Source organism: Neorhizobium sp. 05N33, assembly GCF_056397445.1.
Genome location: NZ_JBFTNK010000001.1, coordinates 738,832 through 853,544 on the forward strand (window position 1 = coordinate 738,832; position 114,713 = coordinate 853,544).

At 60.7% G+C, this 114,713-nt stretch carries 98 protein-coding genes and 2 pseudogenes (2 of these 100 only partly in view); 45 read left to right on the forward strand and 55 right to left on the reverse strand.

Going from position 1 to position 114,713, the window contains the following annotated elements:
• Positions 1-158, forward strand: the 3' portion of a protein-coding gene (locus tag AC1DLT_RS03470) for an ABC transporter ATP-binding protein (RefSeq protein WP_477485870.1). It extends 592 nt beyond the left edge of the window; only the last 158 of its 750 coding nucleotides appear in the window; the start codon falls outside the window, past its left edge; it ends in the stop codon at positions 156-158.
• A 73-nt stretch (positions 159-231) separates the two neighbouring features.
• The gene (locus AC1DLT_RS03475; protein WP_477485871.1) at positions 232-1,608 is read left to right on the forward strand and encodes an LLM class flavin-dependent oxidoreductase; all 1,377 of its coding nucleotides are present in this window, start codon (positions 232-234) and stop codon (positions 1,606-1,608) included.
• A gap of 99 nt (positions 1,609-1,707) precedes the next feature.
• On the opposite strand, the gene AC1DLT_RS03480 is transcribed toward AC1DLT_RS03475, so the two are convergent.
• The 6 genes from AC1DLT_RS03480 to AC1DLT_RS03505 form a co-directional block, all read right to left on the reverse strand.
• Positions 1,708-3,267: a putative bifunctional diguanylate cyclase/phosphodiesterase gene (locus tag AC1DLT_RS03480; RefSeq protein WP_477485872.1), complete on the reverse strand. Its 1,560-nt coding sequence runs from the start codon at positions 3,265-3,267 to the stop codon at positions 1,708-1,710.
• Positions 3,268-3,536: 269 nt separating this feature from the next.
• Positions 3,537-4,601, reverse strand: a complete 1,065-nt coding sequence (locus tag AC1DLT_RS03485) for a DUF2218 domain-containing protein (RefSeq protein ID WP_477485873.1) — start codon at positions 4,599-4,601, stop codon at positions 3,537-3,539.
• On the reverse strand, positions 4,598-5,425 hold the full coding sequence (locus AC1DLT_RS03490; protein ID WP_477485874.1) for an ABC transporter ATP-binding protein: 828 nt from the start codon (positions 5,423-5,425) through the stop codon (positions 4,598-4,600). Before AC1DLT_RS03490 ends, AC1DLT_RS03485 begins: the two co-directional genes overlap by 4 nt.
• The gene (locus AC1DLT_RS03495; protein WP_477485875.1) at positions 5,422-6,456 is read right to left on the reverse strand and encodes a FecCD family ABC transporter permease; all 1,035 of its coding nucleotides are present in this window, start codon (positions 6,454-6,456) and stop codon (positions 5,422-5,424) included. Before AC1DLT_RS03495 ends, AC1DLT_RS03490 begins: the two co-directional genes overlap by 4 nt.
• 2 nt (positions 6,457-6,458) lie before the next feature.
• A complete protein-coding gene (locus tag AC1DLT_RS03500) occupies positions 6,459-7,502 on the reverse strand; it encodes a FecCD family ABC transporter permease (protein WP_477485876.1) in 1,044 nt (347 codons plus the stop codon).
• The gene (locus AC1DLT_RS03505) at positions 7,499-8,479 is read right to left on the reverse strand and encodes an ABC transporter substrate-binding protein (RefSeq protein ID WP_477485991.1); all 981 of its coding nucleotides are present in this window, start codon (positions 8,477-8,479) and stop codon (positions 7,499-7,501) included. The genes AC1DLT_RS03500 and AC1DLT_RS03505 overlap by 4 nt, the downstream gene beginning before the upstream one ends.
• Before the next feature lie 344 nt (positions 8,480-8,823).
• On the opposite strand from AC1DLT_RS03505, the gene AC1DLT_RS03510 reads away from it, so the two are divergent.
• Positions 8,824-10,956 (forward strand): TonB-dependent siderophore receptor, encoded by a 2,133-nt coding sequence (locus tag AC1DLT_RS03510; RefSeq protein WP_477485877.1) that lies wholly within the window; start codon positions 8,824-8,826, stop codon positions 10,954-10,956.
• A 76-nt stretch (positions 10,957-11,032) separates the two neighbouring features.
• On the opposite strand, the gene melA (AC1DLT_RS03515) is transcribed toward AC1DLT_RS03510, so the two are convergent.
• The 6 genes from melA (AC1DLT_RS03515) to melA (AC1DLT_RS03540) all read right to left on the reverse strand — a co-directional run bounded on the left by melA (AC1DLT_RS03515) (position 11,033) and on the right by melA (AC1DLT_RS03540) (position 20,054).
• On the reverse strand, positions 11,033-12,403 hold the full coding sequence (melA, locus tag AC1DLT_RS03515) for an alpha-galactosidase (RefSeq protein ID WP_477485878.1): 1,371 nt from the start codon (positions 12,401-12,403) through the stop codon (positions 11,033-11,035).
• Positions 12,404-12,428: 25 nt separating this feature from the next.
• Positions 12,429-14,096, reverse strand: coding sequence for an ABC transporter ATP-binding protein (locus tag AC1DLT_RS03520; protein WP_477485879.1), 1,668 nt, complete (start codon positions 14,094-14,096; stop codon positions 12,429-12,431).
• Between the two features lie 10 nt (positions 14,097-14,106).
• Entirely contained in the window at positions 14,107-15,255 is a 1,149-nt protein-coding gene (locus AC1DLT_RS03525) for an ABC transporter permease (protein WP_477485880.1), read from the reverse strand.
• Position 15,256: 1 nt separating this feature from the next.
• Entirely contained in the window at positions 15,257-16,264 is a 1,008-nt protein-coding gene (locus tag AC1DLT_RS03530; RefSeq protein WP_477485881.1) for an ABC transporter permease, read from the reverse strand.
• Positions 16,265-16,377: 113 nt separating this feature from the next.
• Positions 16,378-18,465 (reverse strand): ABC transporter substrate-binding protein, encoded by a 2,088-nt coding sequence (locus AC1DLT_RS03535; RefSeq protein ID WP_477485882.1) that lies wholly within the window; start codon positions 18,463-18,465, stop codon positions 16,378-16,380.
• A 122-nt stretch (positions 18,466-18,587) separates the two neighbouring features.
• Positions 18,588-20,054 carry an alpha-galactosidase gene (gene melA, locus AC1DLT_RS03540; RefSeq protein WP_477485883.1) on the reverse strand — a complete coding sequence of 489 codons (1,467 nt, stop codon included), beginning with the start codon at positions 20,052-20,054 and terminating at the stop codon, positions 18,588-18,590.
• A gap of 201 nt (positions 20,055-20,255) precedes the next feature.
• On the opposite strand from melA (AC1DLT_RS03540), the gene AC1DLT_RS03545 reads away from it, so the two are divergent.
• On the forward strand, positions 20,256-21,164 hold the full coding sequence (locus tag AC1DLT_RS03545) for an AraC family ligand binding domain-containing protein (protein ID WP_477485884.1): 909 nt from the start codon (positions 20,256-20,258) through the stop codon (positions 21,162-21,164).
• A gap of 124 nt (positions 21,165-21,288) precedes the next feature.
• On the opposite strand, the gene AC1DLT_RS03550 is transcribed toward AC1DLT_RS03545, so the two are convergent.
• Complete coding sequence (locus AC1DLT_RS03550; RefSeq protein WP_477485885.1) at positions 21,289-22,176, reverse strand: LysR substrate-binding domain-containing protein; 888 nt, start codon at positions 22,174-22,176, stop codon at positions 21,289-21,291.
• Positions 22,177-22,286: 110 nt separating this feature from the next.
• On the opposite strand from AC1DLT_RS03550, the gene AC1DLT_RS03555 reads away from it, so the two are divergent.
• Positions 22,287-23,540, forward strand: coding sequence for an aromatic ring-hydroxylating dioxygenase subunit alpha (locus AC1DLT_RS03555; protein WP_477485886.1), 1,254 nt, complete (start codon positions 22,287-22,289; stop codon positions 23,538-23,540).
• Complete coding sequence (locus AC1DLT_RS03560; RefSeq protein WP_477485992.1) at positions 23,530-24,615, forward strand: FAD-binding oxidoreductase; 1,086 nt, start codon at positions 23,530-23,532, stop codon at positions 24,613-24,615. The genes AC1DLT_RS03555 and AC1DLT_RS03560 overlap by 11 nt, the downstream gene beginning before the upstream one ends.
• A gap of 50 nt (positions 24,616-24,665) precedes the next feature.
• On the opposite strand, the gene AC1DLT_RS03565 is transcribed toward AC1DLT_RS03560, so the two are convergent.
• Positions 24,666-25,271: a dimethylsulfoniopropionate lyase gene (locus AC1DLT_RS03565; protein WP_477485887.1), complete on the reverse strand. Its 606-nt coding sequence runs from the start codon at positions 25,269-25,271 to the stop codon at positions 24,666-24,668.
• 2 nt (positions 25,272-25,273) lie between these two features.
• The gene (locus AC1DLT_RS03570) at positions 25,274-27,310 is read right to left on the reverse strand and encodes an oxidoreductase (protein ID WP_477485888.1); all 2,037 of its coding nucleotides are present in this window, start codon (positions 27,308-27,310) and stop codon (positions 25,274-25,276) included.
• A 145-nt stretch (positions 27,311-27,455) separates the two neighbouring features.
• Between AC1DLT_RS03570 and AC1DLT_RS03575 the strand changes: the two genes are divergently transcribed.
• From AC1DLT_RS03575 to AC1DLT_RS03595, 5 genes are all read left to right on the forward strand, one after another.
• Positions 27,456-28,085 (forward strand): TetR/AcrR family transcriptional regulator, encoded by a 630-nt coding sequence (locus AC1DLT_RS03575; protein WP_247135259.1) that lies wholly within the window; start codon positions 27,456-27,458, stop codon positions 28,083-28,085.
• Positions 28,086-28,122: 37 nt separating this feature from the next.
• Positions 28,123-28,902, forward strand: a complete 780-nt coding sequence (locus tag AC1DLT_RS03580; RefSeq protein ID WP_477485889.1) for a pyrroline-5-carboxylate reductase family protein — start codon at positions 28,123-28,125, stop codon at positions 28,900-28,902.
• A gap of 60 nt (positions 28,903-28,962) precedes the next feature.
• The gene (locus tag AC1DLT_RS03585) at positions 28,963-29,964 is read left to right on the forward strand and encodes an ABC transporter substrate-binding protein (protein ID WP_040125607.1); all 1,002 of its coding nucleotides are present in this window, start codon (positions 28,963-28,965) and stop codon (positions 29,962-29,964) included.
• 99 nt (positions 29,965-30,063) lie between these two features.
• The gene (locus AC1DLT_RS03590) at positions 30,064-30,951 is read left to right on the forward strand and encodes an ABC transporter permease (protein WP_040125608.1); all 888 of its coding nucleotides are present in this window, start codon (positions 30,064-30,066) and stop codon (positions 30,949-30,951) included.
• Positions 30,944-32,023, forward strand: coding sequence for a quaternary amine ABC transporter ATP-binding protein (locus tag AC1DLT_RS03595; RefSeq protein WP_477485890.1), 1,080 nt, complete (start codon positions 30,944-30,946; stop codon positions 32,021-32,023). The genes AC1DLT_RS03590 and AC1DLT_RS03595 overlap by 8 nt, the downstream gene beginning before the upstream one ends.
• A gap of 40 nt (positions 32,024-32,063) precedes the next feature.
• On the opposite strand, the gene AC1DLT_RS03600 is transcribed toward AC1DLT_RS03595, so the two are convergent.
• Positions 32,064-32,951, reverse strand: coding sequence for a helix-turn-helix domain-containing protein (locus AC1DLT_RS03600; protein WP_477485891.1), 888 nt, complete (start codon positions 32,949-32,951; stop codon positions 32,064-32,066).
• A gap of 283 nt (positions 32,952-33,234) precedes the next feature.
• On the opposite strand from AC1DLT_RS03600, the gene AC1DLT_RS03605 reads away from it, so the two are divergent.
• Positions 33,235-33,996 carry an SDR family oxidoreductase gene (locus AC1DLT_RS03605; RefSeq protein ID WP_477485892.1) on the forward strand — a complete coding sequence of 254 codons (762 nt, stop codon included), beginning with the start codon at positions 33,235-33,237 and terminating at the stop codon, positions 33,994-33,996.
• A gap of 47 nt (positions 33,997-34,043) precedes the next feature.
• Here the strand turns inward: AC1DLT_RS03605 and kdgR are convergent, their stop codons facing one another.
• Complete coding sequence (gene kdgR, locus AC1DLT_RS03610) at positions 34,044-34,838, reverse strand: DNA-binding transcriptional regulator KdgR (RefSeq protein ID WP_477485893.1); 795 nt, start codon at positions 34,836-34,838, stop codon at positions 34,044-34,046.
• 179 nt (positions 34,839-35,017) lie between these two features.
• Here kdgR and bglB point away from each other — a divergent pair, with 179 nt between their 5' ends.
• The 8 genes from bglB to AC1DLT_RS03650 all read left to right on the forward strand — a co-directional run bounded on the left by bglB (position 35,018) and on the right by AC1DLT_RS03650 (position 43,901).
• Positions 35,018-36,136: a beta-galactosidase BglB gene (gene bglB / locus AC1DLT_RS03615; protein ID WP_477485894.1), complete on the forward strand. Its 1,119-nt coding sequence runs from the start codon at positions 35,018-35,020 to the stop codon at positions 36,134-36,136.
• 123 nt (positions 36,137-36,259) lie between these two features.
• Positions 36,260-37,543 carry an ABC transporter substrate-binding protein gene (locus tag AC1DLT_RS03620; protein WP_477485895.1) on the forward strand — a complete coding sequence of 428 codons (1,284 nt, stop codon included), beginning with the start codon at positions 36,260-36,262 and terminating at the stop codon, positions 37,541-37,543.
• 72 nt (positions 37,544-37,615) lie between these two features.
• Entirely contained in the window at positions 37,616-38,509 is an 894-nt protein-coding gene (locus AC1DLT_RS03625; RefSeq protein WP_041366645.1) for a carbohydrate ABC transporter permease, read from the forward strand.
• Positions 38,490-39,407, forward strand: coding sequence for a carbohydrate ABC transporter permease (locus AC1DLT_RS03630; protein WP_040125615.1), 918 nt, complete (start codon positions 38,490-38,492; stop codon positions 39,405-39,407). Before AC1DLT_RS03625 ends, AC1DLT_RS03630 begins: the two co-directional genes overlap by 20 nt.
• Positions 39,408-39,419: 12 nt before the next feature.
• Positions 39,420-40,514 (forward strand): ABC transporter ATP-binding protein, encoded by a 1,095-nt coding sequence (locus AC1DLT_RS03635; RefSeq protein WP_477485896.1) that lies wholly within the window; start codon positions 39,420-39,422, stop codon positions 40,512-40,514.
• On the forward strand, positions 40,511-41,806 hold the full coding sequence (locus AC1DLT_RS03640) for a Gfo/Idh/MocA family protein (RefSeq protein ID WP_477485897.1): 1,296 nt from the start codon (positions 40,511-40,513) through the stop codon (positions 41,804-41,806). The genes AC1DLT_RS03635 and AC1DLT_RS03640 overlap by 4 nt, the downstream gene beginning before the upstream one ends.
• A gap of 5 nt (positions 41,807-41,811) precedes the next feature.
• Positions 41,812-42,834 (forward strand): Gfo/Idh/MocA family protein, encoded by a 1,023-nt coding sequence (locus AC1DLT_RS03645; protein WP_477485898.1) that lies wholly within the window; start codon positions 41,812-41,814, stop codon positions 42,832-42,834.
• Positions 42,831-43,901: a Gfo/Idh/MocA family protein gene (locus AC1DLT_RS03650; protein WP_477485899.1), complete on the forward strand. Its 1,071-nt coding sequence runs from the start codon at positions 42,831-42,833 to the stop codon at positions 43,899-43,901. The genes AC1DLT_RS03645 and AC1DLT_RS03650 overlap by 4 nt, the downstream gene beginning before the upstream one ends.
• Positions 43,902-43,949: 48 nt before the next feature.
• Here AC1DLT_RS03650 and AC1DLT_RS03655 read toward each other — a convergent pair whose 3' ends face one another.
• Together AC1DLT_RS03655 and AC1DLT_RS03660 are read right to left on the reverse strand one after the other, a co-directional pair.
• Positions 43,950-45,626 (reverse strand): response regulator, encoded by a 1,677-nt coding sequence (locus AC1DLT_RS03655; protein ID WP_477485900.1) that lies wholly within the window; start codon positions 45,624-45,626, stop codon positions 43,950-43,952.
• Between the two features lie 11 nt (positions 45,627-45,637).
• Complete coding sequence (locus AC1DLT_RS03660; protein WP_477485993.1) at positions 45,638-51,862, reverse strand: HAMP domain-containing protein; 6,225 nt, start codon at positions 51,860-51,862, stop codon at positions 45,638-45,640.
• Positions 51,863-52,208: 346 nt separating this feature from the next.
• Here AC1DLT_RS03660 and AC1DLT_RS03665 point away from each other — a divergent pair, with 346 nt between their 5' ends.
• Positions 52,209-53,237 carry a four-carbon acid sugar kinase family protein gene (locus AC1DLT_RS03665; RefSeq protein ID WP_477485901.1) on the forward strand — a complete coding sequence of 343 codons (1,029 nt, stop codon included), beginning with the start codon at positions 52,209-52,211 and terminating at the stop codon, positions 53,235-53,237.
• A 3-nt stretch (positions 53,238-53,240) separates the two neighbouring features.
• Entirely contained in the window at positions 53,241-53,945 is a 705-nt protein-coding gene (locus AC1DLT_RS03670; RefSeq protein ID WP_040125623.1) for a FadR/GntR family transcriptional regulator, read from the forward strand.
• 46 nt (positions 53,946-53,991) lie between these two features.
• Here AC1DLT_RS03670 and AC1DLT_RS03675 read toward each other — a convergent pair whose 3' ends face one another.
• Genes AC1DLT_RS03675 through AC1DLT_RS03685 form a run of 3 tightly spaced genes read right to left on the reverse strand, consistent with a single transcriptional unit; the run spans position 53,992 to position 57,261 of the window.
• The gene (locus AC1DLT_RS03675; protein ID WP_477485902.1) at positions 53,992-55,110 is read right to left on the reverse strand and encodes an iron-containing alcohol dehydrogenase; all 1,119 of its coding nucleotides are present in this window, start codon (positions 55,108-55,110) and stop codon (positions 53,992-53,994) included.
• Between the two features lie 10 nt (positions 55,111-55,120).
• Positions 55,121-56,068: a 4-hydroxythreonine-4-phosphate dehydrogenase PdxA gene (gene pdxA / locus AC1DLT_RS03680; protein ID WP_477485903.1), complete on the reverse strand. Its 948-nt coding sequence runs from the start codon at positions 56,066-56,068 to the stop codon at positions 55,121-55,123.
• Entirely contained in the window at positions 56,068-57,261 is a 1,194-nt protein-coding gene (locus AC1DLT_RS03685) for a sialidase family protein (protein WP_477485904.1), read from the reverse strand. Before AC1DLT_RS03685 ends, pdxA begins: the two co-directional genes overlap by 1 nt.
• 433 nt (positions 57,262-57,694) lie before the next feature.
• Here AC1DLT_RS03685 and AC1DLT_RS03690 point away from each other — a divergent pair, with 433 nt between their 5' ends.
• The 5 genes from AC1DLT_RS03690 to AC1DLT_RS03710 all read left to right on the forward strand — a co-directional run bounded on the left by AC1DLT_RS03690 (position 57,695) and on the right by AC1DLT_RS03710 (position 63,651).
• Positions 57,695-59,191: an ABC transporter substrate-binding protein gene (locus tag AC1DLT_RS03690; RefSeq protein WP_477481603.1), complete on the forward strand. Its 1,497-nt coding sequence runs from the start codon at positions 57,695-57,697 to the stop codon at positions 59,189-59,191.
• Positions 59,192-59,274: 83 nt separating this feature from the next.
• Entirely contained in the window at positions 59,275-60,189 is a 915-nt protein-coding gene (locus AC1DLT_RS03695; RefSeq protein ID WP_040125628.1) for an ABC transporter permease, read from the forward strand.
• An 11-nt stretch (positions 60,190-60,200) separates the two neighbouring features.
• Positions 60,201-61,124, forward strand: a complete 924-nt coding sequence (locus tag AC1DLT_RS03700) for an ABC transporter permease (RefSeq protein WP_477485905.1) — start codon at positions 60,201-60,203, stop codon at positions 61,122-61,124.
• Complete coding sequence (locus AC1DLT_RS03705; RefSeq protein ID WP_477485906.1) at positions 61,117-62,733, forward strand: ABC transporter ATP-binding protein; 1,617 nt, start codon at positions 61,117-61,119, stop codon at positions 62,731-62,733. The genes AC1DLT_RS03700 and AC1DLT_RS03705 overlap by 8 nt, the downstream gene beginning before the upstream one ends.
• A 36-nt stretch (positions 62,734-62,769) precedes the next feature.
• Positions 62,770-63,651 (forward strand): dihydrodipicolinate synthase family protein, encoded by an 882-nt coding sequence (locus AC1DLT_RS03710; RefSeq protein WP_477485907.1) that lies wholly within the window; start codon positions 62,770-62,772, stop codon positions 63,649-63,651.
• 85 nt (positions 63,652-63,736) lie between these two features.
• Here AC1DLT_RS03710 and AC1DLT_RS03715 read toward each other — a convergent pair whose 3' ends face one another.
• The 8 genes from AC1DLT_RS03715 to AC1DLT_RS03750 form a co-directional block, all read right to left on the reverse strand.
• Positions 63,737-64,801: an ABC transporter ATP-binding protein gene (locus tag AC1DLT_RS03715; protein ID WP_477485908.1), complete on the reverse strand. Its 1,065-nt coding sequence runs from the start codon at positions 64,799-64,801 to the stop codon at positions 63,737-63,739.
• Positions 64,802-64,832: 31 nt separating this feature from the next.
• Complete coding sequence (locus AC1DLT_RS03720; RefSeq protein WP_477485909.1) at positions 64,833-65,636, reverse strand: ABC transporter permease; 804 nt, start codon at positions 65,634-65,636, stop codon at positions 64,833-64,835.
• A 6-nt stretch (positions 65,637-65,642) separates the two neighbouring features.
• Positions 65,643-66,491, reverse strand: coding sequence for an ABC transporter permease (locus AC1DLT_RS03725; RefSeq protein WP_477485910.1), 849 nt, complete (start codon positions 66,489-66,491; stop codon positions 65,643-65,645).
• A 97-nt stretch (positions 66,492-66,588) separates the two neighbouring features.
• A complete protein-coding gene (locus AC1DLT_RS03730) occupies positions 66,589-67,629 on the reverse strand; it encodes an ABC transporter substrate-binding protein (protein ID WP_477485911.1) in 1,041 nt (346 codons plus the stop codon).
• 15 nt (positions 67,630-67,644) lie between these two features.
• Positions 67,645-68,616 (reverse strand): dipeptidase, encoded by a 972-nt coding sequence (locus AC1DLT_RS03735; RefSeq protein WP_477485912.1) that lies wholly within the window; start codon positions 68,614-68,616, stop codon positions 67,645-67,647.
• Positions 68,613-69,335, reverse strand: a complete 723-nt coding sequence (locus AC1DLT_RS03740) for a hypothetical protein (RefSeq protein ID WP_477485913.1) — start codon at positions 69,333-69,335, stop codon at positions 68,613-68,615. The genes AC1DLT_RS03735 and AC1DLT_RS03740 overlap by 4 nt, the downstream gene beginning before the upstream one ends.
• Complete coding sequence (locus tag AC1DLT_RS03745) at positions 69,332-71,041, reverse strand: hypothetical protein (protein WP_477485914.1); 1,710 nt, start codon at positions 71,039-71,041, stop codon at positions 69,332-69,334. The genes AC1DLT_RS03740 and AC1DLT_RS03745 overlap by 4 nt, the downstream gene beginning before the upstream one ends.
• A gap of 5 nt (positions 71,042-71,046) precedes the next feature.
• A complete protein-coding gene (locus tag AC1DLT_RS03750) occupies positions 71,047-71,805 on the reverse strand; it encodes an IclR family transcriptional regulator (protein WP_477485915.1) in 759 nt (252 codons plus the stop codon).
• A 371-nt stretch (positions 71,806-72,176) separates the two neighbouring features.
• Here AC1DLT_RS03750 and AC1DLT_RS03755 point away from each other — a divergent pair, with 371 nt between their 5' ends.
• The 7 genes from AC1DLT_RS03755 (at position 72,177) to repC (ending at position 79,635) form a co-directional block, all read left to right on the forward strand.
• Positions 72,177-72,950, forward strand: coding sequence for an amino acid ABC transporter substrate-binding protein (locus AC1DLT_RS03755; RefSeq protein ID WP_477485916.1), 774 nt, complete (start codon positions 72,177-72,179; stop codon positions 72,948-72,950).
• Between the two features lie 80 nt (positions 72,951-73,030).
• Positions 73,031-73,711 carry an ABC transporter permease subunit gene (locus tag AC1DLT_RS03760; RefSeq protein ID WP_477485917.1) on the forward strand — a complete coding sequence of 227 codons (681 nt, stop codon included), beginning with the start codon at positions 73,031-73,033 and terminating at the stop codon, positions 73,709-73,711.
• Positions 73,708-74,469: an amino acid ABC transporter ATP-binding protein gene (locus tag AC1DLT_RS03765; RefSeq protein ID WP_477485918.1), complete on the forward strand. Its 762-nt coding sequence runs from the start codon at positions 73,708-73,710 to the stop codon at positions 74,467-74,469. The genes AC1DLT_RS03760 and AC1DLT_RS03765 overlap by 4 nt, the downstream gene beginning before the upstream one ends.
• A gap of 793 nt (positions 74,470-75,262) precedes the next feature.
• On the forward strand, positions 75,263-75,532 hold the full coding sequence (locus AC1DLT_RS03770; protein ID WP_247031145.1) for a hypothetical protein: 270 nt from the start codon (positions 75,263-75,265) through the stop codon (positions 75,530-75,532).
• A gap of 475 nt (positions 75,533-76,007) precedes the next feature.
• Positions 76,008-77,201 carry a plasmid partitioning protein RepA gene (repA, locus tag AC1DLT_RS03775; RefSeq protein WP_151046603.1) on the forward strand — a complete coding sequence of 398 codons (1,194 nt, stop codon included), beginning with the start codon at positions 76,008-76,010 and terminating at the stop codon, positions 77,199-77,201.
• A 4-nt stretch (positions 77,202-77,205) separates the two neighbouring features.
• Positions 77,206-78,207 carry a plasmid partitioning protein RepB gene (gene repB / locus AC1DLT_RS03780; RefSeq protein WP_040123876.1) on the forward strand — a complete coding sequence of 334 codons (1,002 nt, stop codon included), beginning with the start codon at positions 77,206-77,208 and terminating at the stop codon, positions 78,205-78,207.
• A gap of 153 nt (positions 78,208-78,360) precedes the next feature.
• Positions 78,361-79,635 (forward strand): plasmid replication protein RepC, encoded by a 1,275-nt coding sequence (repC, locus tag AC1DLT_RS03785; RefSeq protein ID WP_477485919.1) that lies wholly within the window; start codon positions 78,361-78,363, stop codon positions 79,633-79,635.
• Between the two features lie 203 nt (positions 79,636-79,838).
• On the opposite strand, the gene AC1DLT_RS03790 is transcribed toward repC, so the two are convergent.
• The gene (locus tag AC1DLT_RS03790) at positions 79,839-81,713 is read right to left on the reverse strand and encodes a HAMP domain-containing methyl-accepting chemotaxis protein (RefSeq protein ID WP_477485920.1); all 1,875 of its coding nucleotides are present in this window, start codon (positions 81,711-81,713) and stop codon (positions 79,839-79,841) included.
• A gap of 301 nt (positions 81,714-82,014) precedes the next feature.
• On the opposite strand from AC1DLT_RS03790, the gene AC1DLT_RS03795 reads away from it, so the two are divergent.
• The 3 genes from AC1DLT_RS03795 (at position 82,015) to AC1DLT_RS03805 (ending at position 85,230) form a co-directional block, all read left to right on the forward strand.
• Complete coding sequence (locus AC1DLT_RS03795; protein ID WP_477485921.1) at positions 82,015-83,580, forward strand: diguanylate cyclase domain-containing protein; 1,566 nt, start codon at positions 82,015-82,017, stop codon at positions 83,578-83,580.
• A 196-nt stretch (positions 83,581-83,776) separates the two neighbouring features.
• Positions 83,777-84,499: a glutathione binding-like protein gene (locus AC1DLT_RS03800; RefSeq protein ID WP_247031141.1), complete on the forward strand. Its 723-nt coding sequence runs from the start codon at positions 83,777-83,779 to the stop codon at positions 84,497-84,499.
• 71 nt (positions 84,500-84,570) lie between these two features.
• Positions 84,571-85,230, forward strand: coding sequence for a peroxiredoxin (locus AC1DLT_RS03805; protein WP_477485922.1), 660 nt, complete (start codon positions 84,571-84,573; stop codon positions 85,228-85,230).
• Positions 85,231-85,326: 96 nt separating this feature from the next.
• Here the strand turns inward: AC1DLT_RS03805 and AC1DLT_RS03810 are convergent, their stop codons facing one another.
• Positions 85,327-85,518 carry a hypothetical protein gene (locus AC1DLT_RS03810; RefSeq protein WP_247031139.1) on the reverse strand — a complete coding sequence of 64 codons (192 nt, stop codon included), beginning with the start codon at positions 85,516-85,518 and terminating at the stop codon, positions 85,327-85,329.
• 174 nt (positions 85,519-85,692) lie between these two features.
• Positions 85,693-87,012 carry an LLM class flavin-dependent oxidoreductase gene (locus AC1DLT_RS03815; protein WP_477485923.1) on the reverse strand — a complete coding sequence of 440 codons (1,320 nt, stop codon included), beginning with the start codon at positions 87,010-87,012 and terminating at the stop codon, positions 85,693-85,695.
• Positions 87,013-87,281: 269 nt separating this feature from the next.
• Between AC1DLT_RS03815 and AC1DLT_RS03820 the strand changes: the two genes are divergently transcribed.
• Entirely contained in the window at positions 87,282-88,499 is a 1,218-nt protein-coding gene (locus AC1DLT_RS03820) for an SfnB family sulfur acquisition oxidoreductase (RefSeq protein WP_477485924.1), read from the forward strand.
• A gap of 60 nt (positions 88,500-88,559) precedes the next feature.
• Here AC1DLT_RS03820 and AC1DLT_RS03825 read toward each other — a convergent pair whose 3' ends face one another.
• Both AC1DLT_RS03825 and AC1DLT_RS03830 read right to left on the reverse strand, forming a co-directional pair.
• Positions 88,560-89,015, reverse strand: a complete 456-nt coding sequence (locus AC1DLT_RS03825) for an RrF2 family transcriptional regulator (RefSeq protein ID WP_477485925.1) — start codon at positions 89,013-89,015, stop codon at positions 88,560-88,562.
• Positions 89,016-89,126: 111 nt separating this feature from the next.
• The gene (locus AC1DLT_RS03830) at positions 89,127-90,359 is read right to left on the reverse strand and encodes a M24 family metallopeptidase (RefSeq protein WP_477485926.1); all 1,233 of its coding nucleotides are present in this window, start codon (positions 90,357-90,359) and stop codon (positions 89,127-89,129) included.
• 15 nt (positions 90,360-90,374) lie between these two features.
• Between AC1DLT_RS03830 and AC1DLT_RS03835 the strand changes: the two are divergent.
• Positions 90,375-90,515, forward strand: a pseudogene (locus AC1DLT_RS03835) (EAL domain-containing protein); the annotation flags it as partial.
• A gap of 90 nt (positions 90,516-90,605) precedes the next feature.
• On the opposite strand, the gene AC1DLT_RS03840 reads toward AC1DLT_RS03835, so the two are convergent.
• From AC1DLT_RS03840 to AC1DLT_RS03880, 9 genes are all read right to left on the reverse strand, one after another.
• A complete protein-coding gene (locus AC1DLT_RS03840) occupies positions 90,606-91,676 on the reverse strand; it encodes an ABC transporter ATP-binding protein (protein ID WP_477485927.1) in 1,071 nt (356 codons plus the stop codon).
• Positions 91,676-93,424, reverse strand: coding sequence for an ABC transporter permease (locus tag AC1DLT_RS03845; RefSeq protein ID WP_477485928.1), 1,749 nt, complete (start codon positions 93,422-93,424; stop codon positions 91,676-91,678). The genes AC1DLT_RS03840 and AC1DLT_RS03845 overlap by 1 nt, the downstream gene beginning before the upstream one ends.
• 96 nt (positions 93,425-93,520) lie before the next feature.
• Complete coding sequence (locus AC1DLT_RS03850; RefSeq protein WP_051900239.1) at positions 93,521-94,570, reverse strand: ABC transporter substrate-binding protein; 1,050 nt, start codon at positions 94,568-94,570, stop codon at positions 93,521-93,523.
• 112 nt (positions 94,571-94,682) lie between these two features.
• Entirely contained in the window at positions 94,683-95,372 is a 690-nt protein-coding gene (locus AC1DLT_RS03855) for a GntR family transcriptional regulator (protein WP_477485929.1), read from the reverse strand.
• 4 nt (positions 95,373-95,376) lie between these two features.
• Positions 95,377-96,354: an NAD(P)/FAD-dependent oxidoreductase gene (locus AC1DLT_RS03860; RefSeq protein ID WP_477485930.1), complete on the reverse strand. Its 978-nt coding sequence runs from the start codon at positions 96,352-96,354 to the stop codon at positions 95,377-95,379.
• A 2-nt stretch (positions 96,355-96,356) separates the two neighbouring features.
• On the reverse strand, positions 96,357-98,024 hold the full coding sequence (locus tag AC1DLT_RS03865; protein ID WP_477485931.1) for a UGSC family (seleno)protein: 1,668 nt from the start codon (positions 98,022-98,024) through the stop codon (positions 96,357-96,359).
• Between the two features lie 87 nt (positions 98,025-98,111).
• Positions 98,112-99,644, reverse strand: a complete 1,533-nt coding sequence (locus AC1DLT_RS03870; protein ID WP_477485932.1) for a malonate--CoA ligase — start codon at positions 99,642-99,644, stop codon at positions 98,112-98,114.
• Complete coding sequence (locus tag AC1DLT_RS03875; protein WP_477485933.1) at positions 99,644-101,017, reverse strand: malonyl-CoA decarboxylase; 1,374 nt, start codon at positions 101,015-101,017, stop codon at positions 99,644-99,646. The genes AC1DLT_RS03870 and AC1DLT_RS03875 overlap by 1 nt, the downstream gene beginning before the upstream one ends.
• 81 nt (positions 101,018-101,098) lie before the next feature.
• Positions 101,099-102,313 (reverse strand): polyhydroxyalkanoate depolymerase, encoded by a 1,215-nt coding sequence (locus AC1DLT_RS03880; protein ID WP_477485994.1) that lies wholly within the window; start codon positions 102,311-102,313, stop codon positions 101,099-101,101.
• Between the two features lie 116 nt (positions 102,314-102,429).
• On the opposite strand from AC1DLT_RS03880, the gene AC1DLT_RS03885 reads away from it, so the two are divergent.
• The 4 genes from AC1DLT_RS03885 to AC1DLT_RS03900 all read left to right on the forward strand — a co-directional run bounded on the left by AC1DLT_RS03885 (position 102,430) and on the right by AC1DLT_RS03900 (position 105,349).
• Complete coding sequence (locus tag AC1DLT_RS03885; RefSeq protein ID WP_247034686.1) at positions 102,430-103,083, forward strand: glutathione S-transferase; 654 nt, start codon at positions 102,430-102,432, stop codon at positions 103,081-103,083.
• Positions 103,084-103,108: 25 nt separating this feature from the next.
• Entirely contained in the window at positions 103,109-103,948 is an 840-nt protein-coding gene (kynA, locus tag AC1DLT_RS03890; RefSeq protein ID WP_477485934.1) for a tryptophan 2,3-dioxygenase, read from the forward strand.
• Between the two features lie 97 nt (positions 103,949-104,045).
• On the forward strand, positions 104,046-104,825 hold the full coding sequence (locus AC1DLT_RS03895; protein ID WP_477485935.1) for an AraC family transcriptional regulator: 780 nt from the start codon (positions 104,046-104,048) through the stop codon (positions 104,823-104,825).
• Between the two features lie 101 nt (positions 104,826-104,926).
• The gene (locus tag AC1DLT_RS03900; RefSeq protein ID WP_046599269.1) at positions 104,927-105,349 is read left to right on the forward strand and encodes a VOC family protein; all 423 of its coding nucleotides are present in this window, start codon (positions 104,927-104,929) and stop codon (positions 105,347-105,349) included.
• A gap of 16 nt (positions 105,350-105,365) precedes the next feature.
• On the opposite strand, the gene AC1DLT_RS03905 is transcribed toward AC1DLT_RS03900, so the two are convergent.
• From AC1DLT_RS03905 to AC1DLT_RS03935, 7 genes are all read right to left on the reverse strand, one after another.
• Positions 105,366-105,689 (reverse strand): hypothetical protein, encoded by a 324-nt coding sequence (locus AC1DLT_RS03905; RefSeq protein ID WP_477485936.1) that lies wholly within the window; start codon positions 105,687-105,689, stop codon positions 105,366-105,368.
• A gap of 73 nt (positions 105,690-105,762) precedes the next feature.
• Positions 105,763-106,668, reverse strand: a complete 906-nt coding sequence (locus tag AC1DLT_RS03910) for a 2-hydroxyacid dehydrogenase (RefSeq protein ID WP_477485995.1) — start codon at positions 106,666-106,668, stop codon at positions 105,763-105,765.
• A 67-nt stretch (positions 106,669-106,735) separates the two neighbouring features.
• Complete coding sequence (locus AC1DLT_RS03915; RefSeq protein WP_477485996.1) at positions 106,736-107,449, reverse strand: amino acid ABC transporter ATP-binding protein; 714 nt, start codon at positions 107,447-107,449, stop codon at positions 106,736-106,738.
• 112 nt (positions 107,450-107,561) lie between these two features.
• Positions 107,562-108,362 carry a transporter substrate-binding domain-containing protein gene (locus AC1DLT_RS03920; protein ID WP_477485937.1) on the reverse strand — a complete coding sequence of 267 codons (801 nt, stop codon included), beginning with the start codon at positions 108,360-108,362 and terminating at the stop codon, positions 107,562-107,564.
• 51 nt (positions 108,363-108,413) lie between these two features.
• Positions 108,414-109,070 carry an amino acid ABC transporter permease gene (locus AC1DLT_RS03925; RefSeq protein ID WP_080952390.1) on the reverse strand — a complete coding sequence of 219 codons (657 nt, stop codon included), beginning with the start codon at positions 109,068-109,070 and terminating at the stop codon, positions 108,414-108,416.
• A gap of 16 nt (positions 109,071-109,086) precedes the next feature.
• Complete coding sequence (locus AC1DLT_RS03930; protein ID WP_477485938.1) at positions 109,087-109,755, reverse strand: amino acid ABC transporter permease; 669 nt, start codon at positions 109,753-109,755, stop codon at positions 109,087-109,089.
• Positions 109,756-109,855: 100 nt separating this feature from the next.
• Entirely contained in the window at positions 109,856-110,902 is a 1,047-nt protein-coding gene (locus AC1DLT_RS03935) for a LacI family DNA-binding transcriptional regulator (RefSeq protein WP_477485939.1), read from the reverse strand.
• A gap of 154 nt (positions 110,903-111,056) precedes the next feature.
• On the opposite strand from AC1DLT_RS03935, the gene AC1DLT_RS03940 reads away from it, so the two are divergent.
• Both AC1DLT_RS03940 and AC1DLT_RS03945 read left to right on the forward strand, forming a co-directional pair.
• A complete protein-coding gene (locus tag AC1DLT_RS03940) occupies positions 111,057-111,296 on the forward strand; it encodes a type II toxin-antitoxin system VapB family antitoxin (protein ID WP_247034670.1) in 240 nt (79 codons plus the stop codon).
• Complete coding sequence (locus AC1DLT_RS03945) at positions 111,296-111,730, forward strand: type II toxin-antitoxin system VapC family toxin (RefSeq protein ID WP_477485940.1); 435 nt, start codon at positions 111,296-111,298, stop codon at positions 111,728-111,730. Before AC1DLT_RS03940 ends, AC1DLT_RS03945 begins: the two co-directional genes overlap by 1 nt.
• Positions 111,731-111,851: 121 nt before the next feature.
• On the opposite strand, the gene AC1DLT_RS03950 is transcribed toward AC1DLT_RS03945, so the two are convergent.
• The 4 genes and pseudogenes from AC1DLT_RS03950 to AC1DLT_RS03965 all read right to left on the reverse strand — a co-directional run.
• Complete coding sequence (locus AC1DLT_RS03950) at positions 111,852-112,676, reverse strand: inositol monophosphatase family protein (protein WP_477485941.1); 825 nt, start codon at positions 112,674-112,676, stop codon at positions 111,852-111,854.
• Positions 112,677-113,696, reverse strand: a complete 1,020-nt coding sequence (locus tag AC1DLT_RS03955) for a LacI family DNA-binding transcriptional regulator (RefSeq protein ID WP_477485997.1) — start codon at positions 113,694-113,696, stop codon at positions 112,677-112,679.
• Positions 113,688-114,425, reverse strand: a pseudogene (locus AC1DLT_RS03960) (glycerophosphodiester phosphodiesterase); the annotation flags it as partial. The gene AC1DLT_RS03955 and the pseudogene AC1DLT_RS03960, both read right to left, overlap by 9 nt.
• 8 nt (positions 114,426-114,433) lie before the next feature.
• Positions 114,434-114,713: the 3' end of an ABC transporter ATP-binding protein gene (locus AC1DLT_RS03965; RefSeq protein WP_477485942.1), read on the reverse strand. 776 nt of this gene lie beyond the right edge of the window; 280 of the gene's 1,056 nt are visible here — the last part of the coding sequence; its start codon lies off the right edge, out of view; its stop codon occupies positions 114,434-114,436.

Sequence of the window (114,713 nt, forward strand, 5' to 3'; positions counted from 1 at the left end):
CCGACCGGATACTGGTTCTCGACGAAGGTCATCTGATCGAGGACCTGCGGATCGATCTGCCGACGCCGCGCGATCATGGCGATCCACGCTTTGCAAAGATCCGCACCCAGCTTTTGAGCCGGCTCGGGGTGGAAACTCCCGGACGGCGAGCCGCCTGAAATCCAACGGAAGTTGTCATCATGACCAGCAAGGGTCAGCTCAATCTCAACGCCTCGAACGGGGGACACGCCAATGAGTAATGAGAAGAGACAAATGCGGCTAGGGGCTTTCATCATGGCGACAGGCCATCATGTGGCCGCCTGGCGCCATCCGGCTTCGCAGGCCGACGCGGGACTGAATATCGATCACTACCGCGAACTGGCGCAGACGGCGGAACGGGGCAAGTTCGATCTGGTCTTCGTGGCCGACAGCCCGGCCGGCTGGGAGCGCGCCAAGGACCCGGAGGCGCTTCGCCGTTCCTCGCAGGGTGCCCATTTCGAACCCGTGACCCTGTGGGCCGCCCTGTCGCAGGCCACCAGCCATATCGGCTTCGTCGCCACGGCATCCACCACCTATGAAGACCCCTATCTTCTGGCGCGCAAATTCGCCTCGCTCGACTATATCTCCAAGGGCCGGGCGGCCTGGAATGTGGTGACGACGGGCGCGGATGTCTCCAAGAACTTCTCCATCCCCGGTCATCCCGCCCATGCCGACCGCTACGCGCGCGCCGAGGAATTCGTCGATCTGGTGAAAGGGCTGTGGGACAGCTACGAGGACGACGCCTTCATCCGCGACAAGGAAAGCGGCGTCTATCTCGACCCGGACAAGGTGCATCTCGTCGACCACAAGGGTCAGTTCTTCTCTGTCACCGGTCCGCTCAATGTCGGCCGTCCCGTGCAGGGTTATCCGGTGATTGTCCAGGCCGGCGCATCGGAACCCGGCCGCGAGCTGGCGGCCCGAACCGCCGAGATGATCTTCACCGCCAACCAGACGCTCGAGGACGCCCAGGAATTTTATTCCGACGTCAAGGGGCGGCTTGCCCGTTATGGACGCAGCCAGGACGACCTGTTGATCAGCCCCGGCATATTCCCCGTTCTCGGTGGCACCGAAAGGCAAGCACAAGAGAACTACGACTATATCCAGTCGCTCGTTCACCCCTCGATCGCCTGGAACATCCTTGCCCGCCACTACAAGGGCGTCGACCTCTCCGGTTATTCGCTGGACGATCCCGCTCCGCCCCTGCCGCAGGATACGGAACTCAACAAAAGCCGCCTCAAGCTGGTCACCGATCTGGTATCGCGCAACAATCTGACGCTGCGCCAGTTCTATCTGGCGGTTGCGACCGCTCGCGGCCATCGAACGGTGATCGGCACGCCGGAACAGATTGCCGACGCGATGCAGGAATGGTTCGAGAATGGCGCTGCCGACGCTTTCAATATCATGCCACCGATCCTGCCAGCCGGATTGACGGATTTCGTCGACCAGGTCGTGCCTATCCTGCGCAAGCGTGGCCTTTTCCGGTATGAATATGAAGGAACGACCCTGCGGGAGAACCTCGGCCTCAAGCGCCCGCAGAACGGCTTCGTGCTTCAGTCACAGCTTGAGCCGGAGGCTCGGGCAGCCGTATAGCTCCCGCCTCACATCAAATCTCCTGGCCGCGAAGATGGCGACACCGCCAATACTTCTCGGCCAGGACCTTCCGCTCGCCTTTTCTCGAACAGGCTTCGCTCAGGCGCTCAATGCCTGCCTACGGTTGTTGACGAAGCCGGCCACTTCCGATTGAGGCATTGCCTTGCCGAAGATATAGCCCTGCCCTATATCGCAGCCCTGGCCAAGGAAGTAGGCGAGCTGGGCGTTCTCCTCGATCCCTTCGACAGTGGTCTTGAGGTTGAGACTGCGGCTTAAGCCAAGCACGGCGTCGATGATTTTGGCGTTCTTGTCGTTGTGGGTAAAGCTTGAGACAAAGCTCTTGTCGATCTTGATCTTGTCGAACTTGAAGCGCGCCAACTGCGCCAGGCTTGAATATCCGGTTCCGAAATCATCCAGCGCCACTTGGATGCCGGCGGCATGAAATTGCTCGATCGTCGCGGCGGCAAGGTCCGGGTCGTCGATCAGAGCATTTTCGGTAATCTCGATTTCCAGCCTGGACGCCTGTAGGCCGGTCTGCTGCAGGATGTGGAGAACACGGCTTGCGAGCAGCCTGTCTTCCATCTGGACCGGCGACACGTTGAAGGAGAGCGACAATGTTCCCGGCCAAAGCTGCGCATCGCGGCAGGCTTTCGACAGAAGCTGCTCGAAGAGCGTGGTAATGAGGCCGGTCTCTTCGGCCACGGCAATGAACTGTTGCGGTGAGACGAATACGCCGTCCTTGTTCCACCGCGCAAGCGCTTCGAAACCGCAGATTTCACCCGTTCTGAGGTTGATCAGCGGCTGGTAGAACGGGTCGATCTTGCCCTCGTCGATGGCGCGGCGAAGGTCGCCTTCGAGCTTGGCCCGCTCGGAGACCTTCTCCTGCATTTCGGGCTGGAACAGGGAATATTGATTGTGACCCCGGCCCTTCGCCTCGTACAGCGCGACATCCGACCGGTGGCAGACTTCCTCGAGCGAGCTACCGTGGTCCGGCAGGCGCGCATAACCGACGCTGGCACCGACCTCCGTCAGCAGGGTACCGATCCGGACCGGCCGGGAAACCGAATGGATGAGCAGCTGCGCGAAAAGCTCCTCCTTTTCGGGCGAGAGATTGCGAGCCACGGCGACGAACTCGTCGCCGCCGAAACGGAAGACGCATTCGTATTCGGCCAATGCGCAGATGCGCCGTGACACTTCCTTCAGCAGGACGTCGCCGCCCTGATGGCCGAGAAGGTCATTGACCTTCTTGAAGCCGTCGAGATCTATCGAAAACACCGTTGCGGTCTGCCGCCCGTTATCCTCGTCCGTTTCCTGCTGCCTTTCATCGGGGTGCGAAAGGACGAACCTGTCGAAGGCATAGCGGTTGGGAAGTTTCGTCAGATGATCGTGCGTGGCGATATGGTCAGCCTCATTGAAGGCCTTCCGGCGATTCATCATTTCACTGCGCATATCGAGAATGCGCAGCACCGAATAGGCGAAGCTCGCAAGCCCTGCAACGATGAGTACGATGATGATGAGATGGGCTTTTCCCGCACTGATCGACTGAACCAGCTCCAGCAGCAGGTCGTCATAAGCTATACAGCCGATGAGCAAAACCATCGCGACTGCCGTCACTTGCGCCAGCTGCCTGCCGGCTTTGCTTTCCAGAAAATCCTTCATCTACCCCTCCAACTCCGTGATCCTAGGAGAAATAATTAAAGGATTTGTTATTCCCGGTTGTGCCGCCTTTTCTATTTTTGCGAGAAGGACAATAAATTCGGCGCCAGCTAGCGCATTGTGCCAGATGCGCTAGGAGAGAACCCGAGAGTGACATGGACATCGCCCCTCAGGCTACGGTCGAGAGTTGCAGGCCGTTCTGTTGAGACGGCAAGCGCCTCTTTACACGACGAATGCTAAACGAGGCTCACCGCCGCCCGATGTACCGAGGATCAGGCGGAATGTTGTTCCCAATACCAGGCCACATACATTTTCTTTTTGTCGTGCCGGCGGCTTTTCAGGAGGGCGCGGATGGACCGCACATCCGCCTTTTCGCAGGCGACCCAGACGAAGGTCTCGTCATCGACGGAGGCGATCGCCTTCTTGGCTTCCTCTGCAAGAATGCCTTTGGCTCCAGCCGGATAACTCCGCCGATGCAGCCAGCGGACTTCCAATAAACCCGCCGACGGAAGCGGCTGTTCCTCCGCTTCATCCAGCACTTCGATGATGGCCTGCATCCGGGTGCCCGGCGTCACCTCGGCCGCAATTCGGGCGATGGCGGGAAGAGCACTTTCGTCGCCGACCAGAAGAATGGACTGTGCCGCCGGAAGGCTTCCGCCTCCAGGCCCGAGCAGCGCTACTTTTTCTCCGGGCTGCACGTCGCGGGCGAAGTCGGCTCCAGGTGTCGCCACAGGGGACGATGGATGCTGCAGGAAGTCGATCCACAATTCCCGGCGTTCGATATCGACGGCGCGGATCGTGTAAATGCGAACCAGAAGTTCGTCTTCTCCCTCGGGCCAGGCGACGCGCCCGTCTTGGCGGATTCCCGGCCAGACCGGCGGCCTGCCCTTCGGGGGAACCAGAAGGCGGACGTGCATGTCGCCACCGACGAACGGCGCGATATCGGCGCAAGCAAACTTCACCCGCCGCATTTGAGGGGTGACATCCTCCGCCGAGACGACCGTCACCTCGTGGATGTTCGGCAGCACCGCGAGGGACGAATGCTCGGACCACGTCAATTCAAAAGGATCTTCCCCTGCAAAGTAGAACAGGTGCTCCGCAATCATCGTTCGATTCAGTTGCAACGCCGCTTCCGACTCGCATGCCAGTTCGATTAGGAGCTTGCTGTCTGCCAGCCGAATGCTCGTCGTGCTGTTCTTGCTCTTCAGCAGGGCGTGGTCCTTGCTCCGCTGCACGTCGGCATGCTCGATGAAGTGCTCACAGATTTCGTCGAGCATGCGTTCGGCATCCTTTGGCAATGCGACGCCGGACAATTTGAGCGACTGAACTGCATTCATGACCGATTCTCCTTTAGATTCTGCCCCTCCGCCATCCGATGGCGGCCGATCGGCAGCATGATCGGCCGGCCCGATGTGGGGTCGGTAATGACGCGGCTCTCGAGCCCGAAGACCTGCCGCACGTTCTTTTCCGTCAATACGTCCTCGGGCCTGCCGGCGACATGCACCCGCCCCTCGGCTATCGCGACGAGGTAATCCGCATAACGCGCCGCGAGATTGAGATCGTGCAGGACCATGACGACGGTGGTTCCCCGCGCGTGGTTGAGATCGGTCAGCAGATCGAGAACTTCGACCTGGTGATTGATGTCGAGAAAGGTCGTCGGTTCGTCGAGCAGCAGAACATCCGTCTGCTGTGCCAGCGCCATGGCGATCCAGACGCGCTGGCGCTGCCCACCTGAAAGCTCGTCCACCGGCCGCTCGGCAAGCTCGACGGTTCTGGTCACCGTCAGCGCGCTCTCGACGGCTTCGTCGTCCTTGCGCGTCCAGCGTGAAAACAGGCCTTGATGCGGATGCCGCCCGCGGCTGACGAGATCGGCGACGGTAATGCCCTCCGGCGCGATCGGCGACTGGGGAAGTAGCCCCAGTGTCCGGGCCAGCTCCCGGGATGGGATACGATGGATCGATTTGCCGTCCAGCAACACATGCCCCTGGCTGGGCGAGATGAGCCGGGACATGGTGCGCAAGAGCGTGGACTTGCCGCAGGCATTGGCGCCGACGACAGCGGTAATCTTGCCGGGCGGCACCGTAAGATCCAGCGCGTGCAAAATTTCGGCATCGTTATAACCGGCCGAAAGCCGGCTCGCGGTCAGAGAATGAACAGTCATAGCGAACCTCCCATCCGGTTGGCGCGCACGATCTGATAGATCAGATAGGGCGCGCCGAGTGCTCCGGTCACCACACCCACCGGATAACGGCTTGGCAGAAGGAATTGACCGACATAGTCCCCGCCCAGGACGAGTATCGCCCCGATCAATGCCGCCGGTATCAGCAACGATCCGTTACGTCCGATGACCCGGGCGGCGATCGGTCCGGACAGGAAGGCGACAAAGGCGATCGGCCCCGCCACCGCCGTCGCGGATGCGATCATCCCGACCGCCGCAACCATGACCAGCATTCGGGTCCTTGCCACCTTGACCCCCAAGGCCGCAGCCATGTCGTCGCCCAGGCGAAGTGCCTCCAGGTCGCGCCCCCGGCTGAGCAGAAGTCCGCCAAATGTGACCAGCACTAGGAGAAGCGGAAGCGCCTGGCCGAGCTGCGCGCCGTTGACGCTGCCGGTCAGCCAGCGCATGGCCTCCTGCAGGTTCCAGGCCGGAGCGCTGGAGAGGATATAGGCGACGACGCTTTCCAGCATGGCCGAGACGCCATTCCCGACGAGAATGAGCCGGGTCCCCGCAACCCCGTTGCGGAATGACAATGCGTAGATCAGCAGCGCCACGGCAAGGCCGGCGCCAACCGCCAGGACCGAAACGATCGGCCCGCTCAATGACAGGACAACGATGGCAAACACGGCCGCAGCACTTGCGCCCGAAGTGATGCCAATGATGTCCGGGCTGGCCAGCGGATTGCGCAGCATGAGCTGGAACGTGACGCCGCCGAGCCCAAAGGCCAGTCCGGCGAGAACGGAAAGGACCGAGCGCGGCAGCCGCAGCTTGCCGACCGTAAAGGCAGCACCTGCGACATCCTCCCCGAGCAGGACGCGCATGACGTCCCCGGGCGGCGTGAAGGACTGGCCGAGCGACAGGGTCACCGCAAAAAGAATGACGAGGACAGCCAATAAAATGGTTGTCACGAGAACATGCCGGCGCGTGCGCCGGCGGCGATTTTCAACGATGAGACCAATAGTTGGGGAAAGCACTGTCACAGTTCTCGAACCCGCTGCCGCCTGACGATCCAGATGAAGAACGGAGCCCCGACGAGGGCCGTGATAATTCCAACGTCGATTTCGGCAGGTCTGGTGGCGATACGCCCGACGACATCCGCCGCCAGCAGCAGGCAAGCGCCGCCAAGCGCGGAAAACGGCAGCAACCACCGATGATCGATCCCGACCAGCAGACGGCAGGCATGCGGTACGACCAGTCCCAGAAAGCCGATTGGCCCGCAGACTGCCGTTGTTGCCCCACACAGGAGAATGGCACCAAGCGAGGCGACAGCGCGGGCCACGGCGACGTGTTCCCCGAGCCCTGCCGCGACATCATCGCCCAAAGCCAGTGAATTCAGCTTTCGCGCCGACAGAAGGCTAACCACGAAACCGGCGGCAAGAAACGGCAGGACCGGAACAATGCGCTCGAAGGTCGCGCCGCCCACGCCGCCGATCTGCCAGGAGCGGATGCCGCCCGCGATATCGGCGCGCGGCAACACCACGGCAATCACCATGGAGGAGAAGGCAACCGACGTTGCGGCTCCGGCCAGCGCCAGCTTCAACGGCGTCGCCCCGCCGCGCCCGAGCGATCCTATCGTGTAGACGAAAACCGCCGAACACCCGGCTCCGAGGATCGCAGCCCAGATATAACCCTGCGCGGAGGACATATCGAACAAGACCACGCCGGTCACGACGGCCAGCGATGCCCCCATATTGACGCCGAGAATGCCCGGATCGGCGAGAGGATTGCGGGTCACGCCCTGCATGATCGCCCCGGCAAGCCCGAGCGCGGCTCCAGCAAGTACGGCAAGCACGGTCCTCGGGATACGCACGCTCACTGCTGCCTGCCCGATGCTGTCGATCCGCCCCGCGAGTGCCGCGACGATATCGCTCCAGGCCACCTCACGGGTGCCGACCGTGACGGAGAGCGCACAGAGAGCGGAAAGGGTGAGGACCAATCCGGCTAGCCAGAGACCGCGGGTCCGGTTCGAACGTCGAGAGACGAGCGACCGAGAGAACGATCGTATGCTGCCGGCCGTCATTTGGATTTTCTGGCCGCGTCCGCAAGCAGATCCACATAGTCCTTCAAGACCCATGAGATCGAAAGCGGTGTCGGATTTGCCGCCGTGCCGATCGGGTTACGGCCGAGCATGACAAGAGCGCCCTTGTCCACGGCCGGCATTCTCGACATCAAGGGGTTCGCCGCCAGCGCATCAAGCAGTTTCCGGTTTCCATAGGTGACGACGATATCCACGTCGTCGAAGACATCGATGCGCTCGGCACTGACGGAGCCTGCGAATTTCCCGGACTTCGAAGCCTCGACGACGCTCCTGGGCGATTTCAGGCCAAGATCCTCGAAGAACCTCACCCGGGTATCGTTCGTCGTATAGAAGTTGACGGTGCTCAGGTCAGTCGCATCGAGATGAGTAATGAACATCGCGGATTTACCCCGGAGTTCAGGGTGCCCACCAACCACCTTGGCGATGTGGGCTTCGATCCTGACGATCAATGCGTCGCCTTCGGAGGCCATGACCATGCCTGCGCTGTTCAAGCGGATCATGTCACGCCAGTCGGTCGACCAGGGCGCTTCGGGATAGGCGACGACCGGGGCGATCTGGCTCAAAGTATCGTAATCCGATTGGCTCAAGCCGGAATAGGACGCCAGGATTACATCGGGCCTGGTGGCGGCGACAGCCTCGAAATCGATGCCGTCCCCTTCATCGAAAAGCACCGGCTTGGCGGCGTGAAGCGCTGCCAGCCTTTCGGCTACCCAGGGCAATATCCCATCGCCGTCGTCGTCGCCGAAATTGGCCCTGGCGAAGCCGACGGGCACGACACCGAGCGCCAGCGGCACTTCATGGTTTGCCCAGGCGACGGTCGCAATTCTTTCAGGCTTCTTGGCGATGATCGTCGTGCCAAACGCGTGCTTGATGGTGACGGGATAGGTTGTTCCTTCGGCAGCCCGGGCGCCTGCCCCGGCGCTGCCGAACGCAACAATCCAGATGGCTATCGCCGCCATTTTCACGGCCGAAACCAGTAACCGCAGCATCATCAAACTCCGCAGACCTTAAGTGGACTTTCACTTTCAGGTTAAGAGAGCCACGTCAACCGCCCCCCAGGCCTGCACCGACAAGAGCACTGAGATTTCCGTGGGATCCTACAAAGCACGGAGAATTTACAATACTGGACAAACATGCTCAAGTTAATAGCCATCCCGGGGTATATCAGACCAAGCCATTGCGGCCGCATGACCGGGGGGTAATCCCTCGCGGGCGGGTTGCGCGGATGTCGTTCGGGATGGTTCCCCCAGACCTGGCATCAGTCTCGGCGATCTCCCGCCTAATCAACTTCTGGAACGTGAATATGGACAACGAAAGAACAAGCGCTCGTTCGAGACCGGCCCTTATCCGCTACCGGAATGCGGCCCTTCTGGCTTGCACGGCGCTTGTCGCCTTCACGCCGACCGTCGTGCTTGGCCAGGAAAATTCGAACGCCGATACGACACTCGCACCGATCGTCATCCAGGGCAGCGGCGCTGGCCTCGATACCGACAACGATTCGAAGTCGATCGTCGCGACGAAGACGACCGGCGTCGGCAAGATGCCGGCGGATATTCTGGAAACGCCCGCGTCCGTCTCCGTCATCACGTCCAAGGAAGTCCGGGAGCGCGGTGCGGACAGCATCGAGCAGGTCGTGCAATATACCGCCGGCGTGGTCACGGACTATTACGGTTCGGACGACCGTTACGACTATTTCAAGATCCGCGGTTTCACGCCCTTTACATATCGCGACGGGCTAGTCATCGGCAGAACCTGGAGCGGGATCCGGGAAGAACCCTTTGCCTTCGAGCGCATCGAGGTACTGAAGGGCGCCAACTCCACGGGCTTCGGGGTTTCCGATCCCGGCGGTTCGGTGAACTATGTCACCAAGCGGCCGAAGAGCGAACGTTTCGGCGAGATTTACGGCACCGGCGGTTCCTTCGGCCACAAGGAGACCGGTTTCGACTTCGGCGACAATATCACCGAGGATGACACCCTCTCATACCGCCTGACCGGCAAGTTGCAGCGGTCGGACGCCGAGTACGACTACTCGCAGGATGACGAAAACTTCATCATGGGTGGCCTGACCTGGCGCCCCACGGCTGCGACGAGCCTCTCATTCGTCTTCGATCATCTCGACAAGGACGGCACACCCAGCAGCGGCGGCCATCCGAGGGGGACGAATCTCGACAGGGATCGCTTCTTCGGCGAGCCGGACTACAACTACGATACGACGAACAGGAACACCTACAGTGTCACGCTCGACCACGATTTCGGGAATGGCCTGACCTTCAACGCCAACGCGCGCTACAGCAAGTCGGATACCGGATTCGGTTATGCCTATATCTACGATGCGCTGGGTGCTAACGATCCCACGGGCATGGTTGACCGAAATTACTTCGGCAGCGACAAGTCATCCGAACAATTCATCGTCGATGCGCATCTGCTCTACGAGACGAATTTTAACGATGTGGAAAGCCGTACGCTGCTCGGCGTCGAGTATAACAAGTTCGAGTCGAAGAATGACAGCTTCTACACCGCTGCTCCGGCCATAAACTGGCAAAATCCGGTCTATTCGGGCGGACCCGGATCGCTGTCGCCGTACGCCAGCGTGGCCAGCGACCAAAAGACCAAGGCGATCTATCTGCAGCAGGATCTGACCTTTTTCGACAAGCTGACGGCGAGCATCGGCCTGCGCAACGATTGGCTTGACCTCAAGGAAACAGACCGGCTTACAGGCACCTCGGCGTCTGGCGACTTTAGCGAATTCACCAAGCGCTTCGGCCTGAGCTATAAGCTCACCGAGGAACTTGCGGCCTATGTCAGCTATGCCGAATCCGTCGCGCCGCCGAGCGCGGGTACCGAGCCGACGGTTGGCACGCAGTATGAAGCCGGCATCAAATATCGCCCGGATGCCTTCCCCGCCCTGTTCACCGCTTCCGTCTACGACCTGACGATGGAGAACATCACGACCTATGAAGCTCCGACGTACCTGCCGGCGACGGTCGACAAGATCCGCCATCGCGGTATCGATCTCGAGGGCAAGGCGGAGGTGACGAACAATATCAACCTCATCGCATCCTATTCCTATATCGACTCAAAGATCGTCGAGAACGGCGGCTCCTACGATGGCAAGCGCTTCGCGCAGGTTCCGGAGCACCTGGCTTCGATCTGGGGCACTTATACGATAGAAGGCGACGGAAGCCGCGGCGATATGACCTTCGGGCTGGGGGCTCGTTATACGGGTTCGTATTACTTCGACAACGCAAATAGCCGAAAATCGGACGGCGCCATCGTCTTCGATGCCGCCTTTACCTACAAGATCCAGGAGAACACAACGCTCCAGGTCAATGCCAGCAATCTGTTTGACGAAAAGCATATCGCCAACGATGACGGCGGCGCCTATTATTACAATCCCGGTCGAGCAATCTATGCGACGCTGCGCCAGACGTGGTGATCCTCCGGTCCTAGGACAAAAAGTCCCGCGGCAAGGCCGCGAGACTTCTTGAGGCGCTGGACCGGGAGGGATTTGGTCAGGCAGCCTGAACCTTGCGGCCGGTGCGGGCCCAGGCCGGCAGCCAGTCGCCGTGAGCGGCAAGCAGTTCATCTGTCATCGCCCAGATTTGGTCGAGATCGAGTTCCGCTGCCGTATGCGGGTCCATCATTGCAGCGTGATAGATGTGCTCGCGGTTCTCGGTCATCAGTGCTTGAACCGTCAACTCCTGGACGTTGATGTTGGTGCGGATCAGCGCCGTGAGCTGCGGCGGCAGGTCGCCGATGAAGGTCGGCTGGATGCCCGACGCGTCGACCAGGCAGGGAACCTCGGCTGCGCAATTGTCGGGCAGCGAAGTGATGCAGCCATTGTTGCGCACGTTGCCGTAGATGACGGAGGGTTCGCCGGTCCAGACCGAATTGATGATCGACGATGCATATTCCTTCGACTGCGCGACCTCGATCTTGTCGGCTGAACGATAGGCCTCCGCCTGCCCCTTCCAGCGCGCGATCTGCTCAATGCAGCGCTTCGGATATTCGTCGAGAGGGATGCCGAATTTCTCGATCAGGTCCTCGCGGCCTTCCTTGATGAAGTAAGGCGTGTACTCGGCGAAATGCTCCGAGCTCTCCGTGACGAAATAGCCGAGGCGGGTCACCATCTCGTAGCGCACCTTGTTCGGGCAGCGCGGGTTCCAGCCGGGCTTGGGCGCGCGGCCTTCACGGTAGGCACGGACCAGATCCGGATAGAGATCTTTGTAGGAGCCATCCGCCTGGCGATGCTCGAACTTCAGATAGAAGGCCATGTGGTTGATGCCGGCCGAGCGGTAGCGGATCTCCTCGTAGGGAATATCGAGGTCGTGCGCCAATTCCATTGCCGTGCCCTGCACCGAGTGGCAGAGGCCGACCTGCTTGATCGCGGGATATTTCTCCGAAATCGCCCAGATGTTGATCGCCATCGGGTTGACATATTGCAGCATGATCGCCTCGGGGCAAACGGCGAGCATGTCCTCGCAGATCTTCCACAGATGCGGCACGGTGCGCAGGCCACGCATGATGCCGCCGATGCCGAGCGTGTCGGCGATCGTCTGGCGCAGGCCGAACTTCTTGGGGACCTCGAAGTCGGTCACCGTGCAGGGTTCGTAACCGCCGATCTGGAAGGCCACAACGACAAAGTCGGCGCCCGCCAACGCCTTGCGCTGGTCGGAATAGGTCTCGGCTTTCGCCTTGGCGCCGAGTGTTGAAATCAGCTTGTTGACGACGATCGCGCTTTCTTCGAGACGCTGCGGATTGATGTCCATCAGGGCGAAGGTGGCGCCCGACAGCGCCGGGCGCTGCAGGACGTCGCCGATGATGTTCTTCATGAAAACGGTCGAGCCTGCTCCGATAAATGCGATCCTGGGATTTCGTGCCATTATAACCTCCGGCATTCGGCAATCATTATGCTACCTCGAAAGCGGCCTTGACGAGCCGTTCGGTGTAGGCGGTCTTGGGGTGGGATAGAACTTCGTCGACGGGACCCTCTTCGATGATCTTGCCGTGCTGCATGACAATGACCCGGTGGCAGAGGGCACGCACGACCTTCAGATCGTGCGAGATGAAAAGGTAGCTGAGGCCCCGCTCGTCCTGCAGCTTGCGCAAGAGTTCGATGATCTGCGCCTGAACCGAGAGATCGAGAGCCGAGGTGGGTTCGTCGAGCAGGATGAATTCAGGCTCGAGCGCGATGGCTCGGGCAATGGCTACACGCTGCCGCTGGCCGCCCGAAAACTCGTGCGGGAAACGCGACAGGATGTTGCCCGGCATACCAGCCGCGATGAGCGCCTCGCGCACGCGGTCGAGACGTTCGGCCTTCGTCGCACCGAGCTTGTTGACGACAAGCCCCTCCTCGATGATTTGGCCAATCGTCATGCGCGGATTGAGCGACGAGAACGGATCCTGGAAGACCACCTGCATGCGCGAGCGCAACGGCCGCATTTCGACGCGCGAACGGCCGTGGATCGGCTGCCGGTCGAAATAGATCTCGCCGTTGTCGGTGTCGTTCAGCCGCAGAAGCGCCTGTCCGAACGTTGTCTTGCCCGAACCGGACTCGCCGACGATTCCAAGCGTTTCATGGCGGCGAAGCGTCAGATCGAGGCTGTCGACCGCAACAAGCTCCTTCAGCTCCGGCTTGAAGAAGGTGCCATGGCGCAGCATGAAGGAGACGCGCACCCCCTTGGCGTCGAGAATGACGTCACAGCCCTCCGGCAGCGGATTGGCCTGGCCGCGGGGCTCTGAGGCGAGCAGGTGCTTGGTATAGGTATGCTGCGGATTGGCGAAGAGCTTTTCGGTGATGTTGTGCTCGCACATCTCGCCATGCTGCATGACATAGACATAATCGGAGAACTGCCGCACGACGGTCAGGTCGTGGGTGATCAGGATCACCGCCATCCGCAATTCCTTCTGGAGATTGCGGATAAGGTTGAGGATTTGCGCCTGCACGGTGACGTCGAGTGCCGTCGTCGGCTCGTCGGCGATCAGCACGTCCGGATTGTTCGACAGCGCCATGGCGATCATCACGCGCTGGCGCTGACCGCCGGAGAGCTGATGCGGATATTGCCGCAGGCGCGCTTCCGGATCGGGAATCTGCACATGCCTCAGCAGTTCAAGCGCACGGGCCTCGGCCTGTTTCCGGCTCATCCGGCGATGCACGCGAATGGCTTCAATGATCTGGCTGCCGATCGTGTAGATCGGGTTCAGCGAGCTCATCGGCTCCTGGAAGATCATTGAGATACGATCGCCGCGCAGCTTGCGGCGCTCACGTTCGGAGAATTTCAGGATGTTGGCGCCGTCATAGGCGACCGTCGATTGCGGCGAGACCACGGCGCGCTTCGACAGCAGCCCCATGACGGTGCGCGCGGTTACCGACTTGCCCGATCCGGATTCGCCGACGATGGCGATCGTCTCGCCGCGGTAGAGCTGGAAGGAGATATCCTTCACGGCCTCCACCGTGCCGTGCTCGACCTTGAAGTTCACGGCGACGTTGCGGGCATCGATGACCGGCTGTTCCGTGCGGCCGGCATGATCGAGGCGGATGGGCGGGGCGAAGCTGTTGACGAGTGCGAGAGCCATCTGGACCACCTCAATAAGGATCGACTGCGTCGCGCAGCCCGTCGCCGAGCGCATTGAACGCAAAAACCGTAATGAGCACGAAGCCGACCGGCGCCAGTATCCAGGGATAGGTGCCGATCACGGAATAGTTTGCCGTATCCTGCAGCATCAGTCCCCAGGAGATCAGCGGCGGCTTCACGGCGAAACCGAGGAAGCCGAGGAAGGATTCGAGCAGCACGACGCTCGGGATATGCAGCGTGACGGCGACGATGACGTGGCTCATGACGTTCGGAAAGATGTGCTGGAAGATGATCCGCCGGTCGGTCGCGCCAACGGCCATGGCCGCCCGGACATAGTCGATGCGGGCGAGCGCCAGTGTCTTGCCGCGCACCTCGCGCGACATCTGCGCCCAGCCGAGCGCCGACATCACGACGATGACGAAGCCGAGGAAAACGTTGGTCGGCGCCGTCACCGGGATGAGCGAGGTCAGCGCCAGATAGAGCGGCAGCTGCGGAAAGGCGAGGACGATTTCGACGAAGCGCTGCACCCAGGTATCGAACGAACCGCCGAAATAGCCGGATACCATGCCGACCGTGGTGCCGATCACCGTGACGATGAAGACGACGGTGAGTGCGATCGTCAGAGAAATCCGCGAGCCGATGATGCCGCGCGACAGCACGTCGCGGCCGAACTTGTCGGTGCCGAGGAAATGCACCGGCTGGCCGGTGGTGGAACCGAAGAAATGGCGGTTCGTCGGGATCAGTCCGAACAGCCTGTACTCGGCGCCCGCCACGAAGAAGCCGAGACGGTTAGGGTTGTCGTAGTCGGGACCGACGACCGGCTGAAAGGTCACGGGGTCGAGCTCCGCGGACTCGGTCTGTCCATAGACGCGCGGCTGGAAGACGATGTTGCCGTCCTTGTCGTGGAAGCTCATTATCTGCGGCGGGGCAAAGCCCACATCCGTCGCCTTCGGATCCATCGGCGCGAAGAACTCAGCGAAGATCGCCATGATCAGCAGCAATCCCACGAGGATGAGGCCGATCATTCCGGTCCAGGAGCGCCGCAGCCGGCGCCAGACGAGCGCCATGTAGCTTTCATTGCCGTGCGGCGCGTTCTTGGCCGTCTGTTCGAGGGACATCTGCCCGTGGGGCAATGGCGGGGAGGAGTCGAAGGCGAGCATATCAGGCTCCTCCGTAGGCACGGACGCGCGGGTCGAGCATCGCCAGCAGCATGTCGGCGATGATGTTGCCGACAATGAGCGTGGCGGAAAGCACCATCATGAAGGTCGCCGTCACATAGACGTCGCCGACGGCCATCGAGCCGACAATCGCCGGCCCGACGGTCGGCAGCGAAAAGATGATCGCCGTCTCGATCTCGCCGGTCAGCATGTAGGGAAGCACGACGCCCTGATACATGACGAGCGGGTGCAGGGCATTGGGCACGGCATGGCGCATGACGACCGCACCGCCTGAAAGCCCCTTGGCCTTTGCCGTCTCGACATATTGGGCGTTCAGCGTATCGAGCAGATTGCCGCGCATGACGCGCATGTTGTAGGCGAGCCCGCCGAAGGTGGCGATGGCGACGACCGGCCAGACGTGTTTGACAAGGTCGGCGAATTTCGCCCAGGACCACGGCGCACCGCCATATTGCGGCGAGAAGAAGCTGCCGATTTCGGAAACGTTGAGCTGGAAGACGAGCAGGTAGACGATGATCAGCGCCATCAGGAAGCGCGGCACCGTCATGCCGAGAAATGAGATGCCGGACAGCAGGCTGTCGATCCAGGAATATTGCCGGGTTGCCGCCCAGATGCCGAAGCCGATGCCGAGCACCGACGCAAGGATGTGGCAGACGAGCGCCAGGAGCAGCGTGCGCGGCAGGCGTTCGCCGACGACGTCGGCCACCGGCTTGTTGTAGAACATGCTGTAGCCGAAATCGCCCTGTGTAACGATGCCCTTGATCCAGTTGAAGTACTGGATGACCATCGGTTGATCGAGGCCATGGGCGATGCGGTAGGCCCGAGCCTGTTCGTCGGCCTGTGCGAAGGACGCGCCGCTCTGGTTGATCAGCTGCGAGCGGATGTAATCGGCATAGTCACCGGGCGGCGCCTGGATGATCGCGAAGGTCACGATGCTCAGAATGATCAGGACGGGGATCGCGGACGCTATGCGCACGAGCAGGAATCGTAACATCGGACGGTTCGCTTCTCCTTGCCGCCAGTCGCGCCTGTCGGTGCGGCCGGCTTGTTGATCTTGCCCGGCCGCGCTTCACGCGCGGCCGGAATCCTCGGTTGGGAGGGGAGCTCTCAGTTGATCGGGCCCTTTTCGCCCGGCTTGCCGGGCAGCCTTTCGGGAAACAGCTCATATTTGCCTTGCTTGTCGGCAGCGACCCACAGGCGCTCACGGATGACGGAGTCCTCGGCCCAGTTGAACATGAAGATCGGAGTTCCTTCCGGCACGTTCGAGAAGCGCTTGTTGATGATCAACGCACCAGGATATTCCGTCAGTCCGACCGTATCGACATTCTCGGTTGCGACCTTCTGGTACTGCTTCATCAGGTCGACGCGCTGGTTGTTGTCCTGGCTAGTCTGGAACTTGGCGACGATAGCCACCAGCTTTTCTTCGTAGGGCATCAGGTCCAGTTTGCCGTCCTTGCCGGCGCGGTGGTGCCAGCTCGTGCGCGGACCGACAGGTGCAAGCTGCTCGGTGTTTTGAACCACGGAGGCAAGTTCCGGCATGTTGCGCTGGATCAGCCAGTCGAAACGGCCGCTATAGTGAGCGTCGTCGCGCTTCGGACCATCGAGCGCATTGAGGATGACCTTGACCCCGAGCTTTTCCATCTGGCCGATGACGCCTTCCGCGAGGCTCTTGTCCGTCGCGTAGCCGTTGTTGACCAGAAGGACGATCTCGACGTCCTTGCCGCCGACGGTTCCGGCGGGGAAGTTCACGAAACCGTCGCCGTCGGTATCCTTGAGGCCGGCCTTCGCCAGCAGCGCCTTGGCGCCATTCAGATCGAAGGGGTAATAGACCACCGAGTTGCGGTCGTAGAAACTGGTGCCCGAGGACAGGCCACCCGGATAGATCGCGGTAAACGGACCCTTGACCAGCGAATCGCCGATCGCCTTGCGGTCGAGGCCCATGGTGATCGCCTTGCGGAAATCCTCGTTGCGGTTCAGCTCGCGAACGGCCTGGCCGCGCGCGTCTGGCTCGCCCCAGCCGTTACCGGACAGGTTCATGCGCATGTTGTAGCCAATCAGGCGCGGGCCGAAGGCAAGACGTGCCGGGGCGGTCTTCTCGGCGGCGCGCTTCAGCGATGCCACGAAATTTTCCGGCTGCTCGAGATTGGAAATGTCGCCGGATCCGGCAACGGCCTGTACGTCACGGTCGGCCCAGGTCGACAGCTTGTAATGCAGTTCGTTCAGATAAGGGAGTTGATTGCCCTTCTCGTCGACCTTCCAGTAATACGGATTGCGGCGCATCACGATGATGTCGTCCGGACGGTATTCGACCGGCACCCAGCCGCCCATTACCGGCATGTTCAAAAATTCCGGCGGGAACGCATTCTTGAACTGATCGTAGGTGTTTTTCGAATATTTCGGATGCTGCGGCTTCAGGATATGCGACGGGCCCGGGCAGAAGCCCGGATAGGCCATCGTATAGAGATATTGTTTGGGGAAAGCCTCCTTGAAGGTCCACTCGACGGTATAGTCATCGATCTTCTGAAGTGTTGTCCCCTGGCCGAACGCTTCCGGCGATGCGCCGCCGCCGAGCGGGGAGACATTCGGGTCGATGACCTCGTCTTCCCAGTAAAACATGATGTCGTCGGTATTGAAGGGAACGCCGTCGGACCATTTCGCGCCTTCGACCAGATGCATGGTGAGCTTATGGCCGTCCTTGGACCAGTCCCAGCTCCTGGCAAGGTTCGGCAGCGGCTCGGTATCCTTGGCTTCCACCTGGAAGAGCGGCGCAGTGCGCGTCAGGCACTCGGACAGGCCGATATCGATGCCGCCCCAGCCCTGGGTCTGGCCGGCGCCATAGTTCCACCCTTCAGGCCGGCCGCCGATGACATGCCGCAGGGTATCGCCATACACGCCGGGGCCATCCACCATGTTCTCCGTCTTGAAGACGAGCGGCACCTTGGGCAGGCGGTCCTTAACGGGCGGCAGCTTGCCGCTGTCGACGAAGTTCTTCGTCACCCAATCGGGCTCGTGATAGGTGGGGAGTGCCTTGAACTCTTCAATGGAATCCCTGGACACGTATTTAATCTTGCCTTCCGCCGGGAACTGCGCCGGAACGGGCGGAGCAGCGGGCTCGGAGGCATAGGCGCTCAAAGCCGAGACCGAGACGCTCAGCGCCAGTCCGGCAAGACTGCCAAGGTTGCGGAAATTTGTCATCGTTTCTCCCTCTTGTTGCGGAGCACTTCGCAATACCCCGGTTCTCCTCAAACGATCCGGATGCGGGCTTGCGGCGACAGGCTCCCTCCCGGAGCCCCATCGCCACCCGTCCTCCCGAACTCTCAGACGGCCTGCTTGAGCGCCGCCTTTTCGGCGCGCAACTCGTCGATCGAGCGGACGTTGCGGCGTGCCGCCCCGGCCCAATCGCGGGTCTTCACCGTCGATTTGGCCAGCCGCTCTTTGGCCGCAGGAATGGCATCGGCATATTGCGGCAACCAACCGGCCTGGGCGACGACCATCTCATCGACCATCTGCCAGACTTCTTCCGGAGTTGAGATGGCGCCAACCAGGGGATCGTGCAGGACGGCCAGCTTCAGGAGGTCGATATCGCCACCGATGGCTGCATGCACCGACATGCGCTGCACGTTGATCGAGGCGATGCAGGTCGCTGCGCAGGCTTCCGGGATCGTGATGCCGGAGACCATATTGATACCGAAGCGGTCGACAAAACCGGGCGACTCGACAATCGCATCGGCCGGCAGGTTGGTGATGATGCCGTTGTTCTTGACGTTGAAGTGGCCGCGATAGACGCGGTTGGTTTCAAGCGCTTCGAGAATATGGCTCGCATGCTCGTTCGAGCGCTTGGACGGATCGATCGGTTTTTCGGCCGAGGCGAGGAACTGCGGGAATTCCGTTTCAAACCAGTTGCGCGTTTCCGTCGAGTGCCTGAGGTACCCGCCGGTCTCGCCATGGATCCAGTCGGACATGTCGATCCATTTGGTGATCTCTTCCGGCCGCTTGCGATACCAGGGCAGGTATTCGGACAGGTGGCCGTTGCTCTCCGTCGAATACACGCCGAAGCGCTTCAGGACGTCGATGCGCAGCTTTTCCTGCTGCGAGAAAACCGGGTGCGCCTCGAAGGCGGCGACGAGTTCGTCCTTGCCGATCTTTCGGCCGTTGAGGCGCAGATCGATGAACCATGTCTGATGATTGATGCCCGAGCAGATATAGTCGAGTTCGGAGCGCGACTTGGCGCCGAGAACCTCGGCGATCTGTTCTGCCCCATGCTGGACACCATGGCAGAGACCGACGGTATCGACCTTCCCGTATTCGATCGCAGCCCAGGTGTTCATCGCCATCGGGTTCGCGTAGTTCAGGAATTTCGCGCCCGGTTCGGCGACTTCGCGGATGTCCTTGCAGAAATCGAGGATCACGGGGATGTTGCGCTGGCCGTAGAGAATGCCGCCGGCGCAGATCGTATCCCCGACGCACTGGTCGATACCGTATTTGAGCGGGATGCGGATGTCGTCCGCATAAGCTTCCAGGCCGCCGACGCGAACGCAGCTGATGATGTAGCGGGCACCCGTCAGCGCCTCGCGACGGTTGATGGTTGCCGTCACCCTGGTCGGAAGCCGGTTGGATTCGACGATCTTGTCGAGGATCGCCTTGATCATCTGGAGGTTATGCTCGTTCATGTCGGTGAGCGCGAATTCGATATCCCTGAATTCGGGAACGCACAGGATGTCGGTGAACAGCTTTTTCGTGAAGCCGACGCTGCCGGCGCCAATGATAGCGATTTTGAAGCTCATGATCCTGACCTCGATGCGATGAAAATGCCGGCGTTGGGGATGAGAAGAAGAATAGCCGCCGGGCTTGCGCGCTGCGCCAAAAAAGGCCAGAAATCCGGCTTATTCCCCTCCCCGCCGTTCCTCGATGCTGGCGGTGTTCTCTCTCTCGGGGGCAGATTATGCGCAAATTCGGCGGGGCCGCCAGAGAAGGATTATGCTTTCATGGGTAATTCTATGCTGCGGGATTTAATCGAGCGGGGGCCGGTCATGCGGACCGTTTCGTTGCCGCGGGGCCGGCAGACTTTGCACACGATGCCGACCAGCACCGGCTACGAGATCCGCACGGATGCAGCCTACGATTGGGATGGACGCAAGCGCGGCCAGACCCCGTTTACTGTGCTCCAGCACACCATTGGCGGCGCCGGCAACCTCAGATACGACAACCGGGAGCTGCGAGTGAAGGAAGGCGAAACCCTGTTGGTTCTCGTCCCGCATAACCATCGTTATTGGCTGGAGGATGGCGGCCGATGGGAGTTCTTCTGGATCTCGATGAATGGCGACGAAGCGCTTCGCATTCACCGCTCCGTCCTTGCGGTGACCGGCCCGATCCTCAAGCTGCAGCCGCGCACCATCGAGCATCTGGCCGATTGCAGCCTGCGTCTCATCAATGGCGCGGAGACCCCGGGCCGTGCGTCGGCCATCGCCTACGAAGCGGCGATGGCGCTCTATGACGACGTCTTCGGTTCACATCCCATCTTCAGCGAGGAATACCGGACGATGCAGCATGTCATCGGCCACATCACGAGCAATCTTGAACATCCGCTGCCGGTCGAGGAGCTAGCCAAGGTCGCGGGCCTCAGCCGAGCGCATTTCTCACGCATCTTCGCCGCCAGCGAAGGCGTTCCGCCGGCCGAATTCGTTCTGCAAAAACGCCTGGAGCGCGCCATCAAGCTTTTGACCAAGACCGACGGCATGCCGGTGAAGGAGGTGGCAATCCGCTCGGGCTTCCGGGACGCAAACTACTTCTCCAAGGTCTTCCGCCGTGTCTACGGCACCAACCCTACCGAATTCCGCACGACCGGCATGTATGCGAGCGTCGGCAGGGGCACTGACACCATATTGCGGCGGTGACCGCCGACCCGCTGCGGCGACCATTCGCGCAGAACTCGTAGAGCAGGATGCCGCGGATGGTAAAAATCACCCTTGGCGGGTCTCAGACGACATGGAGAACTGGTCCGGGTGCCAATACTTCTGGTTATGCGTGCAATGCTGCCGTGAGCCAGGCAACGGCTCTGTCACTGGCAACCGTTCGTCGTGCCCTGAGTGGCAGCAGGATATTATATCGCCCGTCAGCCTTGTAAGTCAGATCATGCAGCGCGACCAATGTTCCGGCATCAAGAAAAGCCTGAACGAGCGCGCGCCAGCCGAGTGCTACCCCCTGGCCATTACATGCAGCGAATATCGTTTCGGTATAATGACTGAATCTCAGGGACGGCTTGAAATCGAAGGATGCTCCGATCTGGTCAAGCCATTGAGCCCACGAGAACCACAACGGGTCGGAACTGTGAGTTTCGATATACTCGTCTGTCGATGATAAAGGGCCTGGTTGTCTGCGTTTGAGATAATCAGGCGAACATACGGGCGTTATGAAATCGTCTTTTGACGCAATAACTGTTCCATCGTTAAAGGGCGGTATTCCATAACGAATGGCAATGTTTACCTCACCACTATCGAGATCGATTTTTTCATCCTGGGATACGACACGCACCTGGATCCCGGGGTTTTGGGAACGGAAGTCGGCCAGACGCGGAAGCAGCCAGAAAGACGAAAACGCGATCGTCGCGCCGATTGTGACGACATCCTGACCGGACGTTTTGATCGCCTCGACCGTCTCCGCAATATTGGAAAGGCTCTGCGCCAGCGACGCCCCCAGAATGCGGCACGCAGGCGTAGGTTCGATTGCGCGATGTTTTCGCACAAACATTGGCTGTCCCAATTCTTCCTCAAGCAAAGCAATCTGCCGGCTTACGGCCGCCTGAGTGACGCCAAGTTCGGTCGCGGCCGCGGTAAAGCTCTTTCTGCGCAAAACTGCTTCAAGCATCAGCAGCGCGGTCAAGGATGGGAGTCGTTTACGAAACTGCATGCTCCCGCCCTCAATCCATTACTTTTCATTATGCCAACGTAACAATTTATGCCGTTGAACGAATTGCATGGCAAGGTCACTCTTGCCCGAAAGCTGGCAAAGAGGTCTTCATGCTGAACAAACTTGCGTCTTCGATCTCGTCACTTTTGGACGCGCGTGCTGACGGCCATGCTCTGCCAGCGGGCCTGTATACCCGGTCAGACGTGTTCGAAGCGGATATCGACGTCTTCTTTTGTCGGCACTGGATCTGCGTCGGACTTGAATGCGACGTGCCCGAGCCCGGCGACGCTGCGGTTATCGACATCGGCAAAACCAGCCTGATCCTGCTGCGCGACGATGACGGCGAAATCCGCGTCGTGCACAACGTCTGTCGCCACAGGGGTTCGCGCCTCCTCAATCCCGGCAAGACGATCGTCTCGAAGCTGGTCTGTCCCTATCACACCTGGACATACGAACTCAGCGGGGAACTGAGCTATGCGCCCCATATGGGCAAGAGCTTCGACAAAGAGTGTCACAGCCTGAAGCCCGTGACCTTCAAGTCGATCAGCGGCCTCATCTATGTTTGCCTTGCCGACAATCCGCCGAAGGATATTGCTCGGCTCGAGTTGGCGATGACCGAGCGCTTGGCGCCCTACGATATTGGCAATTCCAAAGTCGCATTCGAAACCGATGTGATCGAGCACGGCAACTGGAAGCTGACGATGGAGAACAATCGTGAGTGTTACCATTGCTCGGCGAACCACCCGGAGCTTTGCGTCTCTTTCGTCGATCTGGATTTCGGTTTCGATCCCGAGACACTCAACCCGGAGGACAGGGCGCAGGCCGAAGAGCATCTTGCTCTTTACGAAGAGCGGACACTTCAGTGGACAGCGGACGGCTACTCATCCGCCGCCATCGAACAACTCGTCGATTGCGAGACCAATTTCAGGACGCAGCGCCTTATCATTTCCGGTGCGGGCGAATCCCAGACCCCGGACGCTACGGCGGCATCATCCAAACTTTTAGGAACGATGACCCGCAAGGACCTCGGCGATATGCATCTCTGGGGCCATAACAGCTGGAACCACTTCATGGGTGACCATGCCATCGTGGCGATAGTCATTCCAATTTCGCCCGACAAGACGCTGGTGCGCACGAAGTGGCTCGTTCACAAGGACGCCGTCGAGGGCGTGCACTACGACCTTGAGAAGTTGACGAACGTCTGGGTGGCGACCACGGATCAAGACGCGGAACTCGTCGCGCGCTCCCATGCCGGCGTCGAAGACCCTGCCTATGTGCCCGGTCCCTATTCGCCGTTCTCGGAGACGAATCTCGACAAGTTCGCCACTTGGTACATCGATCGGATGCGTGCGCATGGATACTAGGAGCGCATTCGCATCTGTCGATCAGCTCGAGAAAACTGAATTCTGGAACCGGGATTTGGACGAGGATCTGGTTTGCATCGACGTCCACCAGGAAACGCACGATGTAAAAACATTCACATTCGCTTCTTCGCTTGGAAAGAGGTTCGCCTTCAAGGCCGGCCAGTATTTCCTGTTCGATCTCGAAATTGACGGCGAGCCCGAAAGCCGCTGCTACAGCATATCCTCCTCGCCGCAGCGCACCAACGCGTTTTCAGTCACCGTGAAACGCATGCCTGGCGGTAAGATTTCCAACTGGTTTCATGACAACGTCACAGCTGGCTCAACGATGAAGGGCAATGGACCGCTCGGACATTTCATCCGGCCCAATGCCAAGAAACTGCTGCTTCTGTCTGGCGGGTCGGGGATCACGCCAGTCATGTCGATCGTCCGCGAACTGGCGGATACCTTTGAGCCCATCGACGTCGTATTCATGCATGCTGCGCGAAGCCCCAAGGACTTGATCTTTCGGGAAGAGCTCGCCTGCCTGGCGAATAGAGGAAAGCAGCTCCGCCTGCATTTCCTGCCTGAGCTCACCGCCGGCGAAGCCCATTGGCCTGGCCTTACCGGGCGCATCTCGGCAGACTACATGAAGCTGGCCGTACCTGACATTGCAGAGCGTGTCGTCATGTGCTGCGGCCCGGCGCCATTCATGGCTGCTGCCCGCGGGATTGCCGCAGGGCTCGGCGTTCCGTCGTCCCATTATATCGAGGAGAGCTTCGACGCTGCGGTCATCGACGACATCGACCTTCCAGTTGTCCAGGAAGCAGCCACGAGAATGTTCACGGTGGAGTTTGCCAAGCAAGTCCGTAAAATCGATGTTTCAGGCGAGCAAACCATCTTGTCCTGCGCGAAAAAAGCTGGCGTGAAACTCCCCTCTTCATGTTCCAACGGGGTGTGTGGCACCTGCAAATCAAAACTGGTGTCCGGATCCGTCGACATGAACCACAATGGCGGGATCCGCCAGCGGGAGATCGATGCCGGGTTATTCCTGCCCTGCTGTTCGAAGCCACTCAGTGACCTCGTGGTCGACCGGTAAGGTCTTAAACAATAGCAGGGATGACCGAAGAAACTATCGATCACCTTGCCTCAATGTTTCCGCTGGTCGGGCAAAAGTGCCCAGAATGCGAAGAGAGGCTCCTCGCCCGAGCGCATCGCGTGCTGGATTCCAGGTGGATTGTAGAAAGAGCCACCCATGCCCGGCGTGAACCAACCGGAATCGCCCTGCATGAATTCGCCATCCGACAGGACGAGATAGATTTCCTCCGGTGCATGATCGTGATCCGGATACCGCACGTTCGGCGCCATCAAGGTCGCGCCAAGCCACACGTCCGGACGGTCCTCGAGGCCGCCCGGCCCGACAATCATGGTATTGGCGTGGCCCATCGGAAAATTTGCGCTGGCTGAATTGTCATAGGTCGAGCGACAGTTCCATTCGAGCTGCGCCTCCAACGCTGCGAAGCGCCGGAGCAAGATGTTCAACGAGGGTTGCTCCGCCTTTGCAGCCAAGACACTCTCCAAATACAGGCCGCAAACCGGAAGCCGCTTTGCGATATTCACCCGCTCAGGCAGCGATGTTTGCAGGTGCGCAAATATCTGCGTCTGTGACTGCCGGGCCCGTGAATCCTCGACAAACCGGTCGAACGCGACGATCGTGGCATTCAGAAAATCCTGCAAGGCCTGGCTGCGGGCCATGTTCAGATATCCTTGGCAAGCCGCAATGCGTCATAGATCGCTGCGTGCGTGTTGCGAGCAGCGACCGCGTCGCCAATCCGAAAGAGCTGATAGGTGCCAGCGGGATTGCGCACGGCCGTTTGCTGCGCGCCGGAAATCAGCTGGTCGTAGGAAACTTCACCGAGATTCTTCGAGCCGGGCTTCATCTCGAAATAAAGGTCGTCCAATGGGATCGTACCGTGATTGATGACGATCTGGTCGATGGTCCGTTGCTTTTCAACGCCGCCATAGTCGCTGCCGACATGGGCAATGATCTGGTTGCCGCTCTTTTCCGCTGATTGCAGCCTGTAGGTGACGGTGAAGGTGACGTCGAGTTTCTGCAGCGAGCGCATGTAGGGAACAAGGTTCATCGCCATGACCTCCGGCGCGAAGGAGCGGTCGGGCGTCATGATCTCGACCCTGGCCCCTGTCTTGGCGATGAATTCCGCGGCCTGCAAGCCGGCATGGTCGCCGGCATCGTCGAAGATCAGCACATTGGTGCCCGGCTTGACGTCGCCCGAAATGATATCCCAGGAGGAGACGACAAGCTCATTTCCCTTCGACAGAACCTCGGTATGCGGTAGTCCACCTGTTGCGATGATGACCACGTCGGGCTCTTCCGCTGCGATCATGTCAGCATCCGCCCAGTTGTTGAAATGGAACGTGACACCAAGCTTCTCGCATTGGCTCATCCGCCAGTCGATGATGCTGATCATCTCACGGCGGCGTTCGTTCTGCGCGGTGAGGCGGATCTGCCCGCCGGGATTGTTGGCCGCCTCGAAGACCACGACCGCATGACCTCGCTCGGCGGCCACGCGCGCCGCTTCGAGGCCAGCCGGCCCGGCTCCGACAATGACCACCTTCTTGCGGGTGTCGGCTTTTGCAATGGTATGCGGCATGGTCTGTTCGCGACCAGTCGCGGCATTGTGGATGCAAAAAGCCATCCCGCCCTGGTAGATGCGGTCGAGACAGTAATTCGCGCCGACGCAAGGGCGGATATCCTCCTCGCGCTTTTCGATAATCTTGCGAACGATGTGCGGATCCGTCATGTGGGCGCGCGTCATCCCGACCATGTCCACTTTGCCCGCGGCAATGGCGTGCCGTGCCGTCGCCACATCCGGGATTTTTGCCGCATGAAAGGTCGGAAATTGGGTTGCGGCGCGGATTTCACCGGCAAAATCGAGATGTGGCGAGTTCGCCATGCCCTGGATCGGAATGACGTCCGTCAGGCCGGCATCCGTATCGATATGACCTCGGATCACGTTCAGATAGTCGATCAGACCGCTGTCGCGCAGCCGTCGCGAAATCTCGATACCGTCAGCTTTTCCCGTACCTCCGGGGAGACATTCGTCGGCCGTATAGCGAACGCCGAGGATGAAATCGTCTCCGACGCGCTCGCGCATCGCGTTGAAGACGTCGAAACAGAACCGCATGCGATTTTCGAGCGAGCCCCCATATGGCCCGTCCAGTTCGTTGGTGAGCGGCGAATTGAACTGATCGATCAGGTGACCGTAGGCCTCAAGCTCGACACCGTCCATGCCGCCCGCCTTCATACGCTCGGCTGCGTCTGCGAAATCTCTGATGATGCGCTCGATGTCCCAATCCTCCATCTTCTTCGGGAAGGAGCGGTGCGACGCTTCACGATGATGGGACGGCGCGACCACCGGCAGCCAATCGCCCTTGTCCCAACGGGTGCGCCGGCCGAGATGGGTCAGCTGGATCATGATAGCCGCGCCCTCTTCGTGCACGGCATCGGTCATTTCCCGGATCCACGGAACGATCTCGTCCTTATAGGCGAGCAAGTTGTTAAAGACCGGTGGACTGTCTTTCGACACCGCTGCCGATCCCGCCGTCATTGTCAGGGCCACGCCGCCCCTCGCCCGCTCCACGGTGTAGGCTCGGTAACGTTCCTTCGGCATGCCATCCTCGGGATAGGCGGGCTCATGCGATGTAACGATGATACGGTTGCGTAGGGTCAGATGCTTCAGTGTGTAGGGCTGAAGGAGGGGATCGTTCGACATGCGACGGGCTCCGGTTTTGGCCTTTGCGCATAAGGCTAAACAGGAATGTACAATTGTGTCAATATTGAAAACATCGCCGTACCTGCAGTTGACATTGATGTACATTTCACTTGAAGTGCGGTTATGAATTTGTTAGGAAGTGCCTATGGAACAGGCGGTAAATGACAGCGGCTGGCGTGGTTCTCAGGAGGGTTGGCTTGAAGCCGCCTACGAAGCGCTGCTCGAATCTGGCGTAGATTCGGTGAAGATCCTGCCGCTTGCCAAGAAGCTGGGTCTATCGCGGACAAGCTTCTATTGGTTCTTCAAGGATCGGGAGGAACTGCTGAGCGCGCTGATACTGCGCTGGAGGGACAAGAACACAGGCAACCTAGTGAAGCAGTCCGAGGCATATGCGGAATCTCTTGCGGAAGCGATGCTGAATGTCTTCGATTGCTGGCTCAACAAAGATCTCTTCGACTCCCAGTTCGAGTTTGCAATTCGCAGTTGGGCGCTGCAATCTCCGGAAATTCAGGTTGAAGTGCAGCAGGCTGATCTGGCCCGAATAGACGCTTTGAGCCGCATGTTCGTGCGGTTCGGCTTTGACGAAGAGCCTGCGGACGTTCGCGCGAGAACAACTTATTTGGTCCAGATCGGCTACATCTCCATGCAGTCCACCGAGGATATCGGACTGCGTATGAAGCGCATTCCCGAATACATCGCAATATATACCGGTCAGATTCCGCAACAGCGGGAACTCGATCGCTTCTACGCGCGGCACGGCTATAAACAAGGGTGAGAGCAAGGTGGAAGCTGGCGGGGGCTGGAAAATTGGCGTGATCGGCGGCAACGGCTGGCTGGGCAGCGCCCTTGCCGGCGCGGTGCTGGACGCCGGCTTCGTCAGGCCTCAGGACCTGTCGCTCTCTTATCGCAGCAAGCGGCCGGATCGTTTCGAAGAGGCTTTCTGGACATTGGACAATCAGGCCCTCGCCGACCGCTCGGATGTCATCATTCTCTGCGTCCGCCCCGCTGACTGGCGTGACCTTAACGTCGATGCGAAAGGCAAGCTGCTAATTTCCGTCATGGCAGGCGTTCCGTTGGACTCGCTGAGCGACCATCATCAGACCGCCTGTGTCGTTCGTTCGTTGCCGAATGCAGCGGTCGAGATCCGCCGGTCCTACACGCCATGGATCGCAACCCCGGAGGTCAGTGAAGAAGAACGCACATTTGTCCGAGCCCTGTTCGAAACCTGCGGTGTTCAGGATGAGGTGCACAGCGAGACCGATATGGACTATTTCACCGGCCTGTCCGGATCCGGCCCCGCTTTTCCGGCGCTTCTTGCCGACGCAATGATGCGAGATGCCATCTCCCGGGGCATCCCCGTCGCGATGGCCAGGCGTGCCGTTAACACGCTTATCATTGGCGCAGGGCGTCTCATGGAAATGCGTGAGATCTGTCCTACTGAAATCGTGCAGACCTTCCTCGATTACCGCGGCACCACGGCCGTCGCAATCGAGACAATGCGCGCTGCGGGTTTCGAGAGAGCGATTGCTTGCGGACTGACGGCAGCGTTCGAGAAATCGATGAGTTTGGGAGACGCTCCCAAGCACTTGTGAATCGGGTACCCGCGGCGTCCCGCATTCTACGTCAAGCCGCTAAAAAAAGGGAACAGTGCTATGAATAAGCTTTTGGCTTCGGGTTGCGTGCTGGTCGGAGTGTTCGCCGGCGCATCGGCGGCAAGTGCTGCCGGGTGCGGCCGCGTCACGATCGCGAGCATGAACTGGCAAAGCGCGGAGGTCATCTCCAATCTGGATAAGTTCATCTTAAACGAAGGTTACGGCTGCCAGGCGGAGATTACGGTTGGAGACACCGTGCCGACCATCACCTCCATGGCGGAAAAGGGCCAGCCTGATATCGCTCCTGAGGCCTGGATCGACCTGCTTCCCGACGTGGTTGCGAAGGGCACGCAGGAGGGCCGGATCGTGAAGGTTGGATCTCCATTGCCGGACGGCGGCAATCAGGGCTGGTGGATCCCGAAATATGTCTCGGACGCGCATCCGGACATCAAGACCATTCCGGATTTGCTGAAGCATCCCGAACTCTTCCCGGGTGAGGAAGACCCAAGCAAAGGCGCAATCCTCAACGGTCCTCAGGGGTGGGGTGGCACCGTCGTGACAACCCAGCTGTTCAAGGCGTTCGGCGGGGAAAAGGCCAAGTTCACGCTGATCGACACCGGATCGGCGGCCGGTTTGGACGGCGCCATCGCAAAGGCATATGAGCGGAAGAAGAGTTTTGCCACCTACTACTGGGCGCCGACGGCACTGCTCGGCAAATACCCGATGGTGAAACTTGAGGCCGGCGTGAAAAACGATCCGGCTGAATGGAAGCGTTGCAACACGGTTGCCGATTGCCCGGATCCGAAGCCGAATTCTTGGCCGATCGACACGATCGTCACCTTGGTCGCCAAGCCCTTTTCGGAAAAAGCAGGACCCGAGGTGATGACCTATCTCGAAAAGCGGTCCTGGAGCAACCAGACCATCGGCAAGCTCATGGCATGGATGACGGACAATCAGGCCAGCGGTGCGGATGGCGCCAAGCATTTTCTGAAGGAAAATAAGGACATCTGGACCAAGTGGGTTTCAACTGACGCCGCTAAGAAGATCGAGGCAGCGCTCTAACAGGACCTTGGGGCGATGTGCCAAACGCATCGCCCCTTCCGCTTGCCGTCAAAAGAAGAAAAAGACCTCACACGGCTCTTTCCAGAGAAAGGGAACCGAATGGAATGGTTTTATAAATTTCCACATATGGATGACGACGCGCTTCGCAACTTGAAGAAAGCGATCGACGAGGGATTTCGCGCTTTCACCCGCGCCTATGGCGATACGATCGAAAGCATGTTTTCACCTCTGCAGAGCTTTCTGCTGGCGGCCGATCGCTTCATGACACAGACCCCGTGGCCGATCATCACGGCGATCATCCTCACTATTGCATGGTTTGCGAGCCGAAGTGTCAAAATCGTACTGAGCTGTCTGATCACGCTCCTGCTGATCGGTTATTTCGACATGTGGACCGATACGATGCGTACTGTCGCGATGATCTTTGTCTGCACCGTCCTGTCGATTGCCGTCGGCCTGCCGATCGGCATACTCATGGCGCGTTCGAACGGCGTCCAGCGGGTCGTCAACCCGATCCTCGACGTGATGCAGACCATGCCGAGCTTCGTCTATCTCATTCCGGTCGTCATGCTGCTGGGCATCGGCCGCGTCCCGGGGCTCATCGCCGTGGTGATCTACGCCATACCGCCAATGATCCGGCTGACCGATCTCGGTATCCGCCTCGTCGACAAGGATGTTCTGGAGGCCGCCGACGCCTTCGGCACCTCGGAGACCCAGAAGCTTTTCAAGGTGCAGCTGCCGCTTGCCCTGCCAACAATCATGGCGGGGATCAACCAGACGATCATGATGGCGCTGGCGATGGTGGTGGTCGCCTCGATGATCGGCGTTCAGGGGCTTGGCCAGCCGGTGCTGAAGGCAATCGCCAACCAGTATTTTACCCTCGGCGTGTTCAACGGCCTCGCAATCGTTGGAATCGCCATAATCTTCGATCGGGTCAGCCAAGCCTATGGCAAGCGGCTCCAGAAACATCGGGAGATCGTTCATGGCTGAGCAAGGTTTGGGCGGCATCGCAATCCGCAATCTCTACAAAATCTTCGGCGCCAACCCCGCCGCCTATGTCGATGCCGTCCGCAACGGTCTAACGAAGACAGAGCTTAACGATGCACATGGCCATGTGCTGGGGCTGTGCGATATCAATTTGGACATCAAATCGGGCTGTATTCAGGTCGTCATGGGCCTGTCCGGTTCGGGCAAATCCACGCTCATCCGCCATATCAACCGCTTGATCGATCCGACCGCGGGTGAAGTGCTGGTGGACGGGGTGGACGTCGTAAAGATGAACAAGGACGAACTGCGAAACTTTCGCCGCCATCAGACGGCAATGGTCTTTCAGAAATTCGCCTTGCTGCCGCACCGGAGCGTGGTCGACAACACCGTTTTCGGCCTTGAGGTTCAGGGCATCGGCCGTTCCAAAGCGACCGACGTCGCAATGAGATGGCTGGAGCGCGTCGGGCTGAAGGGGTTCGAGCATAAGTACCCCAACCAACTGTCTGGAGGAATGCAGCAGCGCGTCGGACTTGCCCGCGCCTTGTCGAACGATGCGCCTGTCCTCCTGATGGACGAAGCCTATTCCGCACTCGACCCGCTCATCCGCATGGACATGCAGTCCGTTCTTCTCGACATCCAGAACGAGATCAAGAAAACGATCGTGTTCATCACACATGATCTCGATGAGGCTCTCCGGCTGGGAGACCAGATCGCCATCCTGCGCGACGGCGAGGTCATACAGCAAGGTACAAGCCAGGACATCGTCCTGAGGCCGGCGGACCAATATGTGGCCAATTTCGTCAAAGAAGTGAACCGCGGACGGGTCGTGCAGGTCGAAGCGGTCATGGCTCCCTTACGTTCCCGGACTGGGGGTGAGCAGCCCACCATTCCAGCAAATGTCACGATCGAGGAAGCGATACGCGCGCTCGTCTCTGCACCTGACGGCGACGTGACCGTTGTCGATCCGTCAGGTAAGCCGGTTGGAACCGTGAGTTTCCGGCAGCTGGCAGGGGCTATGGTCAATTCCCGCGATGTCGAGCACCGGTCTTTCGACGCGTCGGCGATAGTCGCTTAGCGGAAGAGGTTGGCAAGTCTGATGGGTCTTTGCCCGAAAATCAGCAGATCTGTCGCATCCTGCGCCAGGCAGCCGGCGTATCGCCGGCAATCTGCCTGAACGCCTTGGTCAAATGTGCCTGGTCGGTGAAACCCAGCTGGGCCGCGACCTCCGCGACGGCCAGATCGCTATCGACCAGCAGTTTCTTGGCCAGATCGATGCGCCTGGCGAGTTGCCACTGCAGCGGCGTCCTGCCCGTCGTCTGCTTGAAGACATTGGAGAACCAGCTTTCGGAAAGACCGACGGTCGCCGCCATTTCGGCAACGGTCAAGCGGCAGTCGTTCGAGCCGTCGAAACGCGATACCAGCTTGTTCATCTGCGCTTGAGTAAGCCTGCCATTGGCCTTTTCGGCTTCATGGTCGGGTATGTCGAGAAGGCCGGCGACGATGCTGCCCACCAGGCTTTCGGCATAGACAGCGTGCTTTGCCGGGCTCGATATCTCGTCGACCAGCAGGCCCGCCAGCGTCTCTATGGCGCCGACATCCTGAAGCTCAACCGGTCGGCGCACCGCGGCCAAGGCGGCGGAGGCCCCAACCGAGGGCGACAGGAACCGCAGCAACCGATCCCGGTGCATGTGCAGGTTGAGGTGGGAAAATCGGTGCTTGGTTTCGCTGCTGGTCCACATGGGAACGCCGGCCGGGACATAAACGGCGCGGGTCATCGGGCGGTAGCCCTGCGAGCCGTCTCCGTTCGACACGCGAATTCGAGACGACACGTCGTTGAAGAAAATCATGATGCGCGGGTCATCCGCCAAATAGTAGCCTGTGGCACCCGACTGGCTTTCGGCTTCCCAGAAGACACTCACCAATCCGTCGAAACGACGCCACTTGACCGGAGCGACAACCCTTATCCCCTCCGTATGCCAAGCCATGGAATGCCAATAACTCAACACCGGAATCCTTCGCCATCTGCCATTGCAAATATCATATCCACTATCAGGCGCCGCAACGAACTGCTCAGGCGCGCCTCATAACATGATAATTCTAGTCATCTATATAAAACCTCCGGGCGGATAGTAAAGGTCCGCATCTTCGATGCCTACCCGACCCGCCCCGGCGACACCTTGCTTCTTGACAAAGGATATTGCCGCGGTCTGATCCAGCACCTTGACCTCGTCACGATTATCTTATGGATGCCTTTCCCGGTATTCAGGCCATGCAGGAGAAATTTCGATGAACGTCCAACATCCACTTTTCGATCTGCGGGGACGCCATGCCGTCCTCACCGGTTCGAGCCGCGGCCTCGGCCTTGCCATGGCACGCGGACTCGCCTCCGCCGGAGCGCGGGTCACGCTGAACGGGCGCGATGAGGCGACGCTTTCGGCAGCAGTGAACCAATTGAAGACGGAGGGTTACGAGGCCTCGGGGATGGTCTGCGACATCACCAGGGCCGACGAAACGGAGGCGGCGTTCGCCGGCATCGGCGCGGTCGATATCCTCGTCAACAATGCCGGCATTCAGATCCGTGCGCCCTTCCTCGAGCACAGCGCCGAAACCTGGCGGCGGATGTTCGACACCCACGTGATGGGCGCTGTGCTTCCCTCGCAAGCCGTGCTGCCTGGGATGATCGAACGCGGTGGCGGCAAGATCATCAACATCTGCTCGCTGATGAGCGAGGTCGGCCGCAAAACCGTCGTGCCCTACACGACGATGAAAGGCGCGCTGAAGATGCTGACCCGCGGCATGGCGACGGAACTGGCCCGTCACAACATTCAGGTCAACGGCATCGGTCCGGGCTATTTCGCGACCGAGATGAACCGCGCGCTGATGGACGATCCGGTATTCGACGCCTTCGTGACGAACCGAACGCCTGCCGCTCGCTGGGGCAAGCCGGAGGAGCTTTCCGGTGCAGCGATCTTTCTGGCCTCTCCGGCGTCGGATTTCGTCAACGGCCAGGTGCTCTATGTCGATGGCGGCATCCTGGCGGCTCTTTGAGCCGCCTCGCTTCCGCAATGTCCGATGGGTGTTGAAGCCGCCAGGCGTTAGTTCTTTGCGGGCTGGTAACCAAGCCCTGCGGAGGCGGTGAGCCCCGCCGTGCGCAAAAGGTCGGCATACTCGGATTTCCGGCTTTCGTCGAAGCGGAACATCGGAAAGGAAATCGAGACTGCGGCGATCGGTTTTCCGAGATAGTTGAAGATCGGTGCCGCCATGCATCGCACACCCGCTTCGCTCTCCTCCACCTCCTCGGCAAAGCCGCGACTGCGGGCCACCTGCAATTGGGCAAACAATTCCTGCGGATCGGTGATGGTGCGCGGCGCGAGCTTCGTCAATTCCATCTTGTTGATCCGCTCCCGGATCTCGTCGTCGTCGCGCCATGCAAGAAGCGCCTTACCAAGCGAGGTGCTGTGCAGCGGGTTGCGGAGCCCGAGCGTCGATTTCATCGAGAGACTGTAGGCGGAATCGTATTTGTGGATGTAGACGACCTTCTGGTCGCGGTCATCGAGAATACCGAGATTGACGGACTCACCGGTTACCCGAGAGAGCTTTCCCATCGCCTGGTCCGCAACACGCAGCAGATCCGTCTGCTCGGTCAGCGAGCGCGCGCCCAGGCTGAAGAGTTTCAGCGTCAGGCCGTATTTTTCCGTCTCAGCATCCTGCTCCACATAACCGAGTTCCACCATGGTCTGCAGCAGGCGATGCGCTGTGGTCTTCGACGTCATGGCTCGTTGAGCGAGATCGGCAAGGCTCACCTTCTTTCCCTCGACCAAGGCCTCCATCACGGCGAAAACCTTGAGGACGGCGGCGACATTTTCGGTTTTTGGGTTCAACTCTGACATAGCGCGTTCTATTTTTTTCGAAATCTTATTCTGGAATTTGAAAAAACCTGTGTCAAGATACAGGTGAGCATGCGGAACAGGCGCAGAGTGCAACAGAAAAACACGGTTGAAAAGCCATGGAGAGTATGATTTCTTAAAATCCGGAATATCGTTCCGAATATTTATGGAGGACGTCCGGCATGCATCCGCTGCTGCGGCAAAAGCAACATCTTATTGAGCGCCACGATGTGTGCGGCCTCATCGATCGGCTGATCGATAACCTTGTCCATATCGAGGATCGCACCGGTGAATTCCTCCTGCGCCTCGACGACGGCCGGGTTATCGACACCAAAGGCTGGGCGGGCTGGGAATGGACCCATGGCGTCGCACTCTTTGGCCTTCTCAAATATTGGCAGCTGACCGGCAACCAGAAGGTGATGGATATCATCGTCGATTGGTTTGAAGCCCGGCTTGCTGAAGGGACACCCACAAAGAACATCAACACCGTCGCACCGTTTCTGACGCTTGCCCATCTCTACGAGCTGACGGGGGATCCCCGTTGGCGGCCCTACCTGGAAACATGGGCCGAATGGGTGATGCATGAAATGCCGCGTACCCGCGAAGGTGGGCTGCAGCATATCGTCTATAACAGCGTCAATGATCAGCAGATGTGGGACGACACGCTGATGATGAGCGTGCTGCCGCTTGCCAAAATCGGCCTCGTGCTCAAATGCACGGAATTCGTGGAGGAGGCAAAATACCAGTTCCTGGTGCACGCCCAATATCTTTGCGACACGCAAACCGGCCTCTGGTTTCACGGCTGGACGTTCGACGGCAATCATAATTTTGCCCGCGCTCGCTGGGCACGCGGCAATAGCTGGATCACCATCGCCATTCCGGAATTCATCGAGCTCCTGGACCTGGCTGAGAGCGATCCCGTCCGCCGCCATCTCGTGTCCCTGCTCGGCCGGCAGGCGGCAGCGCTGAAACTCCACCAACATCCATCGGGCCTGTGGCACACGCTGATCGACGATACGTCGAGCTATCTGGAAGCCTCGGCGACCGCCGGCTTTGCCTATGGTCTGATGAAGGGTGTGCGCAAGCGGTATCTGGGCATCGAGTATCTGGAGATCGCCGAGAAAGCCATGAAAGGCGTGATCGATAACATCAGCCCGGAGGGAGAGCTCCGGCAGGTTTCTTTCGGCACGGCGATGGGCGGCGATCTCGATTTCTACCGGCAGATCAAGCTGACATCCATGCCTTACGGGCAGGCGATGGCGATGCTCTGCCTGACTGAACTTTTGCGCAGCTTCGTGTAGCGAGCTGCGCCGAGAAGAATGGAGCGTGTCCGGCAGGAGGAGCCGGCACGCGGCAAACCATGGAACAACCGCAACGCATCCGGCGCCGACCAGACGCTCCGGAGTTAGAAGGAGGAGGACAAAATGACCAAACTGACAAGGCGAACTTTATTGGGCACGATAGGAGCGGCGGCAGCCGCTTCTGCGCTTCCGGCCATGCCGGCGCTTGCTGCCACGCGCACTATCCGCCACTATTGGTGGGGCAATCCGGAGCGCGACAAGCGCACCTTTGCCGTTATCGACGCATTCCAGAAGAAGAACGCCGGCATCGCCGTCTCCGGCGAAACGATCGGCTGGGGCGACTACTGGACCAAGATGGCGACCCAGACCGCAGGCCGGAACATGGCCGACTTGGTGCAGATGGATTACCGGTTCCTGTTCGAATATGTCAATCGCGGGGCTCTGAAGCCTCTCGATGAATTCACCGGCAAGAGCCTGATGATCGCCGACTTCGACAAAGGCCCCCTCGATGGCGGCAGGGTCGACGGAAAGCTTTATGCCCTCAACATCGGCTCGAACAGCCAGGTCATGGTCTACAATACGCGCGCCTTCCAGGAAGCGGGCATCGACGCAGACCTGATCAACTGGACCTGGGACGATTTCGCCAAGGCATGCGAAAAGATTACCGCCAAGTCCGGGGGCAAGATGAAGGGCTCGGACGACCTGTCCCTGATGATCGAGACCTTCGAATCCTGGGTTCGCCAGAACGGTCGCGAATTCTACAGCCCCGACGGCAAGGTCACGGCGACAGCCGGGGATGTTGCAAGCTGGTGGCAGATGTGGGCCGACCTGCGCAAGGCAGGGGTCGTTCGCGATAAGAACAAGACCGTTATTCTCGACCCGCCGATTGCCGAATCGGGCGTCGCCGTCGGCGATACCGCCATGTCCCACTACTGGTCCAACCAGCTGGTCGGCATCCAGTCGGTGGCAAAAGACAAGATCGGTGCCGCCATGGTGCCCCACAAGGCGGGCGGCAAGCCTGGCCAGTTCATCAAGCCCTCGATGTTCCTGTCCCTCAGCCGGGACGCCAAGGACACGGAGGCCGCAATTGCCTATATGAATGCCTGGGTCAACGATCCCGAGATCACCGGCATTCTCGGTCTCGAACGCGGCATTCCCTGTTCGCCAAAAATCCGTGCAGCGCTGACCCCGAAGCTCACTGAGGTCGAAAAACTCTCGGTCGACTACTTCGCAGCGATTCAGAGCAAGGTCGGCCCGCTGCCGCTGCCTGCCCCCAAGGGAGCCGGAGAGGTGCGAGACGCCTTCATGCGTGCCGGCACCGACGTCGTGCTTGGCAAGGTGGAAGTTGCGAAAGCCGCTGGCACCTTCATCGAAGACGCCCAGTCGATCGTCGAGCGCGCCCAGTAATCGGTGCGGGAATATCAAGGCCCCGGCAATTCCTGCCGCCGGGGCCTCTCTTCCGATAACAAGGTCGTTTCGATGAGACGTTTTTTTGCCCGCAATGCACCGGCCTATGTGTTTCTTCTCCCATGGCTGATCGGATTTTTTCTGCTCGCCCTGGGGCCGATCCTTGCGTCGCTTTATCTATCCTTCACCCGCTATGACATGGTGAGCGCGCCCCGATGGATCGGTTGGGGCAATTACGAATACATGTTCACGCGGGATCGGCGCTTCTGGAAAGCGCTGCAGGTCACTTTTACCTATGTTGCGCTGGCTGTGCCCGCCCGCCTGATCATGGCCCTCGGTGTCGCCATGTTGCTCGACAAGGGCTTGCGGACGATCGGCCTGTATCGAGCCATCTTCTACCTGCCGTCCCTGCTCGGCTCTTCGATTGCAATCGCGATATTGTGGCGTCAGCTTTTCGCGGCCGACGGTGTCGTCAATCAGGTTCTGGCGATGGTGGGAATCCAGGGTGCCTCCTGGATCACCGATCCCGACACGTCGCTCTTCACGATCGTCGTGCTCGCCATGTGGCAGTTCGGCTCGCCGATGCTGATCTTTCTGGCTGGCCTTCGCGGCATTCCGCGGGATCTGTACGAGGCGGCGGAAATCGACGGCACGCCGCGCTGGCGGCAATTCACCCGCATCACTTTGCCGCTCCTTGCTCCGGTGATCTTCTTCAATCTGGTGCTGCAGACCATCGATTCCTTCAAGACCTTTTCCAGCGCCTTCATCATCTCCAACGGCACCGGCGCGCCGGCGGACAGCCTCCTGTTTTACACGGTCTACCTGTTCAACGAGGCCTTCAAGTTCTTCCGCATGGGTTATGCATCGGCGCTTGCCTGGTTCCTGCTGGTCATCATAGCGACCTTCACCGCGATCGCTTTCTTCACTTCCAAATATTGGGTGCACTATGAAAACGAGCGCGACTGATCTGGAAATCGCCATCCAGGTGGATGAGGCCGCGCGCGTCGCTCACGAGCTTCGGCTGAAGCGGGACAAACGCGATCGCAACGGCCGGATCCTCAAGCATATCTTCCTGATCACCGTGTCATGCGTGATGCTCTATCCGCTGTTCTGGCTGCTCGCTTCCTCGTTGAAGCCGGAAAACGAGATTTTCGGCAGCCTGACGCTTTGGCCTTCCGAATTTCGGTTCGAGAACTACACGAAGGGCTGGTACGCGCTGCCGATATCCTTCACGGTCTTCTACGTGAACTCGGCGATCGTCACGAGCCTGTCGGTAATCGGCAATCTGGTCTCCTGCTCGTTTGCGGCCTATGCCTTTGCACGGCTGAGTTTCACCGGGCGCAGCTTCTTCTTCGCGCTGATGATGATGACCCTGATGATCCCCTATCACGTGGTTCTCATCCCCCAATATGTTCAGTTCCTGAACCTCGGTTGGGTCGACACCTATCTGCCCCTCGTGGTGCCGCGCTTCCTCGCCTCCGATGCCTTTTTCATCTTCCTGATGGTGCAGTTCTTTCGGCAACTACCCCGCGAGCTGGACGAAGCTGCGATGATCGACGGCTGTTCGCCCTTCAAGATCTATTGGGCAATCATATTGCCGCTTTCGCTGCCGGCCATGGGCACGGCGGCGATCTTTTCGCTGATCTGGGTCTGGGAGGATTTCCTTGCCCCGCTCATCTACCTCAACGACATCAAGAGCTACACCGTGCCGCTGGCGCTTCGCCTCTTCCTCGATCAGGAAGGGCAGTCCGCCTATGGCCAGATGTTCGCGATGTCGGTCCTTTCGCTGGTCCCGGTCGTCATCTTCTTCGTCCTGTTCCAGAGACTCATCGTGCGCGGCATCGCCACCTCCGGAATGAAATAGGGAACAAGACGCATGGCAGGATTGACGCTTCGAAACGTCGGCAAGCGCTATGGGGCGCTGTCCATCATCCAGGGGCTGAATCTGGACATCCACGACGGCGAGTTTCTTGTTCTCGTCGGGCCATCGGGCTGCGGAAAGTCGACGCTCCTGCGCATGATCGCAGGCCTCGAAGACATTAGCGAAGGAACGATCTCGATCGGCGGAAAGGTCGTCAACGACTTGCCCGCCTCGAAACGCGAGCTTTCCATGGTCTTTCAAAGCTACGCTCTTTATCCTCACATGAGCGTGCGAAAGAACCTGGCTTTCGGTCTTCAGAACTTCAAGGTTTCGCGCACCGAGGTGGAGCGGCGGGTGGCGGACGCCGCGCGCATCCTGCAAATCGAGCAGCTTATGGACCGCAAGCCGCGCCAACTTTCGGGCGGGCAGAAGCAACGCGTCGCCATCGGCAGGTCGATCGTGCGCGAGCCGCAGCTTTTCCTGTTCGACGAGCCGCTTTCCAATCTGGACGCGGAACTGCGCGTGCAGATGCGCGCGGAACTGGCCTCGCTCTACGCCCGCCTCGGCACTACCATGATCTACGTGACCCATGACCAGGTCGAAGCGATGACCATGGCAAGCCGGATCGTGGTCCTGCGCGGTGGCAAGATCGAGCAGCTCGGCACGCCCCAGGAACTCTATACCCGGCCGCAGAACCTCTTTGTGGCGGGCTTCATCGGCTCTCCGAAGATCAACATGCTGCAGGCCAGAGCAACCCGCGGGTCAGGAAAGACCACTGTGTCGGTGGCCGGCATGCCCGACTTTTCGATTGCCGAGCTTCCGACCGAGGATCCGGCGCTGACGTTATGCGTGCGGCCTTCGTCTCTGCGTGTCGGCAATGGCGATGTCACGGGCGAAGGCACGATCCGGCTGGTGGAATATCTCGGCAGCGAGACCTTGCTGCATATCGCGCTGTCTTCAGGCCAGGTGCTGCTGGCCAGCGACAACGGACGGACGCCCTACCGGATGGGCGATCCGGTCACCGTCGGATTCGACCTCTCCGAACTCCACTATTTCGATAGCGCAGGCAAACGCATCGAACCCATCCAGAAAGAAAGCCAAGCACAGTGAAGATCGCCATTGTTGGATGCGGCTCCCGGCATCAGATGTTCCGCAATTCCGTCGTTGAAGATTATGCCGATAAACATGAGATCGTTGCCCTTTGCGACAGCAACGCCCATCGCCTTGGCGAAGCGGCGCAAGCGGCCTCAAAACCCGGGACGAACGGCGTCGCGACTTATCTTGCCGCCGATTTCGACCGCCTGATCACCGAACAGAGGCCGGATACGGTCGTCGTCGCGACGCCGGATTTCCTGCATGCCGATTACATCGTTCGTGCCTTCGAGGCCGGCTGCGACGTCATTTGCGAAAAGCCGCTGACGATCGATCTCAGCCGTCTCAAGCAGATCGTCGATGCCCAGGCGCGCACGGGCCGAAAGGTCACAGTCACCTTCAACTACCGCTATTCACCGGCACGCACCCAGATCAAGGAGCTGATTTCCTCGGGCGCGATCGGCACCGTGACTGCGGTCGATTTCCGCTGGCACCTCGATCGGGTTCATGGCGCCGATTATTTTCGCCGCTGGCACCGCCAGAAAGAGAATTCCGGCGGGCTCCTGGTCCACAAATCGACCCACCATTTCGATCTTCTCAACTGGTGGCTGGGGACCGCGCCGACGGAAGTCCTGGCCTCCGGCCGACGCGTCTTTTATCGACCGGAAACGGCGGTGGAACTTGGTCTCGTGGGCCGTGGGCCACGCTGCAGCGACTGTCCCGTGGCCCACAAGTGCGATTTCCGGCTCGACCTTGCCGCCGACGAAAACCTGCGCAAGCTCTATGTGGAAGCTGAGCAGGAAGACGGTTATTTCCGCGATCTCTGCGTATTCGACGAGGAGATTGGCATCGAAGATACGATGCAGGCGCATATCCGCTACGCCTCGGGCGTCACCGCCAATTACACCCTGACTGCCTATTCGCCCTGGGAAGGGCTGGAGATCAAGTTCCAGGGCACCAAAGGCGACATTACCCATCGCCATGTCGAGGTCCATGGGGTTTTCGGCGGCAAACGCGCCCATGCGGACGAAGATGCGATCACCACCGAACTCCACCTGGCCGGCGAGCCTCCGCGCCAGCTCACCGTTCCGAAGGCGACGGGGGATCACGGCGGCGCGGATCCGGTCATGCTGGGTTATATCTTTGATCCGGAAAGCATGCAGCCCGATCCTTATGGCCGTGCCTCCGATCATGTTGCCGGCGCCTGGTCCATCCTCACCGGCATCGCTGCCAACGCTTCCATAGAAACGGGCTCGTTGGTCAACATACAATCCATGCTCCGCGCTCGCGGCATCCACCTGAACAGGTAGTTCCCATGGCTTTTAACCTTCGGATCGGCGTCATCGGCATAGACCACGGACATATCTACGGCATGATCAACGGCATGCTGGACGCCGGCGCCACGCTCGTTGCGTGGACGACCGGTGAGGAGACGCCGGAGGCGGTCCGCAAGACGTTCCAGGAAACCTATCCGGATCTGCCGGCCCGGCCGATGCAGGCCATCCTCGACGATGAAAGCATTGTCCTTGTCCTGTCGTCCGGGATCAACAGCGAGCGCGCCGATATCGCGGTGGCGGCAATGGTGCACGGCAAGGACGTTCTGGTCGACAAGCCCGGCTGCACCAGTCTGGAACAGCTGGCAGACATCCAACGCACCGTCGCGGATACCGGGCGAAGCTGGACCGTGTCCTTTTCCGAACGTGTCTCCGTCGAGAGCGCCACCCTGGCGGACCAGCTGATTGGCCAAGGTCGGATCGGCAAGGTGGTTCAGACGGTCGGTCTCGGACCACATCGCTTGAATGCGCATCTCAGGCCGGATTGGTTCTGGGACAGAGCTCGCTGCGGCGGAATTCTCGCCGATATCTGCGCCCATCAGTTCGATCAGTTCCTGCATTATACCGGATCGACCGAAGCACGCGTCGTTTCCGCCCATGTGACCAATGTCGCGAATCCGAATCGGCCGGGATTTCAGGATTTCGGCGAGGTGCTGCTGGAGGGCGATGGCGGCCGGGGCTATGCGCGCGTGGATTGGCTGACGCCCGACGGTCTTCCCGTCTGGGGCGACGGCAGGATGACCATCCTGGGAACGGAAGGTTATATCGAACTTCGCAAATACATCGATATCGCCGGTCGGGACGGTCAGGACCACGTCTTTCTGGTCGACAAGTCGGGCGTGCAGCGGTTCGAGGCGAGCGGCGCCGGAAAGCCGTTTTTCGCCCGCCTGGCCGCCGACGTGGAAAGGCGAACCGAGACGGCAATGCGCCAGTCTCATGCGTTCCTCGCGACGCGGTTGGGACTGCAGGCGCAACTTATCGCGGAAGAGAAAACAGACCGATGACGGAGCGTGTCAGGGTCGCCGTGATCGGCGCGGGTATAGGCAAGGCGCATATCGCCGCTTATGCCGAATTGGCCGATCTGTTCGACGTCCGTTACGTGTGCGATCTCAACCTGCCTCGCGCCGAGGACGCGGCGCAACAGGCGCCGGGCAGTCGGGCTGTTCCCGACATCAACCAGGTCTTCGCCGATCCCCTCGTGGATCTGGTCGACATCTGCCTGCCGCCACAACTGCACGCCCCGATGACGCTTGCCGCACTGGAAGCAGGAAAGCACGTCGTCTGCGAAAAACCGCTTGCCGGTTCAATAACCGAAGTGCGCCGGATTGCCGAGCTTTCCGAACGAACGGGGCGGCAGGTCTTTCCCGTTTTCCAGTATCGTTATGGCGCCGGCTACCGGGCGGCACACGAATTGAAGCTCCGGGGACTTTTGGGTCTGCCTTACGTGGTGGCGCTGGAGACACATTGGCAGCGGGGAGCTGACTATTACGCAGAACGCTGGCGGGGCACGTGGAAAGGCGAACTCGGCGGCGTACTTGTCAGCCATGCATGCCATATCCACAATCTCATGACTCATCTCGTCGGAGATGTCGTGGAGGTCGCCGCCTTCCTCGACACCCGCGTCAACCCCATTGAGACCGAGGATTGCGCGGTGCTTTCCATGCGCACCGCGCAGGGCGCGCTGATCACGTCGTCGGTCACCTTGGGTGCGGCCGGAAACAGTTCGCGGTTGAGGATGTGTTTCGAGCACGTCACGGTCACGTCAGGCGCAGAGGCCTATCAGATCGGGGCGGGACCGTGGAAGTTCGAAGCCACCGACCCGTCGCGGCAGCCCGAGATCGATGCGGCAACCCGAGAAATACCCGACGTCCTTCCACGGTTTCCGGGACTATTCGTGGATGTCCATGCGCGTCTCACCGGGAAGCCGGACCTCTATCTGCCGTCGCTTCAGGAAAGCTATCACTCGATCGAGCTTGTTACGGCAATCTACGCATCGGCAAGGGAAGGCCTGATCGTACGCCTGCCGCTTGCTACAGATCACCCCCTCGCCGCGGGTTGGCTGCCGGTCTGAACAAGGCAGATATCGGGTTGCGAAAAATCACAGAGCCGGAAGGGGCGCTCAGGCGGCCGACGCCCGCTCGGCCACCGCGCGATGGACTGCCGTCTGAAGTTGCTCTTGAGTGAACGGTTTGGTCATGCGCAAGAGATCTGAAAGCCCGTGATCTTCGTGTAGTTCGACATATCCGGAGGCCAGGATCACCGGCAAGCCCGGATAGGACCCGATGATCAGGCGCGCGAGCTCCGCCCCGGTCATCCCGGGCATGGCATGGTCCGTGATGACGAGGTCGAACCTCCGGCCGGAGTTGAGGATTTCCAGTGCGGCAGCGGCTGAAGGCGCCTCCGTGGTGACATGGCCAAGATCTTCCAGCATGGCTGAGGTTCCCATGCTGACGAGCGCGTCGTCATCGACCACAAGCACCGTCAGCGCGTTCGGCATATTGGGAGCAGCATCCTGGGGTGCGGCCTCCGGCGATGGAGCCGTCCCACCAATATCTTCGGCGATCGGCAACCACAAGGACACGGTCGTCCCCTCTCCCTTGACGCTCGACAGGTCCAGAATACCGCCCGATTGGGCCGCCAGACCGTGCACCATCGAAAGACCCAGACCGGTTCCCTTTCCAGGTCCTTTCGTCGTAAAAAAGGGCTCGGCCGCACGCGTCACCGTGGCTTCGTCCATGCCCTCTCCGGTGTCGGAAACCGAAATCCGCACGTAACGGCCGGCTGTCAGGCTGCTGGCCCGCGTGACATCTTTTTCCTCTGCGGACACCACGATCGTGCCACCCCCGGTCATGGCATCCCGGGCGTTGACGAACAGGTTGAGGAGGGCAAGCTCGAGCTGATTGCTGTCGACCAGCAACTGCGGCAGCCGTGGTGGAATGTCTTTCCTGATATCCACCCCAGGTCCGAGCGCCTTGCTCAGGAGGTCCTGAATGTTTTCGAAGAGCTCGGCGAAATCGACCGCGTGCGGCTTCAATTCCTGGCGGCGCGCGAATGCCAGCAATCGCTGGGTCAAAGCCGCGCCACGCTCGGCTGCCTGTATCGCATTGGCGACCAGCCGCTCACTCTTCTCATCGGTGGGAAGTCGCTTCTTCAGGAGGTTCAGGCTTCCCAGCACCGCCATCAGCAGATTGTTGAAATCATGGGCGACGCCGCCGGTCAGCTGACCGATCGTGTCCAGCTTCTGCGCCTCGAACAGTTGAGCAATCGCCTCTTCCCGCTCGCGCGTCCTCTGGTCAATCCGTTCCTCGAGTTCTTCGTTAAGCTGGCGCAATTGATTGGAGGAAGCTTCGAGCTCGGCGGTACGTTCGCGAACCCTATCCTCGAGGTCAGCGTTCAACCGCTCAAGTTCCCTCGTCTTTCGGTACAAGTCAGCGAACACTCGCACCTTGGCCCGCAGAACTTCGGGAACGATGGGTACCGAGACGTAATCGACGGCTCCCGCCGCATAACCGCGCAGCCGGTCCGGTTCGGCCATCATGACGGCCGATACAAATATGATTGCCGTATGCTGGTAGCGGGGATGCTCCCGGATCATGCTGACGAGCTCGAAACCATCCTGCTCCGGCATGCAGACATCCACCAGAATGACGGCAATATCGTTGCGCAGGAGGTGCTCCAAAGCCTCTCGGCCGGACTGGGCCTTGATCAGATTTTCACCAAGCTCCTGGAGCACGACCTCATAACTTAGAAGTTTTGCCGGCTGATCGTCCACGAGAAGGATGTTGACAGGGTCCATGGCCATATCCCCTAGCGGTGCAACCACATGCGGAGCGCGGATAGCAGTTGTTCGGTATTGACCGGCTTTGCCAGATAATCAGACGCACCCGCTTCCAGGCACTTCTCGCGGTCGCCTTTCATTGCTTTCGCGGTCAGCGCAAGGATCGGCAGGCGTCGGAATCTGGGATCCGAGCGGATCACCTGCGTCGTTTCGTAACCGTCCATTCCTGGCATCATGATATCCATCAGAACGATCGCGATGGCGCGATCCTTCTGAATGACGTCGATGGCTTCGCTGCCCGTGGTCGCGGTCAGAACTCTCATTCCACGACGCTCGAGAACACTGCTGAGTGCGAAAATATTGCGGGCGTCGTCGTCCACCAACAAAACGGTCTCTCCGATCAGATCCTCGTCCGAGCTGTGAAGTTCCTCGAGCATCGCTTGCTTGGCGGCCGGCATATCGGCCACCACCCGGTGGAGGAACAGGGCCGTCTCGTCCAGGAGACGCTCAGGCGACTCGACGCCCTTCACCACGACGCTGCGCGCCATGGTGTGTAGCTGGGCGTCCTCCTCGGGCGAGAGCTCGCGTCCCGTGAAGACCACCACCGGAACCTCGGCAATGTCATCGTCGTCACGGATCTTTTCGAGAACTTCGAAACCGGACATATCAGGCAGAGTAAGATCGAGAACGACGCAGTCGGCCGGATCCTCTTTAAGTGCGGCGAGCGCCTCTGCACCCGAGCCGACACTTTCGATGTCGATATCGTCATGGCTGAGCAGAGCGGTCACGCTCAGCCGCTCAGCCTCGCTGTCTTCAACAAGAAGAAGCCGCTTGCGGCGCGGCTCCGCATAATTCTTCAGCCGCAGGAATGCTTTACCGAGACTGTCGGTCGTGGTCGGCTTGCTCATGAATGCGAAGGCGCCGCGTGTGAGGCCATGTTGACGGTCCTCATCAAGGCTGATGATCTGAACGGGAATATGCCGCGTCGCCGCGCTCTGCTTGAGTTGGCTCAGCACCGTCCAGCCGAGCATGTCCGGCAGGAAAATGTCGAGAGATATCGCGGCAGGTTTGTATTCCTGCGCCAAATTCAGCGCTTCGCCACCGCGCGTCGCCACCAGCACCTTGAACCCGCTGTCATGGGCCAGATCGACAAGGACGCGGGCATAATGCGGATCGTCCTCGACGATCAGCAAAACCGCATCCCCGGGCTGTATTTCGCCGCGATCGTCTTCGACCTGTTCCGCGGGCTTGTCGGCGCGACGTGCGGCGGCGGCCTCTGCGAGTTGCACGACATTGCTGTGGGCCGGCAGGGATCTCGACGCGGGGGAAGCGCCCACATATGTCAGCGGCAAATAGAGCACGAACGTGCTGCCGACACCGGGCGTGCTGCGCAGCTGGATTTCGCCGCCAAGAAGGTTCGCGAGTTCGCGGCTGATCGCAAGGCCCAACCCGGTGCCGCCGTATTTCCGGCTGGTCGAAGCGTCAGCCTGCTGGAACGCCTCGAATATGATGCGCTGCTTTTCGGGCGGTATGCCGATCCCGGTATCGGTGACCTCGAAGGCGATCACCGATGGCGCATGTTTGAGAGACGAATGATCCAGCGACCAGCCTTCGGTCACCGGCGCGACTTTCAGCGTGACACCGCCTTGCGCGGTGAACTTGAAGGCGTTGGACAACAGGTTCTTGAGGATCTGCTGCAACCGCTTGGAGTCGGTAATGATGCTTCTCGGCACGTCCTCGCCAATCTCGACCATGTAGCTGAGATCGCGATTTTCCGCTTCATGCCTAAACGGCCGCGACATCATCTCCAGCAGGTTGGTGATGAATATCTCCTCGGCATCGACCGATACGGTCCCCGACTCGATTTTGGAGAGGTCGAGAATATCGCTGATCAGGTTGAGGAGATCGGTGCCAGCCCCATGGATCGTCTTTGCGAACTCCACCTGCTTGCCGGAGAGGTTGCCGTCGGGATTTTCTCCGAGCTGCTGGCCGAGGATAAGGATCGAGTTCAGCGGCGTGCGCAGCTCGTGCGACATGTTGGCGAGGAACTCGGACTTGTATTTCGACGTCAACGCCAGCTCGGTTGCCTTTTCTTCCAGCGCGCGGCGGGCCTGCTCGATTTCCTGGTTCTTCGCCTCGACCTCGACATTTCGTTCTTCGAGCTGCTGCGCCTTTTGCTCAAGCTGCTCGTTGGTCTGCTGCAATTCCCTCTGCTGCGTCTGAAGTTCTGTCGCAAGCTGTTGCGATTGCTTGAGCAGGCCTTCCGTCTGCATCGTCGCCTCGATCGAGTTGAGTACGATGCCGATCGAGGTCGTCAGCTGGTCCAGGAAGGAAAGCTGCAACTCGGTAAATTCGCCGGCCGACGCAAGCTCGATCACCGCCTTGACCTGCCCTTCAAAGTGAACCGGCAGAACGATGGCGCTCTTGGGAAGGGTCGAGAAAACGCCAGAGCTGATGGGAACGACATTGTCGGGAAGATTGGTAACCAGAATGCGCCGGGCATCGATGGCGCACTGCCCCACAAGCCCCTGGCCGAATTCCAGACGCCGCGGATGTGCCGCACCGACCCCGTCCGCATAACTTGACAGCAGAGACAGGGTTGGCTGGTGATCCTCAGCGTCCACCTGATAGATCACACCTTGATGTGCCCCGACGAGGGGCGCGAGTTCAGAGAGCAGCATTTTCCCGACCAGCGTCAGGTCGCGCTGCCCCTGGAGCATGTTGGTGAACCTTGCCAGGTTCGTCTTCAGCCAGTCCTGTTCGGTATTCTGCTCCGTCGTCAGGCGCAGGTTGCCGATCATCGTATTGATGTTGTCTTTGAGCTCGGCGACTTCACCGCGCGCTTCCACCTGGATCGACCGCGTCAGGTCGCCCTTGGTGACGGCCGTCGCGACTTCCGCGATAGCCCGGACCTGAGTGGTCAGGTTGGCGGCCAGCAGGTTGACGTTGCCCGTCAGGTCCTTCCAGGTGCCGGCGGTACCCGGCACATTCGCCTGACCGCCGAGACGGCCTTCGACACCGACTTCGCGAGCAACCGTCGTGACCTGGTCGGCGAACGTCGCGAGCGTATTGGTCATGTTGTTGATGGTTTCGGCAAGCGCGGCGACCTCGCCCTTGGATGCGACGGTGAGGTTCTGCTTGAGATCGCCGTTGGCGACGGCCGTCACCACCTTGACGATGCCGCGCACCTGCTCGGTTAGATTGGCGGCCATGACGTTGACGGTGTCGGTCAAGTCTTTCCACGTACCGGCGACGCCCGGTACCTGCGCCTGTCCGCCGAGCTTGCCCTCGGTGCCGACTTCGCGCGCCACGCGCGTGACTTCGCCCGCAAAGGCGTTCAGCTGATCGACCATCGTGTTGATGGTATTCTTCAGTTCGAGAATTTCGCCCTTCACATCCACGGTGATCTTACGCGACAGGTCGCCTCGCGCAACGGCTGTCGTCACTTCGGCGATATTGCGGACCTGCGTAGTGAGATTGGCCGCAAGCAGGTTGACGTTATCGGTCAGATCCTTCCAGGTGCCCGCGACGCCCGGCACGACCGCTTGGCCGCCAAGACGGCCGTCAGTGCCGACCTCGCGCGCCACGCGCGTCACTTCGCCCGCGAACGACCGCAGCTGGTCGACCATCGTGTTGAGCGTGTCCTTCAACAGCAGGATTTCACCACGAACGTCGACGGTGATCTTGCGCGACAGGTCGCCATTGGCGATCGCGGTGGCGACCTCGGCGATATTGCGCACCTGCGCCGTCAGGTTGCCGGCCATCGAGTTGACGCTGTCGGTCAGATCCTTCCAGGTACCCGCGACGCCCGAGACCTGCGCCTGGCCGCCGAGCTTGCCTTCGGTGCCGACCTCGCGTGCGACACGCGTCACTTCCCCGGCAAAGGCGTTGAGCTGATCCACCATCGTGTTGATGGTGTTTTTCAGTTCCAGGATTTCGCCTTTCACGTCGACGGTGATCTTGCGCGACAGATCTCCTCGTGCAACCGCAGTCGTCACTTCCGCGATGTTTCGCACCTGACCGGTGAGGTTGGACGCCATCGAGTTGACGTTCTCGGTCAGATCCTTCCAGGTGCCGGCAACACCCGGTACCTGAGCCTGTCCGCCGAGCTTGCCTTCGGTACCCACTTCGCGCGCCACACGGGTCACTTCAGAGGCGAACCGGTTGAGCTGGTCCACCATCGTGTTGAGGGTTTCCTTGAGCTGAAGGATTTCACCCTTCACATCGACCGTGATCTTGCGCGAAAGGTCGCCGTTGGCGATCGCAGTCGAGACCTCGGCGATGTTGCGGACCTGGGCCGTCAGATTGCCGGCCATCGAATTCACCGAATCCGTCAGATCCTTCCACGTGCCGGCAACACCCAGAACATTCGCCTGGCCCCCGAGCCGCCCTTCAGTCCCGACCTCTCGGGCGACACGCGTCACCTCTCCGGCAAAGCCGTTGAGCTGGTCCACCATCGTGTTGATGGTCTCTTTGAGCTCCAGAATTTCACCGGACACCGTCACGGTAATCTTCTTCGACAGGTCACCCTGGGCCACGGCGGTCGCAACTTCAGCGATGTTGCGCACCTGACCGGTCAGGTTGGAGGCCATCGAGTTGACCGAGTCTGTCAGGTCCTTCCAGGTTCCGGCCACGCCGCGCACATTCGCCTGGCCGCCAAGCCGGCCTTCGGTCCCCACTTCGCGCGCGACGCGCGTCACTTCGGATGCAAACGCGTTAAGCTGGTCGACCATGGTGTTGATGGTCTCCTTCAGCTCCAGGATTTCGCCCTTGACGTCGACGGTGATCTTCTTCGACAAGTCGCCATTGGCGATTGCCGTGGAGACCTCGGCAATGTTGCGGACCTGTGCCGTCAGGTTCCCGGCCATGGAGTTGACGTTCTCCGTCAGGTCCTTCCAGGTGCCGGCGACGCCGCGGACGTTTGCCTGCCCGCCGAGCCGTCCTTCCGTTCCCACTTCGCGGGCGACGCGCGTCACCTCCGAGGCGAAGGCATTCAGCTGATCGACCATCGTGTTGATGGTTTCCTTGAGTTCCAGGATTTCACCCGAAACCGTGACCGTGATCTTTTTCGACAAGTCGCCATTGGCGATTGCAGTCGACACTTCGGCGATGTTTCGCACCTGGGCCGTAAGATTGGAGGCCATGGAATTGACGTTGTCGGTGAGGTCTTTCCAGGTCCCGGCAACGCCCGGCACTTGAGCCTGGCCGCCCAGCCGGCCTTCGGTGCCAACTTCGCGGGCAACACGCGTCACCTCGCCGGCAAAGCCATTGAGCTGGTCGACCATCGTATTGATGGTTTCCTTCAGTTCGAGGATTTCGCCGGACACATCGACGGTGATCTTTCGAGAGAGGTCGCCGCGGGCGACGGCGGTCGTCACCTGGGCGATATTTCGCACCTGCGCCGTCAGGTTACCGCACATTGCGTTGACCGAGTCGGTCAAATCTTTCCACGTGCCCGCAACGCCCGGCACAAGGGCTTGGCCACCCAGCTTTCCTTCCGTGCCGACTTCTCGGGCAACGCGCGTCACTTCCGACGCGAAGGAGCGGAGCTGGTCGACCATCGTGTTGATGGCTTCCTTCAGCTGCAGAATTTCGCCGCGAACATCGACGGTGATCTTTTTGGAAAGATCGCCGTTGGCAACCGCGATCGTGACGTCCGCGATATTGCGGACCTGAGCGGTCAGGTTCGAAGCCATCGAGTTGACGCTCTCGGTCAGGTCTTTCCACACGCCGGTGACTTCCGGAACCTGAGCCTGCCCACCCAATTTGCCATCCGTGCCGACCTCGCGGGCAACGCGCGTCACTTCGGACGTGAATACGCTCAGCTGCTTGATCATCGTGTTGACGATCTCGGCTGAACGCAGGAATTCGCCTTTCAGCGGTCGCCCATCCACGTCAAGCGGAACCGTCTGGAGCAGGTCGCCTTTGGCGACCGCCGTGATCGTGCGGGTGACCGCCGTCGTCGGCCACAGCAAGTCGTCGATCAGGGTATTGATCGACCCTTCCATGTCTGCCCAGGCTCCATCGGAAAGTCCAAATCTAACCCGCGTGCTGGTGCGCCCATCCCGCCCGACCACCTGGCCGACGTTTTCAAGCTGAGCGGCCATTTTCTGGTTGGCCGCGATGATATCGTTCAAAGTATCTGCAATTTTTCCGGTGACACCGGTCATATCGGACCGCATCCGGACCGAAAAGTCTCCCCGTCTCATCGCCAGGAGAGCTTCAAGCAGGGCGCGGGCATCTTCGTCCGCCATCACCGCGACGTTCACGTCTGAAAGGTCGCCCGAATCCACGCCACTGCGCTGAACGTCATTGCCCTGTCTCGCCACCGAAGCCCCCTGCCTTAGAGTGCCATTTTAATCTAGCGCAGGATTTCAAAAAGACTACTGGCCGGGCGCACTCCACCTCCCGCGTCAGACAAGCAAAATCCGCTCGGTTTAGGGACGCTAATTGCGGCAAGTGAAGGCCCGGAAAAATACGGCCCGGCCGGTCGATCCGGCACACGAGCTGCGGCTGAATTTGTCAAATAGTGCAGTTATACAATTGACAATACGAGCATATTTCGCTCAAAAAAGATAACAACAGATCATGTGGTCTAATATGCTGGTTATTCTCGCCGACGACCTGACTGGCGCGCTTGATTGCGCAGCACCGTTTGCCGGCAGGGGTTTGCATACTGAAATCGCGCTGAGCGCCGAGGCTATCGAGTGGGCCTTGCAAATGAGGCCCGCGGTTCTTTCAATCAACCTCGGATCTCGTGAAGTCGGGGCGGAGGCTGCGCGGCAGGCGACTGCGGCGGCCCTGTCGTGCCTGCCATCGGACATCGTTCTGTTCAAGAAGATCGATTCCCGCCTCAAGGGCAATATCGCTGCCGAGCTTGACGTCACGCCTTTTCACCTGGCGCTGGTCGCTCCGGCGATACCCGATTTCGGGCGGAATGTCCGAACCGGACATGTCGAAGGTTTCGGCCTGGACAAGCCGCTGAATGTCGCCGATGCGCTTGGCGTTCATGCCGAACGGGCCATCATTCCCGATACCCTTTCGCAGGAAGACATGTCCGCGGCTTTGGCAATTGGCCGCGAGGCCGGGACCGATCTTTTTGTCGGCGCCAGGGGTCTCGCCGAGGCGCTGGCATGTCATATGACCGGCCGTCAGGCCGCCGAACCGGCCCTGCCTGAACCGGGCCCTGCCCTTTTTGTCATCGGCTCGAGAGATCCAATCACGCTGGCGCAAGTCGAGGAACTGCGCCAGGCGGTCGTGCTTGACTATATCGCCGCGCCGAACGGGCGTCTGGAAAGGGTTGTTCCACCCCAGCATTCCGTGACGCTGGTTCAGGCCACGCCGGATGGAAAGGACGACCCGCCGCTTCTGGTATCGGACAGGATGGCGGCGAGCATAGTCCCGGGCATGACCGCACCAGCCGCCACTCTGCTTCTCTCGGGCGGGGCGACTGCCGAGGCTGTCCTGAAGGCAATGAATGTCTCGAGATTCCAGCTTCTCGGCGAATGTCTGCCGGGCCTTGGCTTGGCTTATATCGATGGCCAATGCATCATCGCCAAATCCGGCGGATTCGGCACGCCGGGCACATTGTGCGAGATAGCAAGAATAGCCATGGGCGAGAAGGGTTGAACGATGGGGCTTGAGAGCGGTACTGCCCGCAAGGGCCTTCCCGATATCGTCTTTGAGCGGATGTTGCGCGCGATCAAGTCGGGAGCATACAAGCCGGATGAACGGTTGCCGACCGAACACGAGCTAGCCAACGAATTCGAAGTGTCGCGACCGGTGATCCGGGAAGCGCTGAGACGGTTGCGCGAGCAGGGACTGATCTATTCGAGGCGCGGTGCCGGCAGCTTCGTACGTGCGCTCGGCCTGCGTGAACCGCTCGGATTCGGCCAGCTGGAAAACGTCGCCGATCTCCTCAACTGTTATGAATTTCGCATGACGCTTGAGCCGGCGGCCGCGGCTGCGGCGGCAGTGCGTCACGACAAGGAGAGCCTGGCGGCGATAAAGCGGGCCTTGGAATTGCTGCGCGATGCCACGAACCGCCAGGCCCATCGTGAAGATGCCGACTACCAGTTCCATCTGGCCATCGCCCGTGCGGCTCAGAACAACTACTTCTCGACGGCGATGGAAGCCCTGAAAGATCACATTGCAGTGGGGATGAAATTCCACGGCGCCTCCGTGAAAAGAGAAGCCACCGGACTTGCGAAAGTGTTCGGCGAGCACGAGGCAATCGCCGATGCGATCACTCGCGGTGACCAGGAAGCGTCGCGGCAACTGATGCTGGACCACTTGAAAGGTTCACGCGAACGACTGTTTCAGTCCTCGCACCGGTGAAACCTCTAGATGTCATCCGGCAACCTACAGCCGGATGACCGTCACTTCAAAACGCCGCCTCGTAGATACCCAGCACATCCTGGACACTCATTTCGGCCGGGTTGTTATCCATCAGCCGGCGGATGGCATGTGCCTCCGAAGCGTAGAGGGAAAGTTCCTCCTGCCTGGCGCCATGAGCCGCCAGCGACATCTGGATGCCAAGCCCTCCGCAGAAGTCGTAGGCTGAAGAGCGCAATTCATCCGAGGAGAGGTGATCGCCGAGGCCCAATGCTGCAGCCACTTCCGCAGTCTTTGCGGCAACGACCGGCTGATTGAAAGCCAGGACATGCGGGAAAACGATGGCATTCGCCAGCCCGTGCGGCAGGTTGAGACGCGTGCCCAGCGGATAGGCGATCGCGTGGCCGGCCGCGGTATTGACCGGACCGAGGCAAATGCCGCCGTAATAGGAAGCAAGCATCAGCCCTTCGCGCGCCTCAGTATCCTGCCCGTCCTTCACCGCCCGCGCCAGGTACCGGCCGACCAGCCCAAAACCCATGCGGGCAAAACCGTCGATCATCGGGTGGGCACGGCGGTTGGTGAAGGCCTCGACGCAATGCGCCATGGCGTCGACACCCGTAGCAGCCGTCACAGCCGGAGGCACCGAATAGGTCAATTCAGGATCGAGCACCGCGAAATCTGCGATCATGTGCGGGCTTTCCACCGCGATCTTGGTCCGCTTGACCGGATCGGTGATGAGCGAGCGGATACCCGCCTCCGAGCCAGTGCCCGCGGTGGTCGCGACCTGGACAAGCCGTGTGCGGCGACCGGCGACGCGATTGGGACCGGCAACGTCCTCAAGCGTCTGCTTGGAATCCCACAGCGCCGCAACCAGCTTGGCGACATCCAATACCGATCCACCACCAAGTCCGACGATCATCTGCGGGCGGGCCTTTCGGGCGGACTCCAGCGCAGCATCCAGAGTTGCGGTATCCGGCTCGCCTGGAATGGCGTCGAATACCGAAAATCGGCCGGGTAACTGCAGACGGTCGGCGAAACCAGCCGTGATCGGCGTCGCAATCACCAGTGTCGAGGCGACATCTTCGGCCCAGGGGCCAACCTGGCTGATCGTGCCGGCACCGACGGCGAGGCGCAGCGGCTGGTGGAGTGTGATGGGTGCAATGGCCATGACGCGTTCCTTACCGGACCCCCGCCACGAGCTTGCGCGCGTAGGCGATGGCAGAATTCATGTTGCCGTGATTGGCGATCCCCTTGCCGGCGATATCGAACGCGGTGCCGTGATCGACGGAGGTGCGATCGATCGGCAGATCGACGGAGACGTTGACGGCCGTATCGAAGGCCACGAGCTTGATCGGGATATGGCCCTGATCGTGATACTGCGCGACGACCAGATCGAAGGCGCCGGAATAGGCCCGGTGGAAAACCGTATCGGCGGAAATCGGCCCGTGGACCTCGATGCCTTCGGCGCGGGCGGCCGCAACGGCCGGCGCGATCTGATCGTCATCTTCCGTGCCGAAGAGACCGTTTTCGCCGCAATGGGGATTGATGCCGGCAACCGCAATGCGCGGACGTTGATAACCGATGCGCTTCAGATGCGCGTCACCGGCGCGGATCGTCGCCAGAACCCGTTCCGTCGTAGCACGCCGGATGGCCTCCTGCAGGGAAACATGCGTGGAGACATGGATCACCTTCAGACGGTCGGACGCCAGCAGCATGTATGCCGCTGCCGAACCGGTGAGGCTGCGCAGCATGCCCGTGTGTCCATCGTAGTGATGACCTGCAAGGTTGAGCGCTTCCTTGTTGATCGGCGCGGTGACAATGCAGCCGATCGAGCCGGCCTCGGCATCGCGTACGGCGCGCTCGATGAAGCGGAACGCCGCGTCGCCGGCGACCGCCGACAACTGCCCCCACGGCAGAGGCGCTCCCTCCACCGGAAGGTCGACCACGTAAGGCATGAGGTCGAGCGTGACCCCGACCGCATCGCGCGCCGCCTCCAGCGTCGCAAGATTGCCGTAGACCCGCGTTGCGGAGCGATCGGCGTCGGACATCTCGGCCAGCGCCTTGACTGTTACTTCCGGACCGACGCCACAGGGGTCTCCCATGGTGATACCAATGATATTGCTCATCAAACTCTCCCGTCAGTCGCGTCTGCCCAGTCCGAAGCCAGGCTCACGTATTTGATTGCCCGCCTGTGATAGGTATAGGCGATGTGCAGGGTCCCGTCCGGCGCTTCCAGTAGCCACGGATAGGACATTTCCTTGTTGCGGCCGTCGGTGGAATCGTTGGACAGGCAGGTACCCGGCCCGTCTTCGATCAGGATACGGACTGGAAAACTAAGCCCACCATCATCCGAAATACAGACACAAACCGGCGCGCGCGGCACGCCCCAGACGGGCACGCAACCACCTGTGGGATCCGCATCCGGCCTTTCGTCGCTTTCGCCGAGCTCGTCGTAAAGCGAAGCCCGCCGATCCTCGGACTGGGCTGCGCTTACCGGGTTGCAGATCATCGCAAGCCGACCGTCCTTCAACCGGATAACAGCGATCGAGGAATTGTTGTTGGGCACATCCGTTGCCTCCGGCGCCGACCAGGATCGGCCGCCATCGGCGCTTTCGCTCCGGTAGACGAAATCCGCCTGCCTCCGGCGGAAAAACGCCGCATGGCCGCCTGCCGGCAAGGCGACGGGACTCATGTGGACGCAGCCGGTCGATTGCGGCAATTCTTCGAGGCGCCAGGTTTTCCCGGCATCTGTCGATATCCCGACCGCCGCCGTATCATGGCTTCCGTTCCACTTCTGGCCCGGTCGCTGAACGCAACGGAAGATCGGCAGAAGCCATGCGCCGTCATCGCGCACCGTCAGCGGGGCCCGGATGAAACATCCTTTCGGCAGATCGAGATAACCGCCGGCTTCCGCCGTCAGTCTTGTCGTATCGCTTTGATCTCGCCGGATTTCCGCCATGCGGATACGGCATTCGTCCTGGTTGCCGGAAGGCTGCGACGTGTGGAAAAGCCAGAGCCGGCCATCGGGCGCGGTAAACAGAACCGGGTTCTGCTCGGAATGTGCGTCATCGAAGCTCAGCCTCTGCGGCGGACCCCAGAGATCCGAGCCCGGCTGAAGGACGGAGGCGAAAATGGATATGTCGGACTTTCCTTCCAGCGAGCCACCGAACCAGGCGCAGATCAACGCGCCGTCGGCCAGGAGATGCAGGAAGCTTGCATGGTTCTGAACCATGGGGGAAGGCAGGAAGGCTTCATGCCTTCCGGCAGTCACCATCCGTACCGTGCCGATCATTGCTGACGCTATTTCATCAGGGCTCATAAAGCTCTCCTCTCGGCGCCGAGAATTACCATAACCGCTAAGTTGTCAAGTTTTATAAAGCACATCGCCCACAGTTATGAGAGGCATATTCAACCACAACATTATGAAAATTCACGATAATTCCAAACGCAAAATTTTCGAGAAAAATAACATCGCAAAACAATTTGACAAACTGCCCGCGACGGAACATGGTTTGGAGGAGAATAGCACAGGAGGAGTAGGCGATCGCGGTGTAGCGAAATATGTGGCCCTGCCGTTGGGAGAAAATTCGGTCCAAGGTCCGAATGCCCCACGATAGAGCCTCTAAATCGCCATCGGTCTTCCTTCACGGGTCGGCTCGCCAATCACCAAATCAGCCGTTCATCCACCGGGCCACGGCAGGTCGATCGGAACGGTGTCTGATCAATTTATATTCACTTGGGAGGTGAACCACATGAAGAAGATGCTGATGACCGCGCTGATCCTCGGATCTGCGCTTGCCCCGGCTTACGCAGGGTCCGGCCCTATCAAGATCGTGCTGCCTGAAGAAGCCGATCTGCTGGAGCCGTGCATGGCGACCCGTTCCAATATCGGCCGTATCATCATGGAGAACGTCAGCGAAACGCTGACCGAGCTCGATGTTCGCGGCAAGAAGGGCGTCATGCCGCGCCTGGCCGAAAAATGGGAGCAGACCCAGGACGGCAGCTGGCGGTTCCATCTCCGCCAGGGCGTAAAGTTCTCCAACGGGACGACGTTCGACGCCAAGGACGTGAAGCACAGCTTCGACCGCGTGATGAGCGACAAGAACGCCTGCGAATCCCGCCGCTATTTCGGTGGCATGAAGATCAGCGCCAATGTCGTCGATCCCTACACGATCGACTTCAAGGCCGATCCCGCCCAGCCGATCCTGCCTTTGCTGATGTCGCTGGTCACGATCGTTCCGGAAGAAACTCCGCTCGCATTCATTCGCGAGCCGATCGGCACCGGTCCCTATGCGCTGAAGAACTGGACGCCGGGTCAGCAGATCGTGCTTGCGGCCCGCAGCGATTACTGGGGTGCCAAACCGCAGGTGACCGAGGCCACCTACCTGTTCCGCGCCGATCCGTCCGTACGTGCGGCGATGGTGAAGGCCGGAGAAGCGGACCTTTCTCCGTCGATCTCGCAGCTCGATGCGACCGACCCCAAGACCGACTTCTCCTATCTCGACAGCGAGACGGTCTATCTGCGCCTCGACCACAACATTCAGCCGCTGAACGACGTGCGGGTTCGCAAGGCGCTCAATCTGGCCATCGATCGCCAGGCGTTCATCGGCACGCTGGTGCCCCAAGGAGCCGTGCTTGCGACGGCGCTGGTGCCGCCGACCACGCAAGGCTGGAACCCGGACGTCAAGGTGTTCCCCTATGATCCCGAAGGCGCCAAGAAGCTTCTCGCCGAGGCAAAGGCCGCCGGCGTAAAGGTCGATACGCCGATCACGCTGATCGCCCGCACGGCGAACTTCCCGAACGTCACCGAAATCATGGAAGCGGTTCAGTCGCAGCTCCAGGAAGTCGGCTTCAAGGTCGATCTGAAGTTCGTCGAAGTGGCCGAGCACGAGAGCTACTATTCCAAGCCCTTCAAGGAAGGTCGTGGCCCGATCATCGTCGCCGCCATGCACGACAATTCCAAGGGTGATCCGTCCTTCACCATGTTCTTCAAATATGCCTCGCAGGGCACGCAGTCGGGCTTCTCCGATCCGAAGGTCGACGACCTGATCAAGCGCGCTTCGGCGGCAGTCGGTGACGAACGTGCCAAGCTCTGGTCACAGCTGATCGCCTACCTGCATGACGACGTGGTTGCCGACGCCCTTCTCTTCCACATGGTCGGCTTCTCGCGCGTTTCGCCGCGTATCGACTTCAAACCGACCATCGCTACAAATTCGATGCTGCAATTGTCGGAAATCGGCATCAAATAGTCAGCGGAAACCGGCTCCCGGATTTCCAATCACGACCCAAAGGCGGCGGGTACCCATCCGCCGCCATAATAGTCGAGGGCGACATGCTCAGTTTCATTCGTAAGCGCTCCGTGGCGAGCTTGATTTCACTGGTCGGACTGCTTGTGCTGGTGTTCTTCCTGTCCCGCCTGACCGGCGATCCGGCCGCTCTCTTCCTGCCCGTCGAAGCTTCGGCCGAAATGAAGCAGCAGTTCCGCGAGCTTCATGGCTTGAACGACCCGCTGATGGTGCAGTTCGGACGTTATGTCGGAGACGTGCTGACCGGCAACCTGGGTGAATCGCTGCGCAAGGCGCGGCCGGCGCTGGACGTGGTGACGGAAGCGTTCGTATGGACGCTCTGGCTTGCGGTGATCACCATGTCGCTCGTCACGGCCGCGGCCATCGTCGTCGGCTCGCTCGCCGCTTTTCGCTCCGGCGGCTTCTTCGACCGGCTCTCCTCGATGATCTCGCTGGTGGGGGCCTCCGTGCCGGACTTCTGGCTGGCCATCGTCGCGATCGTCGTGTTCTCGGTGAACCTTGCATGGCTGCCGACATCCGGCACTGGGTCGATCCTGCACTGGATCCTGCCGATCGGCGTCCTGTTCGTCCGTCCCTTCGGCATCATCGTCCAGGTCGTGCGCGGCTCGATGATCGGTGCGCTGTCCTCTGCCTATGTGAAGACGGCCCGTGCAAAAGGCGTCAAGGCCGGTCCGATCATCTTCATTCACGCCCTGCGCAACGCCATGCTGCCGGTCATCACCGTTATCGGCGACCAGGCAGCGAGCCTTTTGAACGGCGCCGTCGTGGTCGAGACGATCTTTGGTTTCCCCGGTGTCGGTAAGCTGATGATCGATTCGATCCTGCAGCGGGATTTCAACGTCGTCCTGGCCGCGATCCTGGTGACCGCGCTGGCGATCTTCCTCATGAACCTGCTGATCGACCTCGCCTATGCGCTTCTCGATCCGCGCATCCGTCATTGAGGAGCGCAACGATGAGTGTTTCCACCTCCGATACGACGATCGTGCACGAGCCCTCCTTCCCGGTCCGCATGGCGCGGATGCTCTGGGCCGACAAATTCGCGCTTTGCGCGGTGATCTTCCTGCTCGTCGTCATCGTGCTTGCCCTGATCGGGCCATCCTGGCTCGGCGAACTCGCCACCAAACAGAACCTCCGCGGCCGCAACCTCGCGCCTTTCGACTGGAGCCGTGAATGGGTGTGGTGGATGGGGGCGGACGCTCTCGGCCGGCCATTGCTCGCCCGCATCATCGTTGCGACGCAAAACACGCTCATGGTCGCCGCCGGCGCGGTGATCCTGTCGTCGGTCATCGGCACGCTGCTCGGCCTTGTCGCCGGCTTTTCGTCGCCCCGCGTCGGGCAGGTGATCATGCGCCTGGCAGACGTGATCATGTCCTTTCCCTCGCTGCTGATCGCGGTGATCGTCCTTTATCTCCTGGGCTCCTCGATCCTGAACCTGGTCGCCGTCCTGTCGATCACCCGCATCCCAGTTTATCTGCGCACCACCCGCGCCGAGGTGCTGGAGATTCGCGAGCGGATGTTCGTGCAGGCGGCGCGGGTGATGGGCGCTTCGCAGAACCGCATCTTGTTCCGTCACATCCTGCCGGTCGTTTTCCCGACGCTCACCACGCTGGCGACGCTGGACTTCGCCTATGTCATGCTTGCCGAAAGCGCGTTGTCCTTTCTCGGCATCGGCATTCAGCCGCCCGCCATCACCTGGGGACTGATGATCTCCCAGGGGCGCCAGTATCTGACCAATGCCTGGTGGCTCTCGTTCTGGCCCGGGCTGGCGATCATCATGACCACCTTGTCGCTCAACCTTTTGTCGAACTGGCTGCGCATCGCGCTCGACCCCGTTCAGCGCTGGCGCCTGGAAATGAAAGGCCGAAAGAATGGCTGAGCACCTGCTGGAAGTCCGCAACCTCTCGGTCGAGTTCCACACGGCCGCCGGCGTCGTGCATGCCGTGCGCAACATCTCCTACCATCTCGACCGCGGCGAGACGCTGGCGATCCTCGGCGAAAGCGGATCGGGCAAGTCGGTTTCGTCGGCGGCGATCATGAACCTCATCGACATGCCGCCCGGCCGGATCAGCGCCGGGCAGATCCTGCTTGACGGCAAGGACCTGCTGACCATGCCGCCTCAGGCGCGCCGCGAGGCAAACGGGCGGCGGATTGCGATGATCTTTCAGGATCCGCTCAGCCATCTGAACCCGGTCTATACCGTCGGATGGCAGATTCGCGAGGCGATGACGACCCACGGCATGCCGACCGGACAGGCCAAAAGCGAAGCCCTGCGCCTGTTGACTCGCGTTGGAATTCCGGACCCGGAAGGCGCCATGGGCAAATACCCGCACGAATTTTCCGGCGGCCAGCGACAGCGGGTGATGATTGCCATGGCGCTTGCGCTGCGCCCCGATCTGCTGATCGCCGATGAGCCGACCACAGCACTCGATGTGACCGTCCAGGCCGAGGTGCTGGCGCTGTTGAAGGAGCTGCAACGGGAAACCGGCATGGGCGTGCTGATCATCACCCATGACCTCGGTGTTGTGGCCGAAATCGCCGATCGGGTGGTCGTCATGGAAAAGGGCGAGCTGGTCGAGACCGGCACCGTCCGCGACGTCTACAAGAACCCGACGCATCCCTATACAAAAAAACTGATCGGCGCCGCCCCCGGGAAGGGCGAGATGCACGTCGCACAGCTTTCGGGCCAGCCGCTGCTCAGCGTCCGGGACGTGCGCAAACGCTACGGCTCCTTCGATGCGCTGAAGGGCGTCTCGTTCGAGCTGAGGGCCGGCGAGACCATGGCGATCGTCGGGGAAAGCGGCTCGGGCAAATCGACGCTCGCCCGCGTTCTTTTGAGACTGGACGAGCCGGACGCCGGTACGGCGCAGTGGAAGGGGCGCGATCTTTTCCAGCTTTCGTCATCGGAACTCTACAAGCTGCGGCGCGACCTTCAGATGGTGTTTCAGGATCCCACCCAGTCGCTCAATCCCCGCATGACGGTGTTCCAGCTCGTATCGGAAGCATGGGCCATCCATCCTGATATCCTGCCGAAACGCCAATGGCGGGAACGGGTCGCAGAACTGCTGGTGCAGGTGGGCCTCTCGGCCGAACACATGAGCCGTTATCCGCACCAGTTCTCCGGCGGCCAGCGGCAGAGGATTGCAATCGCCCGTGCGCTTGCGCTCGAACCGCAGCTGATCGTCTGCGACGAGGCGGTATCGGCGCTCGACGTGTCGGTGCAGGCCCAGGTCATTGCGCTTCTCGACAAGCTGCGCCGGGACATGGGCATCTCCTTCATCTTCATCGCCCACGACCTGCCTGTCGTTCGCGACTTCGCGGATTACGTCATGGTCATGCAGAAGGGCGAAGTGGTGGAAATGGGAACGGTCCGGGAGATCTTCGAGACCCCCCGTGAAGCTTATACAACAGCGCTCCTGGCGGCGAGCCTCGATCCGGATCCGGATGTTCAGGCCGAACACCGGGCAGCCCGTCTCAAACGTGCATGACACACCGCCGAACGGCGGATAAGCGGAGTTGATTGAATGACCAGAAATGCCTTTGTCGCACTCGTGACCTGCTTCAACGAGGACGAGACGATCAATTTCGAGGCGACCCGGGCCCAGGTGCGCCGGCAGGTGGCGGCGGGTAACAACATCATGTGTGCCGGCACCAATGGTGACTTCACCGCTCTCACCCACGAAGAAAAGATCCAGCTGACGGAACACGTCGTCGACGAGGTTGCGGGGCGCGCCAAAGTCATCGTCAATGCCGGCATGCCGGCCACCTTCGAGACCGTACAGCTCGCCAAGGAATTTGACCGGATCGGCGTCGACGGCATCGCCGTCATCACCCCATTCTTCATCGCCTGCACACAGGACGGGCTGATCCGCCATTTCTCGACGGTAGCGGATACGGTCAAGACGCCGGTTTATCTTTATGACATCCCCGCCCGGACCCAGAACCACATCGAGCCGGCGACGGCAGCAAATCTTGCCAGGCACGGCAATATCGCCGGTATCAAGGATTCCGGTGGCGCTCAGGAAACGCTGGCAGCCTACCTTCAGGTCTCGAAAGAAAACCCGGGCTTCGAGGTCTATTCCGGCCCCGACCACCTCGTCCTGTGGTCGCTGCAGAATGGTGCTGCCGGCTGCATATCAGGGCTCGGAAACGCCCTGCCGCACGTGCTCGCCGGCATCCTTGCGGCCTTCAACTCCGGCGACATTGCGGAAGCGGAGCGTCAGCAGGCGATCTATACCGCCTTTCGCACCGACCTTTATGCGCTGGGCTTTGCACCCGCCATGGTCAAGCGTTCGCTTTACCTTCAGGACAAATCAGTCGGCGCGAGCAGGCAGCCTGCCCTGCTTCCGGACGAGGCTCAGGACGAGAAAATAAGAGAGATCCTGAAAAAGTACGAGCTGCTATAGGGTTTCGACCCCGAGGCCAACATGTGCTTTGAGCGTTTGCTGACGTGAGGCTTCGCCAAAGTTATGAGACGCTTCGAGTGCAACCCTATTTGGTGATCACGAAGACCGCGTCCGGCGCCCAGCTGATGCAGCATTCCTCGCCTTCCCTGATGATCACCACATCGGCACCGAGCACCCTGACGCGCATGGGAATATCCCCTGCCCGTCCAATCACGAGGGCGTTGTCGCCGTAATTGACGATCGTCTCGACGATCATGCGGACGTTCTTGCGGCCCTCGACCGGGCTGCGCGACAGCTTGATGTGCTCCGGGCGGATCAGAAGCGTCACCTTCTGGCCGTCGGCAAGAGCATCCTCGCCAGCGTATTGGAAGGCTCCAAGCGTCGGGTTTTCGGCCGTCCTGCCGGCCCCGCTGGTAATGATTGCCGAGATCAGGTTGCTCTCGCCGATGAAGGCGGCGACGAAGGAGGTCTGCGGGCGATGGTAAATATCCAGCGGCGCTGCGACCTGCTCGATACGTCCCTTCTCGAACACCACGATGCGGTCGGACATCGACATGGCTTCCGACTGGTCGTGGGTCACGAAGATGGTCGTCACGCCAAGGCTGCGCTGGATGCGCTTGATCTCGATCTGCATCTGCTCACGCAGGTTCTTGTCGAGCGCGCCGAGCGGCTCGTCGAGCAGAAGCAGCGAAGGCTCGAAAACCAGGGCGCGGGCAAGCGCGACCCGCTGCTGCTGCCCGCCGGACAATTCCTTGGGATGGCGATGGCCAAAACCCTTGAGCCCGACGAGTGACAGCATGTCCTCTGCTTGTCTCAAGCCCTGCGAGCGGCTGACGCCACGCATCTGCAGCGGGAAATAGACATTTTCGACCGCCGTCTTGTGCGGAAACAAGGCATAGTTTTGGAACACGATGCCGATATTGCGCTCATGCGGCGCAAGCTCGGAAATCGACTGGCCACCGACTTCCACCTTGCCGCCGCTCGCCTTTTCGAAACCGGCAATGATCATCAGGGTCGTCGTCTTGCCCGAGCCGCTCGGGCCCAGGAAGGTCACGAACTCCCCCTTGTCGACCGACAGGCTCACGTTGTCGAGCGCCGTGAAATGTCCGTAGGTCTTGGTGATGTTGGAGAGTTGCAGGTAGTTCGTCATTGGAAATCCTTGGGGGGAGTCCTTGGGAGGATCAATGTGCGCCGGCCGGGCGGCTCGGCTTGGGAGCGCGGCTGCGCAGCGCGCTGGCGAAATAAGGAGCAGCGATGCCGACCAGCACGACGACGAAGAGCAGCGTCGAGATGACGGCGATTACCGGGTCGGCTTCCTGGCGGATGCTGTCGAACATCTTGCGCGGCAGGGTCTCTGCGTCGCGGCCCGAAATGAAGATCGCCACCACCGTCTCGTCGAATGACTGGATGAAGGCGAAGAGCGAGCTGATGACCAGCCCCGGTCGCAGGATCGGCAGGGTGACGTGCAGAAAGGTCTTTGCCGGACTGGCGCCGAGGCTCTGCGCGGCGCGTTCAAGGTTTCGGTCGAAACCCTTGAGGTTGGCCGAAAGGACGAGGAAGGCGATCGGAACCGACAGGCAGGTATGCGCCAGGATGACGCCGAGATGGCTGTGCACCAGTCCGAGATCGCCGAAATAGGAATAATAGCCGACCGCCATGACGATATGGGGGACCGCCATCGGCATCAGCATCATCAGGTCGGCAAGCCCCTTGCCGCGAAACTTGTGGCGCACCAGGGCGAAAGTCGCGGGCACCACCAGGGCCATGGTGAGGATGGTTGTTGCGGTCGCGATGAGGATGCTGTTCCAGGTGGGTATCAGCCAATCCATGCTGGTGAAATAAGCGCGGTAATACCCAAGCCAGTAACCCGGCGGCGGAAATTGCAGGGAACTCGCGTTCGAAAACGACATCGGCACGACGATGACGAGCGGTGCTGCAATGAAGAGCACGACAATGAAACCGGCCCAGCGCATGAACGTGTTCATGTTCGGTCACCCCCAGAGTTTGTCGAGGCCAAAACGGCGGTGATAGATGGTGAGGATGACGAGTGTCACCACGAGCAGGATCATCGCCATGGCGGAGCCCAGACCGAAGGCGAGGAACTCCTCGATCTGGTGACCGATCAGGCCGGCAACCATCTGCTCGCGCGGACTGCCGAGCAGGACCGGCGTCACGTAGAAACCGAGGCAGATGACGAAGACCAGGACCGAACCATTGGCGATACCTGGCGCCGTCAGCGGCAGGTAGACATGCCTAAACAGCGACCACCCTTTGGCGCCGAGGCTCTCCGCCGAGCGGATCAACGCCGGGTCGATCTTCTTCATCACCGAATAGATGTTCATGATCATGTAGGGCGCCAGGATATGCACCATGGCGAGCGTCGAGGAAAAACGGGTGAAGAGAAGCTGCGGCGGTTTTTCGACGCCGATCATCTGCAGGAAGGCGATCAGCGGACCGTTATTGCCGAGCAGGACCATCCAGGAATAGGTGCGGACGAGGAAGCTCGTCCAGAAGCTCATGGTGACGAGCAGCAGGATCAGCATTGCCGTGCGCGGCTTGGAATGCGCCATCAGATAGGCCAGCGGATAACCGACCAGAAGGCAGCAGAGCGTCACGAAAGCGGCCGTCACAAACGTGTTCAGAAAGACGCGCTGGTAAAGCGCTCCGGTCAGGACCTTCTGGTAGTTCGCCAGCGAGACCTTCGGTTCCGTAAAGCTCATGATCGCCACTTCGGCGAGCGGCACGACGAAAAAGATGAGCATGTAGATGCCGAGCGGCGCCAGCAGCAGCCAGGGCCATATATTCGTCTTTTCCGTCAGTTTTGAAAGGCTGATGCCCATTGCCGTTCCCTTTTTATGGCAGGCAGGGTCGCTGCGGCATCGCGCGGTCGTTCCGCGCGATGCCGGCCAGCGGGTCGGGTTGATCCAGGAGAGCGGATCAGCTCGCGACCCACTCCTCGAAACGTTCGGCGAGTTCCGCCGGGTCGATGCCGAAGTTCGACATGTCCTGCTCGAAGGTTAGCTTGTAGTTGTCCGGAGAGGTCGGCATGCGTTTGGCATCCGCCGCGTCGACGAACTGGTTGGAGGCCGGGTTTAGCGCACCGTAGTCCGCAGCCTTGGAGAAGCTGGCAAGCGGCTTCGCACTGGTCGCGAATTCGACGAATTTCTTGGCGTTCTCGAGGTTCGGGCTCTTTTTGGCGACAACCCAGTAGGCGCGTTCGATCTCGCCCTGGTTCCAGGTCATGGCAACCGGAGCGCCGGCCTTCTCGGCCTCGAAATAACGGCCGTGCCAGATGCCGATCATGTCAATCTCCCCGTCACGCAGGATCTGCGTCGACTGGGCGCCGGCAGTCCACCAGACGCGGATATGCGGCTTGATCTTGTCGAGCGACTTGAAGGCCCGGTCCACATCGAGAGGATAGAGATCCTTGACCGCGACGCCATCGGCGAGAAGCGCGATCGGGATGACGCGCGACGCATAACGCTGCAGCGACCGCCCGCCGGGGAATTTCTCGACGTTCCAGAAGTCGGCCCAGGTCTTCGGAGTGTCCTTATATTTATCCTTGCGCCAGGCCATCACGGTGGCGAACGCATGTGAAGCGACGCCGTTTTCGAAGAGGCCGCCTTTGTAGGGCTCGGTGAGCTTTTCGATGATGCCAGCCTGGTTCGCACGCACCAGTTCGCCGCCGCCGAGGGTGGTGACGTCGAATTCGTAGGTACCGGTCTTCACCTGCTGGGCGAGCTTGGCGAAGGAAACGGGGGAAACCGTCTTCACCTGGATGCCCGTTTCGGCGGTGAACGGATCGATGAGATGCGTCTTTGCGGCAGCCTCCCAGGGACCGCCCCAAGTGTTCACGTAGAGGACCTTCTCCTGCGCGCGAACGAGATAGGGAGCGGCCAGCGAAGCGGTCACCGCAGCGCCGGCCGTCTTCAGGAAACGGCGGCGGTCAGGCATGAGAAATGTCTTCATTCCAGTCATTGCAGTTCTCCTCTTTTATGATTTTCTGAAGGTGGCTTCGTAGAGCCGCAGCCAGTTCTTGTGGGTGATCTTCGCGACTTCTTCTTCCGAGAAGCCCACGGCGCTGAGGCCGTCGGGGATCACCCTGATGTCCTCGACCTTCTGGAACCATTCCGGAGGCGCGGCCTTGAGCGGTTTGCCCGCGGCGCTGGCGCCATAGTCCTCGCCACGGGTCCAACGGCCCTTGCGCATCCAGGCGTAATCGGGAGCGGTGAAATTGTGGCTCTTGTCGGTGCCGATCGCGACGGAGTCGATGCCGGCAATATCCACCGTGCGGGCAACCATCGTGCACCAGGCTTCGATCGAGGCGCAGAAGTCGTCGCCGGTGATGTTGCGATAGGCGGCGCAGCCGATCACGCCGCCGGTATCCTTCAGCGCCCGGATGACGTCGTCCGACTTGTTGCGCTTGTGCATGAACAACGACTGGGCGTTGGCGTGGGTGACGGCGATCGGCTTTTCGGACACCTTGATCGCATCGAGTGTCGTGCGGTCGCCGACATGGCTGCAATCGACCAGAATGCCGGCGGCGTTCATCTCGCGCACCACTTCCTTGCCGAAGCGGGCGAGGCCCGAATCCTCGGCCTCGTAGCAGGAGCCACCGAGTTCGTTCTGGTTGTTGTAGGTGAGTTGCACGACGCGCACGCCGAGTTCGGCAAACATCTCCACGAAGCGGATCCGCCCTTCGAAGAGATTGGCGTTCTGGAAACCCATGATGACGGCGAGCTTGCCTGCGTCTGAAATGCGGCTGATGTCGTCTGCGGTAAGGGCTATCTCGGCGAGATCGGAGTTTTCGCGCACTAGGTCGCGCCAGCGGCCGATGGAATCCATCGACTCGACGGTGCCCTCCCAGAAGCCGCAGGTGTTGACGACCCCGCCGACATTCCCCGCCCTCAAGGATTGAAAGGCGGCGCGATCGAAATGCCCGCATTGCAAACCGTCGATGATCATGATCTCGCGCTCTCTTTCATACGTTCGGAAATGCTGGACGACAGGAAGGAGACGTCCGTCTCGTCGTCGTTGTCCTTGCGGCCGATGACCGTGCCGTCCTCGTTGACGATCATCGGACCTGCATGGCGGCGCGAGACGACGCTGTCGGTCGCAAGCGCCTGCTTTGCCAGGTGATAGATGCGCCACCAGAGATCGCTCTCGATCTCGGCGCCGTTGTCCAGAAGCGACCAAAGAAGAGGATCGTCCTTGCGAACGTCGCCGGTGACAGCTGCCGGAACAGCCTTCAGCACGTCGCCGAATACAGAGATCGAAAGCCCCGACCGACCACCGAAACGCGTGGCAAGCGCAAGTTCCTCGGCATCCGTGGCCCCTGTGACGGTCAGTTCCGCCGACCCGAACCGGGCCGTCAACTCACCGAGAAGATCGATCGCCGTCGGCAGCACGAACCACGCGTGTTCGCCGCAAGCATCGAGCGTCATGCGGTTGCCGTCTTCGGAAGCGATCGTGATACGGCCAGGAGCCGCCGACTTGAAGCTCTCGAAACGCTGCTCGAACAGTTTGAAGCCGCCAAGACCAAGCTTTTGCGAATACATCGGGATGTCGCCGACCGCCAGGAAGAAGCCTTTGGGCAGGCTGCTCAGCGAGAATATCCGCTCGGACATCAGTCGCATTTCGCGGGGCATGACGCGCATGGAGGGAGATGAATGCGACGAGTTCATAGAACAGGCTCCGCCGGGTAATACCAGGTGCCGGTATAGCCGGCGCGCAGATCGTCGGGGGTCGGTGCGCCGTGATAGAGCACGCCGCGCAGGTTGCGGCTGAGGAAATCACGGGTCTTGTCGATGCCGTGGACCCCGACATTCATCAGCCGCACGAGATCGATCGGCACAAAAGCCTCGGCGTTGATGTTGGCGCGAGGCGTGTGATAGTCCCGCTCGCGCAGGCTCTGAATGCGCGCGACCATATAGCGGTGTTCAGGATGTTTCATCAGGAAACGGGCGATGCTGAGCGAACCTTCGGCCCTGCCGAGATCGGCAAAAAGGGATTGGATACCGCCGCAGACATCGAGGCCGAGGTCAAGCGCATCGGGGACTTCCTCGCGGGCGCCGCGGCGCGGCTCCTCCGCCGTCTCCGATTTGTACCAGACATATTTATAGGCCCCGGGGGCGGCCATGTCGGTATCGAGCGCCCACCGATAGTCGTCATGGACGAGGGCCATCAGCTGTTCGACCGACTCGGTTGGCGCGACGCTGAATTCGTCGGGAGCATCAATGGCTGCCAATAGCCCGTCGGCTTCTTCCGGCACCAATTCGATCAGCAACGAGAGGAACGTCTCGAAAGCTTCCGGCAGGAGGTCGGTTTCGAATTCGGCAGTAAGCACATCAAACGGGAAATCGGTCGTACGACCAAACACCGTGCCGCTTCGCCGGAATTCTTCGAGCGCCGCCACCACCTTCTCGATATCGGCTGCCACGTGGGCGCTGGAGGCAAACGTCTCGTAGACCATCTGGTCCTGTTTGCGGAACACGATTGCCTGGCGGAGAAGTTCGAGCAGTCTCGCGACGCGAGGATCCGACGCATCGAGCTTCAGCGCGCGGGCCATCGCAATCGCGCCTTCGCGCGCGGACAGAAGCCCGTCGATCAGGCGCGGATGTTTGTGAACGAAGAAGATGAGGCCAAGCGCCGAACCATTGCCGACGCCGATATAGCGGCGAAGCTGCGGGTCGAGGCGCACGGCGGTCTCCGACTTCTTGGCCGCCAGATGTTCGACGAGGTCGCAGGAGAATTCGCGCATCAGGTAGGCGGTCAGCAACTGCGCCTGCAGGACTCCACCGAGCGCATGACGGGCACCGAGCGACGGAAAGGAACGCGTCCCGAATGTGCCGTTGCCGTCCAGGCCGGTATTGCGCATCAGATAGCAGACCTTCGAAAGATCGGCGACGGAGGGCTGGCGGCCTTCGGCAAGCGCTTCGAGCGTCTGGTCGAAGACCCGCATCGAGCGGTTCGACCGGCACCAGATCAGCGTGCCGGCGGTCGCCCGACCCGTATAGAGCTTGGGGATTTCGCGTCGCGCCGTTTCGATCTCGATTTCGGTCGCCGGCCCTTCGATCAGCGCGCCCATCATGTCCCAGGCCTGGCCGATGATACGGCCGGTGCGAGCCGTCCGGCTCGGCGGACGGGAAAAGCCGATGAACGAGAACTCCTGGTCAGGCGCCTTGATGGAATAAACGACGGTCCCTTCGGCGTTTTCGTCCACGTCGAAAAGGACATTGGAGATGTCCCAGCGCTCGCGGATCATCTTGTTCATGAAGGCGCGGGTGCCGCTGAGCCGGCTCGGCTGGATTGCCGCCAGCCGTGAGGTCTTCATCACCTCTTGGCTCGGGCGCGGTCGGGGCTTTGCCACCTGTTCGGAAGTCGCGGTCATGACCGTCAACGTTCTCCCTGCTGCATTTTCGTGATGGTCCGGGCGGTTTCGAGAAGCGGCTCGCGGAAGCTTTCGAGGTCGAAGCGCGTCTCCGGCATGACCAGCGAGATCGTCGACGTGCACTTTCCGCGGAGATCGAAGATCGGCGCCGCGATGGCGACGACGCCGCTATGGGTATAGCCGCTCGACAAGGCGTAACCGTTGGCACGGGCCTCGCCCAGGAGCTCTTGCGAAGCGAGCGGTTCACCGCTTTCCTGCAGGCGGGCGAGCGTCACTTCGTCTGCGAAGGCTGTCAGGATGCGGCCGGATGCGGAACCTTCGAGCGACATGGTCGTGCCGATCTTCTGTTCCGCACGCAGCACGCTTTCGGATTCGACGCGCGAGACGATGCAAGGCAACCCGCGATCGAGCACCGCCAGCGAAGCCGTTTCCTTCACCCGATGGACCAGCATTTCGATGATCGGCTGAACCCGCGTTCCGAGATTGGCCTGCTCCATGGCCGCCGCGGCAAGCCGGCAGGCGTGCATCGAAAGCCGATAGCGCATCTCGTGATCCTGCTCGACCCAGCCGGCTTCGATCAGCGTCAACAGCCGCTGATAAGCGGTGGGGCGAGAGAGCTCCATGGCCGACGCGATCTCTGGCAGTTTCATGCCGCGGGCGCTCGATGCCAGCACGTCCAGCACCGCCATGGTCTTCAGGACCGTGGAGAGTGGGCGGACGCCGCCGCTTTCCTCTTGTATTCTATTTGAATATGTCGTATCCATGTTGAATATAATCTGGCTGTCATTGATTTATGTCAATCGCGCCGGAGGCGATTGCGCGCGAAAAACGGTATGTTCATCGCTAAGGTATTCAGGGTGTTTGGAATTTTTTGCGTTGAATTCAGCGCGCCACCGGCATCGACGCGGCCGAGCGACCTAAATCCACAGCCGTGACGTGTATCTACCTGCGAGGACGAAAGCCGTGACTGCCGGTTGGCTGCCACCCGTCGTTATCCTTGGAGAAGGGATAGGGGGGCTCCCGTGCGTGAGTAAAATATTCGCATTTGCCGGCTTTTTTTGCGGTTTTCTTTCAATCCCGACGTCCTATTTTCTGTCATCTAGTCGCCAGCAAGCACTGCTGAAAGGATGACCTAATGTTTCGGTTGAAAACCATTGTCGCGGCGGCCCTTATTCACGCGGCAGCCTTTATGCCTTCCCTCGCCGGCGAAAATCTTGCCGCCGTCAAGTCTGCGGGCGTCTTCAAGATCGGCACCGAGGGAACCTACGCGCCGTTCACCTTCCATGACACAAGCGGCAAGCTGGTCGGTTTCGACGTGGAGATCGGGCAAGCCGTTGCGGCAAAACTCGGCGTCAAGGCTGAGTTCGTCGAAGGCAAGTGGGACGGCCTCATCGCAGGGCTCGATGCCAAGCGTTACGACACCGTCATCAACCAGGTTGGCATAACCGAAGCCCGCAAGCAGAAATATGATTTCTCCGATCCCTACATCGCGTCCAAGGCGGTGCTGATCGTCCGCCAGGACAACAGCGACATCAAGGGTTTCGCAGACCTCAAGGGTAAGAAATCCGCTCAGTCTCTGACCAGCAATTTCGGCAAGATCGCCGAACAAGCAGGCGCCGAACTGGTGGGCACGGATGGCTTCGACCAGTCGATCCAGCTTGTGCTCACACGCCGCGCCGACGCGACGATCAATGACAGCCTCTCCTTCCTCGATTTCAAGAAGCAGAAACCCGACGCGCCGGTAAAGATCGCCGCGCAGCAGGACAATGCCGATTATTCCGGCATCATCATCCGCAAGGGCGAGCCGGAATTGCTCGGTGCCATCAACAAGGCATTGGCGGACATCAAGGCTGACGGCACCTATCAGAAGATCTCCGACAAGTATTTCGGGCAGGACGTCTCCAGATAGGCTGCCGAGTTCCCATTCCTGACCTACATAGTTAGAGCGTCCGGCGCCCGCGCCGGACGTCATTTTTTGAGGATCACATCGTGCCGCACTGGCTTCAATTGATGTCGGATTCACTTCCGACCCTTCTGTGGGCGGGCATCCGTTTTACCGTTCCGCTGACATTGCTGTCCTTCCTGCTCGGGCTCGTCCTCGGCCTGATCACAGCGGTGACGCGGCTGTTCGGCCCGGCGCCGCTTGCGATGATCGCACGGTTTTACGTCTGGGTGATCCGCGGTACCCCGCTTCTCGTGCAGCTCTTCGTCATCTTCTACGGCCTGCCGAGCGTCGGCATCCTGCTCGACGCCTTTCCCGCGGCACTGATCGGCTTTACCCTGAATATCGGTGCTTACAGTTCCGAAATTATCCGCGCGGTCATTTCCTCGGTGCCGAAGGGGCAGTGGGAAGCGGCCTATTCGATCGGCATGTCATGGCGCCAGGCGATGAGCCGCACCATCCTGCCGCAGGCGGCGCGTGTCGCGGTGCCGCCCCTTTCGAATACCTTTATCTCGCTGGTCAAGGATACCTCGCTTGCCGCCGCGATAACGGTGCCGGAACTTTTCCAGGCCGCCCAGCGGATCGTCGCGACGACCTATGAGCCGCTGATCCTCTATATCGAGGCCGCCTTGATCTACCTGGTCTTGAGCTCGGTGCTGTCATCGTTGCAGAACAGGCTTGAAAAGCGTTTCGCCCGTTATGGCGGCATGATGGAGTCAAACCGATGATCGAGCTTTCCAATATCGAAAAGCGGTTCGGCGACGCGGTCATCCTGAAGGACATCAGCCTCGGCATTCCCGAGGGAAGCGTGACTGCGCTCATCGGCCCTTCGGGCGGTGGCAAGAGCACGCTGCTGCGATGCATCAACCTGCTGGAAATTCCGACCGCCGGCTCCGTCCGCATCGGCGAGGAAAAGCTCGACTTCGAGCCCGGCCTGAAGATCGGCTGGAAGTCGATCCAGAAGATCCGCCGCCAGACCGGCATGGTCTTCCAGAACTTCCAGCTCTTTCCGCATCGAACGGCGATCGAGAACGTCATGGAGGGACTGACGACGGTTCTGAAATGGCCGCGCCAAAAGGCCCATGACCGCGCCAGCGAACTGCTCACCAAGGTGGGAATGGCGCATAAGACCGATGCCTGGCCGTCAGAGCTTTCCGGCGGGCAACAACAAAGGGTGGCGATCGCCCGGGCGCTTGCGCCTTCGCCGCGGGTTCTTCTTTGCGACGAACCGACCTCGGCCCTCGATCCTGAACTTTCCGCCGAGGTCATCGACGTGCTCGGCCGCCTTGCAGCCGAAGGAACGACGATGGTGATGGCGACGCACGACCTGCGCCTTGCCTCGCGGATCGCCAATCACGTGGTTTTTCTCGAGAGCGGGAACGTGGTCGAGTCCGGCAGGGCGGAAGCGATCTTCGGTAATCCGAGGCAGGAACGCACCAAGAGCTTCATCTCATCGATCAACGCGGCGCAGACCGCCCATATCTAAGCGCTTTGTTCCGGCGCGGACATTCGCGTGGGCACTGCACCGGATAAACTCCTCGAACTTCGGTTCGGGAGATAATCTCGCCCAAGCTCAGATCATGAGTGCGGTTTTCCGCCAAATTCCGATTAAAACCGCACGGCCCGTCGGCGAGCAATTTCATCTGTTTCCAAGGGAAACTCGTCGCATGAAGAGAACCCTCGGCATTTGTACCACTCTACCCGAGAGATGCGGATTCGTCGACCTATCCATCCGACGTTTTGTTACCTTCAGATGGCACGAGAGGTAAAGTCAAAAGCCGCGAGAGCGCCGATATTTTGTCATTCTGACCAATATCCAGCGAGCTCCCTCGCCTGCCTTCCGCCGCAGGAATAGAATTGAAAGCGAGCCCGGAAACATGCCGCAAAGCACATCCGGCGATCATGGAGCGAATACCTGCCTCAGTGATTTGGAGCCAAGCGGCTTGCCAGATCAGTCTCTTCTTGAAGCTCATGACTGCCCTGAGAGCAGAACAGGCAGCGGATCGCCCGTTCGCGTCTTCGACGAAAGGAAATCACGCGGCAAAGCAAGCGAGGAATCGTGCGGCATCGATCGAGCGTCCGCCGAGGTTTTCTGTTGTTGCCGAGCAAAGTCCCTCCGCGGCAGCAGCAGGGGAAGCTGAGTGCGTTTTTATGGGCTGGACCAGGACAGTATGCAGCCGAGCCGGACAGAGTGATCGCGGGAGTACTTTATGCGCGCGATGACCGGGAATGTCTTCCGATAGATCTCCAATTGGGGCGACCTATCCACGAGAGCAGTGATGTTGCCGCTCATCAACTCGCCGTCATGCGCAACAGTTGAAGCCACGCATGCGGTCGTCGACAGCAATGGCCATACCGGCCATGACCTCGGTTCGTGTGTCTCGTCGAAAGATCTGCTGCTTCGCGGCCTCCGTCGGCGCGCCATGTTGGCCGGCCCCACCAATCCGAAGACCGCCGGACAAGAAATCCAAGCCGGATACGAAGAAGATCGACCACAGGATAAAACAGCCGTCGAGGATATTCTCGCAAAGGCGGAGAACAGCGGATGACTGGATCCAACCCGCGCCAGCCTTACCGACCGTGAGCTAATACGTTGCTCCAGTCGCAGCACTCACTCTCGTGGCATACAAGCAGCCAAACGCGGGAGAGTGTCGTTCGGTGAAAAGACGTCTTCTTCCGGGGGTCGCACGGTTCGATTTGCCGGAGGCGTCGCAGTTGTCCGCGGACTACTTCACCACGGAAACGTCCTCCAGGGGCGGAATTCCTCTGCTCGGCATACCATCGCAAACAAACCTCCAAGAGTAGTAGTCCGCGGACAACTCGTTTCAAAGAGCCGAGGCGCGATGCCACCTCGCCCGAAATCCGACCGGCCTCAAGTGCCCACGAATGCCAATTTGGCCAGCAAAACAGCGGAAAATGACAGCTTGGTTAAGCGTTTGTAAATCGGTAACGAATCGGCGCATAATATAACTGCGCAGTTAGAGCGCTTTCGGTAAAAATTGCGCAGTTATTTGGGAAAACCACATGCAACCGAGTCTTGTTATCCAGGACGATCAAGAGCATCTTCCTTCACTTCTGGCAACAGATGCGCAGGAGCTGTCCTATCAGCTCCAACAGCATCAAGCGAAGATCTTTCCGCCTCTTTCCCAAAAGACGATGCGGTTCTTCTCTCCTGCCGAAGCCGCGGGCTTCATAGGCATCGGCGAAGGTTATCTCCGGCAGGTCGCTGCCGAAGGCCATGGCCCAAGTCCTCTCGCCAACGGGCGCCGTCTCTATGGCGCGGATGATATGGACCGGATCCGCCGGGTTCTTGATGAGAGAAACGGGACTCCGAAATATGTCCCGGCCCGGAAGGGCGCCGACAAGCTTCAAATCGTATCGGTCATGAACTTCAAGGGCGGTTCGGGGAAAACGACCACGGCTGCGCATCTGGCGCAATATCTGGCCCTGAGAGGCTACCGGGTGCTGGCCGTCGATCTCGATCCGCAGGCTTCTCTTTCCGCCTTGTTCGGCCATCAGCCGGAATTGGATGTCGGAGAAGCTGAAACGCTCTACGGCGCGATCCGTTATGAAGATCCGCGGCCGATCGCCGATATCGTGCGCGCCACTTATACGCCCAATCTGCATCTGATCCCTGGAAATCTCGAACTCATGGAGTTCGAACATGAGACGCCCAAGGCAATGGCATCCGGCACGGCGGAGACGATGTTTTTCGCGCGGATAGGCGAGGCCCTGACCGAGATCGAAAGCCTCTACGATGTCGTGGTCGTCGATTGCCCGCCGCAGCTCGGGTTTCTGACGATGTCGGCGCTCTGCGCGGCGACATCCGTGTTGATCACCGTGCACCCGCAAATGCTCGACGTCATGTCGATGTCCCAGTTCCTGACCATGACGAGCGAGCTCATGTCCGTGGTCGAAAGGGCCGGAGGCAGGACGAGTTATGACTGGATGCGCTATCTCGTCACGAGATTCGAACCCAATGACGGCCCGCAAAGCCAGATGACCGGCTTCATGCGTGCTATTTTCGGAAACCGCATGCTTCAGAACGCGATGCTGAAATCGACCGCCATCGCCGATGCCGGGGTGACCAAGCAAACGCTGTATGAAGTGGAACGATCGCTATTCGTGCGAGGCACATACGATCGGGCCTGGGAGTCGCTCAATCTCGTCAATTCAGAGATCGAGGCCCATATCCGAGCCACATGGGGAAGGAAGTAGCTAGATGGCCAGAAAGAACCTCATCGAGATTTCCTCTTCCAGCGCAACGCGCCCCGAACCGGTCGCTCCGAGGGACAACCGGCCTATTGCCGGTTTTGTGCCACAAGCCCGCAATTCCGCGCCTGTAGGCGGGATTACCAGGACGCTTGGCAATATCACCGAAAAGGTCGAACGGGCGAACGATCTTGAGCGGCAGCTGGCCAAGGGTCAGATCGTCGTCGAGATCGATCCCGTCCTGATTGACGCTTCCTTCGTCGAGGATCGACTGGAGATAGACCCCGTTCAGCTGAATGAGCTGGTGGAGCAGATCCGCGAGCATGGTCAGCAGGTACCCATCCTTGTGCGGCCTCATCCGCAGGCAAAAGGCCGTTATCAGGTCGCCTACGGCCATCGCAGGCTGGCGGCGGCGAAGAAACTCGGCCTCAGTGTGCGGGCGGTGGTCCGCGATCTCACGGATGACCAGCTGGTGGTCAGCCAAGGGCAGGAAAACAGTGCCCGGACGAATTTATCCTATATTGAGCGGGCTCTTTTTGCCTTGCGGCTCGAACAACGAGGTTTTACCCGCGATATTATCATGGCGGCGCTCGGAGTGGATAAGGCGGCACTCTCCAAGATGTTGATCGTGACGCGGCAGGTGCCGATCGCCCTGGTTACAGCCATCGGTGCTGCGCCGGAGATCGGCCGCAGGCGCTGGCTGGAGTTGGGCGAGCGCCTTGAGACTGTGGAGCCTGATGTCGTTCTGGCGCAGTTGTCCGCGGACAACTCGGGACAGCTGTCAAGCGACGAGCGCTTCCATCGGGCTCTAGCCTTTGCCTCAAAAAGGCCGGCACTGACAACAGCCCCTGCTGCCAAGGCGCAAATTTCCGGAGTACCGGTCCAGTTCAAGAAGACCGCATCGAGCGCGACCTTTGTCTTCGACAACAAGGCGGCGCCTGGGTTCGACCAATTCGTGCAGGAGAGGCTCGTAACCCTCTTTGCAGAATTCCAACAAAACAAAGGAGCGTAAACCGCAAAAGAAAAAGGCCCCCAAGCGACAAAGTCGTGGAAGCCCTTCTCAGATCTTAGCAAATCAAGAATCGCATTTCCTCGAATCACTGTCAAGAGTTTAGGCGCCGTTTGGGCGAGTGGATTTCTTTTGCCTTAGCGAAAGTGAAGGCAGATGGAGAACAGGTATGTAACGACGCCCTTTGGGCGGCGGGCGATGTCGCTTGGCATGCTGGCAAATCAGCAGCTTGCCGAGAAGATTGAACCCGGAATCAGCCGTAACAAATGGAAACTGTTCAGGGCGGTCTGCGAAGCAAGACCGTCACTGGGCGTGACCGATCGCGCATTGACGGTGCTCGACGCGCTCTTGACCTTTTACCCGGACGACGAGCTCTGCGAGGCGAGAGGCCTGGTGGTCTTTCCCTCAAACGCGCAGCTTTCCCTCCGCGCCCGCGGCATGACCGCCGCGACCCTCAGGCGACACCTTGCCGTTCTCATAGAGGCCGGCCTGATCCTGCGAAAGGATAGCCCCAACGGGAAACGTTATGCGCGTCGCAGCAGGGCCGGAGAGATCAATGAGGCGTTCGGCTTCAGCCTCGCTCCGCTTCTGGCCAGAGCTGCCGAGATCGAGAGCCTCGCCGCCCAGGTGATTGCCGAACGGGAGCTGTTGCGGATTACCCGAGACCGGCTCACTGTCTGCCGTCGCGATGTCGCAAAGCTGATCACGGCGGCCTCCCAAGACGGCGTCCCAGGTGACTGGGGAACGATCCTCGATATCTTCCGAACGTTGGTGGCGCGGATTCCACGTGTCGCCACAGTCAAAAACCTTTCCCCCATCCTGGAAGACATGGCGACCTTGCGCTCGAAGATCGTCAACCTTCTGGAAAGCTGGATAAAAACTGAAAAAATCGACGCCAGTGAGTCTCAAATTGAGCGCCACAAACAGAATTCCAAACTTAAATACAATTATGAATCTGAACCTCGCTTCGAGATGAAACGTGCCGCGCCGTCATCGGATGATCCTGAACCGCTGAGTGAACCGGTCGAAAGCAGGCAAAACAGGCAAACGTCGACCCATACGGAGACCGCAGCAGCCAAATCCCTGCAATCCTTCCCGCTTGGGCTCGTGCTACAGTCCTGCCCGCAGATCGCCGACTATGGACCAAGCGGCAGGATCGACAACTGGCGCGACTTGATGGCTGCCGCTGTCGTTGTTCGAACCATGCTGGGGATCACGTCTTCGGCCTACGAAGAGGCGTGCACGGCGATGGGACGGGAAAATGCAGCGACTGTCCTTGCCTGCATTCTCGAGAGGGGAGAGCAGATCAATTCGGCGGGTGGCTATCTGCGCGATCTGACCCGACGAACCGAAAGAGGCGAGTTTGCGGTTGGTCCAATGCTGATGGCGCTTGCACGCGCGGGCGTCTCCGGTAGGAGGCTAGCTGGATAAGCGTCATACCGGCATCTGGGAACACGACGTCCTCCAAACTCGTCGCAACTTTTGGCCGACATCATGTGCGGTTACACTGAGATATTGAGCCGAAACCGCTCACGCGGGTTAAGGATGAGCGGGCAAAGACCGGTAAATCCATGCAGGAAGTCGTTAGCCGGCCGACTGCGCATTCGCGCGCGATCGATCTGACGCGGCCCGTGTCATCTTTGCGCGACACGGCGCGGAGCGGTGACCTCGACTGGCCAGTTGTTCTGCAAGGAACGAGCGTGCGATTGGGTGTCTGTACCCTTGTTGCTCTCCAGCTGAAACTGATTGACCAGGTTTCGCAGACGGCTCGCCTCGGACGACAAGGAAGCGACAGCCGCTGTCGACTGTTCGACCATTGCCGCGTTCTGTTGCGTCGCCTGGTCCATGTGATTAACCGCGGTATTGATCTCAGCAAGCCCGGTCGACTGCTCGCGCGCCGACGTGGCAATCGCGTCCATGACCTGATTGATCTGGACCACATACTCGCCGATCGACTTCAGCGAAATCCCGGTTTCGAGAACCAGTTTCACGCCGTTTTCCACCTCGGTCGATGACTTCTGGATAAGCCCTTTGATTTCCTTGGCCGCTTGAGCGGCGCGCTGGGCAAGCTCGCGGACTTCCTGTGCGACGACCGCGAAACCTTTGCCCGCTTCACCCGCACGGGCGGCTTCAACGCCGGCGTTGAGTGCCAGAAGGTTCGTCTGGAAGGCAATCTCGTCGATGACGCCGATGATGTTCGAGATCTGCTGCGAGCTGTCTTCGATGCGCCGCATCGCTTTTTCGGCTTCGGACACGACCGCTGCTGACCGCTGGGCACTGACATTGGCTTCCAGAGCCACGTTGCGTGCCTCGTCCGTCCGTTTCGTCGACATTGCGACATTGGATGTGATCTCGTCCAATGCGGCGGCCGTCTCCTCGAGCGAGGCTGCCTGTTGTTCCGTGCGTTTGGAAAGGTCGTGGGCGCCGGATGCAATCTCGCCGGTGCCATTGTCTATGCTGTGCACCGTCTGCAGCACCGCGCCTATCGTCGTCCCCAATTGCCGAAGGGAAGCGTTGAAGTCTTCGCGCAATGTCTCGTATTCGGCCGCAAATTGCTCCGAAAGCTGGAATGAGATGTCTCCCGCTGCGAGGCGCTGGAGACCTCCACCCAATGTCGTGGTCGCGAAGCGTAACTGTTCAGCCTCCCGTTCGGCGCGCTGCTGGGCTGCAGCGCGTGATGCTTCCATCTCGCTGCGCGATGCTGCCGCTTCGTTCTCGAGCCTCACGACATTGAGGGCATTCTGCCGGAAGATCTCAACGGCACCAGCCATCTCACCAACTTCGTCGGCGCGACCGGCATAGGGAATATCGTTTTCGAGGTCTCCATCCGACAGCTGTTTCATGGCGGAGGTGATCCTCCGGATCGGATTGGCTACGCCGGAGATTGCAAATACGATGCCGGCCAGAACGATCAGCACCGCGAGCACGGCGATTGCCGCGGTCAATGTGAAAGCGGACTTCGCGGAGGCATCGCTGGCCGCCACGAAACCTTCAGCCTGGCTGAGAATGAAGGTGACCAGGTTTGTTATTCCCTTGTTCACCAGCTCGGCCTGCGATTCCATATCCGTCTTGAATAACCTGACCGCCTCAGGTGTTTTTCCGGCGTCATCAAGCGCGATCATCTGCTCCGCCAAGCGGCGATATTTGCTGAGCTCCGGCTTGATCTGATTGATCAGTTCCCGCCCGCGTTCCGTGCGAACGCCGTTTTCATATTCGGCAACCACCTTTTCGACCGCGGCAGCAGCAGCATCGATTTTTCGCTTCCCGACGCCCAGTTCCTCTGCCGTATCGTCGAGAATATACTGGCTATAAACGAGTTTGAGATCGAGAAAACTGCCTTTGATCTCACGAGCCGTCATCAACCGCTGCATCCAGAATGTCCCGATCTGTTCAGCGTTGGCGCTGAGTGTCGAGATCGTGCTGAGCGAGACGTAGGATAAACCTACCATGAAGATACTGATGATCGAAAGCTTTAGGACGAGGGCTTGCTTAATGCTTGGGCGTTTCATGCTGCGGCTCTCCGATCAGAGGCTCTTGGGGGTGGTGACCTGATTGCGGTCAGAACAAAATGTCGCACTAGATTGATAATTTAATATTAACTAAAATACGTACGGTCTGGATATCTTGACGTAGAAGATCGCTTTCACGACCCCGCAAGAGCTCCTCAGAGTGGGGGCCTGTCATTTGTAGGCGTCTATATGCGCTACGTGAACTTTAGCGATTTATTTTATCCTTCCCGCTAACCTCTCATCTGAAATTGTTCCGGTCGAATAGGCAGTGCTTGAGGAAGCTATGCTTGGTGCGGAAGTAATGGTCTTGCTGGAATCCTGTCCACTCGCCGCGCTCGTCGTGAACGCAGCGGGTTTTGTCATGTTCGCGAATGCCGAGGCCTGCGCACTCTTTGACGGAGCAGACACGCTGAATGGCACGAACGTTGCCGATCTCTTGGCCGGATGGCCACTCGACAAGCCAGATGGTTCACCGGTTCTCTTGCGCAGCAGGACGGGAGAAACACGAAGCTGCAACATCAGGGTTTCGCCATGTTCCGGTTCGGGTGAACCGATCACCGTGGTCTGGATAGAAGTTGGCGGACCGGAAAAATCGGCCGGGCTTGCCGTTCGGGAGGCCAATCTTCGTCTGCGATATGTCATCGAGATGTTGCCGCAGGCCGTCTGCGTCTTCGACGCCAAGGACCGATACGTTCTTTGGAATCAGAAATACGCCGAACTCTATGCGGATATCGCCGAATACCTGACGCCGGGGATTCCGTTCGAGGAGATTTTGAAGATCAGCCTTGCAGGCGGCAGCATCCAGGAAGTCGTGCTGGACCAGAACGCCTGGCTTAGCGAACGCATGGCCAAGTTTCGTCAGGTCGCATCCCAGGAAGAGCGGCAAATGAAGGATGGCCGATGGTTGCGCTACGACGATCGCCGCACGCCGGATGGCGGTGCCATTGGAATGCGCATAGACATCACCAGTCTCAAGCAGCGCGAGGAATGGCTTCGGCAATTGTTCGAGGCAAACCCGATGCCGATGCTACTCTGCGACGGCGACAGCCTTGCGATCCTTGAAGCCAATCACGCGGCGCTTCAATTTTATGGCTACGAGAGATCGGTCCTTCTGGCCAAAGCCGTTTGCGACATGCATGCCGAAGGCCAGGGTGAGGAGTTCGCCGCCAGGCTTCGTAATCTCGACGGGGACTGCGAAGCCCGCACCGTCTGGCGCCAGCGAACGGCGAAGGGCCGGGAACACCACGTCCTCATCTATGTCAGGCTGCTCCACGAGGGTGGCGACCGGCGGCTGCTGCTGACGATCGCCGACGTCAGCGACCGGGTGCTGGCGGAGGCCGAGGCTAACCGGTTGGCGCATCATGATGTTCTGACCGGCCTTCCGAACCGGATGCAATTCTACAAGGCTCTCGATGAGGCACTCAAACCGCAGGCGGAGGATGGCGTTGTCGTCGTCTACTGTCTCGATCTCGACGGGTTCAAGCCGGTCAACGACACGTTCGGCCATGCCGCCGGCGACGAGGTTTTAAAGATGGCCGGTGAGCGGCTGCTTTCGGCCGCAGCCGGACATCTGGTGGCCCGCCTCGGTGGCGACGAATTTGCCATCCTCGTGAAGACCACGGGCCAGGCAGATACCGATCTTGCGGAACGGTGCATATCGGCCTTCAGCGCACCTTTCCAGATCAAGGGTTTTTCGATCGGTATCGGCGTCAGCATCGGCATCGCCGCCGCAAGTGTCGCCGGCGGCGATCGTGAAACGCTTGTTCAGACCGCGGACCGTGCACTTTATCGGGCAAAGTCGAGCGGGCGCAACACCTGGCGGATCGCCGGAGACGAGCTGATGCCGGCGCTGATGACTGCGGGTTAACGCCGAGGGAATGTTTTCGCCCCGGCGACCGTTGTCGACGCCTTCGATCTCGCGGATGATGGAACTCGCCAAAAATTCCACCTGCTTTGGAAAGCTACACTCTCTCGCACCGGCATTTTGGAACAAACGGGGTCGGCCTCGGCTTTGGAAGCGGATAGTATCCTGTCATCGCGATTGGAAATGCTGGGGAGCTCGAATGATCGATCTTTATTATTGGCCGACGCCCAACGGCAAGAAGGTCTCGATTTTCCTGGAGGAAACCGGCACGCCCTATAAGCTGATCCCGGTGCAGATTTCTCGCGGCGACCAGTTCAAGCCGGAGTTCCTGAAGATCAATCCCAATCATCGCATGCCAGCAATCGTCGATCACCAGCCGGCCGACGGCGGAGCGCCGATCAGCGTGTTCGAATCCGGTGCGATCCTGTTCTACCTCGCCGAAAAGACCGGCAAGCTCTGGCCGCAGGATTTGCGTGCTAAATACGAAGTGGCCCAATGGGTCATCTGGCAGATGGCCAACCAGGGACCGAAGCTCGGCGAAGCCGGGCATTTCCGCCGTTTGGGTGATCGCGAGGGCGACCAGTCCTACGCGGTGCGCCGCTTCACCGACGAGGCCAACCGTCTCTATGGCGTGCTGAATATGCGGCTGCGCGACCGTCCCTATCTCGCCGGCGACCAGTTTACGATCGCCGACATCATCAGCTATCCGTGGACGGTCGGCTGGCAGGCGCAGGGCCAGGACATCAACGAGTTCAAGCATTTCAAGCGCTGGTTCGACGACCTGAGCGCACGGCCCGGCGTCCAGCGGGGGCTTGCTGTCGGCGCGGACCTCGCCGTCGACAATACCAAACTGCCGCCGGAGGAGCAGGAGCGAATCCGCAAGATCCTCTATAATCAACGGGCAATACCGGTCGCCGATTAGTCGGCCGGCTGCTAGAGTCCCGGCCATCCAAAAATGCGCAATCGATAGAAACAATTCAAGGGAGCCAAGACATGAGCCTTCGTATCAACGACATCGCACCGGATTTCACCGCCGAAACCACCCAGGGCACGATCCATTTCCATGACTGGATCGGCAGCGGCTGGGCCGTGCTGTTTTCCCATCCGAAGAACTTTACGCCGGTCTGCACGACCGAACTCGGCGCCATGGCCGGCCTTGAGGGAGAATTTAAAAAGCGCGGCGTCAAGATCATCGGCATCTCCGTCGATCCGGTCGAAAGCCACGGCAAGTGGAAGGACGACATCAAGACCGCGACCGGTTTCGACGTCGAATATCCGCTGATCGGCGACCGCGATCTCAAGATCGCCAAGCTCTATGACATGCTGTCGGCCGGTGCGGGCGAAAGCTCGGAAGGCCGCACGCCCGCCGACAATGCGACGGTGCGCTCGGTTTATGTCATCGGCCCGGACAAGAAGATCAAGCTGATCCTCACCTATCCGATGACCACAGGCCGTAACTTCAACGAAATCCTGCGGGCGATCGACTCGATCCAGCTCACCGCCAAACACCAGGTGGCGACGCCGGCCAATTGGCAGCAGGGTGAGGACGTGATCATCACCGCCGCCGTTTCCAACGAGGATGCGATCACCCGCTTCGGTTCGTTCGATACGGTCCTGCCCTACCTGCGCAAGACCAAGCAGCCCACGGCCTGATATCGTTTCATCCAGACAAAAAGGCCGGCGGAGCGGATCGCTTCGCCGGCCTTTCGATGTGTTCCAGGTAAAACACCCGGTGCGGGACGAGCCGTCTCAATAGACGGGATACATGCCCCAGAAAAAGCTTTCCGAATGTTCGCGATCGGGATCGCGGTTTTTGTCACCATCCTCGCGCACCTTTTCAAGCGGCGTGCGCTCGGTGCTTTCTGTGTCTGCCCTACCCGGCGCCCGCCGGCTCAGTCCGAACAGATCAAACCCAAACAGGGATAAGCCACCAGCGATCATCGTCAGCCTCCGGTCGGTTGAACATCATGCCCACTCACTTTCGGGCCAAACCCTGCTCGGGTCAATGTAGTCTATCAAAACCCTATACTAATTCGTCAACGGGATGGAAACTATTATGTCTGAAATGTGGCAGTTGGCGAAATGCCGATCTTTGCAAGAGCTCTTGCGTCCCCTTCAGGCGAAGAAACGGTTGGCCGGCCGCGGCAGGCCGAGATGGTCGCGAAGCGTCGATCCCTCGTAGTCGGTGCGGAAGATGCCGCGGCGCTGAAGTTCCGGAATAAGCCGCTGCGTCACGTCGTCCAGGCCCTGCGGCAGGTAGGGGAAAACGACCGTAAAGCCGTCGCTTGCCTCTTCCGAAAGCCAGGTCTGCATCTCGTCGGCAATGGTTTGAGGCGTGCCGACAAAGGCGAGGCCCGAATAACCGCCGTACCGCTGGGCGAGCTGGCGCACCGTCAGCTTTTCCTGTTCGGCGAGTTTGAGGACCTGGGCGCGGCCGGACTTGCTGGCGTTGGTTTCCGGAATTTCCGGCAGTGGACCGTCCGGATCGAAACCGGAGGCGTCGTGGCCAAGCGCGATCGACAGCGAGGCGATGGCGCTATCGTAATGCACCAGGCTATCGAGTTTCGCCCGCTTCGCCTTCGCTTCCTCGATCGTATCGCCGACAACGATGAAGGCGGCCGGCAGGATCTTCAGGTGGTCAGGGCTGCGCGAGGCAGCGACCATGCGGCCCTTGATATCCCCATAAAGCGCCTTGGCAGCGGAGAGATCGCGTGGCGAACAGAAGACCAGTTCGGCAGTCTCGGCCGCGAGCTGGCGTCCCGGTTCCGATTGCCCGGCCTGCACGATCACCGGCCAGCCTTGCACCGGCCGGGCGATATTGAGCGGCCCGCGCACGCTGAGTTCCTCACCCTTGTGGTCCAGCACATGCATCTTCTCCGGATCGAAGAAAATGCCGCTTTGCTGATCGCGGATGAAGGCGTCGTCCGCAAAACTGTCCCAAAGTCCGGTGACGACGTCGTAGAACTCGCGCGCCCGCTTGTAGCGCTCGCCGTGCTCCACATGTTCGTCGAGACCGAAATTACGGGCGGAATCCGGGTTGGACGTGGTGACGATGTTCCAGGCGGCGCGGCCGTTGCTGATATGGTCGAGCGAGGCGAACCGGCGGGCGACGTGATAGGGCTCGTCGAACGTGGTCGAGGCGGTCGCCGCAAGGCCGATCTTCTCGGTGACGGCCGCCAGCGCCGAGAGCAGCGTGAACGGCTCGAACGAGGTTACGGTCTGGCTGCGCTTCAGCGCTTCGACCGGCATGTTCAGCACCGCCAGATGATCGGCCATGAAGAAGGCGTCGAACTTGGCAGCCTCCAGTTTCTGGATGAAGGACTTGATATGCCCGAAATTGAAATTGGCATCCGGATAGGCGCCGGGATATCGCCACGCGCCGGTATGCAGGCTGACGGGACGCATGAAGGCGGTAAGGTGGAGTGATCTTGCCATGGGACGACGCTCTTGTGGGGTGAGAAACGGCTGATCGGCTTAAAGTAGGCATTCCCGTTTCACATGCTAAGCAACGTTGTTGCGCCGATTGCATCGTCCCGGAGAAATTCTCTCTCCTTCCGCTCAACTTGGCGTGACAATCCGCAAAACTCTCTCTTCGGCCACCAAAAGAGAAAATTCACTTCGTTCGACGCGTGCAATTGAAGCTTTATTCCTTCTCCCGCCCTCCATGGCGTGGCTCAATGACAAACTTGATCCGGGAGGCGCGCATGAGCAGGGTTTTCCATTTGGCAGGAAAGATCAGAGCAGTGGCTCCGTACCTCGCGACAGAGGACCAGGCGATCGAGGTGGTGAAGGGGCTTTCGGCGCGGATCGCCGAGGGATCGAGCCACCGCGACCGGCAGCGACTGCTTCCGCATGACGAGATGGAACTGGTCGCCCAGTCAGGCCTGCTGGGAATAACCGTGCCCGCCGAATACGGCGGCGCCGACATTTCCAATGCCTTCCTGGCGGAGGTGATCGCCATTCTGTCGGAGGCCGATGCATCGGTCGGGCAGATCCCGCAGAACCACTTCTCGATTCTCGAAGCTTTGCGCCTTTCCGGCAGCGAGGAGCAGAAGAAATATTTCTTTGCCCGGGCGCTCGCCGGCGAGCATTTCGGCAATGCCCTTGCCGAGTCCGGAACGAAGGCCGCGGGCGATATCGAAACCCGGCTTGTGCCGGAAGGCGTCGGCTACCGAATTACCGGCCGCAAATATTATTCGACGGGCGCGCTGTTTGCCGACTGGGTGGCCATCTTCGGTCTCGATCCCGAAGGCAAAGCGGTCATGGCGATCGTGCCGCGCGATGCGGAAGGACTGACGATCGTCGACGATTGGGACGGGTTCGGCCAGCGCACCACGGCCAGCGGCACCGTGCTGATCGACAACGTCTACGTTTCTCCGGATTCAGTCATCAGCTACTATCGGAGTTTCGAACGGCATGCGCCACTCGGCTCGCTTGGCCAGCTGCTGCATGCCGCCGTCGACCTGGGGATTGCACGCGCCGCCTTTGCCGACATGGTCGGCTTCGTGCGCAGCAAATCCCGAGGCATCCGCAATGTCGGCATCGAGACGGCAAGTGCCGATCCGCTGACCATTGCGCGGACCGGCTCGATCGCCGTCAAACTGGAAGCCGCGAGCGCGGTTCTGGAACGAGCCGGCCGCAAGGTCGATGTCGCCCAGATCAACCCGTCCTCGGAGACTGCGATCGAGGCCTCGCTCTCCGTCGCTGCCGCAAAGATCCTGACGACGGAGGCAGCACTCGACGCGACCAACGGTCTGTTCGAACTTGCCGGAACTTCTGCGACCAAGGAGGACCTGAACCTCGACCGCCATTGGCGCAACGCCCGCACCCATACGGTGCACGATCCGGTACGCTGGAAACATCACGCGATCGGCGATTTTCACCTGAACGGCAACGTCCCGCGGCCGAACGGACAGTTCTGAAGGAATACCGCGCACAAAAGGCGCGGCGGCTACGGCGGCGTCAGGCGAACCGGTTGAACTCTATTTGCTGCCGGCCTGCGCGTCGTCGAGCAGGCCGCTCGAGCGTTTGGCGACCATCTGTTCCAGCGTCATGTTATCGAGGACCGCAGCGATTGCGTCGCGCACTTCCGTCATCGAATGGCGGATCTGACAGTCTTCCGGGTGGTCGCAATCGTCGCAGGGCTCGAACGCCGTCTTGCTGGCGCAGCGGATCGGCGCCAGCGGACCGTCCAGGATGCGGACCGCCTGGCCGACATAGATCTGGGAAGCGGGCTTGGACAGCGCATAACCGCCGCCAGGCCCTTTTTTCGAGCGCAGCATGCCGCCCTTGCGCAGTTCGAGCAGGATCGCATCGAGGAATTTCTTGGAAATATTGTTCTGTTGGGCGATGTCGCTGACGAAGGCGGTCTTGCCGGGTTCAAGCTGCGCAAGGTGGACAAGCGCCTTCAGTCCGTATTTTCCCTTTTTCGTCAGCATCGAAGATCGAAATTCCGCCTCGCCCGTGTCCTTTCCCCGGCGTCCCCGCCGCGGATGTGACACCGATACAGGACCGGCGCCAAAGGTTCAACGTCGGTTTACTCGTCTGCTCTATTCTGCCGAAAGATCGCGCAATGTCCGCGGCAGCGTGTTCATGCATTCGGCTCCCGTTTCGGTGATCAGGAACTGATCCTCGATCATCAGCGCGCCGATGCCCTGCCCGTAGAACGGCGTCTCCAGCGCCACCACCATGTCCGGCTGGATGACTTCCGGATTGCCGGCGGAGAAGAACGGCCATTCCTCGATGCCGACGCTGCCGCCGACCGAATGGCCGAAATGGCCACGATCATAGTCTGCGAAGCCGTCCTTGCGCATCGAGGCGAGCATGGCCGCATGCACCGCGCCGAACATATTGCCGGGACGAAGTTCATCGAGCCCGGCTGCAAAAGCATTTTCCAGCGCTTTGAAGATTTCGCGCGGCAGTGGCGATGCAAGGCCATGGGTGAAGGTGCGTGCGCCGTCCGAGGAATAGCCGTCGACCAGCGTCCCGACATCGGCCTTGATCAGCGCGCCCGGCGTCACGACCGCCGCCATGTCCGAAAGATCGGCGCCGATCGAGATGAAGTCCCAGTGGCCGCTCAGCCCGAAGCCGCCTTCCGCCGCGGCCTCCTGGGCGCCCGCCTTCCAGGCGCAAGAGAGTTCGGTGAGCCGTGCGCCGGGTTTCACTGCCGCCGCCATGCGGGCGAGCCCGGCTTCCGCAGCCTTGGCGGCACGACGCAGCCGTTCGATCTCGCGCGGCGTCTTGACGGCCCGCAGACGGCGCAGCACGTGCGAGCCGTCGGTCCAGGTTACCGTCGGCAAAGCCAGTTTCAGGGCCTCGAAATCGGCGGTCGGCATGAATTCCAGGTCGGCGCCGATCCGAGCGCGATCAAGGCCACGCTCGTTCAGCAGATCGCCGAGCAGGCCGAAACAGGCGGACCGATCGAACGTTTCCGGCCGAGGTCCGAAAGACCCGAGCCGGCGATAGGCCTCGTTGACCTGCTCGACGCTCTCGGCTCCCGTTAGATCGAGCATGTCGATCCAGATGCGATGGGTGCGCAGGTCCACGTCTGCCGCGGCCTTGCGGATTGAGCCGGCGGCGTGGTCGCTGGCGATTGCGGCGAGACCAATCGAGGCATCGGCCGGCACAAGCGCGATTGCGGCACCCGCCCTGCCCCACATGGTCGCGACACCGGCCGGCGCGCCGATCGCGTACCGAAAGGCTTCAGGCTGGAAGATCACCAGCGCGTCGAGGCCGGCTTGCGCCATCAGGCGCTCTGCATGGCGGCGGTCGATATCACTCATCGCATTCTCCAGAACCACCGCTTCGGCTGCCGCATCGCGCTCGACGAGCTCGGCACCGGTTATTCGTCGCTGAGCTATATGAGCCGTTTCCCAGTCGATATCGTCAAGGTCGACCAGTCCTCAATCCGTTCGCTCACAGAACGGACGGGCGACATTGCCGACGCACCGGCCTTGAAAGGCCGGCACGTGCTGCTCGATGTGGTGCGACGGATGGGTTTCAAAGTGAAATAGCGGGCGAGGCGAGCCTCAATCCGCGATTGGCACGATCTGCGCGGGATCAATCTGCAGCCAGGCCGGCGCGCCGACCTCGAAGACGTCCGCCGGCGGCGCGGCGACACGGAATTGCAACCCGCTGTCCGTCGACTGGAAGACGTAGTCCCAGGTCTCGCCAAGGAACGAAGATTGCCGCACCGAGCCTTGCAGGTTGATGGCCTTTTCCCGGGGAGCCTCGGTCGCGGACAGCTTCATCGCCTGCGGCCGGATGGAGACGGTGATCGGGCCGCCGCCAGAAACCTCTTCGCCGATCATCGCCAGCGGCACACTGAAGCCCGCAAAGTCGATCATGTGGTTGCCGCAATTGCCGGAGAGGAAATTCGTGCGGCCGATGAAGCTCGCCACAAACCGGGTCTTCGGCCGGCTGTAGAGCGCGTAAGGGCTGTCGATCTGCTCAAGGCGGCCGTTGTTCATCACGGCGATACGGTCCGAAGTCACCATCGCCTCGCCTTGGTCGTGGGTGACATAGACCGAAGTGATCTTGAACTCGTCATGCATGCGCTTGATCTCGAAGCGCATTTCCTCGCGCAGGTTGGCGTCGAGGTTCGAGAGCGGTTCGTCGAGCAGCAGAACCGCCGGGCGGATGACGACGGCGCGGGCAAGCGCCACGCGCTGCTGCTGGCCGCCGGAAAGCTCGGCCGGGTAACGGTCGGCGAGATGGCTCATCCGCACGGTTTCCAGCACCGCGCCGACGCGTTTCTTGACCTCGTCGGAGGGTAGCTTGCGCAGGTTCAAACCGAAGGCGACGTTCTGCGAGACCGTCATGTTCGGCCAGATCGCATAGGACTGGAAGATCATCGACATGCCGCGCTTTTCCGGCGGCACCGAGCCTGATGGCGCCGACAATATCTTGCCCTCGAGCTCGATTGAGCCGGAGGTCGGGTCGATGAAGCCGGCGATCATCCGCAGCGTCGTCGTCTTGCCGCAGCCGGACGGGCCGAGCAGCGAGACGAATTCGCCGGGCTTGATATGCAGGTCGAATTCGAGCACCGCATCGACGGCGCCGAAACGGCGACCGAGTTTCCTGAGGATAAGTCCGTCCATTAGCTTCTCCTCAACATGAAGTCGCGTCCGAGATAACGCATCCCGATGGCGACGACTGCGACAATGATGATCAACAAGAGTGAACCCAGCGCCGCGAGCTTTTCGAGCTCGCCTTCCTCGCTGAGATCGAGCAGCACGACGGAAACGACGCGCGTGGTGGGACCGACCAGGAAGATGGCGGTCGAGAGTTCCTGTGCCGCCGGCACGAAGATCAGCAGCCAGCCCCCGGCCAGCGTGCGCTTCAGGAGCGGTCCGACCACATGCCTGAGCGCCGTCACCCGCCCGCCGCCGAGAATGCGCACCGCCTCTTCCATTTCCGGATGAATGCTGCGCACGCCGGCCGAACTGGTGGTGAAGGCGATCGGCAGGAAGCGGGTGACGAAGGCGAGCGCCATGATCGTATAGGTGCCGTAGAGCGCGATCGGCGGCAGGGCATAAGCCGCATAAAAGCCGATGGCGAGCACGATGCCGGGCACGACATAAGGCGAGACCGCGAGGAATGCGAGCAGGCCCGAGAAGGGGATCAGCTTGCGTTGCACGATATAGGCGATGAACAGCGCCAGCGTGATCGCCACCGTCGCCGCGACGATGCCGAGCCCGATGCTGCCGACCAGTGCCTTTTGCGAACTGGAATGCTCGAAGAGCACATAGTGGAAGTTGGAAAGCGTCAGGTTGCTGAACGAGAAGCCGGCCGTCCAGGAGTCCGAGAAGGCGGCGAGAAGCAGCACGAACATCGGCATCAGCACCGACAGCGCCACGACGCAGAAACAATAGCCAAACAGCACCCAGCGCCATCTGCCGAGCTTGACGATACGGCGCTCGCCGCCCTTGCCGCTGACCGAGACATAACCCTTGCGGCGCAGGATCAGCTTCTGCAGCCCGAGCATCACGGCGGTGATCAGCAGCAGCGGGATCGAATAGGCGGCCGCCACCTGGATCCGCAGCGGGAACGAGAAGAACTCGGTGAGCTGGATGACCACGACCGGGTAGCGCGCCGGGATCGAGATCAGCGCCGGCACGCCGTAGAGCGCAATCGCACCGAGGAAGGACAGAAGAGCTGCGCCGATGATCGCCGGCATGACCAGCGGGAACGTCACCTTCATCGCCGTCTTGAACGGCCCGGCGCCGAGGATGTTGGCGGCATCCTCCATCTCCGAATTGATCATCTCGAAGGCCGAGCTCACCAGCACGAAGACGAGGAAGAAGCCGCCGATCGCGGTGACCAGCACCAGCCCGCCGAAGGAGAAGATGTTGACCAGCGGTTCGGTGGAACCGGAGAGGCTGTGCCAGACGCGATTGATCCAGCCGGTATTGGGGCCGGCCAGCAGGATCCAGCCGACGCCGGCGAGATAGGGCGGCATGATGAAGGCGCCGAACACGCTGTAGCGTACGAAATTGCGGCCCGGCATATCGGTGCGGGTGCAGGCCCAGGCGAGCGGCACGCCGAAGGCCAGTTTCAGCACGACGACGACGGCGCCCATTTTCAGCGTATTGGTGAGCGCCGTGATGTGACGTTCCTTGCCATAGGCCTCGACATAGTTGTGAAGCGTCCAGCCGCCGGTCTTGGCATCGGTGAAACTGGAGACGACGAGTGTCCACATCGGCGCGACAATCAGCACGACCAGGATGCCGGCGAGGAACAGCCAGAGTAGATTGGCCGGCTGCAGCCGCTGGTGCCAGGGCACACGCACCTTCACCGGCTGGTCGTCCGACCAGGTCGTGGTGGCGGGATGGGAAACACTCGTCATGATCGGCGCTCGCTTTGTCACTGGAGGCGTCGGAAACAGGTCACGCCACCAGGCGTGATGGACGGAGGCCAGATGTTGCCGGCCTCCGGATACGGTTCAGATCCCGAACGTGTCGCGGAACTTCTCCTGCACCTCAGGCAGCTTCTTGATGCCGTCGGCCGTCGCGATCGACTTCGTCTTGTAGCTGTTGAGCGGACGCATGCCTTCGGCGAGCGGCACGCCGGCCCGCAGCGGATAACGGTAGTCCTTGGCGAAGTATTCGGCGATTTCCGGTCCGAGCAGGAAGTTCTCGAACAAACGTGCGGCATTCGGATGCGGCGCATCCTTCATGATCGCGGTGGCCGAGGGCGGCAGCAGTGCGCCGTCGGTCGGGTAGATGACGCCGATCGGCACCTTCTTGAGGATCGAGTCCGACAGGATCAGCGGCAGCGGCGCCAGTGCCACCTTGCGTTCACCCGAGGCGACAAGGTTATGCCCATCGGCCACCGAACGGCCGATCTGCGGCTTGTTCTTCTCGATCTTGGTGAAAAAATCCCAGCCGTAGAGGTCGTTCATCAGGATCGTCCAGAGCCCGACACTGCCGGAGAAGCTCGGATGGCCGATCGCCACCTGGCCCTTCCATTTCGGATCGGCGAGGTCGGTCCAGTTCTTCGGGGCTTCCGCCTCGGTCACCAGCTTGGTGTTGTAGGCGATGACGAGAGGCGAGACGCCTGATGTAATCCAGTAGTTTTCCTTGTCGGCGAGCGCCCGAAGTTCCGGCACCATGTCCTTGAGGTTTTCCGGTGCGAACTGGGCAAGCGCGCCCTGTTCCTTCAGCTGCAGCATCTGGCCGTCGTCATTGGTCGACATCAGGTCGCCCTGCACGGCTTTTGCCTGCAGTTCCTGCACGAGGCGCTGGAAGATGACCTGGCCGGAGGCGCGCACGACATTGCAGCCGACGCCGGCATATTTCGCCTTGAACAGGCCGCACATGCCGTCGGCGAACTCGGTGGTCGTCTGCGAGACGTACCAGGTGACCGAACCTTCCTTTTTGGCGGCGTCGTAGAGCTGCTTTTCGCCGGCCGTCATTTCAGCCGCGCCGGCAAGACCGGCTGCCAGCAAGAATGCCGGAACCAGGCCGGCCACATAGGTAATGGCATGCTTCATGATCTCTCCTCCCTTTGATCCGGCCCATTGCCGGCAACAAGCTCGACCCTCCCGAGCTCAGAAATTCACGTTTTCCTTCTGCCGCAATCGATCCCGGTGGCGATGTTCCTCATCATTCGCCGGGGATCAGCTGGCGTTCCACCGGGCGCATCAGCGCCAGGAAGTCGCTGAAATATTCGCCCTGGATGACGACATGGTTGCGCATCGCATCGCGGGCGCGGGCGTCGTCGCGGTCCCGGATCGCTGCAAGCACCTCGTCGTGCTCGGACAGCGAACTGTTGACGCGGCCGGGCACCCGCAGCTGCAAGCGCCGATAAGGCTTCAGCCGTCGCTGTAGCGCATGGGCGTTTTCCGCCAGGAAGCCGTTGCCGCTCGCCTCGTAGATCACCCGGTGAAATTCGGCGTTGGCGTAATAATAATCGTCCGAATTGCCGGCCTGTTGGGCGGTGGCGCAGGCAGCCTGCGCCTCTTCGAGCAATTTCAGCTGTTCCGGGCGGATGCGGCGGGCGGCAAGCCGGGCGCACATGGCTTCCAATTCGCCCATTACCTCGAACATCTCGACAAGCTCGGTGATCGTCAGCTGGGTGACGAAGGCGCCGCGATTGGGCACCATTCTGATGAGGCCCATAGTGCTCAGCTGGATCAGCGCCTCGCGCACCGGCGTGCGGGACACCTGATGGCGGGCCGCGAGCCCTGCCTCTTCGAGACGGTCGCCGGGGGAATAAAAGCCGGTGACGATATCCTGCTCGATCGCGTCGCGAACGCTCGGTTTGCCCTGTTTGCCTTTGAGCAGCACATTCATGGGCCTATCCTGCCGATGCGGCCGCGATGTCACGCGGTCCTGCCTGTTGAGTATTACCCTGACGCTGTGCCAGATGGCGCACCGCGGAAACTGCTGCCGTCACGCCGTCGCCTGCCGAGGCCGCCAGATGCGCAACCGAGCGGGCTCGGATGTCTCCGGCCGCGAAAATGCCCGGCACCGAGGTCTGCATGTCGAGATCGACAACGATCCGGCCATCGGCCGCGAGCGTTACCGTGTCGCGGAGGAAAGACGTATTGGGCTCAAGTCCGACATAAACGAAGACCCCATGGCAGGGGAGATCGCTCTCTGCGCCCGTCGAAAGATCGCGGACGGTTATGGCGCTGACGCCGCCTTCGCCGCGGATCGCGGTGGCCACCGTGTTCAGTCTGACTTCGATGTTGGAGGCTTCGTTGGCTTTCGTCTGCAAAGCGGCGCTGGCACGGAGGCGCGAGCCGCGATGAATGACCGTGATGCGGGCAGCATGAGGGACCAGCGCCAGCGCTTCGTCGAGTGCGGAATCTCCGCCGCCGATGATGCAGACTTGCTTGCCGCGCATCAGCGGTCCGTCGCAGGAAGCGCAATGGGAAACGCCCCGACCTTCGAATTCCGCTTCGCCCGGAATGCCGAGCGTCCGCTTGGCGGAGCCAGCCGCTATGATCACCGCGCCCGCCATCAGATCAAGTTCGGCGCCGGCGATGCGGAAGCCGATATCTGTCTTCGAGATGGTCTCGATCGTATCGAGCGCGAATTCGACGCCTGCCTCGTCCGCCTGCATCTGCAGCATCGGGCCGAGTTCGAAACCGGACATGCCTTCGGCAGGTCCCGGGAAATTGTCGATGCGGTCGACATTGATCACCTGGCCGCCGGCGCCGAGCATGTCGACGATCATCGTGCGCGCGCCGTGCCGGGCCGAGGCGATGGCGGCATTAAGCCCCGCCACGCCGGCGCCGATCACCACGATGTCGTAATCGTTCGCGCTCATCGTCAGCGCCAATCGTCGACGGAAACGGTCGTGCGGTAATGCGCGCCGTAAATCTGCCAGTAGCCGTTGGACTCGCCGCCGACGACCACGACATTGATATCCTGCGGGCGGAAGATATGGACAAGTTCGTCCTTGCCCGGCTTCAGCTTGCCGGCCATCGGTTCCTCGCCGAAGGTGGCGCGCGGATAGATGTAATTCTGGACGAGCTGCAGATCCCAGTAACGGCCGGCCGGCATCTGCGCCGTCTCATAGATGAAGTCGAGCAGATCCTGCTTGTTCACGAACCCGCCGCGATCGATGAACTGCCGTGCGCAGATCGGGTCGAGAACGAGGGTCGGCGCGGTGATCGCATCGGTGCCGAGCAGCATGTCGCGCACGTGCTCGCGCCAATATTCCTTGCGCAGGCCAAGGCTGAAGGTCGTGGAACGGCAGCCGTGGAAGATGCTGACGGTGCTCGTCCCGGCGTCGAAACCTTTCTGCACATGCAGCGGCTCCCACGGACTGCGCTCCTCGTTTTCCGCGAAGGTGAGGTTGTTGTAGGTATAATTGTTGCCGAGCGAGCCCATGAAGGTTTCACCGACGACCGAGCCACCCTGCAGGTTCTGCGACAGGAGACCGAAGGCGCGGCCGATCGTGGCATTGGCATGGCTGTAGGGGCCGAGCGCGCCGACGCCGCAGTTCATGCCGATCTCGTTGCGAACAGGCCCGTTGACGACGGCCATGGCCGCTGCCGAAGAGGAGGTCGATCCGCGCGCGGAGACTTGAGCTGCCGCCAATGCCAGGATGACCGGAAAATATTCGGGAGAGGCGCCGGCCATGACGGCGTTCACGGCGACCTTCTCGACCGTGTATTCCCACAGGCCGCGATTGGTGGTCGGCTGCATGTGGCCGACCACCTCGTCCGGCTTGCGGGAGGTCGCCGCCAGCATGTCGGCGACGCGGGCGTCGGTCGGCAGGATGATCGGCAGCTTGTCGGTCCAGCTGTTGCGCAGGAACGTGGCGTGGAGATTGTCTTCCGTGTCCGGTTCAATGAGGCGCGGCGTGCTGCGCTCGAACTGCGCATCCTCGGCGCTCGCCGAAAGGCCAACGGTCAAAGCCTCGATGATTTCCTTCATCACCGGCTTGCCGCTGATCGGATCGGTGCCTTCCACATAGGCGCGCAGTTTTTCCGGCGTCTTGCCCATCACCGGCTGCGGCACGAAGACCAGCGGCTGCTGCGAAAGCCCGCCCATCTTGGCGACGGAGCGAACGACCTTGTCGAATTTCTCGGTGTGGATGGCTGCGGTCGGTACGCCGTATTTGGTTTCCAGCGTGATCGCATGGGTGGTGACGGCCGGTGCGCAGGTGCTGCAATGGCCGACGCCGATGATCGCGGCATGGCCGTTCGCCTTGATCTCTTCCCAGAGCTGCGGGTCATCCTTGGAATAGGTATTCGCCATCTGGCGAATCCGCACGTCCACCGAGGGCATGTTGCGTGCAAACCAGGCCTCGACCTCCTTCAGGAGCTCGACGGAATCGTCAAAGCGGCTGTCGACGAGATAGAGGACCTTGCCGTCGAGGCTTGTCGGGCGGTCAGCCGGCTGCTTGCGGCTGACCTTCGGCGGGTAACCCATCGGATTGTGGACGGTGACGAGCGGCTGAGCGCTGTCCGGCTTTCCCTGTTGCAACATCCCACTTCCTCCCGAAATGTTCCGTGCTCGTATGCAATCATAGTCCACGCGTATACATGAACCGTCAAGTCCCAAAATTGCGATTTGCTATTTTGCGGCGGCGGCTGTGGGCTCGAAAGTTCCGGAAAACTGATTGCGGAGGACATTCTTCTGCACCTTGCCCATCGTGTTGCGGGGCAATTCGGTCATGAATGCCACCTTTTTCGGGCGTTTATAGCCCGCCAGGCGGCCATCGAGCGCCTTGATGACCTCCTGTTCGGTCAGCTGGGCACCTGATTTCAGGACGATCGCGGCAATGATGCCTTCGCCGAAATCCGGATGCTTGACACCGAAAACGGCGCTTTCGGTAACGCCTGGCATGGCGTCGATCTCCATCTCCACCTCTTTCGGGTATACATTGTAGCCGCCGGTGATGATGAGATCCTTGCCCCGGCCGACGATATGGACATAACCGTACTTGTCGATCTTCCCGAGGTCGCCGGTGATGAAGAAGCCGTCCTTGCGGAATTCCGCCGCGGTCTTTTCCGGCATGCGCCAGTAACCCGAAAACACGTTCGGGCCGCGCACCTCGATCATGCCAATCTCCTCGGTGCCGAGGGAGGCGCCTGTTTCGGCGTCAGTGACCCGAACCTGGACCCCCGGCAACGGGAACCCGACCGTGCCGGCGACACGCCGACCGTCATAGGGGTTCGAGGTGTTCATGTTGGTCTCGGTCATGCCGTAGCGCTCGAGGATGGCGTGACCGGTGCGCGCCTGCCATTCCTCGTGGGTTTCGGCCAGAAGCGGCGCCGATCCCGAGACGAACAGGCGCATATGGGCGGTACTGTCCTTGTTGAGCCCCGGATGTTGCAACAGCCGGGTGTAGAAGGTCGGCACGCCCATCAGCACGGTCGCCTTCGGCATCGCCTCCATGATCTTGTTCGGATCGAATTTCGGCTGGAAAATCATCGAGGCGCGCGAGGCGAGCACGACATTGGTGGCAACGAAAAGCCCGTGCGTGTGGAAGATCGGCAGTGCGTGGATCAGCACGTCCTTGTCCGTGAAGCGCCAGCTTTCGACCAGCGACGTCGCGTTCGACAGGAGGTTGTCGTGGCTGAGCATGGCGCCCTTGGAACGCCCCGTCGTGCCGGACGTATAGAGGATCGCGGCGATATCCGCTCCGCCCCGCTCTGAGGTCTCGGTTATCGGCGTGGCGACGGCGGCGGCATCGGTCAATGTCCCCTTGCCTGCCGGGTCGAGCGTCAGGACTTTGGCGCCGGTCGCCTTGGCGATCGGCTGCAGCGCCTCGAATTTCGAGGGATCGCAGACGAAGACCGAGGGCTCGGCGTCGGTGAGGAAATATTCGATTTCCGCCGGCGTATAGGCGATGTTGAGCGGCAGGTAGATGCCCCCTGCCCTGACTGTCGCCAGATAGAGCGCCAATGCCGCGACCGACTTTTCTGCTTGGACGGCGACCCGGTCGCCCGGTTGCAGGCCGGCTTCGAGAAGGGCTCCGGCAAGCCGCGCGCAGTGATCGGCGAAGGCGCGGTAGCTCATGGCGCCGACCGTCTCGTCCGTCAGGAGCAGCCGATCCTCCCGGTCGAGCCCGCCGAGCAGCGCGTCGTAGAGATTACCAGCCATCAAAACACCTCCTGGGAAACCGGTTGGGCCAGTTTTCGCAGCGCCGGCGTCGCCGCGATATGGCCGTTTTCGGCATAAGCTTCATGATTTTTCTCGATCTCGCCGAGCCGGTAGCGATAGTTGACCATCAGGCCGTAGGACTGGCGCATGCCCTTCGGCGAACGGTCGCCGAGGAAGTTGAGCCGCTCGGCCTGTGCGCCGTTGCCGAGGTGGAATCGCGCGACCGGATCGACAGGCCGACCGTTGCCGCGCCGGACGTTCAGCAGGTAATGTGCGCCGAGCGGCAGCATGGCGCGCTGGATCTGGTCGAGTTCGCGCTCGCCGGCCGATGCCCAATCTCCTTCGAGCCGTGCCACGAGACGCTGTTTTTCCTCTACGATCTCCGCGCTGTCGGTGGCGCGGCTCTCGCCGCGCAGCCAGGCGCCGAAGCCCGGTATGGGAGAGAGCGTCACGAAATTCTCAAGCCGCGGCAGGTCGCGCTTCAGGTCGTTCACCACCTGCTTGATGAGGAAGTTGCCGAGCGAAATGCCAGCCAAGCCGCGCTGGCAGTTGGAAATCGAATAAAAGACGGCCGTCGTCGCCTGCTGCACTTCCAGCGGCTGGCGATCACGGGCGAGGAGCGCGTCGACCGAGGCCGGCAGATGGTCGGTCAGCGCCACCTCGACGAAGATCAGCGGCTCGTCTTCCAATTGCGGGTGAAAGAAGCCGAAGCAACGGCGGTCGGCCGGCGCCAGCCGTCGGCGCAGATCGTCCCAGCCGTCGATATCGTGCACAGCCTCGTAGCGGATCAGCGCCTCCAGGATATTGGCGGGCGTGGTCCAGTCGATCGATCGCAACATCAGGAAACCCCGGTTGAACCATGAGGAGAAGAGATGGCAGAAATCGAGGTCGACCGGCTGCAGCGCCGGTTCCTTGGCCAACATGTCCATCAGGTGTTCGCGCATTTCGACCAGCGTTGCGGTGCCGCGCTTGGCGAAATTGATGCGGCGGAAAAGCTCTTGCCGCCGCGGCTCCGCCGCCTCGTGCAGCCTCGCGATATTCTCTGCGCTTGGCTCGGCGTTATAGGCCGCCGCCGCGGCATCCAGGATCGTGCGATCCGGGCCGAAATGGTCCAGCAGCGCGCGCATGAAGGCATCGCGGTCCGGGACGCTTGCCTGGCGGTAGGCTTCGAGGAAGGCTTCGGCAAGAATGGCGCCGGAGACTTCGCCGCGGCGCGACAGGATCATCTCGGCAAGGCCGGTGAGGTCGCGGTTCTGCACCGGCGGCGACGAAAGGCCGAACAAGGCCCGGCCGCGGCCGGACAAAGACTGGATCAGCTCGCCGATAAACGGAGGAGCATCCCACCAGCCGAAAACCGGATCCCTGCTGCTCATCTTTTTTCTCCTACCCCTTCATTGCATACAACAGATGGGTGATCGTATGCAAGCGAAGGTGCAAGGCTGGCGCCTGTCGCGCTATTCCATCGCGAGGATCATGTTGCGGACGACGGGATAGATTTCCTTCTCCCAGCGGCGGCCGCTGAAGACGCCATAGTGCCCGACATTGGCCTGCAGATGATGGCGGCGCAGATGCGGGCGCAGCGAATGACAGAGGTCGTGGGCTGCAGACGTCTGGCCGAGCCCGCAGATATCATCGCGGCCGCCTTCGACGGTCAGCAGTGCCGTGGCGCGGATATGGTTCGGGTCTACCTTGCGGCCATGGTGGGTGTAGTTGCCGCTCGCCAGCTCCGCCCTCTGGAACACCCGGTCGATGGTCTCGATGTAGAATTCCTCGGTCATGTCGAGCACGGCGAAATATTCGTCGTAGAAATGCTTGATCTTGTCCGCCTCGGCGGTCTCACCCTTGGCTAGGTGGCGGTAGAGCTTGCGATGTGCCTCGACATGGCGCTCCATGTTCATGCTCATGAAGGCGACGAGCTGCAGGAAACCGGGATAAACGCGCCGGCCGCTGCCCGGAAAACCCATGGGTACCCCGGTGATCAGTTCGCTCTTGAACCACGACAGCGGCTTCGAGACCGCAAGTTCGTTGACCTTGGTCGGGCTCTCGCGGGTATCGACCGGTCCGGCCATCAGCGTCATGGTGCGCGGGGTCGCAGGGTTCTTCGCCTCCGACATCACCGCGACGGCAACGAGCGCCTGGACGCAGGGCTGGCAGACGGCGAGGATATGCCCGCGCGGACCAATTTCTTCCAGGAAGTGGATAACATAATCGACATAGTCGTCCATGCCGAAGCGGCCGGCGGATGTAGAGACGTCCCGCGCATTGGCCCAATCGGTGACGTAGACGTCATGGTCCTTCAGCAGCGTCTGGACGGTGCCGCGCAGCAGCGTCGCAAAATGGCCGGAGAGCGGCGCGACCACCAGCACCCGCGGGCGCGGCGTATCGACATCGGCCACAAAATGCAGGAGCCGGCCGAAGGGCAGGTCGAGCGTCGTCTCGACTGATATCGGCACGTCGCGATTGCCGATCGTCACCGAGGTGATCTCGAATTCCGGCCGCTCGTGGGTGATCTTGAAGCGGGACATTAGTTCGAGTGCTGCGGCGGCATGCCGGCCCATTTCGGTGCCGGCGCCGAAGAACAGGGCCGAAGACATCAGTTGCAGGCGTCGGGCCATATCCCGCATCGGGGCGAGGAGGTCGTCCTGGAATTGATAGGCCTGATAGAGCATGAACATGACCCCGCGCGCCGCTAAAATGCGGCAGTGCAAAAATGCTAGTGCAATATGTCTCGCGATGCGAGAAGATTGTCACCGGACGCATGATTGTCCGGCAAGGATTGAAACTGATGACGCAGGCGGCACTCACGATCTCCTCGAAAAACTATTCCTCCTGGTCGCTGCGCGGATGGCTCCTCTGCCGCATGGCGGGCCTCGATTTCGAGGAAATGCTGGTCGAGATGAACGACGATGCGCGCCAGGAACTGCTGCTGTTGTCGCCCTCCGTGCTGGTGCCGCGGCTGACCCATGATGGCGTCAACGTCTGGGATACGCTGGCGATTGCCGAATATCTGAACGAAATCACGCCGGATGCCGGTCTCTGGCCGGCCGACATCGCCGACCGCGCCCGTTGTCGTGCGGTCTCCGGGGAAATGCATTCCGGCTTTCACAATCTTCGCTCGGCCCTGCCGATGAACCTCAAGGCCCGGCACGAACGCTTCAAAATCTTTTCCGGCGCCCGGCCGGATGTGGAACGGGTCAAGACGATCTGGGCCGAGTGCCTGGAAGCGAGCGGTGGCCCGTGGCTTTTCGGCGAAAAGCCGACGGTGGCGGATGCCATGTATGCGCCCGTCTGCAGTCGCTTCCGCACCTATGCGGTCGAGCTTGAACCGAAGCTTGCGGCCTACGCCGACACTGTCCTCGCCTGGCCGCTGATGCTCGAATGGACCGAAGGGGCGCTTGCGGAACCGGACGAAATCGTCGAGTTGGAAGTGGAATTCTAGACCGCGAAAGACATATCAGGACATTATGAGCTCGAAACCTTACGATCCCAGCGAAGACGGCGCGGAAATGTCTTTTCGCGAGAAGATGTCCTATTCCGATTACCTGCATCTCGAAAAGGTGCTCGACGCGCAAGAGCCGATCTCGGCGGCGCATGACGAACTGCTGTTCATCATCCAGCACCAGACATCCGAATTGTGGATGAAGCTTGCGATCCACGAGATCACCTCGGCGATCGAGGCCATCCGCAACGATGATCCGCAGCCGGCCTTCAAGATGCTCACCCGCGTCGCCCGGATTTTCGAACAGCTCAACAATGCCTGGGACGTGCTGCGCACCATGACGCCCAGCGAATATACGGAGTTCCGCGCCTCGCTCGGCCAGTCTTCCGGTTTCCAGTCCTATCAGTATCGGGCGATCGAGTTCCTCGCAGGCAACCGCAACGTGGCGATGCTCGGGCCGCATGCGCATCGGCCCGATATCATCGAGAAGCTGGAGGGCATCCTTGCCCACCCGAGCCTTTACGACGAGGCGCTGATGCTGCTTTCCCGGCGCGGCTTCGATATCGGCGAAGACGCCGCCAGAACCGACTGGCGCACAAAACGACCTGAGAACGAGCAGGTGCTGGAGGCCTGGAAACAGGTCTATAGTGCGCCCGGCACCTATTGGGAGCTTTACGAACTCGCCGAAAAGCTGGTCGACTTCGAGGACTATTTCCGCCGCTGGCGATTCAATCACGTCACCACGGTGGAACGGGTGATCGGCTTCAAGCGTGGCACCGGCGGCACGTCGGGAACGTCGTATCTGAAGAAGATGCTGGAGGTCGAGCTGTTTCCCGAACTCTGGCGGGTGCGCACCGTTCTGTAAGCCGAGTGAAGCTGCCGGTTGGTGATCTTCTCGAGCGGGGTTATGCTGGCTCAAACGCGAGGAGCCGATGCGCGCGAAGGGACGAAACGGATTTCGGATGTTTCGATGCGGCATGGCCGGCGTGCAGGCGGTCGTGGCCCGCTCCGACCACCATTTTGCCCGTCACACCCATGACCAGTACGGCATCGGCGTGATCGAGAGCGGCGCCCAGAAGTCCGCAAGTGGACGCGGTCCGGTGGAGGCCGGACCGGGCGATGTCATCACCGTCAACCCCGGCGAAGTGCATGACGGCGCGCCGATCGGCGATGAAGGGCGTTTCTGGCAGATGCTCTATTTCGATCCGGATGTGATCGTCCGTGCCGTCGCCGATATCCGCCAGGGCAGGCCCGGCGATTTCGAATTTGCCGATCCGGTGCTGCGGCAACCGCCGCAGGCCAAGACGATGCGGCAGCTGTTCACGGCGATGACCGCCGAGGAAGCCGGCGCCGAACTCCGCCGCCAGGAATTGCTGCTGACGCTGCTGGCCGAGGTGATGCGGGACGCACCGGAGCCGAAACCGGTACCGCAAGCGATCCGGGCAGTGCGCCAGCGCATTGATGAGGATCCGGCCAAAGCGGTCAGCCTTGCTGATCTGGCGGACCTTGCCGGCCTTAGCCAATTCCAGTTCCTGCGGGCTTTCGACAGGGTGATGGGGCTTACCCCGCATGCCTACCTGATCCAGCGGCGCATCCAGCTGACGCGAAAACTGATCGCCGGCGGCACGGGACTTGCTGAGGCGGCGCTGGGCAGCGGCTTTGCAGATCAGAGCCACATGACCCGCATCTTCACCCGCAGTTTCGGGATTTCCCCACGCCTCTACGCGGTTGCGGTGCGTTGATCGCAGCTTTCGCGGAGGAAGGCGGATGACGCTTGTCCTCCGTCGCGGGAATGTTAGGCTTTGCCTTCGGATATCCATCTGACACCGGGAGGGCTCAGACAATGGCCGCATGCTTCAGATACATCGTCAACGACGTAAAGTCAGCGATCGATTTCTACACTGCACACCTTGGCTTCAAGCTCGAGATGCACCCTGCCCCGCCTTTCGCGGAAATCTCGCGTGGCGACATGCATCTCTATCTCTCCCAGCCGAACCCGCGGGGTGGCGGCGGTGCGCCGATGCCGTCCGGAGAGCAGCAGGCACCCGGCGGGTGGAACCGCATTCATCTGACCGTCGACGACCTGGATGGGATGGTCGAACGGCTGAAACTGGCCGGCTGCGGCTTCCGCAACGAGATCATCCAGGGAACGGGCGGCAAGCAGATTTTACTGGAGGATCCGTCCGGAAACCTGATCGAACTGTTCGAGCCGAACACGCCCGCTTATCGCGCGCCCGGCTCAGGCACGAAGACCGCCGGCGGTTGACCGGCGGTCGATGAACTCAGGACAGCGCCAGATCGAAGACGTGGTGGTGGATGCGGCCGTCGAACATGTCCAGGAGCCCCTTGGTCATGTCCCGGCTCTCGTAGCGCACCGGCGATTCCAGGGCCGCAGCCAGCGCCTCGCGGCTTTCGTACATGGTCGACAGCACCATCGGGTAGGACGGTGCACCTTCGTCGCGCTCGATATTGTAGAGCACGCGCACTTCCCTGATGCCCGGAAAAGCCAGCCACATCGGCATCAGCTTCTCGGCCACATAGGTCTTGAACGCCTCTTCCTGGCCGGCATGGATCATGCCTTCGAAAAAGGCCTGACGGATGATCATCTTGTTTCTCCGGCTCACTTTTGCGCTGCGCAATTCCGAACGGAAATCCGCTTCACACTTTTCCTGGAATTGCTCAATTGACGGTGGTCGGCGGCTTTTCGCCGGCAAAATGGGCGGCGATATTGGCAAGCACCAGCTCACCCATGGCGACGCGGGTCTCGACCGTGGCGCTGCCCTGATGCGGCATCAGCACGGTGTTCGGCGCGGTGAAGAAGTCTTCGCGGATGCGCGGTTCGTCGAGATAGACGTCAAGCCCGGCGGCGGCGATCGTGCCGTCGTTGAGGGCCGCAAGCAGCGCGTCCTCATCGACGACGCTGCCGCGGGCGATATTGATCAGGATACCTTTCGGTCCGAGCGCCTTCAGAACCTCGGCATTGACGATGTCCTTCGTCTGCGCATTCGCGGCAACGATGACGCACAGCACGTCGCTGTCCTCTGCCAGTGCCACCGGCGAGGCGCAGGACTTCCAGGTCGTGTCCTTGACCGGCGAGCGGTTCCAGAAGCGCACGTCCATGCCGAAGGCTTCGGCGCGGCGGCCGAAGGCCTTGCCGATCTGGCCGAGGCCGAGGATGCCGACACGCTTGCCCTTCGGGCTGTTGCCGAGTGGGAAGCTCTGGTTGCCCCACTTGCCGGCCCGCACGAATGCGTCGCCCTTGGCGACATGGCGCAGCACGCCGAGCATCAGCGCGATGCCCATGTCGGCGACATCATCAGTCAAAACGCCGGGCGTGGTGGTGACGTCGATATTGCGGCTCCGTGTGAATTTGAGGTCGACCTTGTCGGTGCCGACGCCGTTGATGGCGATGACGCCAAGCGAGGGCAGCTTCTCGATCCACTCATTGGAAAGGCCGGTGCCGCCGCCGGTCGCGACGGCGCGGATGTTCGGCAACGCTGCTTCCAGCGTTGCCTTCTGCGCCGGGTCATACAGCCGATGCACGGTATAGGCTGCGTCGAGCTGGTCCTCGATGAACTGCATCATCGGTTCTACAAGCAGGATGTCTGGTTTCACGTCCGGAACTCCTTCATTTCAATGGATGGCAGCGGTCTCAGGAGATCTGTCCGAGGAAGATCTTCAGGCGCTCGTTCTTGGGATTGCCGAAGAATTCTTCCGGCGCGGCGGTTTCGAGGATCTCGCCGCGGTCCATGAAGATCACCCGGTCGGCGACCTGCCGGGCAAAACCCATTTCATGGGTGACGCAGAGCATGGTCATGCCCTCTTTCGCAAGGTCGATCATGGTATCCAGCACTTCCTTGACCATTTCCGGGTCGAGCGCCGAGGTCGGCTCGTCGAACAGCATGATCTTCGGGTTCATGCACAGTGCGCGGGCAATCGCGACGCGCTGCTGCTGGCCGCCGGAAAGCTGGGCGGGATATTTTTCCGCCTGTTCGGGAATGCGCACCCGCTCCAGGTATTTGCGGGCGATCTTTTCGGCTTCGACTTTCGAAATGCCCCGCACCTTCATCGGTGCCAGCGTGCAGTTTTCCAGGACGGTCATATGCGGGAAGAGGTTGAACTGCTGGAAGACCATGCCGGTTTCCTGGCGAACGATATCGACGTTCTTGCCGCCGGCGGTGAGGTCATGGCCGTCCACGACGATTCTGCCCTTCTGGATCGTCTCCAGCTGGTTGATGCAGCGGATCAGCGTCGACTTGCCGGAGCCGGAAGGGCCGCAGATGACGATCCGCTCCCCCCGGTTGACCGACAGTTCGACGTCCTTCAGTGCGTGAAAACCGCCATACCATTTGTTGACGCCTTCCATCCTGACGGCGAGTTCGGAAGTTCCTCGCGTGGCCGCGGCCGATGCGTTTGCGTTCACCTCAGTCATTGCGAGGAACTCCCTTTCGATCTCAGTTCTGGGCGTGGTTCTGGTCTTACTTGGCGTTGGCGACGAAGTCCGGCAGCGGAGCGCCGAGCCACTTTTCATGGATCTTGCCGAGTTCGCCATTGGCCTTCACCTTGGCGATGAAGGCGTTGACAGCCGTCAACAACTCGCTCGAACCCTTGCGCACGGCGATGCCCTGAACCTGCTGGCTAAGCTGCAGCTTCTGGGTGAACCGGCCGGGAGCTGCCTTTTCGATCTGGGCGGCGACAACGTTCGAGACGCCGATCAGCTGTACCTGGCCGGACAGCAGGGCCTGAACGGCGCTGGCATCGTCGTCGAAACGCTGGATCTTGGCATCCTTCGGGGCGATCTTGGTGACGCCGGTATCCTGCGTCGAGGCGCGGGCGACGCCGATCGTCTTGCCGGACAGGTCTTCCGGCTTGGAGACCTCGGTCGCCTTGGCGCCAAACACGCCGATCGAAATGCCGGCATAGGGCTGCGAGAAGTCGACGCTCTTGGCGCGCTCTTCGGTGATGCCGAGCGAGGCGACAAGCAGGTCGACCTGATTGCTCTGCAGGTAGGGAATGCGGTTCGGGCCGGTGACCGGAACGATCTGCACCTTCACGCCGAATTCCTTGGCGAGCAGCTTTGCGACGTCGGCGTCATAGCCGTCCGGCTCGTTCGAGGTGTTCATGATCCCGAACGGCGGGAAGTCGACCAGCATGCCGATCTTGACGGTGCCTGCGGATTTGATGCTTTCGACGGTCTGCGCCGATGCGGTGGAGGCGCCTGCGCCCATCATCAGGCCTGCGCCGATAACGGCCATAACCATGCGTCTGGAAAAGTTCATGTTCCTACCCTTTTCTGTTGCACCGGTTTCCTCCCTCCGGCTCGGGTCCCGTCAACGTGCCGTTGCGCGGGAGAATCTGAGTTCCATGCGCCGCGCCAGCACCGAGAGCGGCCAGCAGAGGACGAAATAGACCGCGGCTACCGTACCGAACACCATGAACGGACTGAACGTGGCGTTGTTGATGATCTGGCCCTGGCGGGTGAGTTCGGTAAAACCAATGATCGCCGCAAGCGAGGTGCCCTTGATCAGCTGCACCAGGAAGCCGACCGTCGGCGCCACCGCGATCTTCGAGGCCTGCGGCAGGACGATGTAGCGCATCCGGTTATAGTAGCGCAGGCCGAGCGCGGTCGCGGCCTCCCGCTGGCCCGGCGGCACCGCCTCGATGCAGCCGCGCCAGATTTCGCCGAGGAAGGCGCTCGCATGCAGGGTGAGTGCGACGGTTGCGGCAAGCCACGGATTGATGGCAAAACCGAGGATGTTCATGCCGAAGAACACCAGGAAGAGCTGCATCAAGAGCGGCGTTCCCTGGAAGACGCGAATGAAGCCGGTGGCGATCAGCCGCGGCCATTTCGCATCCGAGACGCGCATGAGCGCGATCAGCAAGCCACCGATGCCGCCGCCAGCAAAGGCGATCGCCGACAGCGCGATGGTCCACTGCGCCGCAAGCACGATGATCCAGAATTCGTTGATGCCGAAAGGTCTGATCAATGGCATGGCCAGGCTCCTATCGGCTCAACGGATATTTGAAGGCGGCCTTCTCGATCGCCGAGAAGATCGTCGAGAAACCGACCGACATGACGAGATACATCACCGTGATGACGATATAGACCTCGAAGCTCGCGAAGGTCTGCGACTGCAGATTGTTGCCGGCGGCGGCAAGGTCGTCGGCCGAGATTGCCGAGACGACGCTGGAGGTCAGCATCAAATAGATGAACTGGCTGGTCAGCGACGGATAGACGGTGCGCAGCGCCGGTTTCATGATGATGTAGCGGAAGATCTGCAGCTTCGAGAGGCCGAGCGCGGTGCCGGCCTCGATCTGCCCCTTCTGGATCGACTCGATGCCGGCGCGGATGATTTCCGTGCCGTAGGCGCCGAAATTGACGACCAGCGCCACCAACGCCGCGCTGTTCGGCGTCAGAAAGATCCCGAGCGACGGCAGGCCGAAGAAGATGAAGAAGATCTGCACCAGGAACGGCGTGTTGCGGATGATTTCGATATAGGCATCAATGATCCAGCGCAGCGGCGCGATGCCGGACGTCTTGCCGGCAGCGCAGGCAATCGAGACGATCAGACCGATGATCATCGCCGCCACCGAAAGCTGGATCGTCAGCCAGGCGCCGAGCAGAAGCTGGTCGAAACCCGCAAATACGGGCTCGAAATTGAAATTGTACAACTTGGGACCTCCCCAATGATGTCGAAAGGGCGCCACTCCTCTGCGGCGTCTGTTCATTTAGATCGATCTAAAAGCTTTCAGTCCGGACGTCAACCGAAAGCTAACGGGATTGTTGCAAAGCCGAAATGGCGACCGGCCCGCAGGATTGACGGATATGCAAAACCGTTTCGTTCACAACCCTGCGGGGTGGGCGGATGGGATCGGCCAACCGGTCGAGGAGAAGCCGGGCCGCATTCCCGCCGATTGTCACCGGTCCGGTGGAAACGGACGTGAGCCTCGGCCGCATCGCCTCCGCGTCGGTCACGTCGTCGAAGCCGATCAGCGAAAAATTCTCGCCGACCTTCAGGCCCCGGTCGTAGAGACCGGCGGAAAGGCCGAGCGCGATCACGTCGTTGAAGCAGATCACCGCCGTCGGCTGTTCGCCCTCGCCGAAGAGGAGATGCGCGGCATCGGCGATCTCGCCGATCTGGATCGGCAGACCGACGATCATGTTCGGATCGAGCCCGCGCGATTGCATGGCATCGCAAAACCCCTCGACGCGCTCGCGATAGGCGGAATGGATCGGCCCGTGGACGGCAAAAGCGATCGTCCGGTGGCCGAGCGATGCCAGATAATCCACCGCCTGGCGCATGCCCGCCGCATAATCGGAACCGGCATAATCGACTTCCTCGGAGATCTGGCGGAGCACCTGCACCAGGGGCAGATCCCAGTCGGCGAGCTGGTGAAGGAACGCAGGTTCGGTGCCGGCCGCCGGGCAGACGATGACGCCATCGACGCCGTGCTCGCGCATCCGCCGCATCACCATGTCCTGGCGTTCGACGAGATCGCCGCTATTGGCGAGGATCACCACCATGCCGGCCGAATCGATCACCGCCTCGATGCCGGACAGCAGTTCGGCGAAAAACGGGTTCGTCAGATTGGGCACGATGACGCCGACGGTGTGGCTGCGCTCGGCCCTGAGCCGGGCGGCCCCCATGTTATAGACATAGCCGAGCTCGCGCATCGCCCGCTCGACACGCGCCCGCGTATCAGCACCGACCAGCGGGCTCTTGCGGATGACGAGCGAGGCGGTGGCGCGGGACACATTGGCGCGCCGCGCCACGTCGAGAAGCGTCACCCGGCTTTTCTTTTTGTCTTCGAATGGCATGGATGTCATTTAGCAGAGGTGAAATCCGAATACCAGCGAACCACATAAACAATAAAAACAATAGGTTAGCCATTTCGGATAACGCCGAAAAGCAACCAACTTGCAGGGATATAAAAACGAGGATATTATAATATCCTCCAAAGGATATGCTCAGATGCCTCTCTACATCAAGGACCCAGAAGTCGACAAGCTCACGGAGGAGCTTGTGGGCCTCATCAAGACGTCCAAAGTAGACGCCGTGAAGACGGCGTTGAAGCACGAGATCGCCAGCCGCAAAGCTAGCTTGCCCATTCGCGACCGGTTGGCAAAATCTCTGGCGATGGCCCGCGCTGCGGGACCATTCGCACCCGGCGACCACAAGCGCGAGACCGATGAAATGTGGGACGAAGACTGATGCTGTTCATCGACGCATCCGTGATCGTGGCTATTCTTGCGGAAGAGCAGGACCGTGATGAGTTGTTGGACCGTATCGGCCAGGATCCTGGCCCGTTCTATGTGTCATCCGTGGTGAGGATGGAGGCCTCGCTTTCGCTGACACGCCGCAAGGCTGGGGTAAGTGGCCGCGACAAGCCCGCCACCCCCGAAATGCTGACGGAGTCTCGCCGTCTGGTGGACCAGTTCATTGCCGATCTGGAGGCCCGGGACATCATGATCAGCGGAGACGTGGGGACAAAGGCCCTGGACGCCGCACAGGACTTCGGCAAGATCGTCAACCACCCCGCAAAGCTCAATATGGGAGATTGCTTCTCCTATGCCTGCGCAAAGGCGTACAGGACCAAGGTTGCCTATAAGGGGAACGACTTCGCCTTGACAGATATAGGCTGGTGAAGCCAGGCGGTTGAGCGCTCATCGGCGGGAGCGGCCCGGCCCCGTTTGGATTGGCGAAGGGGACGGTTGTCGCTGCGGATCGTCTATGTCGCGTCGATGCCCCTGCCGCTATCTGTCTGTCCTACTGCCGGGCGGGAGCCAAGCCTTCCATTTCCATCAAGAAAGCGAATTCGCTGGCAAGCCCCGGCGAACAGGCGACAACCGCACCGCCCCGCGAAAGCAGATCCTCGAGCGGCGGCACGGCGATCGTCGCACCGGCTTCCGCGGCAATCAGCACGCCGGCGAGCATGTCCCAGGAGGAAAGGTGCCGTTCGTAATAGAGGTCGGAAACACCTTCGGCGACGCGGACGAGGCCGATCGCGGCCGCCCCCATGCGGCGATAGTCGATGCCGCGCTCGTAGAGTTTGCGCGAGATGGCGAGGTAGTCCTCGAAGTCGGTGCGGCGAGAATGGCCGAGAATGGCGATCGCGTGGTTGGGATCACTGGTCTTGGCCGCTGCGATCGGCCTGCCTTCCTTGAAGGCCCCCTCACCCCGGATCGCGTGAAAAACCCGGTCCTGCGCGGCGTCGTAGATCACGCCGACCAGAATTTCGCCGCCGGAGACGAACGCGATCGAGACACCCCAGTGCCGAAATCCGCGGATGAAATTGGTGGTGCCGTCGATCGGGTCGACCACCCAGGTGCCGCCCTCTCCCGAGCGCCCGCCGCCCTCTTCGCCCATGAAGGAATCATCGGGAAATTTGCCGAGCAGGGATGCGCGGATCGCTTTTTCCGCCCGCTTGTCGGCGACGGTGACGAAATCCTGCAGGCCCTTGTTTTGGACGCCGAGCGTTTCGGGAAGCGCCTCGGCGCGGAAAGCGGCAGCCTCCATGCCGACCCGGCGGGCGACCTCGATTGCGGTCCTTTCGCGCGATTGCAGGGAGGAGAGATCGAATGCAGATGCCATTTATGCACTTCTTCTTTTGATCAGCGTCACGGGCGTGAATTCCACCCTAGCCACGGCGTCCGGTTCGGACATCCGGCTGGTCAGGAGATCGATCACCTGTTCCGCCTGCACGTCGCAGGGCTGTACGAATGTGGTGAGGTCATAGGCCGACCAGCTTGCCTGGGGGATGTCGTCATGGCCGATCACCTTGACGGAGCCGTAGCTCCGGCCGGCCTTGGCGAGCCCGTCGAGGACACCACAGGCCATGTAGTCGTTGACCGAAAACACCCCGTCGATGCCCATGTCGATCAGCGATTGCGCCGCCTCGTGCCCATGGGCGTAGTCGTTGATGGCAACCGGGATGAGCGGTGCATCGAGCCCGAGCATCTGGCAGCGGCTCTGAAAAGCCTCGGCGCGACGGCGCGAGGAGTAGGAGACGGCCGTACCGGCGATGACGGCAAGCTTCTTGGCGCCCGCTTCGACGAGATGGTCGACCGCGGTGTAACCCGACATCCGGTCATCGGAAACGACGCGGTCCACAAATGGAAAATCCTCGCCCTTGTTGACCAGCACGATCGGCACGCCCTCGACCGCACATTCCTCGAAGATGTGCGAGGGCGGCGCGTCCGAGGTGATGATGACGCCGGAAACGGCGTAATGCAGCAGTTGACCGATGACGGTCGCGCTGTCCGCTTCCTTGGAAGTCGGCAGCAGGATCGGCCGGTAATTGCGGGCGATCAGCGCGCGGGCCAGGTTTTCGAGCTGCTGGGTGCGAAACGGATTATCGAGGCCGGCCGCCACCAGGCCGACGAAATCGGACCGCTTGTTGGTGAGGCTGCGGGCGAGATAGTTGACCCGGTAGCCGAGTTCCTTGGCTGCCTGATATACTTTCTGCCGGGTTTTTTCCGAAACGCTGGCATCCGGCGTGAAGGCGCGCGACACGGCGGCGCGCGAGACGCCGGCTGCGCGGGCGACATCGAAGGAGGTGACGCGGCGTGGTTCCCGGGAAAGGGAAATGCCGCTCGTCTCCTTGGGCCGCATCAGGTCCGGCAGGTCGGTGCAGATGCCGAGCACCGGCAGGACCATGATGTCCTTCAGGACATCCGGCCGCTCCTCGTGCCAGAGCACGATTTCCTTGCCCTCGGCAAAAGCCCTGTCGATCAGGTCCTCTGAGACGAATTCCTGCGGCGTATCGCTCGCCTTTTCCCAGCACAGATGGAGGATGTCGGCGCCGGCCATCTCGCCTGCCGCATGCGGATCATGACCGACGCGGATCAGCACGGAGAGCGGGTAGTCACAGCCGAGGTCGCGCAGTTCACGCACCTGGGCGACATCGAAGGAACCGAGACAGGCGAAACGCTGGTCCATGTCCTTCAGGTGCTGCCAGCAGAGCGGACCGGTGCCCGGCCGCTTCAGCTCGACATAGAGGCCGCAACCGGTCTCCCGCCCGAGCGCGGCGACTTCCGCGAAACTCGGCACATCCGGCACCGCCTCGCGCAGCTCCGCAAAAGTCATCTGCGAGATGTGGAGGTCCTGCTGGAAGACCCGTTGCAGATGATCGTCATGGGAAACGACGACCACGCCGTCCGAGGTCATCTGGGTGTCGAGTTCCCACATTTCGGCGCCGAGCTCGGCCGCGCGGCGAAAGGCGGTGAGTGTGTTCTCCCGCTCGTGGCCGCTCGCACCGCGATGGCCAATGCAGAACGGCAGCCGGCCTCTGTTCTCGGGCCAGCCGTATTTCTGGAAGAATGCGGAGAAGTCGCGCATCAAAGCCTCCATCACAATCTCCGGCCGTCTTCTGCAAAGACAAAGGTCGAGGCGCTGTCGAGGTTCCAGCGCACGCTATCACCCGGCTTCACATCGTCGCGCACCGGCTGGATTGAGCGCAGCACGGAGCCGTCCGGCAGAACGACATCGTATAGATTTTCGCGGCCTTGAGTTTCCGCAAACACGACCTTGCCTTCGACGGGCACACCGCCCGCCGTGCCGAAATGTTCCGGGCGGACGCCAAGGCTGAGCGCGGTGCCGTCGGGAATGCCCGAAACCGCGGCGAGCGGC

What these genes read in the sequence shown, in the direction of transcription:
- AC1DLT_RS03475 (WP_477485871.1), top strand. Translation starts at nt 232, where the DNA reads ATGAGTAATGAGAAGAGACAAATGCGGCTAGGGGCTTTCATCATGGCG.
- AC1DLT_RS03480 (WP_477485872.1), bottom strand. Translation starts at nt 3,267, where the DNA reads ATGAAGGATTTTCTGGAAAGCAAAGCCGGCAGGCAGCTGGCGCAAGTG.
- AC1DLT_RS03485 (WP_477485873.1), bottom strand. Translation starts at nt 4,601, where the DNA reads ATGAATGCAGTTCAGTCGCTCAAATTGTCCGGCGTCGCATTGCCAAAG.
- AC1DLT_RS03490 (WP_477485874.1), bottom strand. Translation starts at nt 5,425, where the DNA reads ATGACTGTTCATTCTCTGACCGCGAGCCGGCTTTCGGCCGGTTATAAC.
- AC1DLT_RS03500 (WP_477485876.1), bottom strand. Translation starts at nt 7,502, where the DNA reads ATGACGGCCGGCAGCATACGATCGTTCTCTCGGTCGCTCGTCTCTCGA.
- AC1DLT_RS03505 (WP_477485991.1), bottom strand. Translation starts at nt 8,479, where the DNA reads ATGGCGGCGATAGCCATCTGGATTGTTGCGTTCGGCAGCGCCGGGGCA.
- AC1DLT_RS03510 (WP_477485877.1), top strand. Translation starts at nt 8,824, where the DNA reads ATGGACAACGAAAGAACAAGCGCTCGTTCGAGACCGGCCCTTATCCGC.
- melA (WP_477485878.1), bottom strand. Translation starts at nt 12,403, where the DNA reads ATGGCACGAAATCCCAGGATCGCATTTATCGGAGCAGGCTCGACCGTT.
- AC1DLT_RS03520 (WP_477485879.1), bottom strand. Translation starts at nt 14,096, where the DNA reads ATGGCTCTCGCACTCGTCAACAGCTTCGCCCCGCCCATCCGCCTCGAT.
- AC1DLT_RS03525 (WP_477485880.1), bottom strand. Translation starts at nt 15,255, where the DNA reads ATGCTCGCCTTCGACTCCTCCCCGCCATTGCCCCACGGGCAGATGTCC.
- AC1DLT_RS03530 (WP_477485881.1), bottom strand. Translation starts at nt 16,264, where the DNA reads ATGTTACGATTCCTGCTCGTGCGCATAGCGTCCGCGATCCCCGTCCTG.
- AC1DLT_RS03535 (WP_477485882.1), bottom strand. Translation starts at nt 18,465, where the DNA reads ATGACAAATTTCCGCAACCTTGGCAGTCTTGCCGGACTGGCGCTGAGC.
- melA (WP_477485883.1), bottom strand. Translation starts at nt 20,054, where the DNA reads ATGAGCTTCAAAATCGCTATCATTGGCGCCGGCAGCGTCGGCTTCACG.
- AC1DLT_RS03545 (WP_477485884.1), top strand. Translation starts at nt 20,256, where the DNA reads ATGGGTAATTCTATGCTGCGGGATTTAATCGAGCGGGGGCCGGTCATG.
- AC1DLT_RS03550 (WP_477485885.1), bottom strand. Translation starts at nt 22,176, where the DNA reads ATGCAGTTTCGTAAACGACTCCCATCCTTGACCGCGCTGCTGATGCTT.
- AC1DLT_RS03555 (WP_477485886.1), top strand. Translation starts at nt 22,287, where the DNA reads ATGCTGAACAAACTTGCGTCTTCGATCTCGTCACTTTTGGACGCGCGT.
- AC1DLT_RS03560 (WP_477485992.1), top strand. Translation starts at nt 23,530, where the DNA reads ATGGATACTAGGAGCGCATTCGCATCTGTCGATCAGCTCGAGAAAACT.
- AC1DLT_RS03565 (WP_477485887.1), bottom strand. Translation starts at nt 25,271, where the DNA reads ATGGCCCGCAGCCAGGCCTTGCAGGATTTTCTGAATGCCACGATCGTC.
- AC1DLT_RS03570 (WP_477485888.1), bottom strand. Translation starts at nt 27,310, where the DNA reads ATGTCGAACGATCCCCTCCTTCAGCCCTACACACTGAAGCATCTGACC.
- AC1DLT_RS03575 (WP_247135259.1), top strand. Translation starts at nt 27,456, where the DNA reads ATGGAACAGGCGGTAAATGACAGCGGCTGGCGTGGTTCTCAGGAGGGT.
- AC1DLT_RS03585 (WP_040125607.1), top strand. Translation starts at nt 28,963, where the DNA reads ATGAATAAGCTTTTGGCTTCGGGTTGCGTGCTGGTCGGAGTGTTCGCC.
- AC1DLT_RS03590 (WP_040125608.1), top strand. Translation starts at nt 30,064, where the DNA reads ATGGAATGGTTTTATAAATTTCCACATATGGATGACGACGCGCTTCGC.
- AC1DLT_RS03595 (WP_477485890.1), top strand. Translation starts at nt 30,944, where the DNA reads ATGGCTGAGCAAGGTTTGGGCGGCATCGCAATCCGCAATCTCTACAAA.
- AC1DLT_RS03605 (WP_477485892.1), top strand. Translation starts at nt 33,235, where the DNA reads ATGAACGTCCAACATCCACTTTTCGATCTGCGGGGACGCCATGCCGTC.
- kdgR (WP_477485893.1), bottom strand. Translation starts at nt 34,838, where the DNA reads ATGTCAGAGTTGAACCCAAAAACCGAAAATGTCGCCGCCGTCCTCAAG.
- bglB (WP_477485894.1), top strand. Translation starts at nt 35,018, where the DNA reads ATGCATCCGCTGCTGCGGCAAAAGCAACATCTTATTGAGCGCCACGAT.
- AC1DLT_RS03620 (WP_477485895.1), top strand. Translation starts at nt 36,260, where the DNA reads ATGACCAAACTGACAAGGCGAACTTTATTGGGCACGATAGGAGCGGCG.
- AC1DLT_RS03625 (WP_041366645.1), top strand. Translation starts at nt 37,616, where the DNA reads ATGAGACGTTTTTTTGCCCGCAATGCACCGGCCTATGTGTTTCTTCTC.
- AC1DLT_RS03630 (WP_040125615.1), top strand. Translation starts at nt 38,490, where the DNA reads ATGAAAACGAGCGCGACTGATCTGGAAATCGCCATCCAGGTGGATGAG.
- AC1DLT_RS03635 (WP_477485896.1), top strand. Translation starts at nt 39,420, where the DNA reads ATGGCAGGATTGACGCTTCGAAACGTCGGCAAGCGCTATGGGGCGCTG.
- AC1DLT_RS03645 (WP_477485898.1), top strand. Translation starts at nt 41,812, where the DNA reads ATGGCTTTTAACCTTCGGATCGGCGTCATCGGCATAGACCACGGACAT.
- AC1DLT_RS03650 (WP_477485899.1), top strand. Translation starts at nt 42,831, where the DNA reads ATGACGGAGCGTGTCAGGGTCGCCGTGATCGGCGCGGGTATAGGCAAG.
- AC1DLT_RS03655 (WP_477485900.1), bottom strand. Translation starts at nt 45,626, where the DNA reads ATGGACCCTGTCAACATCCTTCTCGTGGACGATCAGCCGGCAAAACTT.
- AC1DLT_RS03660 (WP_477485993.1), bottom strand. Translation starts at nt 51,862, where the DNA reads ATGGCGGACGAAGATGCCCGCGCCCTGCTTGAAGCTCTCCTGGCGATG.
- AC1DLT_RS03665 (WP_477485901.1), top strand. Translation starts at nt 52,209, where the DNA reads ATGCTGGTTATTCTCGCCGACGACCTGACTGGCGCGCTTGATTGCGCA.
- AC1DLT_RS03670 (WP_040125623.1), top strand. Translation starts at nt 53,241, where the DNA reads ATGGGGCTTGAGAGCGGTACTGCCCGCAAGGGCCTTCCCGATATCGTC.
- AC1DLT_RS03675 (WP_477485902.1), bottom strand. Translation starts at nt 55,110, where the DNA reads ATGGCCATTGCACCCATCACACTCCACCAGCCGCTGCGCCTCGCCGTC.
- pdxA (WP_477485903.1), bottom strand. Translation starts at nt 56,068, where the DNA reads ATGAGCAATATCATTGGTATCACCATGGGAGACCCCTGTGGCGTCGGT.
- AC1DLT_RS03685 (WP_477485904.1), bottom strand. Translation starts at nt 57,261, where the DNA reads ATGAGCCCTGATGAAATAGCGTCAGCAATGATCGGCACGGTACGGATG.
- AC1DLT_RS03690 (WP_477481603.1), top strand. Translation starts at nt 57,695, where the DNA reads ATGAAGAAGATGCTGATGACCGCGCTGATCCTCGGATCTGCGCTTGCC.
- AC1DLT_RS03695 (WP_040125628.1), top strand. Translation starts at nt 59,275, where the DNA reads ATGCTCAGTTTCATTCGTAAGCGCTCCGTGGCGAGCTTGATTTCACTG.
- AC1DLT_RS03700 (WP_477485905.1), top strand. Translation starts at nt 60,201, where the DNA reads ATGAGTGTTTCCACCTCCGATACGACGATCGTGCACGAGCCCTCCTTC.
- AC1DLT_RS03705 (WP_477485906.1), top strand. Translation starts at nt 61,117, where the DNA reads ATGGCTGAGCACCTGCTGGAAGTCCGCAACCTCTCGGTCGAGTTCCAC.
- AC1DLT_RS03710 (WP_477485907.1), top strand. Translation starts at nt 62,770, where the DNA reads ATGACCAGAAATGCCTTTGTCGCACTCGTGACCTGCTTCAACGAGGAC.
- AC1DLT_RS03715 (WP_477485908.1), bottom strand. Translation starts at nt 64,801, where the DNA reads ATGACGAACTACCTGCAACTCTCCAACATCACCAAGACCTACGGACAT.
- AC1DLT_RS03720 (WP_477485909.1), bottom strand. Translation starts at nt 65,636, where the DNA reads ATGAACACGTTCATGCGCTGGGCCGGTTTCATTGTCGTGCTCTTCATT.
- AC1DLT_RS03725 (WP_477485910.1), bottom strand. Translation starts at nt 66,491, where the DNA reads ATGGGCATCAGCCTTTCAAAACTGACGGAAAAGACGAATATATGGCCC.
- AC1DLT_RS03730 (WP_477485911.1), bottom strand. Translation starts at nt 67,629, where the DNA reads ATGACTGGAATGAAGACATTTCTCATGCCTGACCGCCGCCGTTTCCTG.
- AC1DLT_RS03735 (WP_477485912.1), bottom strand. Translation starts at nt 68,616, where the DNA reads ATGATCATCGACGGTTTGCAATGCGGGCATTTCGATCGCGCCGCCTTT.
- AC1DLT_RS03740 (WP_477485913.1), bottom strand. Translation starts at nt 69,335, where the DNA reads ATGAACTCGTCGCATTCATCTCCCTCCATGCGCGTCATGCCCCGCGAA.
- AC1DLT_RS03745 (WP_477485914.1), bottom strand. Translation starts at nt 71,041, where the DNA reads ATGACCGCGACTTCCGAACAGGTGGCAAAGCCCCGACCGCGCCCGAGC.
- AC1DLT_RS03750 (WP_477485915.1), bottom strand. Translation starts at nt 71,805, where the DNA reads ATGGATACGACATATTCAAATAGAATACAAGAGGAAAGCGGCGGCGTC.
- AC1DLT_RS03755 (WP_477485916.1), top strand. Translation starts at nt 72,177, where the DNA reads ATGTTTCGGTTGAAAACCATTGTCGCGGCGGCCCTTATTCACGCGGCA.
- AC1DLT_RS03765 (WP_477485918.1), top strand. Translation starts at nt 73,708, where the DNA reads ATGATCGAGCTTTCCAATATCGAAAAGCGGTTCGGCGACGCGGTCATC.
- AC1DLT_RS03770 (WP_247031145.1), top strand. Translation starts at nt 75,263, where the DNA reads ATGTTGCCGCTCATCAACTCGCCGTCATGCGCAACAGTTGAAGCCACG.
- repA (WP_151046603.1), top strand. Translation starts at nt 76,008, where the DNA reads ATGCAACCGAGTCTTGTTATCCAGGACGATCAAGAGCATCTTCCTTCA.
- repB (WP_040123876.1), top strand. Translation starts at nt 77,206, where the DNA reads ATGGCCAGAAAGAACCTCATCGAGATTTCCTCTTCCAGCGCAACGCGC.
- repC (WP_477485919.1), top strand. Translation starts at nt 78,361, where the DNA reads ATGGAGAACAGGTATGTAACGACGCCCTTTGGGCGGCGGGCGATGTCG.
- AC1DLT_RS03790 (WP_477485920.1), bottom strand. Translation starts at nt 81,713, where the DNA reads ATGAAACGCCCAAGCATTAAGCAAGCCCTCGTCCTAAAGCTTTCGATC.
- AC1DLT_RS03795 (WP_477485921.1), top strand. Translation starts at nt 82,015, where the DNA reads ATGGTCTTGCTGGAATCCTGTCCACTCGCCGCGCTCGTCGTGAACGCA.
- AC1DLT_RS03800 (WP_247031141.1), top strand. Translation starts at nt 83,777, where the DNA reads ATGATCGATCTTTATTATTGGCCGACGCCCAACGGCAAGAAGGTCTCG.
- AC1DLT_RS03805 (WP_477485922.1), top strand. Translation starts at nt 84,571, where the DNA reads ATGAGCCTTCGTATCAACGACATCGCACCGGATTTCACCGCCGAAACC.
- AC1DLT_RS03810 (WP_247031139.1), bottom strand. Translation starts at nt 85,518, where the DNA reads ATGATCGCTGGTGGCTTATCCCTGTTTGGGTTTGATCTGTTCGGACTG.
- AC1DLT_RS03815 (WP_477485923.1), bottom strand. Translation starts at nt 87,012, where the DNA reads ATGGCAAGATCACTCCACCTTACCGCCTTCATGCGTCCCGTCAGCCTG.
- AC1DLT_RS03820 (WP_477485924.1), top strand. Translation starts at nt 87,282, where the DNA reads ATGAGCAGGGTTTTCCATTTGGCAGGAAAGATCAGAGCAGTGGCTCCG.
- AC1DLT_RS03825 (WP_477485925.1), bottom strand. Translation starts at nt 89,015, where the DNA reads ATGCTGACGAAAAAGGGAAAATACGGACTGAAGGCGCTTGTCCACCTT.
- AC1DLT_RS03830 (WP_477485926.1), bottom strand. Translation starts at nt 90,359, where the DNA reads ATGAGTGATATCGACCGCCGCCATGCAGAGCGCCTGATGGCGCAAGCC.
- AC1DLT_RS03840 (WP_477485927.1), bottom strand. Translation starts at nt 91,676, where the DNA reads ATGGACGGACTTATCCTCAGGAAACTCGGTCGCCGTTTCGGCGCCGTC.
- AC1DLT_RS03845 (WP_477485928.1), bottom strand. Translation starts at nt 93,424, where the DNA reads ATGACGAGTGTTTCCCATCCCGCCACCACGACCTGGTCGGACGACCAG.
- AC1DLT_RS03850 (WP_051900239.1), bottom strand. Translation starts at nt 94,570, where the DNA reads ATGAAGCATGCCATTACCTATGTGGCCGGCCTGGTTCCGGCATTCTTG.
- AC1DLT_RS03855 (WP_477485929.1), bottom strand. Translation starts at nt 95,372, where the DNA reads ATGAATGTGCTGCTCAAAGGCAAACAGGGCAAACCGAGCGTTCGCGAC.
- AC1DLT_RS03860 (WP_477485930.1), bottom strand. Translation starts at nt 96,354, where the DNA reads ATGAGCGCGAACGATTACGACATCGTGGTGATCGGCGCCGGCGTGGCG.
- AC1DLT_RS03865 (WP_477485931.1), bottom strand. Translation starts at nt 98,024, where the DNA reads ATGTTGCAACAGGGAAAGCCGGACAGCGCTCAGCCGCTCGTCACCGTC.
- AC1DLT_RS03870 (WP_477485932.1), bottom strand. Translation starts at nt 99,644, where the DNA reads ATGGCTGGTAATCTCTACGACGCGCTGCTCGGCGGGCTCGACCGGGAG.
- AC1DLT_RS03875 (WP_477485933.1), bottom strand. Translation starts at nt 101,017, where the DNA reads ATGAGCAGCAGGGATCCGGTTTTCGGCTGGTGGGATGCTCCTCCGTTT.
- AC1DLT_RS03880 (WP_477485994.1), bottom strand. Translation starts at nt 102,313, where the DNA reads ATGCTCTATCAGGCCTATCAATTCCAGGACGACCTCCTCGCCCCGATG.
- AC1DLT_RS03885 (WP_247034686.1), top strand. Translation starts at nt 102,430, where the DNA reads ATGACGCAGGCGGCACTCACGATCTCCTCGAAAAACTATTCCTCCTGG.
- kynA (WP_477485934.1), top strand. Translation starts at nt 103,109, where the DNA reads ATGAGCTCGAAACCTTACGATCCCAGCGAAGACGGCGCGGAAATGTCT.
- AC1DLT_RS03895 (WP_477485935.1), top strand. Translation starts at nt 104,046, where the DNA reads ATGTTTCGATGCGGCATGGCCGGCGTGCAGGCGGTCGTGGCCCGCTCC.
- AC1DLT_RS03900 (WP_046599269.1), top strand. Translation starts at nt 104,927, where the DNA reads ATGGCCGCATGCTTCAGATACATCGTCAACGACGTAAAGTCAGCGATC.
- AC1DLT_RS03905 (WP_477485936.1), bottom strand. Translation starts at nt 105,689, where the DNA reads ATGATCATCCGTCAGGCCTTTTTCGAAGGCATGATCCATGCCGGCCAG.
- AC1DLT_RS03910 (WP_477485995.1), bottom strand. Translation starts at nt 106,668, where the DNA reads ATGATGCAGTTCATCGAGGACCAGCTCGACGCAGCCTATACCGTGCAT.
- AC1DLT_RS03915 (WP_477485996.1), bottom strand. Translation starts at nt 107,449, where the DNA reads ATGGAAGGCGTCAACAAATGGTATGGCGGTTTTCACGCACTGAAGGAC.
- AC1DLT_RS03920 (WP_477485937.1), bottom strand. Translation starts at nt 108,362, where the DNA reads ATGAACTTTTCCAGACGCATGGTTATGGCCGTTATCGGCGCAGGCCTG.
- AC1DLT_RS03935 (WP_477485939.1), bottom strand. Translation starts at nt 110,902, where the DNA reads ATGCCATTCGAAGACAAAAAGAAAAGCCGGGTGACGCTTCTCGACGTG.
- AC1DLT_RS03940 (WP_247034670.1), top strand. Translation starts at nt 111,057, where the DNA reads ATGCCTCTCTACATCAAGGACCCAGAAGTCGACAAGCTCACGGAGGAG.
- AC1DLT_RS03945 (WP_477485940.1), top strand. Translation starts at nt 111,296, where the DNA reads ATGCTGTTCATCGACGCATCCGTGATCGTGGCTATTCTTGCGGAAGAG.
- AC1DLT_RS03950 (WP_477485941.1), bottom strand. Translation starts at nt 112,676, where the DNA reads ATGGCATCTGCATTCGATCTCTCCTCCCTGCAATCGCGCGAAAGGACC.
- AC1DLT_RS03955 (WP_477485997.1), bottom strand. Translation starts at nt 113,696, where the DNA reads ATGCGGCCCAAGGAGACGAGCGGCATTTCCCTTTCCCGGGAACCACGC.